The organism is Burkholderia orbicola (assembly GCF_900100915.1).
GTDB classification, from domain to species: domain Bacteria; phylum Pseudomonadota; class Gammaproteobacteria; order Burkholderiales; family Burkholderiaceae; genus Burkholderia; species Burkholderia orbicola.
In genome coordinates this window covers 1,593,177-1,708,519 of the sequence record NZ_FNKW01000002.1, presented here as the reverse complement: position 1 = coordinate 1,708,519, position 115,343 = coordinate 1,593,177, and the positions used below count along the sequence as shown (strand labels likewise).

Annotated in this window: 81 protein-coding genes (2 of these 81 cut by a window edge); 43 read left to right on the top strand and 38 right to left on the bottom strand. The window is 66.3% G+C overall.

Features of this window, described 5'->3' with window-relative positions; genetic code table 11:
• A protein-coding gene (locus BLS50_RS24505) for an NAD(P)/FAD-dependent oxidoreductase (protein ID WP_074804695.1) crosses the window boundary here: on the bottom strand, nt 1-869 show its 5' portion. 490 nt of this gene lie to the left of the window's left edge; the window shows 869 of its 1,359 coding nt (coding positions 1-869); its start codon is at nt 867-869; the stop codon falls past the left edge of the window.
• A gap of 100 nt (nt 870-969) precedes the next feature.
• On the opposite strand from BLS50_RS24505, the gene BLS50_RS24500 reads away from it, so the two are divergent.
• A complete protein-coding gene (locus BLS50_RS24500; RefSeq protein WP_006480013.1) occupies nt 970-1,923 on the top strand; it encodes a LysR family transcriptional regulator in 954 nt (317 codons plus the stop codon).
• Nucleotides 1,924-1,943: 20 nt separating this feature from the next.
• Here BLS50_RS24500 and BLS50_RS24495 read toward each other — a convergent pair whose 3' ends face one another.
• Complete coding sequence (locus BLS50_RS24495) at nt 1,944-2,138, bottom strand: hypothetical protein (protein ID WP_074804693.1); 195 nt, start codon at nt 2,136-2,138, stop codon at nt 1,944-1,946.
• A 192-nt stretch (nt 2,139-2,330) separates the two neighbouring features.
• On the opposite strand from BLS50_RS24495, the gene BLS50_RS24490 reads away from it, so the two are divergent.
• Nucleotides 2,331-3,248 carry an AraC family transcriptional regulator gene (locus tag BLS50_RS24490; RefSeq protein WP_058902533.1) on the top strand — a complete coding sequence of 306 codons (918 nt, stop codon included), beginning with the start codon at nt 2,331-2,333 and terminating at the stop codon, nt 3,246-3,248.
• Nucleotides 3,249-3,479: 231 nt separating this feature from the next.
• Entirely contained in the window at nt 3,480-4,373 is an 894-nt protein-coding gene (locus BLS50_RS24485; RefSeq protein ID WP_074806674.1) for an NAD(P)H-binding protein, read from the top strand.
• Nucleotides 4,374-4,455: 82 nt separating this feature from the next.
• Here BLS50_RS24485 and tssE read toward each other — a convergent pair whose 3' ends face one another.
• The 6 genes from tssE to tssK form a co-directional block, all read right to left on the bottom strand.
• Nucleotides 4,456-4,881 (bottom strand): type VI secretion system baseplate subunit TssE, encoded by a 426-nt coding sequence (tssE, locus tag BLS50_RS24480; RefSeq protein ID WP_027806837.1) that lies wholly within the window; start codon nt 4,879-4,881, stop codon nt 4,456-4,458.
• A gap of 15 nt (nt 4,882-4,896) precedes the next feature.
• Nucleotides 4,897-7,620 carry a type VI secretion system ATPase TssH gene (gene tssH, locus BLS50_RS24475; protein ID WP_074804690.1) on the bottom strand — a complete coding sequence of 908 codons (2,724 nt, stop codon included), beginning with the start codon at nt 7,618-7,620 and terminating at the stop codon, nt 4,897-4,899.
• Nucleotides 7,621-7,756: 136 nt separating this feature from the next.
• Nucleotides 7,757-8,242 (bottom strand): Hcp family type VI secretion system effector, encoded by a 486-nt coding sequence (locus BLS50_RS24470; protein ID WP_074804687.1) that lies wholly within the window; start codon nt 8,240-8,242, stop codon nt 7,757-7,759.
• 108 nt (nt 8,243-8,350) lie between these two features.
• Complete coding sequence (locus BLS50_RS24465; RefSeq protein WP_074804684.1) at nt 8,351-10,072, bottom strand: OmpA family protein; 1,722 nt, start codon at nt 10,070-10,072, stop codon at nt 8,351-8,353.
• Nucleotides 10,069-10,800 (bottom strand): DotU family type IV/VI secretion system protein, encoded by a 732-nt coding sequence (locus BLS50_RS24460; RefSeq protein ID WP_074804682.1) that lies wholly within the window; start codon nt 10,798-10,800, stop codon nt 10,069-10,071. The genes BLS50_RS24465 and BLS50_RS24460 overlap by 4 nt, the downstream gene beginning before the upstream one ends.
• Nucleotides 10,797-12,149: a type VI secretion system baseplate subunit TssK gene (gene tssK, locus BLS50_RS24455; protein WP_074804680.1), complete on the bottom strand. Its 1,353-nt coding sequence runs from the start codon at nt 12,147-12,149 to the stop codon at nt 10,797-10,799. The genes BLS50_RS24460 and tssK overlap by 4 nt, the downstream gene beginning before the upstream one ends.
• A 595-nt stretch (nt 12,150-12,744) precedes the next feature.
• Here tssK and tssB point away from each other — a divergent pair.
• From tssB to tssJ, 13 genes are all read left to right on the top strand, one after another.
• Nucleotides 12,745-13,257, top strand: coding sequence for a type VI secretion system contractile sheath small subunit (tssB, locus tag BLS50_RS24450; protein WP_069230479.1), 513 nt, complete (start codon nt 12,745-12,747; stop codon nt 13,255-13,257).
• Nucleotides 13,258-13,330: 73 nt separating this feature from the next.
• The gene (gene tssC / locus BLS50_RS24445; RefSeq protein WP_074804677.1) at nt 13,331-14,863 is read left to right on the top strand and encodes a type VI secretion system contractile sheath large subunit; all 1,533 of its coding nucleotides are present in this window, start codon (nt 13,331-13,333) and stop codon (nt 14,861-14,863) included.
• Between the two features lie 80 nt (nt 14,864-14,943).
• Entirely contained in the window at nt 14,944-17,613 is a 2,670-nt protein-coding gene (locus BLS50_RS24440; RefSeq protein ID WP_074804674.1) for a type VI secretion system Vgr family protein, read from the top strand.
• On the top strand, nt 17,610-19,610 hold the full coding sequence (locus tag BLS50_RS24435) for a phospholipase D-like domain-containing protein (protein ID WP_074804671.1): 2,001 nt from the start codon (nt 17,610-17,612) through the stop codon (nt 19,608-19,610). The genes BLS50_RS24440 and BLS50_RS24435 overlap by 4 nt, the downstream gene beginning before the upstream one ends.
• Before the next feature lie 3 nt (nt 19,611-19,613).
• A complete protein-coding gene (locus BLS50_RS24430; RefSeq protein ID WP_221622596.1) occupies nt 19,614-20,909 on the top strand; it encodes an SEL1-like repeat protein in 1,296 nt (431 codons plus the stop codon).
• On the top strand, nt 20,909-22,231 hold the full coding sequence (locus BLS50_RS24425; protein WP_256334227.1) for an SEL1-like repeat protein: 1,323 nt from the start codon (nt 20,909-20,911) through the stop codon (nt 22,229-22,231). Before BLS50_RS24430 ends, BLS50_RS24425 begins: the two co-directional genes overlap by 1 nt.
• Nucleotides 22,232-22,458: 227 nt before the next feature.
• On the top strand, nt 22,459-22,707 hold the full coding sequence (locus BLS50_RS24420; RefSeq protein WP_006494504.1) for a PAAR domain-containing protein: 249 nt from the start codon (nt 22,459-22,461) through the stop codon (nt 22,705-22,707).
• 10 nt (nt 22,708-22,717) lie between these two features.
• Nucleotides 22,718-23,935, top strand: a complete 1,218-nt coding sequence (locus tag BLS50_RS24415) for a hypothetical protein (protein WP_074804668.1) — start codon at nt 22,718-22,720, stop codon at nt 23,933-23,935.
• Nucleotides 23,936-23,949: 14 nt separating this feature from the next.
• A complete protein-coding gene (locus BLS50_RS24410; RefSeq protein ID WP_074804665.1) occupies nt 23,950-27,741 on the top strand; it encodes an ImcF-related family protein in 3,792 nt (1,263 codons plus the stop codon).
• Between the two features lie 8 nt (nt 27,742-27,749).
• Complete coding sequence (tssA, locus tag BLS50_RS24405) at nt 27,750-29,330, top strand: type VI secretion system protein TssA (RefSeq protein ID WP_074804663.1); 1,581 nt, start codon at nt 27,750-27,752, stop codon at nt 29,328-29,330.
• Between the two features lie 9 nt (nt 29,331-29,339).
• Entirely contained in the window at nt 29,340-31,154 is a 1,815-nt protein-coding gene (gene tssF / locus BLS50_RS24400) for a type VI secretion system baseplate subunit TssF (protein WP_074804660.1), read from the top strand.
• Nucleotides 31,118-32,257, top strand: coding sequence for a type VI secretion system baseplate subunit TssG (gene tssG, locus BLS50_RS24395; RefSeq protein WP_074804657.1), 1,140 nt, complete (start codon nt 31,118-31,120; stop codon nt 32,255-32,257). The genes tssF and tssG overlap by 37 nt, the downstream gene beginning before the upstream one ends.
• 143 nt (nt 32,258-32,400) lie before the next feature.
• On the top strand, nt 32,401-32,928 hold the full coding sequence (gene tssJ, locus BLS50_RS24390) for a type VI secretion system lipoprotein TssJ (protein WP_249185199.1): 528 nt from the start codon (nt 32,401-32,403) through the stop codon (nt 32,926-32,928).
• A gap of 60 nt (nt 32,929-32,988) precedes the next feature.
• On the opposite strand, the gene BLS50_RS24385 is transcribed toward tssJ, so the two are convergent.
• Together BLS50_RS24385 and BLS50_RS24380 are read right to left on the bottom strand one after the other, a co-directional pair.
• Entirely contained in the window at nt 32,989-34,197 is a 1,209-nt protein-coding gene (locus BLS50_RS24385; RefSeq protein ID WP_074804654.1) for a benzoate/H(+) symporter BenE family transporter, read from the bottom strand.
• A 175-nt stretch (nt 34,198-34,372) separates the two neighbouring features.
• Nucleotides 34,373-35,398: a fatty acid desaturase gene (locus BLS50_RS24380; protein ID WP_074804651.1), complete on the bottom strand. Its 1,026-nt coding sequence runs from the start codon at nt 35,396-35,398 to the stop codon at nt 34,373-34,375.
• Between the two features lie 243 nt (nt 35,399-35,641).
• Here BLS50_RS24380 and BLS50_RS24370 point away from each other — a divergent pair, with 243 nt between their 5' ends.
• Complete coding sequence (locus tag BLS50_RS24370; protein WP_074804648.1) at nt 35,642-36,469, top strand: phosphate/phosphite/phosphonate ABC transporter substrate-binding protein; 828 nt, start codon at nt 35,642-35,644, stop codon at nt 36,467-36,469.
• Nucleotides 36,470-36,519: 50 nt separating this feature from the next.
• Here BLS50_RS24370 and dbpA read toward each other — a convergent pair whose 3' ends face one another.
• The 5 genes from dbpA to BLS50_RS24345 all read right to left on the bottom strand — a co-directional run bounded on the left by dbpA (nt 36,520) and on the right by BLS50_RS24345 (nt 41,445).
• Entirely contained in the window at nt 36,520-37,917 is a 1,398-nt protein-coding gene (gene dbpA / locus BLS50_RS24365; RefSeq protein ID WP_023474839.1) for an ATP-dependent RNA helicase DbpA, read from the bottom strand.
• Nucleotides 37,914-38,111: a hypothetical protein gene (locus tag BLS50_RS24360; protein ID WP_006483193.1), complete on the bottom strand. Its 198-nt coding sequence runs from the start codon at nt 38,109-38,111 to the stop codon at nt 37,914-37,916. The genes dbpA and BLS50_RS24360 overlap by 4 nt, the downstream gene beginning before the upstream one ends.
• Before the next feature lie 287 nt (nt 38,112-38,398).
• Nucleotides 38,399-40,042: a malate dehydrogenase (quinone) gene (gene mqo, locus BLS50_RS24355; protein ID WP_069230495.1), complete on the bottom strand. Its 1,644-nt coding sequence runs from the start codon at nt 40,040-40,042 to the stop codon at nt 38,399-38,401.
• Nucleotides 40,043-40,580: 538 nt separating this feature from the next.
• Nucleotides 40,581-40,886 carry a hypothetical protein gene (locus BLS50_RS24350; RefSeq protein ID WP_074806669.1) on the bottom strand — a complete coding sequence of 102 codons (306 nt, stop codon included), beginning with the start codon at nt 40,884-40,886 and terminating at the stop codon, nt 40,581-40,583.
• A gap of 70 nt (nt 40,887-40,956) precedes the next feature.
• Nucleotides 40,957-41,445 carry an Lrp/AsnC family transcriptional regulator gene (locus tag BLS50_RS24345; RefSeq protein WP_074804644.1) on the bottom strand — a complete coding sequence of 163 codons (489 nt, stop codon included), beginning with the start codon at nt 41,443-41,445 and terminating at the stop codon, nt 40,957-40,959.
• 128 nt (nt 41,446-41,573) lie between these two features.
• On the opposite strand from BLS50_RS24345, the gene BLS50_RS24340 reads away from it, so the two are divergent.
• Nucleotides 41,574-42,611, top strand: a complete 1,038-nt coding sequence (locus BLS50_RS24340) for a histone deacetylase family protein (protein ID WP_074804642.1) — start codon at nt 41,574-41,576, stop codon at nt 42,609-42,611.
• Between the two features lie 70 nt (nt 42,612-42,681).
• Nucleotides 42,682-43,824 (top strand): branched-chain amino acid ABC transporter substrate-binding protein, encoded by a 1,143-nt coding sequence (locus BLS50_RS24335; RefSeq protein ID WP_074804639.1) that lies wholly within the window; start codon nt 42,682-42,684, stop codon nt 43,822-43,824.
• A gap of 33 nt (nt 43,825-43,857) precedes the next feature.
• Here BLS50_RS24335 and BLS50_RS24330 read toward each other — a convergent pair whose 3' ends face one another.
• Complete coding sequence (locus tag BLS50_RS24330; RefSeq protein ID WP_074804636.1) at nt 43,858-44,727, bottom strand: mechanosensitive ion channel family protein; 870 nt, start codon at nt 44,725-44,727, stop codon at nt 43,858-43,860.
• A gap of 280 nt (nt 44,728-45,007) precedes the next feature.
• On the opposite strand from BLS50_RS24330, the gene BLS50_RS24325 reads away from it, so the two are divergent.
• Nucleotides 45,008-46,381, top strand: a complete 1,374-nt coding sequence (locus BLS50_RS24325) for a M23 family metallopeptidase (RefSeq protein ID WP_069230498.1) — start codon at nt 45,008-45,010, stop codon at nt 46,379-46,381.
• Between the two features lie 503 nt (nt 46,382-46,884).
• Complete coding sequence (locus BLS50_RS24320) at nt 46,885-50,166, top strand: autotransporter outer membrane beta-barrel domain-containing protein (protein ID WP_074804633.1); 3,282 nt, start codon at nt 46,885-46,887, stop codon at nt 50,164-50,166.
• 156 nt (nt 50,167-50,322) lie between these two features.
• Here BLS50_RS24320 and BLS50_RS24315 read toward each other — a convergent pair whose 3' ends face one another.
• The 3 genes from BLS50_RS24315 to BLS50_RS24305 form a co-directional block, all read right to left on the bottom strand.
• Nucleotides 50,323-51,057: a fucose-binding lectin II gene (locus tag BLS50_RS24315; RefSeq protein ID WP_074804630.1), complete on the bottom strand. Its 735-nt coding sequence runs from the start codon at nt 51,055-51,057 to the stop codon at nt 50,323-50,325.
• Between the two features lie 162 nt (nt 51,058-51,219).
• On the bottom strand, nt 51,220-52,041 hold the full coding sequence (locus BLS50_RS24310; RefSeq protein WP_074804627.1) for a fucose-binding lectin II: 822 nt from the start codon (nt 52,039-52,041) through the stop codon (nt 51,220-51,222).
• Nucleotides 52,042-52,157: 116 nt separating this feature from the next.
• The gene (locus BLS50_RS24305) at nt 52,158-52,547 is read right to left on the bottom strand and encodes a fucose-binding lectin II (RefSeq protein ID WP_006479996.1); all 390 of its coding nucleotides are present in this window, start codon (nt 52,545-52,547) and stop codon (nt 52,158-52,160) included.
• 960 nt (nt 52,548-53,507) lie between these two features.
• Here BLS50_RS24305 and leuA point away from each other — a divergent pair.
• Nucleotides 53,508-55,217: a 2-isopropylmalate synthase gene (gene leuA, locus BLS50_RS24300; RefSeq protein WP_176934333.1), complete on the top strand. Its 1,710-nt coding sequence runs from the start codon at nt 53,508-53,510 to the stop codon at nt 55,215-55,217.
• Nucleotides 55,218-55,288: 71 nt separating this feature from the next.
• Here leuA and BLS50_RS24295 read toward each other — a convergent pair whose 3' ends face one another.
• A complete protein-coding gene (locus tag BLS50_RS24295) occupies nt 55,289-56,002 on the bottom strand; it encodes an autoinducer binding domain-containing protein (protein WP_011548593.1) in 714 nt (237 codons plus the stop codon).
• A 196-nt stretch (nt 56,003-56,198) separates the two neighbouring features.
• On the opposite strand from BLS50_RS24295, the gene BLS50_RS24290 reads away from it, so the two are divergent.
• Entirely contained in the window at nt 56,199-57,014 is an 816-nt protein-coding gene (locus BLS50_RS24290) for an AraC family transcriptional regulator (protein WP_006479993.1), read from the top strand.
• Nucleotides 57,015-57,037: 23 nt separating this feature from the next.
• On the opposite strand, the gene BLS50_RS24285 is transcribed toward BLS50_RS24290, so the two are convergent.
• Complete coding sequence (locus tag BLS50_RS24285; protein WP_034175040.1) at nt 57,038-58,384, bottom strand: aspartate aminotransferase family protein; 1,347 nt, start codon at nt 58,382-58,384, stop codon at nt 57,038-57,040.
• Nucleotides 58,385-58,440: 56 nt separating this feature from the next.
• Complete coding sequence (locus tag BLS50_RS24280; RefSeq protein ID WP_074804621.1) at nt 58,441-59,802, bottom strand: condensation domain-containing protein; 1,362 nt, start codon at nt 59,800-59,802, stop codon at nt 58,441-58,443.
• A 397-nt stretch (nt 59,803-60,199) separates the two neighbouring features.
• On the opposite strand from BLS50_RS24280, the gene BLS50_RS24270 reads away from it, so the two are divergent.
• From BLS50_RS24270 to BLS50_RS24250, 5 genes are read left to right on the top strand one after another with little or no spacing between them, the layout of a single operon-like run.
• A complete protein-coding gene (locus BLS50_RS24270) occupies nt 60,200-60,982 on the top strand; it encodes a DUF3050 domain-containing protein (RefSeq protein WP_074804618.1) in 783 nt (260 codons plus the stop codon).
• Entirely contained in the window at nt 60,979-61,368 is a 390-nt protein-coding gene (locus BLS50_RS24265; RefSeq protein WP_006479990.1) for a cupin domain-containing protein, read from the top strand. Before BLS50_RS24270 ends, BLS50_RS24265 begins: the two co-directional genes overlap by 4 nt.
• The gene (locus BLS50_RS24260; protein ID WP_006479989.1) at nt 61,365-62,291 is read left to right on the top strand and encodes a diiron oxygenase; all 927 of its coding nucleotides are present in this window, start codon (nt 61,365-61,367) and stop codon (nt 62,289-62,291) included. The genes BLS50_RS24265 and BLS50_RS24260 overlap by 4 nt, the downstream gene beginning before the upstream one ends.
• A 9-nt stretch (nt 62,292-62,300) precedes the next feature.
• A complete protein-coding gene (locus BLS50_RS24255) occupies nt 62,301-65,867 on the top strand; it encodes an amino acid adenylation domain-containing protein (RefSeq protein WP_074804615.1) in 3,567 nt (1,188 codons plus the stop codon).
• Between the two features lie 55 nt (nt 65,868-65,922).
• Nucleotides 65,923-66,411 (top strand): SRPBCC family protein, encoded by a 489-nt coding sequence (locus tag BLS50_RS24250; protein WP_006479988.1) that lies wholly within the window; start codon nt 65,923-65,925, stop codon nt 66,409-66,411.
• Between the two features lie 28 nt (nt 66,412-66,439).
• Here the strand turns inward: BLS50_RS24250 and BLS50_RS24245 are convergent, their stop codons facing one another.
• Nucleotides 66,440-67,426: a LysR family transcriptional regulator gene (locus BLS50_RS24245; protein WP_074804611.1), complete on the bottom strand. Its 987-nt coding sequence runs from the start codon at nt 67,424-67,426 to the stop codon at nt 66,440-66,442.
• A 117-nt stretch (nt 67,427-67,543) separates the two neighbouring features.
• Nucleotides 67,544-68,317 (bottom strand): AraC family transcriptional regulator, encoded by a 774-nt coding sequence (locus BLS50_RS24240; RefSeq protein WP_006494477.1) that lies wholly within the window; start codon nt 68,315-68,317, stop codon nt 67,544-67,546.
• Between the two features lie 200 nt (nt 68,318-68,517).
• On the opposite strand from BLS50_RS24240, the gene BLS50_RS24235 reads away from it, so the two are divergent.
• The 3 genes from BLS50_RS24235 to BLS50_RS24225 are packed head-to-tail and all read left to right on the top strand — an operon-like array spanning nt 68,518 to nt 72,685.
• Nucleotides 68,518-69,921, top strand: a complete 1,404-nt coding sequence (locus tag BLS50_RS24235) for an efflux transporter outer membrane subunit (protein ID WP_256334136.1) — start codon at nt 68,518-68,520, stop codon at nt 69,919-69,921.
• 59 nt (nt 69,922-69,980) lie between these two features.
• A complete protein-coding gene (locus tag BLS50_RS24230; protein ID WP_012338921.1) occupies nt 69,981-71,105 on the top strand; it encodes an HlyD family secretion protein in 1,125 nt (374 codons plus the stop codon).
• Nucleotides 71,102-72,685: a DHA2 family efflux MFS transporter permease subunit gene (locus BLS50_RS24225; protein WP_069230508.1), complete on the top strand. Its 1,584-nt coding sequence runs from the start codon at nt 71,102-71,104 to the stop codon at nt 72,683-72,685. The genes BLS50_RS24230 and BLS50_RS24225 overlap by 4 nt, the downstream gene beginning before the upstream one ends.
• An 83-nt stretch (nt 72,686-72,768) precedes the next feature.
• Here BLS50_RS24225 and BLS50_RS24220 read toward each other — a convergent pair whose 3' ends face one another.
• The gene (locus BLS50_RS24220; protein WP_074804605.1) at nt 72,769-74,340 is read right to left on the bottom strand and encodes a tetratricopeptide repeat-containing glycosyltransferase family protein; all 1,572 of its coding nucleotides are present in this window, start codon (nt 74,338-74,340) and stop codon (nt 72,769-72,771) included.
• Between the two features lie 1,008 nt (nt 74,341-75,348).
• Here BLS50_RS24220 and BLS50_RS24215 point away from each other — a divergent pair.
• Nucleotides 75,349-76,191 (top strand): peptidylprolyl isomerase, encoded by an 843-nt coding sequence (locus tag BLS50_RS24215; protein ID WP_074804602.1) that lies wholly within the window; start codon nt 75,349-75,351, stop codon nt 76,189-76,191.
• A gap of 517 nt (nt 76,192-76,708) precedes the next feature.
• On the opposite strand, the gene BLS50_RS24210 is transcribed toward BLS50_RS24215, so the two are convergent.
• From BLS50_RS24210 to BLS50_RS24200, 3 genes are all read right to left on the bottom strand, one after another.
• Nucleotides 76,709-77,029: a helix-turn-helix domain-containing protein gene (locus BLS50_RS24210; RefSeq protein ID WP_027806876.1), complete on the bottom strand. Its 321-nt coding sequence runs from the start codon at nt 77,027-77,029 to the stop codon at nt 76,709-76,711.
• Entirely contained in the window at nt 77,029-77,367 is a 339-nt protein-coding gene (locus BLS50_RS36410; protein WP_069231851.1) for a SymE family type I addiction module toxin, read from the bottom strand. Before BLS50_RS36410 ends, BLS50_RS24210 begins: the two co-directional genes overlap by 1 nt.
• Nucleotides 77,368-77,700: 333 nt before the next feature.
• Nucleotides 77,701-80,685: an ATP-binding protein gene (locus BLS50_RS24200; protein ID WP_074804598.1), complete on the bottom strand. Its 2,985-nt coding sequence runs from the start codon at nt 80,683-80,685 to the stop codon at nt 77,701-77,703.
• A gap of 425 nt (nt 80,686-81,110) precedes the next feature.
• Here BLS50_RS24200 and BLS50_RS24195 point away from each other — a divergent pair, with 425 nt between their 5' ends.
• From BLS50_RS24195 to BLS50_RS24185, 3 genes are all read left to right on the top strand, one after another.
• Entirely contained in the window at nt 81,111-90,905 is a 9,795-nt protein-coding gene (locus BLS50_RS24195; protein ID WP_412668072.1) for a YadA-like family protein, read from the top strand.
• Nucleotides 90,906-90,996: 91 nt separating this feature from the next.
• Entirely contained in the window at nt 90,997-91,713 is a 717-nt protein-coding gene (locus tag BLS50_RS24190; protein WP_074804595.1) for an OmpA family protein, read from the top strand.
• Nucleotides 91,714-91,972: 259 nt separating this feature from the next.
• Nucleotides 91,973-92,692 (top strand): response regulator, encoded by a 720-nt coding sequence (locus tag BLS50_RS24185; protein ID WP_074804593.1) that lies wholly within the window; start codon nt 91,973-91,975, stop codon nt 92,690-92,692.
• A gap of 131 nt (nt 92,693-92,823) precedes the next feature.
• Here the strand turns inward: BLS50_RS24185 and BLS50_RS24180 are convergent, their stop codons facing one another.
• From BLS50_RS24180 to BLS50_RS24165, 4 genes are all read right to left on the bottom strand, one after another.
• Entirely contained in the window at nt 92,824-93,516 is a 693-nt protein-coding gene (locus BLS50_RS24180; protein WP_027809340.1) for a response regulator, read from the bottom strand.
• Nucleotides 93,517-93,749: 233 nt separating this feature from the next.
• Nucleotides 93,750-98,060 carry an ESPR-type extended signal peptide-containing protein gene (locus BLS50_RS24175; RefSeq protein ID WP_074804590.1) on the bottom strand — a complete coding sequence of 1,437 codons (4,311 nt, stop codon included), beginning with the start codon at nt 98,058-98,060 and terminating at the stop codon, nt 93,750-93,752.
• A 199-nt stretch (nt 98,061-98,259) separates the two neighbouring features.
• Nucleotides 98,260-101,295 (bottom strand): sensor histidine kinase, encoded by a 3,036-nt coding sequence (locus BLS50_RS24170; RefSeq protein ID WP_256334135.1) that lies wholly within the window; start codon nt 101,293-101,295, stop codon nt 98,260-98,262.
• A gap of 134 nt (nt 101,296-101,429) precedes the next feature.
• Entirely contained in the window at nt 101,430-102,221 is a 792-nt protein-coding gene (locus tag BLS50_RS24165) for a winged helix-turn-helix transcriptional regulator (protein WP_256334134.1), read from the bottom strand.
• Between the two features lie 390 nt (nt 102,222-102,611).
• Here BLS50_RS24165 and BLS50_RS24160 point away from each other — a divergent pair, with 390 nt between their 5' ends.
• From BLS50_RS24160 to BLS50_RS24130, 7 genes are all read left to right on the top strand, one after another.
• On the top strand, nt 102,612-104,042 hold the full coding sequence (locus BLS50_RS24160) for a sensor histidine kinase (protein ID WP_074804583.1): 1,431 nt from the start codon (nt 102,612-102,614) through the stop codon (nt 104,040-104,042).
• Complete coding sequence (locus BLS50_RS24155) at nt 104,039-104,683, top strand: response regulator transcription factor (protein WP_074804580.1); 645 nt, start codon at nt 104,039-104,041, stop codon at nt 104,681-104,683. Before BLS50_RS24160 ends, BLS50_RS24155 begins: the two co-directional genes overlap by 4 nt.
• A 107-nt stretch (nt 104,684-104,790) precedes the next feature.
• Nucleotides 104,791-105,507 carry an outer membrane protein gene (locus tag BLS50_RS24150; protein ID WP_074804577.1) on the top strand — a complete coding sequence of 239 codons (717 nt, stop codon included), beginning with the start codon at nt 104,791-104,793 and terminating at the stop codon, nt 105,505-105,507.
• A 49-nt stretch (nt 105,508-105,556) separates the two neighbouring features.
• Entirely contained in the window at nt 105,557-106,030 is a 474-nt protein-coding gene (locus BLS50_RS24145; protein WP_074804573.1) for a hydroxyisourate hydrolase, read from the top strand.
• A 61-nt stretch (nt 106,031-106,091) separates the two neighbouring features.
• Nucleotides 106,092-106,427: a hydroxyisourate hydrolase gene (uraH, locus tag BLS50_RS24140; RefSeq protein ID WP_074804570.1), complete on the top strand. Its 336-nt coding sequence runs from the start codon at nt 106,092-106,094 to the stop codon at nt 106,425-106,427.
• Nucleotides 106,428-106,666: 239 nt separating this feature from the next.
• A complete protein-coding gene (locus BLS50_RS24135) occupies nt 106,667-107,668 on the top strand; it encodes a serine protease (RefSeq protein ID WP_256334133.1) in 1,002 nt (333 codons plus the stop codon).
• Nucleotides 107,669-108,036: 368 nt separating this feature from the next.
• Nucleotides 108,037-108,708 carry a MarC family protein gene (locus BLS50_RS24130; protein WP_074804566.1) on the top strand — a complete coding sequence of 224 codons (672 nt, stop codon included), beginning with the start codon at nt 108,037-108,039 and terminating at the stop codon, nt 108,706-108,708.
• 72 nt (nt 108,709-108,780) lie between these two features.
• Here the strand turns inward: BLS50_RS24130 and BLS50_RS24125 are convergent, their stop codons facing one another.
• The 5 genes from BLS50_RS24125 to BLS50_RS24105 form a co-directional block, all read right to left on the bottom strand.
• Nucleotides 108,781-109,269 carry a GlcG/HbpS family heme-binding protein gene (locus BLS50_RS24125; protein ID WP_027806392.1) on the bottom strand — a complete coding sequence of 163 codons (489 nt, stop codon included), beginning with the start codon at nt 109,267-109,269 and terminating at the stop codon, nt 108,781-108,783.
• Nucleotides 109,270-109,472: 203 nt separating this feature from the next.
• Complete coding sequence (locus BLS50_RS24120; protein ID WP_074804564.1) at nt 109,473-110,339, bottom strand: ion transporter; 867 nt, start codon at nt 110,337-110,339, stop codon at nt 109,473-109,475.
• 295 nt (nt 110,340-110,634) lie between these two features.
• Nucleotides 110,635-111,444, bottom strand: a complete 810-nt coding sequence (locus BLS50_RS24115) for a TlpA family protein disulfide reductase (protein WP_074804562.1) — start codon at nt 111,442-111,444, stop codon at nt 110,635-110,637.
• A gap of 576 nt (nt 111,445-112,020) precedes the next feature.
• Nucleotides 112,021-112,611, bottom strand: coding sequence for a DUF4410 domain-containing protein (locus tag BLS50_RS24110; protein ID WP_074804561.1), 591 nt, complete (start codon nt 112,609-112,611; stop codon nt 112,021-112,023).
• 222 nt (nt 112,612-112,833) lie between these two features.
• Complete coding sequence (locus BLS50_RS24105; RefSeq protein WP_074804560.1) at nt 112,834-113,835, bottom strand: hypothetical protein; 1,002 nt, start codon at nt 113,833-113,835, stop codon at nt 112,834-112,836.
• A gap of 192 nt (nt 113,836-114,027) precedes the next feature.
• Between BLS50_RS24105 and BLS50_RS24100 the strand changes: the two genes are divergently transcribed.
• Nucleotides 114,028-114,753 (top strand): class I SAM-dependent methyltransferase, encoded by a 726-nt coding sequence (locus BLS50_RS24100; protein WP_074804556.1) that lies wholly within the window; start codon nt 114,028-114,030, stop codon nt 114,751-114,753.
• Nucleotides 114,754-114,936: 183 nt separating this feature from the next.
• On the opposite strand, the gene BLS50_RS24095 is transcribed toward BLS50_RS24100, so the two are convergent.
• Nucleotides 114,937-115,343, bottom strand: partial view of an aldo/keto reductase gene (locus tag BLS50_RS24095; RefSeq protein ID WP_074804554.1) — the end only. It continues 631 nt past the right edge of the window; only the last 407 of its 1,038 coding nucleotides appear in the window; its start codon lies off the right edge, out of view; its stop codon occupies nt 114,937-114,939.

Sequence of the window (115,343 nt, the reverse complement as noted above, 5' to 3'; positions counted from 1 at the left end):
GCCCAGATCGTGATGTCGCTCGCGAGCCGTTCGCCCGTCGCGGTCGTCACGGCATCCGCGCCGACTTCCGCGACGCGTGTATCGGTCAGCACGTCGACGTTCAGCGCGCGAAGCTGCGCGTGCATCTTGCCGGACAGCCGTTCGTCGAGCGCGGGCAGGATGCGCGGGCCGCCTTCGATCAGCCGAATGTGCACGTCACGCGCGGACACCAGCGCCTTGAAGCGGTACGTCGTCAGTTGCTGAACTGCATGGCGCAGCGCGGCGGCCAGCTCGACACCCGTCGCGCCCGCACCGATCACGTTGATGCAGATCGGCGCGCCGCGCCGCGCGGGCTGCTGCTCGGCCAGGTGATTCGCCTTCGTGCAGGCAGCCAGGAACTTGCGGCGGAAATCCTCGGCCTGGTCGAGGTTTTCGAGCGGCAGTGCATGGCGCTCGGCGCCCGGCACGTTGAAGAAGTTCGTCACGCTGCCGACCGCCAGCACCAGATTGTCATAGTCGAGCGTGCGCTGCGGCAGGATTTCCGTGCCGTCCGCATCCTGCACGGCCGCGATCGTCGCCGTGCGCGCCGCGCGGTCGACCTGCTGCAGCGCGCCCTGCACGAAGCGGAAGCCGTGGCGCTTCGCCTGTGCTGCGTATTCGATCGTGTGGGAGGCCGGATCGCGATGGCCCGATGCGGCTTCGTGCAGCAGCGGCTTCCAGAAGTGCGTCGGATAGCGGTCGACGAGCACGACGTCGGCCTGCCCGCGGCGCCCGACCGTATCGCCGAGGCGCGTCGCGAGCTGCAGGCCGCCGGCGCCGCCGCCGACGATCACGATGCGCGGCAGGCGCGGTGCGCGATCCGTTGCAAGGGTGGGCGTGGTGTTGTCCATGTTGGGCTCCCGCTGAATGACGATTCGGATGACATTGCTCAAGAACCGACGATATAGTTTCGAACCCACTCGAACAATTTAATGTTTATAAGCGACTCATATGTATTCACTTATAGGAAAGACCGCGACGTTCCGGCAGTTGAAGGCGCTGGACATGATTGCGCGGCTCGGCAGCGTGTCGCGCGCGGCCGAGGAGCTGAACCTGACGCAGCCGGCCGTGTCGCTGCAGGTTCGCCTGCTCGAGGAGGCCGTGGGCGCCGCGTTGCTGCAGCGGGTGGGGCGTGGCGTGCAACTGACCGCGGCCGGCGAGATCGTGGCGCGCTACGCGCGCGAGATCCTGCATCTGTGGAGCGAGGCCGGCGACGAAGTGGCCGCGCTGACGGGCGATCTCGGCGGCACGCTGCGGATCGGCGCGATCACGACGGCCGAATACCTGATCCCGCCGCTGCTCGTCAAATTCACCGCGACGCGCCCGCACGTGAAGACCTATTTCAAGGTCGGCAACCGCGACGACATCATCCGCATGCTCGCGACGCATGAAATCGATCTCGCGGTGATGGGCAGCGCGCCGAAGGAGCTGCGCACGCACGCGGTCGAGTTCGCGAAGCATCCGATGGTGTTCGTCGCGGCGCCCGGCCATCCGCTGATGCAGCGCAAACGTGTGGCGCTGAAGGATCTCGAATCCGCGCACCTGCTCGTGCGCGAACGCGGCGCGGGCACGCGCTCGACCGTCGAGAGCCTGTTCAAGAACGCGGGCCATCGCTTTCATGTGGGCTCCGAACTGTCGAGCAACGAGGCGATCAAGCAGATGGCCGAAGCCGGGCTCGGCGTCGCGTTCCTGTCGTTGCACGCGTGTGCGCTCGAACTGCGCACGGGGCTGCTCGGGCAACTGCCGTTTCCCGGCAATCCGATCGAGCGCGAATGGTACGTGGTCACGCTCGCCGACCGGCGGATCTCGCAGGTGACGGGGCTGTTCCGCGACTTCCTGATCAAGCAGGGCGCGCCGGTGATCGACGGCGCGACGGTGGCGCCGCACGAGCGGCGGCGCAAATAGGCGGCGTGTCGACCGGCCCGTCAGACGAGCCCGAAGTCGTCGTTGCTGTCGGGAATCGATGCGAGCAGCCGTTCGAGCCGGTACCAGCCGACCACGCGCAGGCACCACGCGGCGATGGCGGTGCGGCCGTTGCGGGAGTCGGGGCCGGATGAAGGGCGGGCGGCGGACGGCGAGCGCGCGATGAACGCCGCGCGCTGCGGGCAGGAATGGGGCATGACGGGCTCCGTAGGTGTCGGATGAGGCGATCGTAAGCGCCGCGGCGCCCGGCGGCGCGCACGCAAGGATCGTTCCGAGCAGAAACGGATGATCTTTTTCTGTTCGATTCGGGGGCGGCCGCGCAGGGCCGGCGCGCCGGCCCGAAACGCGTCACAATGCGTGTTCGGCACCTGATCTGGTGGAGACCATCAATGAGCGATCCGATTCTTGCCGCGCCGACGGACAACGGCGTCCCGGTCAGCCTGCGCTCCAGCCGCGGGCTGGGTTGGCGCGGCTTCGGCGCGTCGCTGCTGGAGATTCGCGCGGGGACGTACCGGATTCCGGCGGCCGAGCATCACCGGATCGGCGTGCATATCGGCGCGCCGGTGCGCGCGGATTGCGTGTGCGACGGCGAGCGCGTGTCGCGCATCCAGGCGCACGGCGACGTCGACGTGATTCCCGCCGGCCTGCCCGGCCAATGGACCGACAGCGCCGACTGCCGGATTCTGCACATCGCGCTCAGCGACACCTTCGTGCGGCGCACCGTCGAACAGCTCGAACTGAAGCCGTCGCACGCGCAGATCCGCCGGCGGCTGCAAGTGCGCGACCCGCGGCTGCAGCACATCGCGTGGGCGATGGCCGCCGAACTCGAAGCGGAAGACGCATCGGACCCGCTCTACGCGGAGAGCCTGTGCACGGCGCTCGTCGCGCGGCTGGTCGACGGCCAGCCCGTGTTTCGCGAACGCCGGCGCACGCTGGCGCCGAAGGCGGCGGCGCGCGTGATCGACTATGTCGAGGCGAATCTCGATCGGCGCATGACGCTGGCCGAGCTCGCGGCGCTCGTGTCGATCAGCGTGCCGCATTTCAAGGTGCTGTTCCGCGAAACGCTCGGGATGCCCGTGCACCAGTACGTCGTGCGGCGCCGGGTGGAGCGCGCGAAGACGCTGCTGCTCGAAGGCCGGCTCAGCATCAGCCAGATCGCGCTGGAAGCCGGGTTTGCGCATCAGAGCCACATGGCGAACTGGATGAATCGCGTGCTCGGTGCGACGCCGACGGAGATTGCGCGGTCGGGCGTGCGGGGCGGGTTGCGGCTGGCGTATGACGGTGAGGATGGCGGGAAAGACGCATAACGCAACAGCAATACATGGACGTTGCGTTTGATCCGAGGGCAATCGTCCAACAGGTCGTTGGGCAATTGTCGCGTTCGGCTTCTCCGGTTTTGACGAGCATGTATCGGAGAGCACGCATGGTTATGGCGTACTCAGCACGTCATCCTTTCCTGCTCGATTCATCCCTCCGTGCGCGTCTTCTCGGCCGCGCAACCCGACAATCACAGCACCTTCATCCCTCAGGAGCGAATCGTGTTCGTGATCTTCGGAGCATCCGGCAACGTCGGCCTGTCGACCGTGACGACCTTGCGCAACGCAGGCCATTCCGTACGCGCGGTACTGCGCGACGCGCGCCATCGTGAACGTTTCGTGCAGCTTGGCTGCGATGTCGCGATCGCGGACCTGACGGACGCGAACGCGATCGCCGCGGCGATCGACGGCGCGCAGGCGGTGCAGATACTGTGCCCGGTGCCGGCTGCCGACCCCGATCCGGCCGCGACGATGACGCGGACGATCGACGCAGCGACTGCCGCGCTCGCCGCGAATCCGCCGCCGGCGCTGCTCGCGTTGTCGGATTACGGCGCGGAGCTTGAAGGTAATACGGGTATCACGCGTCTGTTCCATGACTTCGAGGCACGTCTGAAGACGATCCCGACACAGTTGACGCTGCTGCGCTCGGCCGAGCATCTGCAGAACTGGGCGCGCGTGCTGCCGGTCGCGCTCGGTACCGGCGTGTTGCCGAGTTTCCATCATCCGGTCGGCAAGGTGTTTCCGACGGTCTGGGCGCCCGACGTGGGCGTCGTCGCGGCGCGGCTGCTGCTCGATGCGCCGGAAGGCGGCAGCGGGCCGCGCATCGTCAGTGTCGAAGGGCCGCGGCGGGTGAGCGTGACGGCGATTGCGGAAACGTTGGGCACGGCGGCAGGTCGCGCGATCGTCGCGCACGCGCTACCGCGCGATACGTGGAGCGCGACGCTACTGCGTGCCGGCCTCAGCGAGCGTCATGCGCAGCTGATCGTCGACCTGTACGACGTGCACAACGCGGGGCGGATCGATGTGGAGGACAGGGTGTCGGAGCGGGTGTACGGGACGACCACACCGGAGGAAGCGCTCGCCGTGCTGGTGCGCGCACATGTGGCGCCGGCGTGACGGAGATAACCGGCATCCGGGTCGATATCGATGGACCAGGATTCGCAACTCGCGAAACCCGGTCCTGACTTCGGGGCGCACGTTAACCGTGCCCGGTGCTCCGGCGTTTCAACCACATGCGCCCGGGAGGCTCGAAATACGTACCGAACCGCACGAGTCCGGCCTTCTTCAGATGGCACGTCATTTCAAAACTCACCAGCACGCCGGGATCGTCATTCTCGAGGATGGCGACGTCGATGGAGCGGATGCGAGGCTCATATTTCAGGAGCGTCGCCTCCATCTGCTGCTTGAGCATGTGGGCTGACGCGGGCAGCGCCTTGTAGATGTTCGTCAAATCCGGCAGACCGTAGTCCGGCAGATGCTTCAGCGCGCCGGCACGCGAGTTCAGGATGCGCTGCACATTTTGCTGGACGCTCATGCATTCGAGTGTCCGGTCGTCGTAAGCATCGAGCGGCTCGCCGCCGATCTGGCCGAGCAGCATGTCGTAAAGAGAGGGACGCGCCTGCATGATCCTGGTCTCCGGTTACGCGGTCGCGTGTGTCGGCTCCGTCGCGCCCGCCGCGACGTCGCTCCGAGCGATGAAATCGATCGTCAAGTTTCCGTCGGCCGTGCTCGAGAGCACGATCCTTTCCGGCGCGGCACCGGTAGCCATCCGCGCGAGCAGTTCACGCGACACGTTCGGCAGAATCCGCTGATTGAGGAACGCATCGACGCTGCGTGCACCGGACTTGCGCGCGAGGCAAAGCTCGGCCATCGTGTCGATCAGCGACTCGTCGCACACCAGCTCGACGCCGTGTTGCCGGCGCAGGCGGTCGGCGACCTTCGACACCTTGAGCCGCACGATCGACGCGAGCGCGACAGCATCGAGCGGCCGATAGACCAGTGACTGGAAGCGCGCGAGCAGCGCGGGCTGGAAGTGCGCGACAAGCTGCGGGTGGATCGACTCGAGCAACGCCGTCTGGGAAATCCGCGGATCGTCGGCGGTCATCTCGTCGATCCGTGCGCTGCCGAGGTTGGACGTCATCAGAATCACGCAATTGCGGAAGTCGATCTCGCGTCCTTCGCCATCGCGCATCATGCCGCGGTCGAACACCTGATAGAACATGTCGAGCACGTCGCGGTGGGCCTTTTCGACTTCATCGAGCAGCACGACGCTGTACGGCCGCTGTCGCACGGCTTCGGTCAGGATGCCGCCGCGGCCGTAGCCGACATAGCCCGGTGGCGACCCTTTCAGTTGCGATACCGTGTGTGCTTCCTGATATTCCGACATGTTGATCGTCGTGAGCGCGGCCTCGCCGCCGAACAGCAGGTCGGCCAGCGCAAGCGCCGTTTCGGTCTTGCCGACGCCCGATGGCCCTGCGAGCAGAAAGACGCCGAGTGGCGCATGTTCGTGCTTGAGGCCGGCCTTCGCGGTGCGCAGGCTCTCGGCGAGCGCAGCCAGCGCATCGTTTTGCGCGACCACGCGCGTGGCCAGTTGCTGTTCGAGATTCAGCAGGCTCAGCAGTTCGTCTTCGACGAGGTTGCCGACCGGCACGCCTGTCCATTCCGCAACGACACGCGCGACGGCCGCCGCATCGACATCGACGGAGATCAACGGCGCCTTGCCTTGCCGGTCGGCCAGTCGGCGTTTGACGTCGTCGAGCTGGCCTTGGCTGGACGCCGAGCCGCCTTCGGCGATTTCGGCTCGATGCTGGTGAACGAGGCGGACCAGCTCGAGTTCGCCGATGTGGCGCGCCTGCAAGCCGGTCAGAATGTTCCGCGCCTCGGAAAGCGCGTGCTCCAGCGTCACGCGCCGGGGCGCAACCTCATCGATGCCCGCTTGCGCGTCCGCGTCGAGCGTCGCCAGTTCGAGTTCGAGGGCGGAGACGGTTGCGTGTGCGCGCTGCAGTTCCGCTGGCGGCGATTCAAGTCCGATTCGCACTCGTGCGGCTGCGGTATCGATCAGGTCGACCGCCTTGTCCGGCAGTTGACGCGCGGGGATATAGCGCCGCGAGAGTTTCACGGCCGCGATCAGCGCCTCATCCCGAATGTGTACGTTGTGATATTCCGCATAGCGGCGCTTCAGGCCTCGCAACATCAGGCATGCCGCATCGTCGTCGGGTTCGTCGACCTTGATGATCTGGAAGCGGCGCTCGAGCGCGGCGTCGCGCTCGAAGAATTCCTTGTACTCCGACCATGTCGTTGCGGCGATCGTGCGCAGTTCGCCGCGCGCGAGCGCCGGTTTGAGCAGGTTCGCGGCATCGGCGCCGCCGGCGGCGTTGCCTGCACCGATCAACGTGTGCGCCTCGTCGATGAAGAGCAGGATCGGCTCGGGTGACGACTGCACCTCGTCGATGACGTTCTTCAAGCGTTGCTCGAATTCCCCTTTCACCCCGGCGCCGGCCTGCAGCAGGCCCAAATCGAGTGTCAGGATGCGCACGTCGCGAATCACGTTCGGGACGCTTGCCTCGGCGACGCGCAGCGCGAGGCCTTCGACGAGCGCGGTCTTGCCGACGCCCGGCTCGCCGACGAGGATCGGATTGTTCTTGCGCCGACGCGCGAGCACGTCGACCATCTGCTGGATTTCGCGATCACGGCCGAATACCGGATCGATCGCGCCGCGTCGAGCCTTGTCGGTCAGGTCGATCGCGAAGCGGGAAAGGGCATCACCGTCGGTGGTTCGCTGGGGCGTGCGCGTTGCCGTCGCGACGGGCGCGGCTGATGCGGGCGTCGGATTGGCTGCGGGGACGATCGGATGGTCATCCGCGCCGGCTTCGATATCGTTCGGACGCGAGCGCTCGCACGAACGATGGGCAAGGCGCGGCAGAACGCGCTGGATCTGCGCACTGCTGACGGACAGCAGAGGCCACGCGTTTTGCGCACGCAGTACATGGGGCCGATCGACGATCGCCCGTAGCAGATCGCCGGACCGGATAGTCGGGTCGTCCGTCTCGGACGCAGCGTGCAGCCATGCGTCGTGCAGCAGGGTCGCCAGTTGCGGAGACAGTGCCGGCTTGCCCCGAAGATTGCGGGGAAGATGCTCGATCGATGCGAGCAGCGCATCCCAGACGATGTCGAGGTCGATACCGTAGTGCCGCAGGATCGCCGGGATGTCTCCGTCACCGGCCTCGATCAGTTTCAGCAGCCAGTGCTCGACGGTGATCTCGTCCGCGAGACGCGTCTGGCATAAGCTCACGGCCGCTTCGAGCGCTTTCGCGCAGTGCGGATTGAGGCGGCGGAGCAGGTGGGTCGTGTCGCGCGGAGTCATGTCGATGGTTGAAGAGGGAAGCGGCGACGCGTAGTCGTTGGTCAGACTCGGTCGCGAGGGCAGAAGGGCCAGCCTGACCTGGCCAGGCTGGCAAAAGAACCGCTCGACGAGCAGGCGGTTCGATCATCGATCGGGATCAGGACCGCTCGTTCCAGGTGTCCTTGTGGATAATGTTGCCGTCCTTGTACGACCAGGTGATCGTTTCGTAGCGAAGCTCCACGTTTTCGAGGTGGTTGTGCTTCTCGTAGTCGGGATTCTTGATGTCGTGCATGACCGGATTCACGGCGACGATCTTCACGTTGTCGAGCTTCGTGTTGAAGTACTCCTTCTCCTTGCCCGCGTCGTCGATCTTGTACCACTTGATCTCGACCAACTTGAGCGTCTGGCCGCTCGTCACGGCCTTGTACAGGTACGGCGTCGACGCGTCGGTTTCCTTCGTCAGCGTGATCGGCTTGTGCACGCGCGTGCCCGTCAGCTTGCCGGTATTGCCGTCCGTGGGGATATGCACGCCGTGGTCGAAGGCGACGAGCTCGACGCTGCCTTCGCGGTCTTGAACCGTCACCGAACCCTTGATGTCAGCGCCACCATCGTCCTTGAGCCACATGTAGGCCGGAATTGCCATTGCCTTACTCCTTGATATTGCACTGTACGCACTACTAAACTCGCCAGGAGCCAACCCCTGAGCTTGAGAATCCCGAAGCGGGCTGCTTCGGGGGCTAAACCTGGATCGCTACTTTCTCGTGTCGGGTACCAGGGTAATTTCCACGCGACGGTTTCGCGCGCGTCCGTCGGGGGTATCGTTGCTCGAGAGCGGGCGGGTCATGCCGTAGCCCTGAATCGCAAACCGGGTCGCGGAAATGCCGGACGCGTCGACCAGCCAGTCGCGCACGGCTTCCGCACGTGCAGTCGACAGCTTCAGGTTGCTGTCCGGATTGCCCACGTTGTCGGTGTAGCCGGCGACGAGGATGCGTTTGTCGGGATGCGCGTTGATCATGTCGAGCGCGCCGACCATCGCACGGTTCGACCCCGGCTTCAGCAGGGCCTTGCCACTATCGAACAGCGACATGCTGTCCAGAGAGACGACCGCAGGGGGAGGCGGCGGCGGCTCGTAAGATGCGATCGTGTTGTTCAGCACCGGAATCAGTTGCGCGCCCCGATACATGCCGAATGACAAGCGCAGCGGAATACCGGTGCGCGCGTAGCGATCGAGTTGATCGCGATCGGCCACGAGCGTCCGCAGTGCGTCCCGCTTCGCGGCGTCGTGCTGTGCCGGGATCGTCGAATAGCGGCCCAGATCGGTGGCGATACGATCCAACAGCGCTTCGTTGTTTCTGGCCGCACCCCAGAATGCGACGGCAGCGGCGCAGGCGAGCAGGGCGAGCGCGTGGCCCACGGCGGCCTGACGGGGAGACATCCAGTATCGGCGCGGCAGCGCTTCGATCAGCGGCTGCGGGAGCGGCCACGGCGTTGGCGAGGCGACGGCGGTGGCACGCGCCACGCGCGTCTGCATTTCGACATCGCGGTCCCACAGGTGTCGAGGCGCACTCGCCGGGCCGCAGTCGATCCAACCGGCGCCGAATAGCGCGCAGGGCGTCGCCGGCTGTTGTCGGTCCGTCAGTGCGCCGAAAACCACGCGCTGCGTCCAGCCGACGATGGAGGCGAGTGCGGCGGCGCGTGCCGCCGCGACGCAATCGCCGGCCGTGAGTTGGACCTCGTTTTCCGCTGCGCGGACCACGGATTCGAAACGTTCGCCGCCCGCCAGGCGGTTGGCCGACGACACGCCGTACCACGTTGGCGTCGAAAGCTCGACGCGGGTGGTGGTGAGCCGTTGGTAGACCGCTACATAGCCCGGCAGTCGCGTACCCAGCATTCGGGCCGCATCGGCGATGGCTTGTCGTATGGCACGCAGGTTCTGGGTCAGCGTGTCGGTTTCCGCGTGCAGCGCGGGCGCGACCGACAGCACGACGCCGTCCGGGGCGCGCCCGTCGCGCCACTGCCTGACTGAAACCGCCAGGCGCGGCAGATCCTGAGGGCGATCGACGCGCAGCCAGATACCACCGTCGCCGACGTGTACGTGCCGGACTTCTCCCGTACGGTCGAACAGCGCGGGCAGACCGTCGCCGGTCACCAGCACGAGCGGCATGCGCGTGCGCAGCTTCACCGGAATGTCGGCCGTCGCGGCGCCCAGCGCAGCCAGCACATGCGCGCTCTGGCGACGCGCGCGGGCAAGCGTGCACGTACACCACACCATGAGTGCGCAGGCGGCAATCGCGGCGGCGACCGAGAGTGCCCAAGCGACGCCTGGACCCAGCGGGAGCACCAGCCAGATCAACGCGAGTCCCAGCACGGTTGCGAACGCGACCAGCAGACGGGACGGATACCCGAGCCCTTCGTGGCTGCGATCGGGCGGCCGCTGCGATTCCGCGGAGAGAACAGGCAGGCCGGAATTCACGGGCGAGCGGCCTTTGTCGCCACGAGATGCGCGAGCTGTCCGTCGAGCGTGACCGACCAGACGCCCCATACGATCGCGGCAGCCACGCACGCGAGTCCGGCGATCGCCCAGGGAGACAGCCGGTAGAACCAGTCGGACATACGTCGTCCGACGCGATCCGCGATGAATGGCCGATCCGGGGAAGGGCGCAGCGTTTCCAGTCTGGCATTCAACGACGCGATCAGCGCAATCCGCTTGGCTTCGCCGTCTCGGGCATACCGGCCCACGAATCCCATTCCCAGGATGGCCGAGTAGCACTCGAGCAACGCGACGGGCGGCGCGGGTTCGCGCATGCGCGTTTCGAGCCGCTCGAACACGCGTTCACCCGCTTCGTGCAGGTTGAACTGCTCCACCTGCAGCGGCTCGCGCTCCCATGCGGACCGGGATTCGCCGGGCAGGTGTCGCAGTGCTGCTTCGTCGAGCAGCCCGCACTGCGCCACCAGCGCCTCGTTGCGCACGTCATCCGGAAAGCCCCGGTGCCGCAGCGCGCTCGCGAATTGCTCGACAAGCTGCTTGCACCGGGCCCGCAACGCGACCGCGTCCTGCGTCCGTCCGCCCGACGTGAGTGTCGTCACGAGCAGCGCGGTGTCGCGCAGCAGATCGCGCATCCCGTCGCCGCGCGGGGTGCCGGTGCCCGTCGCGTTCGGCATCAGGGCGGTGTCGCTTCGATTGGGAGTCAGGGCATTCATGAACGCAACACCGCGTAAAGTTCGAGCGAAGCGTCCGGTACCGACGCAGGCAGATAGATCTGGCAGGCTCGCGCGGCGAGCATCTTCGCGTGCAGGGGACTGGACGCATCGAGCGCGAAATAGTGATTGTCCAGGCGTACCGGGATCGCGCCGGGTACACGCTGGACAGCCTTGAGCGGGACGCCCAGAAGCGCCGAATTGATGATGTGTTCGACGTCGTCGGGCGCGCCGATCTTGCAAAGCCGCGGAAACTGTTCGACCAGCTCGAACGCGGGCACCGGTGCGTTGACCGACAGATACCAGTCGGCGGCATCCGCGACGATCCGTTCGTCGAGGAACTGGGCGGTCCACGTGGTCGACCCCTTGCGGGTGAGCCCGATCGACACGACCCGTGACGGAATGATGGCGTCGAGCAGCGTGCGGATCAGCGATTCCAGTTTCGCGAACACCTCGTCGGCTCGCACATGGTCGTACGCCGGGATGTCGGTGAGCCGCGCTTCGGTCGAGAACGTCATCAGTGCGCTCGTCAGTTGCGCGAGCGTCGTGTACAGATGCTCTGGCGGGCGGTTCGGATGCGTGGCGAACAGGCGCAGCTGCGGCCATGCCGCGTGGATGCAATGAAGCAGCCAGAAAAGTTGCACGTCGGCCACGCCGTATTCCGCGACGTCGGTCATGCGTTCGCTACGACGCGTACCGAGCGCGAGGGTCCTGGCGTGAAGGATGTCCGTCAGACGATCGATCCGTTCGACGTGCAGCGGATGGCTGGCGAGCGTGAGGCACGGCGGCACGAACTGCTGATCGATCTGGAACTGGCCGCCGGCGCCGCGCGTCAGTCGTGCGATCGCACAGACCGTATCGTCGGCGTGCGACTCGAAGCCGAACGCGAGCCGGACTGCATGCCGTTCGACCGCGATTTCGACGTCGCCGGTCCCGTTCAGGTCCGTGACCTTGACGAATTCACGGTAAGCGCGCCGCGGGCGGGCGAGCGACGCCTCGTCGAAGCGGCAGTTGCTGCCATTCGCATCCGGCAACGCGAGCGCCGCGAACACGACGACGCTCTGCATGTCCGCTGGCACGCCTTGCGTCAGATCGCGCGCAGACGGCAGCGTGTCGGCGACGGTCGTATCGATCGGCGTACCGTCCGGAAAAACCAGCCGCAGGCGGGTGAGTTTCAGGCGCCCTGTCGACAGCGCTTCTTCGTCGACTTCGACGGCGAGCGTTCCCCACGGCTGCGCCATTGTCGCGCCGGCGTACTGACGTAGCGCAAATTCAGCCCATCTATCCTGTTGCTGAAAATGCTGCTGCGTCAGGATGAGGCCCTCGTGCCATAGCGGCTTCGCGATTCGCATGGTCTCTCGTGTGGTTTGTCTGATCGTTATTCGGTTCAAGGGCGTAATCTATACACGACATTTTTATGGGCGTGCAAGACATTTAGGAAAATATATAAATTTGGATTCTTAATTGTCTCTTTGATGAATGTGAACAAATATAACAATCGGTTGGATGGGTGATTTTTGAGATATTCCAGTTTTCTTGTGAATTTGATCGCTGCGAGGTGAGTGGCATTCAAGGCGCTGGAAAGTCTCAAAGTGCCGTGTGATAAGGGGTTTGGAGCGATTCGAGATGTGTTTGTACGTACATGTTATTTCCCGACACAATTTATCTCATAAATACGAAGTAGGCTTTGTTTCTGTAAACTTTTTCTAAATGTTTGCGATTTTTTGCATTTGAGCGGTGTGGTTTATGTGCGACTCGCTTTGACTATGTCGAGGTTGGGCGTGTATAAGTCCAATGCGATTTCGCCGTGCGAGCGGAGACCATGCGTTGGAATATCGATCGACACATGTTGCGCATTGCGCCACGCGTAACGTATCGACGAAACCGTCGGGTCGAATACGTCGTGTTCCTGCCCAATGCTTGACCATCACTAAATAAGGATTGCAAATGGATAGCTTCCAGAGAGAAATTCCGAAGAGCCGTGTCTCGATCACGCTGGATTTGCATACGGGCGGGGCCCAGAAAAAGGTCGAGCTGCCGTTGAAGCTGCTCGTCGCGGGCGACTTCAGCGCGGGCCGCGAACAGGCGCCGCTGGCTGAACGCAAGAAGGTCAACATCGACAAGAACAACTTCGATGCCGTCCTCGCCGATCACGCGCCGGATCTGAAGATTGCTGCCGAGAACACCCTGGCTGGCGACGGCTCGGAGCTGCCGGTGAATCTCTCGTTCCGCTCGATGAAGGATTTCGAGCCCGAGCAGGTTGCTCGGCAAATTCCCGAACTGCAAGCGATGTTGGCGATGCGCAATCTGTTGCGCGACCTCAAGTCGAATCTGCTCGACAACGGCATGTTCCGTCGCGAGTTCGAGAAGATCCTGAAGGACAAGCGCCTGTCCGACAAGCTGCGCGGCGAACTGGGACAAATCGCCACGGCAACCCTGCAACAGGAAGGCCATGCGTGAGCGCGGCCGGCCCAAGACGGCCGTCACCGCCTCCCGCAACCACGCAGCCATACCAAACATGACTGAGAGAAACATGAACCAGAATGAATCGCGCCAGGGCGCCACGGAAACGATCGTGCTCGAAAACGACAGCGTCTATGCCGCGCTGTGCAACAAGATCAACCTGAAACCGGTCGCCGAGGCGCGGCCGCTGGAAGCATTCCGCGACAACGATGCGTTGTCGGAAGCATCGGCCGACGAACGAGTCGCACGCGGCATGGACGCGCTGCTCAACCTGATCGCGAAGGAAAGCAAGCCGGTCGACCGGCTCGACAAGTCGCTGCTCGATTTCTACATCGGGCAGCTTGACCGGCAGATCAGCCGCCAACTCGACGCGGTCATGCACGCACCGGATTTCCAGGCGCTCGAAGGGCGCTGGCGCGGCCTGAAGATGCTCGTGTCGCGCACGGACTTCCGCAAGAACGCCCGCATCGAGGTGCTGGATGTATCGAAGGAGGCGCTGCAGCGCGACTTCGAGGATTCGCCGGAACTGATCCAGAGCGGCCTGTATCGCCTCACGTACATCGAGGAATACGACACGCCGGGCGGCCAGCCGATCAGCGCGATGATCAGCGATTTCGAATTCGCGAACTCGCCGATGGATGTCGCGCTGCTGCGCAATATTTCGAAGGTCGCGGCTGCGGCGCACATGCCGTTCATCGGCTCGGTGGGCGCGGCATTCTTCGGCAAGCATTCGATGGAAGAAGTGGCGTCCATACAGGACATCGGCAACTACTTCGATCGTGCCGAGTACATCAAATGGAAAAGCTTCCGCGACACCGACGATGCGCGTTACGTCGGCCTGACGATGCCCCGCGTGCTCGGCCGCCTGCCGTACGGCAAGGATACGACGCCGGTGCGTGCGTTCAACTACGAAGAGGCGGTGAAGGGCCCGGACCACGACAAGTATCTGTGGGTCAACGCGTCGTTCGCGTTCGCGGCCAACATGGTGCGCAGCTTCGTGAGCAATGGCTGGTGCGTGCAGATTCGCGGCCCGCAGGCGGGCGGCAAGGTGGAAGACCTGCCGGTTCACCTGTATGACCTCGGCACCGGCGTGCAGCCGAAGATTCCGACCGAAGTGCTGATCCCGGAAACGCGCGAGTTCGAGTTCGCGAATCTCGGCTTCATTCCGCTGTCGTTCTACAAGAACCACGATTTCGCGTGCTTCTTCTCGGCCAGCTCGACGCAGAAGCCGGCGTTGTACGAGACGAAAGAGGCGACGGCCAACAGCCGCATCAACGCGCGCTTGCCGTACATCTTCCTGCTGTCGCGCATCGCGCACTACCTGAAGCTGATTCAGCGCGAGAACATCGGCACGACCAAGGACCGGCGTCTGCTCGAACTCGAGCTGAACAACTGGATCAAGGGGCTCGTGACCGAGATGAAGGACCCGGGCGACGAGCTGCAGGCGTCGCACCCGCTGCGCGAGGCGAAGGTGACGGTCGAGGACATCGACGACAACCCGGGCTTCTTCCGCATCAAGCTTTTCATCATCCCGCACTTCCAGGTCGAGGGCATGGACATCGGCCTGTCGCTCGTGTCGCAGATGCCGAAGGCCAAGGGCTGATCCGGCGTTTCATGCACCCGCCGGGGCGCTGATGGCCGCCCCGGTGGTGCCGTTGTGTTCGTGCACCTGAGAGAAAATCCATGTCGATGATACTGCCGTCGCAGGCTTATGAATTGAAGTTGGCGCCGCACCCGGCGCCGACGTCCGTGCTGCGGTTTACGGGCCGGGACGCCGTGAGCGAGCTGTACCGCTACGACATCGAATTCATGAGCCCGATGGCCGGTATTCCAATGGATCAAGTGATCGGTCGTCCCGCGAAATTCATCATCGCGCCGGTCGATCCGAACCTCGACTATCTGCGCAGGATGTTCGGCGAGAACGCCGACCAATTCAGCACGATGTCGCCGGCTTATACGATCCACGGCGTCATCACGCAGTTCGACGAGTTCGGCAGTTCGGCCGATCAGACCCACTATCGCGTGCGGCTCGAGCCGAAGCTCGCCGACTTGAATCGGGGTGTGACGAGCCGGCTGTTCCAGAAGCAGTCCGTCGAGGAGATCGTGACCGACACGCTGCGTCATTACGGCTACCGGGCCGGCGTCGATTTCCTGTTTCAGTTGCGCGGCGAATACAAGCGGCGCGAGTACGTCACCCAGTATCACGAGACGACATTCGCGTTCATTCAGCGCCTTTGCGCGGAAGAAGGAATCTGGTTCCGCTGGGAGCAGAAGAAGGATCACGCCGTGATCGTGTTTGGCGATGATCTGGATGCCTACGCGCGCAAGCAACGGACCGTGTCGCACCGGCGAGACTCGGGGCTCGAAAGTGCGGGCGTGGATGCGATCAAGACGCTCGAGAAGCGGACTCGGCGCGTGCCTGAAGCCGTGCGTCTGCACGACTACAACCATCGGCAGGCCGGTGTGTCGCTGCTGGTCGAGGTAAACGCCGCGCGCGACGACACGACGACGAGCGGCGTTGATTACCGCTGGGGTGAGCATTACGAGATGCCGGAAGAGGGTAAGGGCTTGGCCCGCCGGCGTCACGAGGCGCATCTCGCTGCGCAGATCACGTTCAAGGGTACGGGTAATCCGTTCTGGCTCGAAGCCGGTGAAGTCATGCGGATCGAGCCGAACCCGGCTGACGCGAAGCACGGAGTCTTCGTTACTGCGGTTCAGTCGCAGGGCGGTCGCGATCAGTCGTATTGGATGACGTTCGAGGGGATTCCGTCTGATCGTGTGTGGCGTACGTCGATCGATACGATCAAGTGGCCGGCGATCGACGGTATTTTGCCGGCGCGTATTACCTCTCCCGGGGATTACAAGTACGCGTATCTGACCGAGCAGGGTTGGTATGTGATCAAGCTGCCGTTCGATCTCGATGAGTGGAGCCCGGGTGGGACAAGCCGGCCGGTGCGGTTCGCGAAGCCGTATAGCGGTGACGACTATGGGCATCATTTTCCGCTGATCGACGGGGCGGAGGTGGCTGTTGTTTTCACGCAAGGTCATCCGGATCGGCCTGTGATCATTGGGGCGATGCATGACAGTCTGCATCCGGATCTCGTCAACAGTCAGAACCATACCCGGAACCTGATCCGTACCGCCGCGCGGAATGAAATGCGGATGGAGGATAAGGAGGGTGTCGAGCACGTTCATCTTGCGACGCCGTTTCAGGCCAGTGAGCTGAACCTCGGCCATATGGTCGATGAAAACGGAAAGGAGCGCGGCAGGGGCGCCGAGCTTCGTACCGACGAACACGTTGCGGTGCGGGGAGGAAAGGGCGTTTTCATCTCTGCCGACATGCAGTCGGTGCCGAATGGCCGACAGCTCGACATGCGACCGGCCCTGGGACTGCTAGAGCTTGCGCTGCAGCGGATGCAGTCGCTTGCCGATGCGGCACAAGCTGCTGAAGCGGTCGCCGCGGACTATTCGCAGCAGAAGATCCTGCTGGACGAGACCTTGACCGAGCTGAAGAAGGCCGGGGTGCTGATCAGCGCCCCGGCGGGTGTCGGGATCGTATCGGATGACCATCTGCAACTCGCATCCAGCAAGAACCTGATCGCGACCGCTGGGGGGAATGCCGACATCGGCGTTGTCAAACGATTCACCGTGGCCGCCGGCGAAACCATCTCGATGTTCGCTGCAAAACTCGGCATCAAGTTATTTGCCGCGAAGGGTAAGGTCGCCATTCAGGCGCAAACCGATGAAATGGCGTTGGCGGCATTGAAGGACGTGACGATCACCAGTTCGGAGGGGCGGCTCGTCCTGTCCGCGGCGAAGGAAGTGTGGATTGGCGCGGGCGGATCGTATATCAAGATCGATGCGAATCGCATCGAAAACGGTACGCCGGGAGACATTCTCGAGAAGTGCGCGTCGTGGAACAAGCCTGGCGCGGCCTCGGCGCAGATCAGTCCGGCGCTGCCGAACAGTTTGCCGGCAGAACGTTTGATGCTGAACTTGGGCGCCTCGCCTTCGGCCATGGCGGCCATTCCGCAAGACATCCCATACAAGCTGTATGCGCAAGGCGCCCTTGTCGCTCAAGGCGTTACGGATTCGACCGGGCGAATCGCCGTCGATCATCGCCCCGGCACGCAATCGTATCGGGTCGAATTCGCCAATGGCGTGGCCTATCAAATCCCGGTGAGCGAGGAGTTCCGCGGCGATGCAACCAACGGACAGTTGGCCAACCAGGGTTTCCATTTCTTCGAGCAAGGGCCTGACGGCGACGGCGCTGATCGCGCAGCCCATCGTCGGCATTACTACAGCCTGATGAATCCCGAAAGTGACGCTGAAAGCACGGGGACCCCGTCATGAACCAATCCGTAACCATCACCGTACCGATCGCACGATCGTGTGGCAATACGGCGACGCTGACGTTGCCTTATCACGTGCAAGGCGCGGAATACGACCCGAAGCATGCGACGCACTACCCGCTCGTCAACGGCGAGGAGGCCTTCGGTGCCGTCTACGATGCGATTGCCGCGGCACAACATAGCGTCGACATTGTCTGTTGGGGATTTCAGCCGTCAATGTATTTCAAGCGCGGGGCATCGGGCCAAGGCTCGCTTTCGATCGGAGAGTTGCTGCTCGAAAGAGCACGGCACAAGGTAAAGATTCGGTTGCTGGTGTGGGGCGATAAAACCCACGTCGCACAATTTATTGAAAACATGATGCCCGGTGGTCGTTTTTCGCACAAACCGGATAATCGGAACTCGGCGCAGAGGGAGTTCGATCTGTGGTGGTATTGGCAGGTCAAGCTCGATAAGAAAAACAAAATTGGAACCGAAATGACGGGAGCCGACTTGTTTCCGTTTCCGACGAATTACCTGGTAAAGAGTATGGAGGGTGCCGCCAAGCGTGCCCAGTTGCCGTCCCGTGATCCAGCATTTCGCAATATCGAATTCGCAACCCGTGATTTCGGCATGATCGAGCGCACCGAAATCGCATGGCGCACGCTGACGGATAGTCAGTACAACGAGCGCAGCACCCAGGCGAAAATTCAGAATGGCGCAATGATGGGTGGGTGGCCCTCACACCATCAAAAAATGGTGCTGATCGATTACGAATATCCGGAACTGGCGACCGGATTCGTGATGGGCCACAACACGCTCGATGAATACTGGGATACCAGCCGGCATAGCTACGCGCGTATGCACTCGAAAATGGGGCGCAACGGCTTCTTGCCGCGACAGGATATTTCAGCTCGCGTAACAGGACAAATCCTGGTCGATTTGAACGAGAACTTCTGTCAGGCATGGGATGCTACGACGGGGCAGCAACTGGAAAAGCAACGGGCTTCGGCGAAAGCTCCGTTACTCCGCAGCAGCAAAGACGATCTGCCAGTGATGGCGCAGATCCTGCGCACTCAGCCCCAGGTCGGTAAAGGTGGCGTTAAAGATATTGAACGACTGTACCTGCAGGTCGTCAACAATACGACAAATTTCATTTATATCGAAAATCAGTATTTCCGGTTTCCGCCGCTCGCCGAAAAGCTGACAAAACTAGTGAAATCGTGCCAGGCTGGCGGACGCAAGACTCCGCTTTACCTATTTGTCGTGACCAATTCGAGCGACGACGGGATTGGCCCCGGTACAGTGAGTACCTATCACATGCTCAACGCGCTGGGGCGGGCCGATGTCATGCCCGGCGTGGCGCAACTGGAGCGCGCCGATGAGTTGGAGAAGCAATACAAAGACGCTCTGAAAATGAAGGAGAGAGCTGACAAAGCGTATGAGAGCGCAAGGCGTGTATCGGTCGGCCCGTTCACGAGTTCGGTGCAGTATGCAATGAACAATATCATCGCAGCCCAACTGGACGTTAGCGAGGCCAATCAGCGTGTGAACGATCTGAAGGTGAAACTGGACAAGGCTAGGATCGAGAGCCCGGAGAAACTCAACATTCCAGGTCTCAAGGTGCATATCTGCACGCTCGTGCCGCCGGATACGCCAAAAGGAAAGCCGTGGGACGAAGTGTATATCCACTCGAAGCTGATGATCATCGATGACGTGTTCGTTACGCACGGTTCCGCGAACGTGAACCTGCGCAGCATGGAGGTGGATAGCGAGCTGAATATTTGCCACGAGTCAATGCGGATCACGCAGCCGCTGCGCGAGAAGCTGTGGAGAATTCATGCCGGCGATGACGGGATGGGGTCGAAGGATAAGAATGGACGGCTGAACGCAGAAAGTGCGTTTAAGGGTTGGGCGGATATTGTAAAGGATAATAAAGATTCAAAATATAAAGGCAGGGCGCCGTGCGCATCACTAGTGGAGTTTTATCGAGACGACCCAAGCCGCTCCTATCTGGATTAACGAATGCGCATCCTCATTTCAATCTGTCTGGCCATTGCCAGTTTATCCGCCTGCTCGAAGGAGAGCGCTTTGCCTGGATTGTCTGACCTTGCCAATGTACGCGCCAATCTGGCGTTCACCTGTACCCACGAAGCGGATCGGCTGCCAGCCCTGGACCCGGGCGCGGAGGCGTTGTTCCGCTACGGCCGCTATCTGCAAACGCGCGATGGACCGAAGAATTTCGACGAGGTTGCGCGCTACTTCCGGATCGCCGCTGCGCATGGCCATTACAAGGCAAATCACAACGTGCAGCAATTGGTGTCGCAGGGGCTGTCCAGTTCCCCGAATGCGGCGCACGAGGCAGTCGAGTGGGCAAGCCAACTGGTTAATCAGGGGGTGCCGATGGGTTACTACGACATCGGCTACTACCTGAAGTCCGGGTATGGACTGAAGCAGAACCAGGAACTGGCGCTGAAGTACATCCGGAAGGCGGCCGACCTCGGCAATCCCGATGCCCAGTATTACGTCGCCGGATTACTGGCGCCTCATGACCGGGCGCCGGATATTGCGCGACAGATGCGCCGGTGTGCGGCCGATCAAGGACACGGAAGTGCGGCTTATGAGTTGGCAATTGATCTTAAACACAGTGACGATTTCCACGGCGCCGTGCTCGCCTATCAGAAGGGGGTGGCGGCAGGGATCAGTGGGACGGCCATGAATCTTGAGCGTGCATTTCAGTCGCGAGAGTCGTATGGCGGAAGGTTCTTTCTCGACTTACCTAACGATCCGGAGCGCTCGCGCCGCTATCAACTAATCGGTGAATTTCTGGACAACAACACACTGGCCAACCCGAAAGTCCCGGACGTTGACCAGATTGTCCCGCTGCCGCCCGCAAAGCTGCCTCCATGGGACGGCACGTTCGAATGGGAAAAGCAACGCGCGCAGGTGCCGCCCAAGCCGTCAGAAGAACTGATCGACCGATTGGCGAAGGAAAAGCACCTGGATCCAGCAACCGGGTGGCCGCTATCGGCCGACGCTCAGACTTCGCAGACGTCAGCGCGGGACGAGGTGATCGCTCGACTGCCGCTGGGCTCCACGGCGCGAACCGGGATGCGGTGTCCCGAAGGCGGGGTCTGGTGTGCGCAGCTTCGCCCTGGGCTTCAGGCCGAGACGACCCGAACTTTCGAGAAGGGCGAGGTGTTGCCGATGATTGACTTCTACGAGCCGCGTGCGTTGCCCTGGCTCGATCGCGTGATGGGCGAACGTCGTTTGACGACGGAGGTCGTGTGGAAACTGGTTGCCTACGAGGACAAGGCGTGATGACGCTTATTCGGTACGGGCAGACCACTAATAAGATGCTGCTCGGGTTACTGCTACTCGCTGGACTAAGCGCGTGCTCGAAGGCGGATTATTCGTTGATGCGGCCCGAGCTTGCTGATGTGCGCGCTAATCTGGCGTTCACCTGTAGTCACGAAGCAGACCGGCTGCCGGCCATCGATCCGGATGCGAAGACGTTGTTCCGCTACGGCCGCTATCTGCAAACGCGCGATGGCCCGAAGAATTTCGACGAGGTGGCGCGCTACTTCCGGATCGCTGCGGCGCATGGCCATTACAAGGCGAACCACAACGTGCAGCAACTGGTGTCGCAGGGGCTGGCCAGTTCTCCGAACGCGGCGAACGAGGCGGTCGAATGGGCAAGCCAACTGGTTAATCAGGGGATTCCGACGGGCTACTACGACATCGGCTACTACCTGAAGTCCGGGTATGGACTGAAGCAGAACCAGGAACTGGCGCTGAAGTACATCCGGAAGGCGGCCGACCTCGGCAATCCCGATGCCCAGTATTACGTCGCCGGATTACTGGCGCCTCATGACCGAGCGCCGGATATCGCGCGACAGATGCGCCGGTGTGCGGCCGATCAAGGGCATGGCCGTGCGGCTTATGAGCTCGCAATTAATCTCCGGGGCCGCGGTGATTTCCACGGTGCTGTCTTGGCCTTTCAGAAGGGGGTGGCGGCAGGGGTCAGTGGGACGGCCATGAATCTTGAGCGTGCATTTCAGTCGCGAGAGTCGTATGGCGGAAGGTTCTTTCTCGACTTACCTAACGATCCGGAGCGCTCGCGCCGCTATCAGCGGATCGGTGAATTTCTGGACAACAACACACTGGCGAACCCGAAAGTGCCGGACGTTGACCAGATCGTGCCGCTGCCACCGGCAAAGCTTCCGCCCTGGGACGGCACCTTCGAATGGGAAAAGCAACGTGCTCAGGTGCCACCTAAGCCATCGGAAGAACTGATCGACCGATTGGCCAAGGAAAAGCACCTGGATCCAGCAACCGGTTGGCCGTTATCGGCCGACGCTCAGACTTCGCAGACAGCAGCGCCGAGTGATGTTGTCGCTCGACTGCCGCTAGGCTCCACGGCGCGAACCGGGATGCGCTGCCCCGAAGGCGGGGTTTGGTGCGCGCAACTTCGGCCGGGTCTTCAAGCCGAGGCAACCCGCACTTTTGAGAAGGGCGAGGTGTTGCCGATGATTGACTTCTACGAGCCGCGTGCGTTGCCCTGGCTCGATCGCGTGATGGGCGAGCGTCGCTTGACGACGGATGTCGTGTCGAAACTGGTTGCCTACGAGGACAAGGTGTAATGACGCGAGATCGATTTGGTTGCGCAATGGACGAGCGCTGATCACCCTGCGTGGGCTGGCAAGCTTCTCCACACATTCGAATTCGAACACCTTCCCGCTTTCGCCGCGCATGTCGGTTTGCATGTCTGTCTCGCGATTCCTGCCGCGCGAGCGCGCCGAGTGTCGCGTGGACCACCGGAATGCAGCGGCGCTTCGCGCGTTTCTCTCACTTAAGGAATACTCAAGTTATGATCGATCTCATTCGTCTCGGCGATGCCACCGACCACGGTGGAGCCGTCATTACGGCGTCAAAGTCGATGTGCTTCGACGGCAGGTACGTGGCGCGCAAAGGTGACGAGGTGACGTGCCCGAAGCACGATATCCGTCCCAATCTCATTATCGAAGGCGACGAGACCATGCTGGATGACGGCGTACCGGTCGCGCGACATGGCTATCGCGCGATGTGCGGATGCCGGCTGCTTTCGAGCCTGGTGTGAAAGAACAATCATGCCAGTAGAGCTTCCGGAACTCGCCCCACCCGGTGCGGAACCGAAAGCGCCGCACCCAATCGTGTGGATGATTCTGTTTGTTGTGGTGATGGTTGTCGGCGTAGCGATGGCCCTGTTGACGTGGCCGAACGGTGAACCTACCGATACCGTGTGGTTTTGGGTGCGTTTGCTTGGACTGCCTGCGTTGACGTGGTGCGCGATGTTTGGGCTGCGGCTGCACTACTACGACCAGGCGCGCCAGCGACGTCAAGCCGAACGCGAAGTACGCGCCGCCGATCGGGAGAAAAGGCTGCGGTTCGCACGCGAGCCGCTCGCAGTCCTGGACTATGCGTATGTGACCGCGCCGGGCCGTGCGGATGTCGCTCGCCAGATAGCGGGGAGCGAGCTTGCGTTAAGCGCCCGGACAACCCTCGCAGGTATTGATGCAATCCGCCACACCGCGTTGGAACTGACTGAAGACCCGGAAGCGCCCGGACGCTATCGGACATGTTTCAACGCGTTGCTGGACAAATTGTCGGATGCGGTGACGGCCGTACCGAACGAGGTACCGCTCATTGTCCGTTTGCAGCTGCCTGATGATGTCGATCGGAAGGATCTTCTCCAGACGTGGCAATCGTGTTGGGCTGCCAAGAACGCTCGGCCTGTGTCAGCTGAACTGCTGGGTGTTGAGCAGGGCGCAATGTTTCTCGATGAATGGCTGGATATCTGCGGCGGTCCTGCTCTCGAGCGCGCGACGTTATTGGTTTCCGTGCAACTGCACGACGAGCCGACACCGTCGAGCGCCGAAGCCGCGGTCGGCATGCTGCTTGCGTGGGCGCCGCTTGCTGAACGATATGGTCTGGAGACGCGCGCGTTGCTTCATCGACCGGTCGAAACCGACGCGTCAGGTCCGGACACCGCCCTGTCCAACGCATTGCTGTGGGGGGAAACGACTGCGAACGAGATTGGTGATCTGTGGCAGGCAGGATTGTCCACTACGGACAAGCGGGCGTTGCTTCAAGCCGCGTCGGATATGAAGTTTGGCATTTCGCAAACAGCCGGACTGTCGGGTGTGCACGACGTCGATCTGGCAATCGGCCATCCCGGCGTGTGTGGGGGATGGCTCGACATTGCATTCGGGATTGAACATGCGGTGCACACCGGCACGCCTCAACTCATGGCGTGGCATGAGCAGACGCTGCGGTTCGTGGTCGCCCGTGTTCCCCGCACAAACTAGATGGTGTATCACACATGATCGTTCGCAAGATTCTGGGTTACTGGATTCTCGTACCAGCAGTCACCGCGTTCCTGGCGATTCTGGCGTACTTCAAGGGAGGCGATATTCATCCGTCGCCTTGGTTCCGTGTCTGCGTCGTCATCGCGAGCGGCTTTGTTCTTCTGGCGCTACATCCCCTTGTGATCGGTGCCTGGGGGGTAGTCGCCCGGCACACTTCCAGCCGATCGGCGAGCAGGTACGACCGCCATCCGATGGCACGGGTTGGTGCGCCGCAGAATAAGGATGTGGTAGATCTCAATGCATACCGTGGTGCGACTCTTTGCGAGGCGCTGCGCAACCGGCATGGCCGGCGCTGGCGTTATCGCGCGCGATGGGTTCTGATTGCCGGCGACGTCCCGCTCGTCAAGCGCCTGGCGCCGGAACTCGTCGACGCCGGGTATCTGATCGTTGGCGGTACGGTCCTGCTCTACGCAAAGCAATTCCGCGATACCCTCGATACCGCCTGGCTCGACCAGATCCGCCGCCTGCGCCGCCGTCGTCCGGTTGACGCGATCGTCGCAGTCACACGTAACCGCAGTTCCGTCGATACCCCATTCGACACCGACAATCTGTCGCAACGGCTCGCACGCCACGCGCGTGCGCTCCGTTGGGCCGCGCCGGCCTATCTGCTCAATGTGACGGATTTCGGCAGCGAAGCGTCGAGTCCCGACGAGGCGATCGGCTTCACCTGGGCCAACGCGCGCGTCAGCTCGGATGCGCTCGACGCGTCGCTGCAAGACCTGACTGACAATCTGGCGGATGCCGGTGTCGTGCGCCTCACGAAGGATGCAGGCGACCGCTACCCAGCTGAGCTGTCGCAGCACATTTCGAATCTCGGAAGTGCGCTATCTGGTCTGGTGCTACAAACCTCCCAATCACGCATCTGGCGGCACGCGGTCCACGGCCTTCTGTTCGCACCGCTATTCAAGGAACGGGAACTCGCACCGCCGCAGGCACCGGCCAGCGCGAACAATGACGACCCGCCCATCGAACCGCCACACCGCACGATCTGGCAAACCGTCGCCGAGCACAGTCGCAAGGTCCACGGCCGCCGCGTGGGCTTCTCGTTGTCGACCGCGGCCGCGTGGCTAACAACCGGCCTGATCGGCTGCTGGATTGCCGGCACGATGCTGTCCGGCTTCGTCAACCGCGCGACGATCCAGAGCACCGCGGACACGATCGCTAACCTCTCCACGGTTCAGGACCACACACAGGCGTTGCAAGCCCTGAACACGTTGGGCCAACAGATCGACACGCTCGAAGTCCATCAGCGCGAAGGCGCACCCTGGTCATCGCGATTCGGCTTGAATCGCGATAGCGCACTCCTCGACGCGTTGTGGCCGAGTTACGCCGGCGCGGCGAACCGCATCCTCGTCACCCCGATTCGCCAGAAGCTCGAAGCGCGCCTGCAACAGCTCGCATCGCTGTCCGACGCTCAGATTGCCGACGGCGGCGACGCGCAGACCCAGGCCGCCTACGACACGCTTAAAGCCTACCTGATGCTTGCGAAGCCGGAGCGCGCCGTGGCTGCCTTTCTGACGCCCCAGCTTGCCGCGACAGCCGTGCCTGCACGTCCGTCCAACTCATCCTTGTCGTCGGGCGCCTGGGAAGACCTGCGTCTGCACGCTATCGCGTTCTTCGCCAACCATCTCGGCCGCGCTCCCGCATCCGATGCATCCGCGTTCGCAATCACGCCGGACGGCAACCTGATTGCATCGGCCCGCCAAACGGTGATCGGTGTGCGGGGCATCCAGAATTCGACGGACGCGCTCTACCAGCAGATCATCGACGAAGCGACGCCGAAATATCCGCCGGTTTCTCTCGCGACGCTGCTCGGCGACACGGCGAGTCGCGGCCTGTTCAATACGACCGTGACCATCCCCGGCGTTTTCACGCGTGCGGCATGGGAGGAGCGCATCTCGAAGGCGATCGACGACGCAAGCGCGAAGCGCGACGTGTCCGGCGATTGGGTGTTGCGCCCTGAAGGAAACGCCGTTGGGGCAACCGACAACAAGGACAGCCGCCACCCTCCGCCGACCTTGAAAGCCGAACTGCGCCAGCGCTACTTCGACGACTACGCGCGTGCGTGGGCGCTGTTCCTCAACAGCTTGCGCTGGCAATCCGCGCCAACGCTGTCGGCCACGGCCGACCAGTTGACGCTCTTGGGCGACTCGCAACGCTCGCCGCTCGTCGCGCTGATGAACGCGATCGTCTACCAGGCGGGCACCGGCGCGAGCGCGCAGTCACTCTCCGAGAGCCTGATCAACAAGGCGCAACAACTGGTCGGCACCGATGAAAAGGACCCGTCGAAGCTGGCTCAGCCGCAGCTTGCGCCGCTTGCCGCGGCCTTCGGCCCGATCCTGCGCCTGACCGGCAGCGATCTGGTGTCCGGCGCGTCGGCCAACGGCAAGGCCGCCACGCAACTGGCCGCGACCGGCGACCTCAGTCTCGCACGCTACCTCGAGCGGGTCACGGCGATGCGTCTGAAGGCATCGCAGATCGTCTCGGGCGCCGATCCGGACGCGATCGCGCGGCTGGCCGCTCAGTCGGTCCTGCAGGGCAAGACGTCCGATATTTCGGACAGCCGCGACTATGCGAGCCGCGTAGCCGCGAGCCTGGGCGAACAGTGGGCCGGCTTCGGTGCGCTGTTTCGTGCACCGTTCGATCAGGCGTGGCAAGTCGTCGTGCAGCCGGCCGCGGCGAGCCTGAACGAAATCTGGCGGACGGCGATCCTGGCCGACTGGAACAAGTCGTTCGGCGGCCGATATCCGTTCTCGGACGCCGACAACGACGCATCGCTGCCCGAGATGGCGCGCTTCATGCGGCCCGACCATGGCGTGATCGCGCAGTTCGTTGCAACGCAGCTTGCCGGCGTGATCGAGCGGCAGGGCGATCGGTGGGTCGTCGCGCAAGGCGCCGACCAGGGTGCGCTCACGATCGATCCGGTCTTCCTGAGCAGCCTGAACAAGCTCACGCGGATTTCGACCGTGCTGTTCCCGTCCGGAGACGCGCGTGTCCGGTACGAACTTCAGGCCGTACCGACGCCGGGCGTCACCGGCATGAAGTTCGTGCTGTCCGGGCGCGAACTGCGTTACTTCAACCAGAAGCAGGAATGGGTGCCGTTCGAGTGGCCGGGCCAGTCGCTCGAGAACCTGTCGCACATCGAATGGCAGACCGAGCAGGGCGGATTGCGCACGGCGCTCGACTCGCAGGGGCGCTTCAGCCTGATCCGGCTGCTGGAGCGTGCGAAGGTCGCGCAGCAGGACAACGCGCGCTACTTGCTGACCTGGATGCCGGACACGAGCCAGGGCATTCCGCTGAAGGTGCAATTGCGCAGCGAGGCGGGTGCCGGGCCGCTCGACGTACTCCAGTTGCGCAACTTTGCGCTGCCGGCACGGATTTTCGTGACCGGGGCGACGGGTACCGGGCCAAAGATGTCGACAGCCAATCCGCCGCCGTTGCCGGCTGCGGCGATCGCTGCGGCAAAGCACGCTGCTGTGCCGTTGCCGCCGGGGCTTCCGGGGGCGATGTCGTGGCAGGACGCACCGATCCCGACGGCGCCGGAACCGGCGTCCAAGCCTCGTCGAACCGCCGCTGCGGAATCGGCCCGAGCGGACGCGCATCTGGCTACGTCCGGGATGAAGTCGCCCAAGGCCAATCCGGGGATGACGGTGTCGTCGCTGGCGACGACTTCGATGTCTTCGGAGGCCTCCTCCAAACCGTTCGGACATGCCCTCCGTTTGCTGGGCGACGCATTTGCGTTTTGAGACCTGCGATGACGCTAGCCAATTTTGTAAAGACACTCGTCGGCGGTCCACGCATCGATTCACTGCACGAAGCGCGCCGGCATACCTGGGCGGCATGGCTTGCGCCGATACCGGGGGAGCACGCGCATGGCCGCGACCCCGGTTACGAGGATGCGTTCTTCGAACTGAAGGACGAAGCGACCAAGCTGTCCGGAATCGACGACGGATTGATTACCCGCGCATGCGAGCAGTTGCTCAAGGAAACCGGAAAGGATCTGCGTCTGGTCGGTTACTACGCGTTTGCGCGGCTGCGTCAGGATGGTCCCATGGGGTTCGCTGATGGGCTCGAGCTGGCCGCTTCGCTGGTCGACCGGTTCGGCGAGACTCTGCTGCCCGCGCGGGCGGAGGCAAAGCGCGCGGCGCTGGAAATGCTGTCGACCGCGCGAATGATCGAAACGCTGGACAGCCGCGGCGACTTTGCGCCCGTGGATCTCGAGCGCGCGATTGCGGCGCTCGACGTGCTCGTCACCCGCACCGGTACGTGGTCCGACGCCGCCCGCCCGAACCTGCATCCGCTTGTTGCCCGCTTCGGGAACAAGGATGAACCGGTTCGCAACGCGAGCCCGGATTTGGCGATACCACAGACGCCTGCTTCGACAATCGTATCGAACGGATCGATCGCATCGGCGCGCGACCTGCTCGATCATGCCCGCGCGATGTCGGCATGGCTGCGCGATCAGGAAAACGGCTATTTGCCGTCGGTGCGTATCGCGCGCAGCGTTCGGTGGGACACCTTGCACGACGTGCCGCCGTCGGATGTCGCGTCACACACGCGCGTGACACCGCCACGCGCCGAGTTGCGCCAGCAGTTGAAGCGGCTGGTGCTGCAGAAGCAGTGGCACGAACTGCTCGAACGCGTCGAAGGGGCGTTCATGGAAGGCGTGAATCACCTGTGGTTCGACCTGCAGTACTTCCAGCACGTCGCGCTCGATCACGTCGGCGCTCCATACCACGCGTGGAGCGAAGTGCTGCGCACGGACTTTGCGTTGTTCCTCGCGCGATTGCCGGGCATCGAGCGGCTCTCGTTCAGCGATGGCACGCCATTCTCCGACGACACGACGCTCGAGTGGATCGCCCGGCACGCGGTCGTGCGCGACCTCGAAGCGGGCGAGACCGTCGCGCCGCTGCCGGTGTCCGCGGATGGCGAAGGCGATGCGGGCGACTGGCCGGAGATCGAGGCGCAGGCGCGCGAGCTGGTCGCGCGCGACGGTGTCGAGGCCGCGTTCGCATGGCTCGATGCGCTGCCCGGCATGAAGACCGAGCGCCACCGCTTCCTGCAGCGGCTTGTGATGGCGCGCCTGGCCGATCATGCGGGGCGACCCGATACCGCCCTCGCGTTGCTGGTCGAACTCGACACGTCGTCACGCTCGCTGCCGGTGATGCGCTGGGAGCCTGCGCTGGCGTTCGAGGTCAAGCAGCAACTCGTGCGCGCGTTGAAAGCGACGAGCAACCGCAAGGACGCCGACAAACCGACGCTCGCGCGCCGCATCGGCGAACTGCAGGCAGAACTTACCGTGCTCGACCCGGCTCGAGCGCTGACTCTTTCGTAACGAGAATCCATGGCAAACGACGATCCCATCCTGCGCTACTACGAAGCGGAAATGCGCTATTTGCGCGAATCCGGCAAGGAATTCGCGAAGGCGCATCCCGATCGCGCACGGCTGCTCAACCTCGACCGTGTCGGCGATCGCGATCCGTACGTCGAGCGGCTGTTCGAGGGTTTCGCCTTCCTGACCGGGCGCCTTCGGCAGAAGCTCGACGACGAGTTGCCGGAGCTGACGGAAGGGTTGGTCAGCCTGCTATGGCCGCACTACCTGCGCATGATTCCCTCGTTGTCGGTTGTGGAACTCGTCCCGCTGTCGGAAAAGCTTCAGAAGACCGAAGTCGTGCCGGCGGGCGTATCGGTACGCTCCGCGCCGATCGCCGTACCGCCGCCCGCTGGCGCGGAAGGGGTATCGCCGAAGGCCGTGCAATGCATTTACAGGACCACGCAAGCGGTCACGCTGCAACCGCTCTCGGTGACGCATGCCGGGCCGACCGTGCGCCACGACGGCCGCTCGGTGATCCGGCTCGGCTTCTCGCTCGGCGGGTCGGCCCGCCGGATGGAAACGGATCTGTCCCGGTTGCGCCTGTACCTGAATGCGGATCTGCCGACGGCGTTCGCGATGCATCTCGCGCTCACGCGCCAGGTCGACACGATCCAGTTGCGCATTCCGGAGATCCGCGACGGCGAGGCGATGCCGCTCGCCGGCGTCACGATCGAACCGGCCGGCTTCTCGGCCGAGGAACGACTGTGGCCGAAGGCCGATGCGGCTTTCTCCGGCTATCAGTTGCTGCTCGAATACTTCTCGTTCCGCGAGAAATTCCTGTTCGTGGATCTTTGCGGACTGGACGTCACGACGCTGCCCGAACGTGCCACGCGGTTCGAGCTGGAGATCGTGCTGACGCAGGCTTATCCGTCGGACCAGCGCTTCAGCGCGGAAAACGTGCGGCTATTCTGCGCGCCCGTGATCAACCTGTTCGAGCTGGATGCCGAGCCGATCGAGATCGATCATCACGAAACCGAATATCGCGTGGTGCCGGCGGGGCATCAAGGCGAGCATGTCGAAACGTATTCCGTCGACGCGATCGAGGCGTTCGACCACGAAACGGCCGAGCGATATGAATACGTGCCCTTTGCGACGTTCCGCCATCGTGGCGGCATGCTGCGCCACGAGGCGCCGGAGCGGTATTTCCATTCGCGCGTACGCTCGGGCGTGGCGGGGTTGCACGAAACGTGGGTGGTGCTCGGTGGTCACGCATGGGAAACCATGGAGGTGCTGCCCGAGGAAAGCCTGTCGTTGCGCGTGACGGGCACGAACGGGTTGCTGCCGCGCAAGGGGCTGCGGGAAGCGAGTCTCGACGAACTTGCGACCAGTTCACAGAACGTCACCGGCGTGCGCAATCTCGTGTCGCCGACGCTGCCGCTGTATCCGCCGACGGAAGACCGGTTCCAGTGGCGGGTGCTGTCGCACCTGGCGCCGAACTTCCTGTCGATGATGAACGCGGAAGTGCTGCGCGGGGCGCTCGCGCTCTATGACTGGACGGACGACGAACTGAACCGTCGAAGGCTCGCGGGCATCCTGTGGGTGTCACAGGCGCTGCTCGAGGAGGTGTCGGGCGGCGCGGTCGAGCGGGGCGTGCTGATCGAGGTCACGCTCGACAGCCATGCGTTCGCCGGGGACGGTGACGTGATGCTGTTCGGCGAACTGCTGCATCGGTTCTTCGCGCTCTACGCGGACATCAACCTGTTCACGAAGCTCGCGATCGTCAGCCTGCCTTCGCAGGCCCGGATCGAATGGCCACGCAGCAAGGCCGAGCGGGCGCCGCTATGAAACTGCACGACTTCCCGAATCTCGATCCGCTGGTCGCCTCGCTCCTGGCACGTGCACCGCGAATGAACTTCATGCAGCTTTGCCGGTTGCTCGAGGTGCGTTTTCCCGATCAGCCCGGGTTCGGTACACAGGACATGCTCGAGCATGAACCGGTGCGCTTCCGGCCGCGACCGCGAATGGGTTTTCCGGCGAGCGAAGTTGCATCAGTCGAATTTGACGATGGATCGGACACCTTCGGGCCGGGTTCACGGCCGACCGTGCGCACGACTTTCATGGGGCTGTACGGCGTCGATGCGGCGATGCCGTCGCACCTGATCGACGAGATCGTGCTGCGCGAGGAAGGACACGAGGCGGTCGAGGCGTTTCTCGACCAGTTCAATCACCGGTATGTCACGTTGCTGTATCGCGCGTGGCGGAAGTATCGCTATCCCGAGCATTTCAGGCCTGGCGGCATCGACGCGCATTCGCGCAACCTGTTGTGCCTGGCCGGGTTCGGCTGGGGCGACAAGCCGCAGCGCGCTGGCCTGCCCGCTTCGCGGATGCTGGCGCTGCTGGGGCTCCTGATTCAGCGCACGCGCACGCCGGAGGGGCTGGCAGGCGCCATTGCACTGGCTATTCCGCGCGTCGAGGTTCGGGTCGACGAATTCTGGCCGGTCGTCACGTCGACGGGGCGGCCGCGGGCGTTGACTGGCGCCGGGCGTGCTGCCGGGACGGGAACTGGTCAACGTAACGGGTTGGGCGGAGGCTACGTATTGGGAAAGCGGATGGCGTATCGAAGCCGGGCGGTACGGGTGACGTTGCGCCCGGCCGATGCTCGGCAGGCGCAGGACCTTTTGCCGGGGGCGGGGCTGCATCGCGATTTGATGGCCTTCGTGCAGTTATACGTCGGTGTCAAGGCAGACGTACACCTGCGTATGGAGGGGTCGTCGCGATACACGCCGGAGCCGGCGATCGGGCCGGGAAATGCCGGGCCGGTGCCCCGACTCGGCTGGACTACCGTGCTGCCCGCGGACGAGGAGCGAATCGTCAATATTGCGCTCGGCGTCTACGAAGCGTTTCCCGCGACGGCGCCGAATCCATACCTGACCGCATCGCATGCTTGACCAGGAGTGACGCCTGATCTTCAGATTTTCCGCGTCAGCCGTTGCATCCGTTTTGATGCTATCGGCTTGTACTTTCCGTCTGGCCGACAACGCTTGACCCCAATACGCTCATGACCCGCACCATGCATTGCCGAGGAGGACCAATGTCCATTCGTTTCGCTGTTTCAACCGTCTTGTCCGTTCTGCTGCTGTCTGCATGCGGCGCCTGGCAGTCCGTCTCGGATGCCTCGTCGAGCGCGTATCACGCGGTGTTCTTCAAGCAGGTCAAGGTGCTCAACGTCGATCTGTCCGCCCGGGAGGCATTGAACCCCGATGACGCTGGCCGCGCGACATCGGTCGCGGTGCGCGTATATCAGTTGAAGGACCGCAAGACGTTCGATGGTGCGTCCTACGAGGATCTGCTGAAGAATGACCGGACGGTGCTTGCGCAGGACCTGCAGGCCAACCTTGCCGCGGTGTTGAATCCGGGGGCGTCGGCAAGCCTCACGCAGCCGATGCAGGCCGATACGAAATACGTCGCGATCGTGGCGTTCTATCGCAACCCCGGCAACGGCGACGGGTGGAAGTACGTGATCGAAAAGAAGCAGCTCGACGCGGACAAGCCGTTGAAGCTCGAGCTTGTCGACCAGCTTCTGTTGGCCAGCGGCGCTATTCGCAGCACATCTAGGTAGTGCCTGACTGGCCGGGAAACGCATGGTATCGAGTGTTCGAGGACGGCGTCATGCGCGTGCTCAATCCCCCCGACGCCCCCGCACCCAGTTCAACACCGCATACGCCGCCGACCCGATCACGATCCCCCAGAACGCCGACCCGAGCCCGAGCCACGTCATCCCCGACGCGGTCGCAAGAAACGTGATCATCGACGCTTCGCGATGGTTCTCGTCCTCGAAGATCCCGTGCACGTTCGCGCTGATCGCGCCGATCAGCGCGAGCCCCGCCAGGATCGCGACGAACGCCTTCGGCAGCGCGAAGAACAGCGTGACGATCGTGCCCGCGAAGAGGCCGCCGATCAGATAGAACGCGCCGTTCGCGAGCCCGGCGACGTAGCGCCGGTCCGGATTCTCGTGCGCGTCCTTGCCGGTGCAGAGCGCCGCGGTGATCGCCGCGACGACGATCGTGATCCCGCCGAAGCAGGCGACGACGAGCGACATCACGCTGGTCGCGGTGATGATCGGGCGCGCGGGCGTGTGATAGCCGGACACGCGCAGGATCGTCATCCCCGGCAGGAACTGGCCGGTGAGGCTGACGACGACGAGCGGCAGCGCGAGGCTGAGCGTCGTGCCGACCGTCCATTCGGGCGCGATGAAGATCGGCCGCGCGAGGCTCGGCGACACGTTGCCGAGATGCGTCATCCCGAGCAGCGTCGCGAGCGCGGCACCCGTCAGCAGTACCAGCACGATGCTGTAGCGCGGCAGCAGCTGTTTGAAGATCACGTACGCCGCGATCATCCCGAAGCCGAGCACCGGCTGCGCAGTTGCGGCGGAGAACGCGTGCATGCCGAACGGCAGCAGGATGCCGGCCATCATGCCGCAGGCGATGCCGCGCGGAATGTGGCGCACGAGCCGGTCGAAATAGCCGGAGACGCCGATCGCCAGGATGATCAGCGCGGCCGTGAGGTACGCGCCGACGGCCTGGTTGAGCGTCAGTTGCGGAAACAGGCCGACGAGCAGCGCGGTGCCGGGCGCCGACCACGCGGTGACGACGGGCACCTTCAGCTTCCAGCTGGCGAACAGGCCCGATACCCCGGCGCCGATCGAGATCGCCCAGACCCACGACGACACCATGTCGTTGGACGCATGGGCAGCCTGCGAAGCCTGGAAGAAGATCGCGAGCGGGCCCGCATACGAAATCAGGACCGCGAGAAAACCTGCGGTGATCGCGGAAACGGACCAGTCGTTGCCGATCGTTCGGATCGCGCCGGATGGGGTGTTCGGTTGCATCGTCGTCGGGGAATGCGGCGCGCGGCCGTGCGGCGGAGCCGGGGCGAATGATGGTCGGAAACCCCGGAGGAGCGGCCATTCTGGGCATTGCCGACGCAATTGGCAATTCGCGGACGACGATCGGTGTTGTCGGCTTTTCGTAAGGATCGGTGCCGACACGCGGAAACTTCTGACGTCAGGTGCTGATCTGCAACACCCGGTCGACCACCGCCACCTTGATCCCGCTGCCCGTCGACAGCGATGCCGTGCCCGCGTCGAACGGATGCACGGGCGGATCGGTCGGCGTCCACGCATGGCGCGCGAGCAGTTCGCGATATCCGCCGCGGATCACGAAGCCGCCGCATTTCTTCGCATACGCGTCGCGTCGCATCCGGTATGCGCGCGGCAGGTCGTACCAAGGCAGCTTCGGCAGGTCGTGATGGACGAGGTGATAGTTGTTGTTCAGGTACAGCAGCCGCATCGCGAAGCCGGTTTCGTTGATCGTGATGCGCGCCTTCGGATGCGGCGCCGCGCGATGCTCGTACAGCGAGCGGATCATTGCGAGCGACAGCGCGGGCCACGTGACGGCCAGCAGGTAGTACCACCACGGCACGCCGATCGCCCATTGCAGCCACGCGAGCAGCACAACCACGCACGCGGCATGCGTCGCCCACATCGGCAGATAGCGGAAGTCGCCGCGCCGGAACGCGGCGAACGCATCGCGGAACGTCGCCGCGATGGCGAGCGGCGGCCCGACGACGATGCGTCCGAAGAAAGTCTTGCGCGCGACTGTCAGCGCCCGGCGCCAGCGCGGCAGCCGCGCCCAGCGTTCGCGCGTCACGTAGTTCGTTTCGGGATCGATGCCCGGCACGGTTAGGTCTTCGTCGCGATGATGCTCGAGGTGCGTGTCGCGATACAGTGTGTACGGATACCAGACCGTCAGCGGCGGATAGCCGAGCAGCTTGTTCACGAAGGCGGAACGCGTCGGATGGCCGTGCAGCAGTTCATGCTGCAGCGACAGGTGCCACGCGCCGAGCAGGATCAGCGGCGGCGTCGCGGCGGCGAGCGACAGGTGCCCTTCGCGCACGAGCAGCAGCACGGCGAGCCAGCCGCCGTAGATGACGACGACCAGCAGCCAGGTCGGCCACTCGGTGCGGGCAGTGAAGCGGGCGTCGAGCGCAGCGATCGCGCGCGCGTGGTCGACGTCGAAGTATTCGGCCATGGCGTTGAGGCGGATGGATCGGGCAGTGCGGGGAACGAGCGATGGAACCGGGGCGCTCGGCCCGGGTGCGCTGGTGTCTCGCGGATCACGGTCGGCTTGCCTGGCATCGCGCACGGTGGCGGCGCCGGCGGGCCTTCGAACGGTACCGGGGCGGCGCGGCTATGCCAACCAATCGATTCGCATTTGCTTATCGTCGTGCGGCCGATAAGCATCCGGACCGCCGTCGATGCGTAGAATGCCCGCATGAAACCCTGGATCGCAGTCCTGCCGATGTACAACGTGACGCCGCGCCACGCCGCCCTGTGGCGCGCGCTGCTGCGTGATGCGCTCGATGCGTTCGCGAACGCGGGCGGGCCGGCTGACGTCGTGCTGCCCGACGCGCCGTTCGACGATCTGCACGCACTGTGGCGGCGCGACGACCTGCTGCTGTCGCAGACCTGCGGCTACCCGTACCGGATGCTCGGCTTGCACGACGTCGTGCGATTGATTGCGACCCCGATTTTCGATGCGGAGGGCTGCGACGGGGCGCGCTACAGCAGCGTGCTGGTCGTATCGGCGCGGGTGCATGCGGGCGGCGCGACGACGCTCGCCGCCTGCCGCGGATTGCGGGCCGCCTTCAACGGCGAGGATTCGCACAGCGGGATGAACGCATTCCGGCACGCGGTCGCGCCGCATGCGCACGACGGACGGTTCTTCGGCTCGGTCACGCCGTTCGGTTCGCACCTGAACGTGCTGCGTGCGCTGGCCTCGGGGGAGGCCGATTGCGCGGCGATCGACTGCGTGACGTTCGCGTATGTGCGCGACGCGCTGCCCGACCTGCTCACTGACATCCGGATCATCGGCACGACGGCATCCGCGCCGGGCTTGCCGTTCGTCGCATCGCGGGCAGCGCTGGCGGATACGCAGGTGGGCGCGTTGCAGGAGGCGCTCGAGCGCGCGGCTGCCGCCGATGCGGAACGGGCGCGCGTGCTGAGGCTGAAGGGATTCGACCGGCTGTCGCCGGCCGACTACGACACGATTGCGCGGTTCGAGCAGGCCGCCGCGACGCACGGCTATCCCGAACTCAGGTGACACACGGGGCGGCGCCCGGCGGTGCTGCGACCGCCCGCGCCGCGGCCCGCTTATTCCTCGTCCATCAACCGGACCTTGACCCGCTTGCCCTTGATCTTCCCCGCATTGAGCTTGCGCAGCGCGTCGCGCGCGACGCCGCGCTCGATCGCGACATAGGTCGAGAACTCGGTCACATTGATCTTGCCGATCTGCTTGCCGTCGAATCCGGCGTCGCCGGTCAGCGCGCCGAGCACGTCGCCCGGGCGGATCTTGTCCTTGCGCCCGCCGAGGATCTGTAGCGTTTCCATCGGCGGCAGCAGCACGCTGTCGTCCGCCGGCTTCAGCTCGGCGAGCGGATGCCATTCGACCTCGCGCTTCTGTGCCTGTTCGATCGCGCCGACGCGGCCCATCTCGTCCATGCTCGCGAGGCTCAGCGCCCAGCCGTCCTGATCCGCGCGGCCGGTGCGGCCGATGCGGTGTACGTGCACTTCGGGGTCGGGCGTCACGTCGACGTTGATCACCGCTTCGAGCTGCGCGATGTCGAGCCCGCGCGCGGCGACGTCGGTCGCCACCAGCACCGAGCAGCTGCGGTTCGCGAACTGGATCAGCACCTGGTCGCGCTCGCGCTGGTCGAGCTCGCCGTGCAGCGCGAGCGCATGGAAGCCTTGCGCGTGCAGCACGTCGAGCAGGTCGCGGCACTGCTGCTTGGTGTTGCAGAACGCGATCGTGCTCACCGGCCGGTAGTGGTTCAGCAACTGGCCGACCGCATGCAGCCGCTCGTCCTCGGTCACTTCATAGAAGCGCTGGCGGATCTTGCTGTCGTCGTGGCGTTCCGCGAGCTTGATTTCCTTCGGATTGCGCAGGAACTGCTGGCTCAGCTTCGCGATGCCGTCCGGGTAGGTCGCGGAGAACAGCAGCGTCTGACGCGTCGTCGGGCACATCCGCGCGACCTTCGCGATGTCGTCGAAGAAGCCCATGTCGAGCATCCGGTCGGCTTCGTCGAGCACCAGCGTGTTCAGCGCGTCGAGCTTCAGGTTGCCGCGATCGAGGTGATCCATGATGCGGCCCGGCGTGCCGACGACGATGTGCGCGCCGTGCTCGAGGCTCTGCGCCTGCGGACGCATCGGCGTGCCGCCGCACAGCGTCAACACCTTCACGTTTTCCTCGGCACGCGCGAGGCGGCGCACTTCCTGCGCGACCTGGTCGGCGAGCTCGCGCGTCGGGCACAGGATCATCGCCTGCACGTCGAAGCTGCGCGCATCGAGGCGCGCGAGCAGCGCGAGCGAGAACGCGGCGGTCTTGCCGCTGCCCGTCTTCGCCTGCGCAATCAGATCCTGGCCGGCCAGCGCGACCGGCAGGCTCGCGGCCTGGATCGGCGTCATGTCGACATAGCCGAGCTGCGCGAGGTTCGCGAGCGTGGCGGGCGTCAGCGGCAGCGCGCTGAACGGCGTGGCGGTCGGTTGGGTCAAGACAGGTCTCCGAGGTAGGGGCGGCCTTCCATCTGTTCGTAGACGACGTTGCCTTCGTCGTCCTCGAAGCGTTCGAGATAGTTGCGGGCGCCGCACAGCGGGCAGCGGAACAGCAGCCCCTGGCCTTCGTCCTTGATGACGACGTCGGACTGCTCCCACTGCGTGCCGCAGCTCTGGTTTCGGCAGGTAAACACGGTCTTTCTCCAGCTGAATTCGGTTGATGGCGCGCCCGGGCGGGCGCGGCCACGGCGGGCGGCGCTCGCGCGGCTCGGGCGCGGGCCGCACCGGCGGTGGCTCGGGTTGTGTCGATGCGGGTGATGGATCGGGCGGCGACGGGGGCGCGCGTGCCGCAATTCTAGCGGAAGCCGGTGCCTCCGCCCGGCGCGCACCAGGAAAAACGGCCGCCCCGGAGGGCGGCCGTGTCGGGCGGCATACCGGTGCCGCATGGGTGCCGCGCGGCTGTTGCGCGGCGTCGGGCGCGTTACAGCGCCATGTCGGCCGATGCCTTCGCCGGGCGGGCCGGCGCGTTGCCGGTCGGCTGCGACGGCGCGCCGAGGTCGATCTTCGGCGGCGGCGACAGCTGCAGCACGTCGCTCGTATAGGTCCATTCCTCGACGACCTTCGCCGGGCTGTCGTTCAGCTTGGTGCCGTAGCTCGGCACGATCTGGCGGATCTTCTGCTGCCACTCGGGCGTCGCGACCTTGTCCTTGAACACCTTCTTCATCAGGTTCAGCATGATCGGCGCGGCGGTCGACGCGCCCGGCGATGCGCCGAGCAGGCCCGCGATGCTGCCGTCCTGCGACGCGACGATCTCGGTGCCGAGCTTCAGCACGCCGCCCTTGACCGGGTCGCGCTTGATGATCTGCACGCGCTGGCCGGCCTGCCACAGGCGCCAGTCTTCCTTCTTCGCGTTCGGGAAATATTCCTTCAGCGCATTGAAGCGGTCGTCGTCGGTCAGCATCAGCTGGCCGGCGAGGTACTGCACCAGCGGGAATTCGTCGACGCCCACGCGCATCATCGGCGCGACGTTGTGCAGGTTGGTGCTCTTCGCGAGGTCGAAGTACGAGCCGTTCTTCAGGAACTTGGTCGAGAACGTCGCGAACGGCCCGAACAGGATGATCTTCTTGCCGTCGATGATCCGCGTGTCGAGGTGCGGCACCGACATCGGCGGCGACCCGACCGACGCTTTGCCGTAGGCCTTCGCGAGGTGCTGCTTCACGACCTCGGGGTTGTCGGTCACGAGGAACGAGCCGCCGACCGGGAATGCGCCGTAGTCCTTCGCCTCGGGGATGCCCGACGCCTGCAGCAGGTGCAGCGCACCGCCGCCCGCGCCGATGAACACGAACTTCGCGTCGACCGATTGCGGCGGTTCGTCGGAATGCAGCTTGACCCACGACACGTGCCACGTGCCGTCGGCGTTGCGCGTGATTTCGCGCACTTCGCTCGACAGCGACAGCGTGAAGTTCGGCTGCGTCTTCAGGTAGCCGACGAACTGGCGCGTGATCTCGCCGAAGTTCACGTCGGTGCCGATCGGCGTCCACGTCGCGGCCACTTTCTGGTTGCGGTCGCGGCCTTCCATCATCAGCGGCACCCACTGCTTGATCTGGTCGTAGTCTTCCGAATACTGCATCCCGCGGAACAGCGGGCTCGCCTGCAGCGCTTCGTAGCGCTTCTTCAGGAAGCGCACGTTGTCGTCGCCCCAGACGAAGCTCATGTGCGGCGTCGAGTTGATGAATGAGTGCGGATTCTTCAGCACGCCCTGCTTGACCTGCCACGCCCAGAACTGGCGCGAGATCTGGAACGACTCGTTGATCTCGATCGCCTTCGAGATGTCGACCTTGCCGTCCGCCTTCTCCGGCGTGTAGTTCAGCTCGGCGAGCGCCGAGTGGCCGGTGCCGGCGTTGTTCCAGCCGTTCGAGCTTTCCAGCGCGACGCCGTCGAGGCGTTCGACCATCGTCATCGACCAGTCGGGCTGGAGTTCGTGCAGCCAGACGCCGAGCGTCGAGCTCATGATGCCGCCGCCCACCAGCAGGACGTCGACCTTCTTCGTGTCGGCGGCGTGCGCCGACGATGTCGCGACGCACAGCGCGAGCGCCGACAGTATTACCCGTAACGTTTTGATCACAGCAGATCCCTTTTTCAACTTGGATGCATCGGTTTGCCATGCCGCCCGGCGCGCGGTTCCGTGGCGCCGGAACGCGGGTCCGGAGATTCGGACCGCGAATCCGGAATTCCGGATCGGCGCGGCGCGCCGTTGCATTTGCGCACGCGAAGCGATTCGGAAGGACACCTTCGGATCGGCTTCCCGCGGGTAGGCAAGCGCCTGCGTCGCGAGGGTGCGCCACGCGCCCGGGCCCGGGTGGCAAGCCTGAGCGGACGGCGCTTCAGGCTGCGTTGAAAGAGGCCGCGTGCGACGCGTTTTGCGGGGGCGGGGTGGCAAGGGGCGCGTAATATAACCGAACTCGGACAACGTGTCGCAGGCGGCGAATATCCCTGTTTTCGTGGGGTTTTTTGTGCGTCCGGGTTTCCGGAATGACGGGGCGCGACGCGGGAAAATCGACGGGGATCGGCAGGGTGGAATGCGTACGATGGACGGGCCATGGAGCAGACCGGAACATCATCGGATCGCGGCGTTGCACCACGACCCGTTCACGCGCATCCCATCACTTCGTTCCGCCGTTCCGGCAGAACTGCTCATAAGCCTGAGCTGAATTCGCGAAGCCGCGCGCCTTCGCAAGTTCCCACGGACGCTCGCACTGCTGCGTGCGCTCGCACCACGCGTAGCCGGCGGAGCCGATGCAGCCGTGCGCGTCGCGATCGCCGCCGACCAGCGGCGCGGCCACTGGCGCGGCAGTACCGGCCGGTGCCGAAGAGGTGGCCGGCGCGGACGATTGGGCCGCACAGGCGCTCAATGCGAATGCGCAGGCGATCGAGGCGGCAAACGACACGGTGGGAAAGTAACGTTTCATCGGGTAGCGCTCCATGGGATAACGATCGACAGCGGATGCCCGTGCGCGGGCGCCTGACAGGCATGAACGGTCACGCGTCCGGCACCGGCACGCGTGACGAGAACTTCACCTCGCGCAACGCGAGGCTCGACTGGATCGACGACACGCCGGCCTGCTTCCTCAGCACGCGCTCGACGAATTCCGCATACGCATCGAGATCGGCCGCGACGACCTGCAGGATGTAATCGGCCGCGCCGGTGATCTTGTGGCACGACGTGACTTCGTCGTGACGCCGCATCACGTCCTCGAAGCGATCCGAATCCTCGTCGGAATGCATGTTGAACGTCACCTGCACGAACGCGAACACGTTCATGCCGAGCGCGCGCCGGTCGAGGTTCGCCTGGTAGCCGGTGATCACGCGTTCGTCCTCGAGCCGCTTGCGGCGGCGCCAGCACGGCGTGACGCTCAGCGACAGCTTCTCGCCGAGCGTGGCGTTCGACAGTGCGCCGTCCTCCTGCAACAGACGGAGCATCGCGCGGTCGACGCCGTCCAGTTCAACTGAAGCGCGATTTTTGCTCATATCCGGGATTCCGTAGGCAGATTGCTCAAAATTGTACGAAACGAAGAAGTGAAAAGCAAAGTTATTGCCGGCCGGCCTCAATAGACTGTTGTCACCCCTTTCCCTCGTCATCCCTGCAACGGTCAACCATGCTCACGGTCTACAGCAGCGATCACCTCCTGCATCGCGGCGTCGAACTGAAGGACGGCGCGATCACCGAGTCGTTCGAAAACCCCCTTCGCGCCGAAACGGTGCTCGCGCAGGTCCGTGCGGCCGGCCTCGGCGACGTGATCGCGCCGCGCGGGTTCGACCGGGCCAGCTATGCCGGCGCGCACAGCGCGCGCTACGTCGATTTTCTCGCCGGCGCGTGGGACGAATGGGCCGCGACCGGCCGCACCTGCCAGGCGCTGCCGCTCGTGTGGCCGGTGCGCGCGATGCCGGCGTCGGCCGATTTGCCCGATTTCATCGACGGCAAGCTCGGCTTCTTCGCGATGGACGCCGGCGCGCCGATCAACGCGGGCACGTGGGACGCGGTGAGCGCGAGCGCGAATTCGGCGCTGACCGGCGCCGACCTGCTGTCCGGCGGCGGTGCGCACGCCGCGTTCGCGCTGTGCCGCCCGCCCGGCCACCACGCGGGGCGCGAGTACATGGGCGGCTACTGCTACCTGAACAACGCGGCGATCGCCGCGCAGCACGGCATCGCGAGCGGCGCGTCGCGCGTCGCGGTGCTCGACGTCGATTTCCATCATGGCAACGGCACGCAGGACATCTTCTATGAGCAGTCGGACGTGCTGTTCGCGTCGCTGCACGGCGAGCCGGCGGTGTCGTATCCGTACTTCTCCGGCTACGCGGACGAGCGCGGCGCGGGCGCCGGCGCGGGCTTCAACCTGAACCTGCCGCTGCCGAAGGGCACGCAGTGGGACACCTATTCGGCGGCGCTCGACCAGGCCGCGGCGGCGATCGCGAAGCACGCGCCCGACCTGCTCGTCGTGTCGCTCGGCGTCGACACGTTCGAGCACGACCCGATCAGCCATTTCAAGCTGCGCTCGCCCGACTACCTGCGGATCGGCGAGACGCTCGCGCGCTTGAACCTGCCGACGCTGTTCGTGATGGAAGGCGGCTACATGGTCGACGAGATCGGCATCAACGCGGTGAACGTACTGCTGGGATTCGAAGGACGTGCTTGAGCGCACGGCACGACCTTCGGCGAACGACGAATCCGAACACGAACGAAGCGCGACAAGGAAGGAGACAAGCATGAACCGGCATCACAAGACCGTACTCGCCACCGCAGCTGCACTGACGTGCGCGCTGCCAGCATGGTCCGCGCATGCGGACGACGTCGTGCGCATCGGGCACGTCGCGCCGCTGACCGGCGCGATCGCGCATCTCGGCAAGGACAGCGAAAACGGCGCACGGCTCGCCGTCGAGGAAATCAACGCGAAGGGGCTGACGATCGGCGGCAGGAAGATCACGCTGCAACTCGACGCGCAGGACGATGCGGGCGATCCGCGCACCGCGACGCAGGTCGCGCAGCGGCTCGTCGACGACAAGGTCGTCGGCGTCGTCGGTCATCACAACTCGGGCACGTCGATTCCGGCGTCGCGCGTGTATCGCGACGGCGGCGTCGTGCAGATCTCGCAGGCCGCGACCAACCCGACGTATACGCAGCAAGGCTTCAAGACGACCTATCGCGTCGTCGCGACCGATGCGCAGCAGGGGCCGGCGCTTGCCATGTATGCGGCGAAGAACATGGGAATCCGGACGGTCGCCGTGGTCGACGATTCGACCGCGTACGGGCAAGGCCTCGCGACCGAATTCGAGAAGGCCGCGAAAGCGGCCGGGATGAAGGTCGTGTCGCGCGACGCGACGAACGACAAGGCGATCGACTTCCGTGCGATCCTCACGAAGATCAAGGGCATGAACCCGGACGCGATCATGTACGGCGGGATGGATGCGACGGGCGGCCCGCTCGCGAAGCAGGCGCGCCAGCTCGGCATGCGCGCGAAAATCCTGGCCGGCGACGGCGTGTGCTCGACCGACCTGCCGAAGCTCGCCGGTCCGGCGTCGGACAACGTCGTGTGTTCCGAGGCCGGTATCGCGCTCGAGAAGATGCCCGGTGGCGCGGCGTTCGCGAAGCGCTACGAAGCGCGTTACCACCAGCCGATGCAGGTGTATGCGCCGTTCTCGTACGATGCGGTCTACATCATCGTCGACGCGATGAAGCGCGCGAATTCGACGGACGCGGCGAAGGTGCTGGCCGCGATGCCGGCCACCGACTATCGCGGCGTGATCGGCGAAACGCGCTTCACGCCGCAGGGCGACCTGAAGCACGGCGCGATCTCGGTGTTCACGTACAAGAGCGGCAGGAAGGCGCTGCTCGACATCGTCCGGATGTAACGTCGCAGCCGGGGCGCGGCGCGCTCCGCGGCACTACAAGACCCGCACGCGCGCGTCGCCTGCGCGGCGCTCCGCGTCGTGCACGATGTGCAGCTCCCGCGTGCGGATCGGCAGCGCGCAGTCCGCCTCGGCGAGCGTCTTGCGCACCTGGCGCGCGAGGCGCCAGCGCATCGCCCAGAACTTGTCGGTATGCGTCCACACGCGCATGTTCGCGACGGCCGTGCTGTCGTCGAAACGCATCACCATCACGTCCGGCGCGGGGTCCTGCAGCACGTCGGGATCGGCCACGGCCAGCGCATGCAGTGCAGCGAGCGCGCGATCGATATCGTCGTGCACGGACACTTCCACTTCGAGATCGAGGCGGCGCGTCGGGTTGCGCGTGTAGTTGCGGATCGAGCTGCCCCACAGCGCGCTGTTCGGCACGTATTCGCAGATGCCGTCCGGCTTCGTGAGGCGCGTCATGAAGAGCCCGACTTCGTCGACGGTGCCCGCGACGCCCGTGCCGCCGTCGATGTAGTCGCCGACCTTGAACGGTCGCAACAGCAGAAGCATGATGCCGGCCGCGATGTTCTGCATCGTGCCCTGCAGCGCGAGCCCGATGGCGAGGCCCGCGGCGCCGAGCACCGCGACGATGCTCGAGGTTTCGATGCCGAGCTGCGACAGCGCGCCGACGATCGCGACGATGCGGATGCCCCATACCGCGACGTCGCAGAGGATCGGCCGCAGCGTGTCGTCGACGCGCTCCTTGTTCGAGAGCAGCCGGTTCAGCCAGTTGCCGACGCGTTTCGACAGCCACCAGCCGACGATGAGCAGCGCCAGGCCGGCGGCAAGCTTGAGAGAGAGGGTGGACAATGCGTTCCACAGGAACGTCCAGCGTTCCGGATGAAGATGATCGAGAAACATGACGGGATTCCGGTGTTGAAGACACAGTGCGCGGCGCGTGTCGCGCGCCGGCAGCCCTCGACTGTACACGGCGCGGCGGGTTTCGCGCGAATGCATGGCGTCCCGGCGGCATTGTTTTAGTACTAGTATTAAGCGGCATTCTTAACAAATAAGACGAGTCCTATTTAGCCGTTTCGGCCACGCCGATACACTCGCTGTCGAGTAGCCGGATCGCGACGATCGTTCCTCCGCGATGCCCGGTTCTTTCCCGATTTTTCATTGAATAGCGAGTGACGACGTCATGCGGTCAGACCTGCGTTTCCGTGTCGCACGCGAGCAAGGTCAACCCGCGTCACGCGGCGTTCATCGTTTTCCGATCGGTCGCGCGTTCTTGCGCGGCATCGTCGCGGCGGCCTGCGTGGCCGGCGCACAGGGCGCGGCAGCGCAGGCGTTTCACGACGCCGCGCCGGCCTTGCCCGAGGCGGCGGAAAACACCGACCTTGGCGACGTGCCTTTCTTCAATTCCGCGCGCACCACGTGGGGCGGCCTGCGTGCATCGTCCGCTGCGCCGCTCGACGTCGCTTATGCGTCGCACGCGTTGAACGTGTCGGCGGGCATCGAACGCGACGATCCGGGGGCGCGCTTCGGCGCCTGCGTCGCGTATCGCGTGCTGTGCGATACCGCGCGCGGGGCGGTCGAACGCGGCTACGCGTCGCGGTTCGATTACGGGCTGGCGTCGGCGTTGCCCGCGACGGGTGCGCAGCCGGCGTTCGCGCCAGGTCCGGTCGATCTGGCCGCCGCCGAGCCGTTCACGCTCGCGCAGCCGGATCGCGGCACGCGTGCCGGCGCGATCGTCGGCAGCCTGCATGCGTCGCTGGCGCGCGCCGATCTGCCCGCCGGCGTCGCCGCGCAGATCGTTCGCATGCTGGCCGGGCGCATCGATCCGAAGCAGCGCGGCGCGCATGGCGATACTTTCCGCGTGGCATTCGAGCCCGACCACGACGCAACGCGGCCGGGCCGCGTACGCGTGACGGCGCTCGACGTCCGCTTTCGCGGGCAGCGGGTCGCGGCGGTGTGGTTCGCCGCGCAGGCCGGTTCGCCGGGCGCTTATTACGACCTCGATGGCATGCCGCTCGCCGGTGCTCGCTTCGCGATGCCGGTCGCCGCGACGCGCATCAGCTCGCCATTCGGCGGGCGTGTGCATCCGGTGAGCGGCGCGCGTCACGTGCATTCGGGCGTCGATCTCGCGGCGCCGGCCGGCCGCGCGGTGCATGCGTCGGAGCGCGGCGTCGTGACGTTCATCGGCACCGAGCCGCGCGGCTACGGCAAGTACGTGGTGATTCGGCATGACGGCGGCTACGCGTCGTACTACGCGCATCTTTCGGCGTTCGAGCCGACGCTGCGAACCGGTGCGCGCGTGATGCGCGGTCAACGCGTCGGCGCGGTCGGCAGCACGGGCACCGCAACCGGCCCGCATCTGCACTTCGAGGTGCGCCGGCATGCCCGCCTCGTCGATCCGATCGAACTCGTGCACGCAGCCCGAGCAGCGAAACTGAAGGGCGCGCAGCGCGTGGCGTTCAACCGCGTGGCGCGTGATGCACGCGTGCAACTGGCGTCGGCCGCGTTCGCGCAGCCGGTGGCGCTGTCGAAGGTTGTCGCGCGGGAAGCGGGCTGATCGGTCGCGGATGCCGGCCGTGGGCCGTGATGGCCGGCATCGTAATGGTGAGCACGCGTGTGGGCGTCGCCGCGCGGATAGTCGGAAATGCGCTCGCGGTCGAATGGCACGACATCGTGCGAAGCAACATCGTAAAATGGCGAGCAGCATCCCGAGCGGGCTATTATTCATCGGACTACGTCAAATTTTCCGATTGATTCGGATCGCGTCACGTTTGCTGAGTGTGGTTAAGCAAAAGATGGCAAATTCAACCGGCTTTCCTTCTCGCTCGACCGCTCTGCCCCGCCGGCGTTTCACATGCTGCATAGCGGCAATTTCAGCCCCTTTGTTTCCTGATGCGAAATTAATCGCGCGGTGATTGCCGACATCACGCATTCTGATCTTGCGATTATTTCAAGACGGGTGATATAACCCGTTTCACGCACCGATTTGCAGCAATAACGTCACCAATAAATGCGAGCGGAAAAATGAAAAGGAAGGCGCGACACCTGGGTTTGGGTGGAATGGCGATTCTCACCGGCGCAGTGCCGGTCAGTGCATATGCGGCGTGCTCGGCTACCGCGCCGGGCAGCGGTACGACGGTGACGTGTACCGGCGCGAGCGCGCCGTCGGTCGTGGCCACGGCCGGCAGCACCAACGTGACGATCAACCTCGATTCGACCGTGACGGGCAGCTACGTGCTGACGTCCACACCGACGCCATTCTCGGTCGACACGACGAGCACGATCACCAACAACGGCAACCTGTCGATGTCCGGCAACGGCACGGGCGTCGCGAATCGCGGCGCGGTGCTGCTCGGCGTGAACAACGGCAACACGCTCACCAATGCGGCGACAGGCGTGATTTCGACGTCGGGCGCGTACAACGACGGGATGGCCGCGAACGGCAACAACAACACGCTCATCAACAACGGCACGATCACGACCACCGGCAACAACGCGTACGGGATGACGGCCGCGTGGGGGCAAAGCAATCCCGGCGCATCGGGCAACCAGATCGTCAACACGGGCACCGTGACGACATCCGGCAACAACGCGCGCGCCGCGTCGCTGCTCGGCGGCAACGGCACGATCACCAACAGCGGCACGCTGACGTCGAACGGCCGCGATGCGCCGGCCGTCTACATGCAGGGCAACAACGACACGCTCGTCAACAGCGGCACGATCCAGACCAGCGGCACCGCGACGAGCGGCGGCAGCGTCGACGCCGTCGTATCGAACACGCTCGGCAGTTCGTTCACCGCGACGATCACGAACCAGGCCGGCGGCAGGATCATCAGCAACAACGGCATCGGCGTGCGCTCGACCAACGGCGCGACGACGATCACCAACGCGGGGCTGATCCAGGGCGGCGGCGGCACCGCGATCCAGGGCGGCAACGGCAACGTGACGCTGATCCTGCAGACGGGCTCGCAGATCGTCGGCACGGCCAACGGCGGCGCGGGCACCAACACCGTGACGTTGCAGGGCACCGGCACCGCGTCGAATGCGTTCACGAATTTCCAGAGCCTGACGATGGCCGGCGCCGACTGGACGTGGGGCGGCACCGGCACGTTCTCGACCGCGCTGGTGCAGAGCGGCACGCTGAACCTTACGGGCACGCTCGGCACGACGACGGCGTCGGTCGCCGCGACAGTCAACGCGGGCGCGACGCTGCAGGCGAATGCGTCGAACCTGCCGCTGTCCGTCACCGACAACGGGCTGGTGCGCTTCCAGCAGGACAGCGCCGGCACGTACACGGGTACGATCAGCGGGTCGGGCGCGGTGGAGAAAACCGGCGCGGGTACGTTGACGCTCACGCCGTCCGCGGCGGGCGGCAATACGTATTCCGGCGGCACGACGATCACGCAGGGCACGCTGTCGGTTGCGGTGGACAACGCGCTCGGCGCTTCGTCCGGAGGACTGACTTTCAACGGCGGCACGCTGCAGTTCGGCAGCGCGTTCAATCTCGCGTCGAGCCGCGCGATCTCGACCACTTCGAACAACGGCGCGATCGATACGCAGGGGTTCAACACGACGATCATGCAGGACATCACGGGTTCGGGCGGACTCACCAAGCTGGGAGACGGCACGCTGACATTGAATGGCGTACACAGCACGTATTCGGGTGGAACGAACGTGGCAGCCGGCACGCTCATTGTCGGTGATCTCGATGCGGCGGCGGGACTGCGGGGCGGTGGCCCCTTGACCATCGCGCCCGGTGCGACGCTTGGCGGGTATGGCAGTGTGACGGGTAACGTGACGAACAATGGCACGATTTCAGTCGCGAATGCGCTGCCCAGTCTGGCCAGCGGTTTGCCGGGAGACTTCCGGATATTCGGAACCCTGACGAATGCGGGAGTGGTGGAGCTCCGTGGGCGCGTTGTCGGTAACGGATTGGCCGTGTCGGGCAATTATGTCGGGCAGAATGGAGCGGTCAACATGAATACGACGCTTGCCGGCGACGGTGCGCCATCGGACACGCTGCTGATCGGCGGTGTGCCGGCAGTGGCGACGGCAAGCGGCAAGACGACACTGAACGTAACGAACGTCGGTGGTGCCGGTGCGCTGACCAAGTCCGACGGTATTCGGCTGGTTTACGCCGTGAACTTTGCGAATACGGGTAACGCGTTTACGTTGGCGGGCGGTACGGTCAGCGCTGGCGCTTACTCCTATTATCTGGTGAAAGGCGGGGTTACCGCCTTGACGGGGGAGGACTGGTATCTGCGCAGCACGGTTCCTCCGCGGCCGGATCAGCCAACGCAGCAACCGCCATTCAGTGTTGCCGACGGTACGCCGGAATCGATCGTCGAGGCTGTCAAGAACGCGGCACCCGACGCCAAGCCGGAACCTGTTTACCGTCCCGAAGTCCCGCTGTACTCGGAAGTGCCGGCTGTCGCGCGCCAGCTTGGATTGCTGCAGATCGATACCTTCCATGATCGCCAAGGCGAACAGGGACTGTTCGCCGAAAACGGTTCGGTGCCCGCGTCGTGGGCGCGTGTATGGGGCGGCAACAGCAACATCAAGCAGAAGGGCGATGTGACGCCGTCGTTCGACGGCACGGTGTGGGGGATGCAGGTCGGGCAGGATCTCTACGCCGATACGACCGCCCGTGGCCATCGCAATCACTACGGCTTCTTCCTCGGCTTCTCGCGCGCGGTCGGCGACGTGAAGGGCTTTGCGTTCGCGCAGCCGGATCTGGGTGTGGGTTCGCTGCAGGTGAATGCGTACAACCTCGGTGGATACTGGACACACATTGGCCCGGGTGGCTGGTATACGGACGCAGTGGTGATGGGGAGCCTGCTGACCGTACGCACGCATTCGAACAACAATGTGAGTGGTTCGACGGACGGCAACGCGGTCACCGGTTCGGTCGAAGCGGGCGTGCCGATCTCGCTCGGCTATGGGCTGACGCTGGAGCCGCAGGCGCAGTTGCTGTGGCAATGGCTGTCGTTGGCCCGATTCAACGACGGCGTGTCGGACGTCACGTGGAACAATGGCAATACGTTCGTCGGCCGGATCGGCGCGCGGCTGCAATACGCGTTCGATGCGAGCGGCGTGAGCTGGAAGCCGTACTTGCGCGTGAACGTGCTGCGTTCGTTCGGCACCGACGACAGGACGACGTTCGGCGGTTCGACGACGATCGGCACGCAGGTCGGGCAGACGGCCGGCCAGATCGGCGTGGGCCTCGTCGCGCAACTGACGAAGCGCGGCAGCGCGTATGCGACGGTCAGCTATCTGACGAACCTCGGTGGCGAGCACCAGCGCACGATTACCGGCAATGCAGGCGTGCGGTGGGCGTGGTGATTCGACGGGCGAGGATGCGCGGAGCGATCGGCCTTGGCGCGTATCGTCGCGGCCGATCGCATCATGGCGGCGCGGGCTGGGGCTTGCAGATGACGGACGCGCACCGGCCCATCGCCACGCCGGGCGGCGTGGCGACGCGCGTCAGGCTGCCGCGCCTCAACCCAGCGGCCAGTTCAGGATCGCGATGCCGTCGTTGTAGTCGCCGTCGCCGCCATCTTCCGATCCGACCAGCCCGAAGTAGGTCTTCTTGAAGATGTCGACCTGGCGCGAGCCGATCTTCGACGGTTTGCCGTTCACCGTCACGACCACGCGCACCTTCCCCTTGCCCGAGTTCACGATCTGCGTGTTCAGGTTCGCGTCCTGCGTGCCGGCGCCCTGGAACGTCGCGGCGGGTTTCGGGTTGTCGTCGACGAAGACCTCGATCGTCTGCGGTGCGGACGAATTGACCAGCGCGGTCACGCCGAATGCGATGTTCGGCGGCAGGTTGAAGATGCCGTCGCGTTCGCCGCCGCCGGTCGGCGCGGGCGCCGGCTGTACCGGTTGCGGCGTCGCTTTCGAGAAGTAATTGACCACCGCGCCGACGCCGAACTTCGCCGCAGCCCCGGGCAACACACCCGGCGCGCCGGCCCACGTCACCGTGCAGGCGACGACTTCGCCTGCCGCATCGGCTTTCACCTTGTTCTGCCAACTGCCGACGTCGAAGCTGTACGGGATCGTCGCGATATCGACGAACACGTCGTATTGCGGGAGTTTCTCGACGAGCTGCGCGGTCATGAACTGGCGCATCCGGTCGAGCACGGCCTGATCGCCGTTGGCCTGCACGGCAGTGGCGTCGTTGCCCGCGAGTTGCAGCAGCGCGTACAGGTCGTCGTGGGTAAAGGGTTGTGACATGTCGTCCTCGTCTGGATGGAAGGTTCCGCATCGCGTGACCGGCGAACGGATTTCACCGGGCCGCGCGCGGTGTACAGCAGTGGGACTGCAAATGATTGCTCGAGCGACGCGCAATGCGTGGCGGGCCCCGTCGCCATTGCGATGTTTCGTGATGGCCGTCGATCAACCCAGCGGCCAGTTCAGAAACACGATGCCGTCGTTGTAGTCGTCGTCGGCGCCGTCTTCCGACCCGACGATCCCGAAGTACGACTTCTTGAAAATGTCGACCTGTCGCGAACCGAGCCGCGACGGCTTGCCGTTCGCCATCACGATCACGCGCACGCGTCCGTTGCCGGAATCGAGCACCTTCGTGCCGAGGTTCTGGTCCTGTGCGCCGGCGCCCTTGAACGTCGCGGCCGGTTTCGGGTCGTCGTCGATGTAGATGTCGATCGTCTGGTCGTTCGCCGCGTTGGTGAGCGCGGTCACGCCGAACTTGATGTGCGGCGGGAGATTGAACGTACCGTCGCGTTCGCCGCCGCCACCGACGTTGCCGGCTCCGGCGCCACCGGTTTCGGCGCCCTGGTTCCCGCCGCCTTGCGACGACGAGGGCGCAGCCGTTTCTCCGCTCGCTGACAGGCTCGCGTACGAATCGATGTGCATCGCGCTGCCGCGCACGCTTTTCCATCGGCCCTTCACGTACGTGACGCCGCTGCCGACGTCGATCGTCGCGACGAGCGTGAACGGCATGCGGCCGGTGCTTTCGGGCACCTTCGCCGAATAGGTGAAGCAGCCGTCCGCGACGACGCCCTGGTTCGTCGCGATCGCGAAATAGATGCCGGGGAAGTTGTTGCCGGTCGCGTAAGGCGTCGGCACGTTGAGGATGACCTGCAGTTTCCCGTCGCGAATCCCGGCCTTCGCGATGTCGATGTAGAGGCCGGGGATGTCGACGTAAGCCTCCGACGTCGCGACGGGCGCGCTGACGATCGAAGCCGAAAGGAGCGGCATGGAAGTCTCCGATGATGAGGCGGTTCTGGGTCGGGTGAGATCCCGCTGAACGCGGCGCAATCCCGCCAGCCGCCCGGGAGGCGGCCGGCGGCGATCGATGGTCGATCCGCGTCAGGTCAGCCGATCGGCCACTGGAGCACGACGATTCCGTCGTTGTAGTCGCTGTCGTGGCCGTCTTCCGACACGACGATCCCGAAGTTGACCGTGAACGGCGAGCCGTCCGACTTCTTGCCGTTGATTGGCGCGAGGCGCGCGTCGGTCGCCGACGGCTTGCCGTTCACCGACACTTCGAAACGGATCTTGCCGTTGCCGGAATTGAGCGTGGCTTCGCGCGGGCCGTCGCGCGTCGTCAGCTTGTGATACGCGGCGGGTTCCTGGCTGTCGCCGATAAACAACTTGATGTGCTGTTGTTCGGCTGCATTCGCAAAGAAAATCGCGCGGAAATCGGTATTCGGCGGAATCGAAAACTCTCCGGCGCGGTTTGATGACGTTTGAGAGTCGGCCATGCTGTTCTCCTGTGGCTTGTTAGGTAAGGCCAAGGGCCTTGTCGCACAAACGTTTGCCGTTTGAAATGCGACATGGCGAGCATGACGAAAAATAAATAAAAAAATATTCGGATGAGAATGGGTATTGTTCAGTAATTCGAAAAGCAGCGCTAATCGATTTAATGAAACATGCTTAATGAAGCGAGTTTGGATATATTCAGGAAACTATATCGATGCGTGTATCGCTTTCCTGAATGATGCGCGAGCGCAACGCGAAGGTGGGGCAGGAGAGGCGGGGGGCAATCGGACTTCGGAGCAGACGCTCGGCGTTCGCATATGGCAGCGTTTCGTTTCAACATCAGCATCTCTGTCGTGGCCGCGCCCACCGGCCACCGTCGAACGCCCACACCGAAGCCCGATTGCAAGGAGGGGGGTGCGGCGCCGGCGAAGAGGATGGACCGACTCACTCCGAACATGAATAGGGCCTCACCGGCGCCGCACCCGTGAAGCATATCGACGGGGCACGCCGCCGCCTATCAGACGGGACTGATTCTGCGCAAACGCGCGCGTCGGGGGGACGGAGCGGGATGGATGCGTACCGGGTTGACAGCCGTGGTCACCCTGTGATTTGATGCCGGTCATGCACGCCGCCCAGTTCCTCTTCTCGCTACGACTACTAGCCCGCTTCTCCGGGCTGGGTCTGCGGCTGCGCGCTTTCCATCTGCTTCTTTCCTGAAGCGCCAGATTTTCCCCGCATCACCGACCTGGCCCCGGTTGTCGACCGGCGCCTGAGTTCGTCTTTCTTCCGTCACCACTCCGCTCCGTCCCGGTCGCTCAACCGCCAAGGCCGTCGTTTGCCGTACCGCTTTGCCGTTGTGCCGCTTTTTTGCCGTTTTCACCGCTGCGCACGTCGCCGGCTCCTGACGCCGATGGCTGCCGCGCCGCGCTTCACCGACAAACAGACCGAGGACCGACATCATGATGCTGAAGAACCCCGCGACGAAATACCGACCGTTCACGCCCGTCAACCTGCCCGACCGCACGTGGCCGTCGCGCACGATCACGCAGGCGCCGATCTGGATGAGCACCGACCTGCGCGACGGCAACCAGGCGCTGTTCGAACCGATGGACGCCACGCGCAAGATGCGGATGTTCAAGACGCTGGTGGCGATCGGCTTCAAGCAGATCGAGGTCGCGTTCCCGTCCGCGTCCGAAACCGATTTCAATTTCGTCCGCGAACTGATCGAGGGCGGCCACATTCCCGACGACGTGACGATCGAAGTGCTGACGCAGGCGCGCGACGACCTGATCGAGCGCACCTTCGCATCGCTGCGCGGCGCGAAGCGCGCGATCGTGCACCTGTACAACGCGACCGCGCCGGAATTCCGCAAGATCGTGTTCAACCTCGATCGCAACGGCGTGAAGCAGCTGGCGGTGAACGCGGCGCGCACGATCAAGCGGTGCGCCGATGCGGCGACCGACACGCAATTCACGCTGCAGTACAGCCCGGAAACGTTTACCGCGACCGAACTCGATTTCGCGAAGGAAGTGTGCGACGCGGTGTTCGACGTGTGGCAGCCGACGCCCGAGCGCAAGTCGATCGTGAACCTGCCGGCCACGGTGGAAATCGGCACGCCGAATTACTACGCGGACCAGATCGAATGGATGCACCGCAACCTCGCGCGCCGCGATTCGCTGATCCTGTCGGTGCACCCGCACAACGACCGCGGCACCGCGGTCGCGGCGGCCGAGCTCGCGGTGATGGCCGGCGCCGACCGGATCGAGGGCTGCCTGTTCGGCAACGGCGAACGCACCGGTAACGTCGATCTCGTGACGCTCGCGCTGAACCTGTACACGCAGGGCGTCGATCCGGGCCTCGATTTCTCGCAGATCAACGAAGTGGCGCGCACGTCCGAGGAGTGCACGCAGTTGCCGGTCCACCCGCGTCATCCGTATGTCGGCGACCTCGTGTTCACCGCGTTCTCCGGCTCGCACCAGGACGCGATCAAGAAGGGCTTCGCGGTACAGCGCGCCGACACCGTATGGGAAGTGCCGTACCTGCCGATCGATCCGAACGATCTCGGCCGCACGTACGATTCGATCATTCGCGTGAACAGCCAGTCGGGCAAGGGCGGGATCGCGTACCTGCTCGAACAGGGCTACGGCGTTGCGCTGCCGCGCCGCATGCAGGTCGATTTCAGCGCGGCCGTACAGCGCCTGACCGACGAGAGCGGGCACGAGGTGACGAGCGCGCAGATCTGGGCGCTGTTCCAGCAGGAGTACGTCGAAAGCGACACGCCGCTGCGTTACGTCAGCCATGAGCTGACCGAGCGCGACGGCCGCGAGACGATCGTGCTGACCGCCGACGTGCACGGCGAGCGCCGCGTGCTGCGTGGCGAAGGCAACGGCCCGCTCGACGCGCTGATGCATGCATTGCACACGCCGCTGCGGATCCAGCATTACGAGGAACGCGCGCTGTCGCAGGGCGCCGATGCGAAGGCGATCGCGATCGCCGAGCTGGCCGGTACGGGCGTGCGCGGCAGCGCGTTCGGCGTCGGCGTCGATGCGAACCTGACGACTGCGTCGATTCGTGCGGTGATCAGCGGCGTGAACCGCGCGTATGCCCGTGCGGATGAAGTTGTGCAGGCAACCTTCTTTGCCGAGCAGCCGGCGGCGCAGGCCGCCGCATAAGCGGGTCGAAACCCGGGCGGCAGGGCCGGCCCGGGTTTTCTTTTCAGATCACGGCGTGCGCGTGCGCGCCGTCAGGGCAGCAGCCCGAGCATCGCGGCCTTGGTGGCCGCATGCGTCTTGTTCATCGCGTCGAGCTTCACGACGGCGTTCTGCAGGTGGAACTTCACCGTCCGCTCCGCGATCCCGAAGATCATCCCGATCTCGTAGGCCGTCTTGCCGTCGGCCGTCCACGCCAGTACCTCGCGCTCGCGCAGCGTCAGCCCGGTGCCGACCGGCGCGATCGGATCGGCGAGGCGCGGCATCAGGTATGCGTGCGCCGCATGCGCGAGGCTCGCGCAGGGTGCGCGCAATCGCGAGATTTCGTCCGCGTCGAGCGGCGTCGTGTCGCGCACGAGCGTCAGCACGCCGAGATTGCCGGCCCGGTCGTAGCCGCCGTGCGACCAGCCGTAACGCATCCCGAAGCACGCCGCGTCGTGCCAGAACGCGGTGTCGCCCGGTTCGTCGAACGCATTCCATACGACCGGCCGCGGCTGGCTCGCGACCCGCTTGATGATCGGATCGATCGTCACGTAGCCGAATTTCACATAACGGTGCTCCCATTCGCGTGGATGATTGCCGACGATCTGCAGGTCGGGCCGGGCGAGCGGCAGCGTGCGGCGCAAGCCGTACACGCAATACCGGAACCCGAGCGCGGCCGCGGCGGCGGCAATCGGCGGAAACGCGGCTTCCGCGGTGGGCGCGCGTTGTAGTGCGTCGAAACAGTCGTGCAGTATTGTCAGGTCCATCGGTGATCCTCGTCGGTGTGGGCGGGCCGTGCATTGCGCCCCGCGCGTATCCTGTTCAAAAGGACAGTTTTGAGGCGAAGCCGACGCCGGTTTAATGGCGGCTGTTCGCACGACGGGCCCGCTTGTGCGGGCACTGTCCCCCCGTCGTTTCACGTGTTGCGGTACCCCTCCGGTTTCGTATCAGGACTGATCGACCATGACCAGCGTTCAAGACGTGCCCCTCCTCGCGCGCGCCGGTGCGCGCGCGTTCGCCTTCGGCGGGATCCGCGCGATCGAACCGCCCTGCGCGTCGGCCCCCGCCCGCGCGCTTGCTCACGAGTATGCCCCGCACGCGCATCAGGCCGGGCAACTATTGTTTACGACGCGCGGCGTATTGGTACTCGACGTCGAAGGCCAGCGCTGGATCACCCCGCCGCTGCGCGCGATCTGGATTCCGGCGCGCACCGTTCATGCGATGCGCGTGGCCGACGACGTCCAGCTCTGCTCGCTCTATCTCGGCGACGCGCTCAGCGCGCGACTGCCGGCCACGCTGTGCGCGATGACGGTATCGCCACTGCTGCGCGAACTCGCCACGCGCGTGTCGCATCCGTTCGATTGCAGCGTCGACCACGATCCGCTCGCGCGCCTGTTCGCCGACGAACTGAGCGAGCTCGCGCAGACGCCGCTCACGCTGCCGCTGCCGCGCGACCGGCGCTTGCTGAAGCTGTGCGAGCGGCTGCAGCGCGAGCCGCACTGCGAGTTGCCGCTCGACACGCTCGCGCGCGACGCCGCGTTGAGCGCGCGCCACCTGGCGCGCCTGTTTCGCAGCGAGACCGGCATGAGCGTGGCCGCGTGGCGCCAGCAACTGCGGCTGTCGATGTCGCTCGCGCTGCTCGCGAGCGGCATGCCCGTCACGCAGGCCGCGCATCAGGTGGGCTATCGCAGCCCGACCACCTATGCGGCCACCTTCAAGCGCGCGTTCGGCGTCACGCCGAGCCAGTACCTCGCGGCCGCGGAAGCGGCGGCACGCTGACCGCCGCCGCCCCGCCGCCGCGCTCAGCGTGCGGTCCAGCGCGGCACCGTTTCGAACGCGTGCTCGACCGCATGCACGATCCGGTCGACGTCTTCGCGACCGATCACGAGCGGCGGCGCGATCGCGAGCCGGTTGCCGAGCGAGCGGATCAGCACGCCCGCATCGCGCGCCGCGTCGGCGAGTGCGGCCGCATAGCCGTCCGACGGCTCGATCGATTCGCGTGTCGCCTTGTCCTTCACGAGGTCGATGCCGACCAGCAGCCCCTTGCCGCGCACGTCGCCGACGACCGGATAGCGGTCGACGAGCGGCTGCAGCCGCTCCAGCAGGTACGCGCCCTCGCGCGCCGCGTTGCCGGCGAGATCCTCGTCGACGATGATCTGCAGGTTCGCGAGCGCGGCCGCGCAGACGATCGGGTGGCCCGAATAGGTGTAGCCGTGCATCAGCGTGCCGATGCCGCCCGGGTTGGACGCGAACGCATTCTCGATGCGGCGGTTGACGACGGTCGCGCCGAGCGGCAGATATCCCGACGACACGCCCTTCGCCAGGCACATGATGTCCGGCGCGACGCCCCAGCCGCGGCTGCCGAACGCGGCGCCGGTCCGGCCGAAGCCCGTCACCACTTCGTCGGCGATCAGCAGCACGCCGTGGCGGTCGCACACCTCGCGCACCAGCGGCCAGTAGTTCGCGGGCGGCACGATGATGCCGCCGGTCGCCTGCACCGGTTCGGCGATGAAGGCGGCCACGGTGTCGGGCCCCTGGAACAGGATCTCGCGCTCGACGAGCGACGCGCACAGCCGGCCGAGTTCCTCGGGGTCATGCGTGAACGGGTTGCGATAGATCCACGGCGTCTCGACGTGGAAGCAGCCGGCGAGCGTCGGCTCGTAGTTGCGCCGGTAGACGGTGTTGCCGGTGACGGAGCTGCCGCCGAAGTGCGAGCCGTGATAGGCCTGGCGCAGCGCGATGAACTTGGTGCGCTCGGGCTGCCCGGACACCTTCCAGTACTGCCGCGCGATCATCAGCGCGGCCTCGACGGCGTCCGAGCCGCCGGAGCCGAAGATCACGCGGCTCATGTCTTCCGGCTGGAGCATGTCGATCAGCCGCGCCGACAGTTCTTCCGCGCGCGGATGGCTGAACCCGGCGAATACCGGGTGATATTCGAGTTCGTCGAGCTGCCGGACGATCGCTTCCTTGATTTCCCGCCGGCCGTGGCCGACGTACACGTTGAACAGCGACGCGACCGCGTCGAGATACGGCCGGCCGGTGTCGTCGTACAGGTAGCAGCCTTCGCCGCGCGTGATGCGGATCGGCGAGCGCGACGCGGCGAGCGGATGTTGCCGGGGATGCCAGAAGCGCGATTCCGAATAAGACATGACAGGACTCCGTAGTGATTCGGTTGGATGGAGCAACACGGTGACGCAGACGATTTTCAGCCGGCGAGCGCTGCCGGTTGAAAGCCGAGCCGGCTTTCGAGGGCGCCGAGCGTCGCGAACGGATCGTCGAGCGCGATGCGCATGAACGTCAGGAACTGGCCGACGTGGGCGTTCAGCGCGTCGCGGCTGTAGTACTGCGGGCTCGCGTCGAAGTCGAAGCGCAGCGGTTCGCCGTTGCGGCGGTCGGTCAGGTTCACCATCAGGTCGTCGGTGGTGCCGACCGACAGGTTGTGCGACGTCGTCACGCAGTCGCCGAACCGCAGGTCGTAGTCGAACGCCATGATGTTGATCTCGGGGCCGAACACGCCCTGGCCGTTGTCGAGCGACGTCAGTTCGCGGTGCAGGTCGCCCATCCGGTAGCGCTGGTGCTGGCGCAACGCGGTCATCTCGCGGTTCGCCTGGCGGCACAGGTCGTCGAGCGTGTGGCCCGGCTCGACGTGCAGGCGCAGCGGCAGCATGTTCGCGCACTGCGTCGGCGTGCGGCGCTCCCGGGCCGACGTGCGCGCCATCGCGGCGACCGACAGCACGATGTCGTGCGCGCCGGTGTTCAGGTACAGGTAAGCGGCGGTCAGCGCGGTGACGAGCCGCGGCACCGTCGACGTGAACAGCCCCTTGGCGACCGCCTCGATGCGCGCGCTCTCGTTCGCACTCGCGATGCGCGTCTCGCGCAGGTCGGGCCCGTCGTCGCGCTCGGGAAAGCGCGCGGGGCCGGCGAGCGTGACCGTGCGTGGCTGGTCCGCGAAGCGTTCGAGCCAGTAGCGGCGATCGTGCGCGAACTGTTCGGACGCGCGGTACGCGTCTTCGTCGAGTTGCAGCTCGGCGAGCGACGCGAAGCGCGCGGGCGGCGCCTTGGCGCCCGCCGCGAACGCGCTGTACAGCTCGGCGGCGCGCGTGGCGATCAGGCTGCCCGAATAGCCGTCGACCAGGATGTGCGCGTAGCCGTGATACCAGTAGTAGTGATCCGGTGCGATGCGGTACAGCGTGTGGCGGAAGAACGGCCCGCGCGCCAGTTCGATCGCGCCCGTGCAGTGCGCACGCATGCCGGCGAGCGCGACGGCGTGCGCGTCTTTCGTGCCGGCGAGATCCACGCGTTCGAGCACCCAGTCGTCGGCGAGCGCGGCGTCGAGCACGCGCACGGGTGTGTCGCCATCCAGCACGATCCGCGTCGTGTGCAACGTCTGCGCCTCGCGAATCACCTGCCGCAACGCGCGTTCGAATGCGTCGGTGTCGAGTGCGCCGCGAATCTCGAAATACTCGGCCGCATAGATATGCGTCGACGGGACGGGATACGCGAGGGCGGCCTCCCAGAAATCCCGCTGCGGCGCGGACAGCGGCAATTGAAGCGTCGAATCGATCACGTCGTTTCTCCTGGAAAGCTTATTCCGGTGGATGAATTAAATGCGTGTATTTGTTTAATGAAAAATACATATTCGCATCGTGCATTTCATTTTTTGATGAATCGCAATTCTTATCCTAGACAGTCCAATTTGCGGCTGTCAATTCCGTGCGGTTTTGTCGGTAATTCGTAAAGTCCTTGCCAGTAAAGGCTTTGAGGCGTGAGTGAATAGTCTGGTCCGGAAAGAATATGAGAATGTCCGTTTTGAATAGGCGGCAAATTGGCAGCTTATTTAGCATCGACGCCTGAAATTGCTGCGCAAGCCGAAAACGGCATGCAGGCAATTCGCCGGAAACGGTTTCCGGCGCCGGAAGCCGGCGCAGTGGGCTGGCGCGAGCGGACATTACTAGGAGAGTCCCGTGAATCAACTGGAAGGGCTGGAGCGAAAAATCGGCGAGCAGCACGAGCGGCTCGCGCATCATCCGGTGTTCGGATCGATCCGTACCATCGACGAGCTGCGCGTGTTCATGGAATGGCACGTATTCGCCGTGTGGGATTTCATGTCGCTCGTGAAGCGGCTGCAGCAGGACCTGACGACCGTCGCGGTGCCGTGGGTCGCGCCGCGTAACGCGAACGCGTCGCGTCTCATCAACGAGATCGTGCTCGGCGAGGAATCGGACGAAACGCCGAACGGCCACATGAGCCACTACGACCTGTACCTGCACGCGATGCGCGATGTCGGCGCGTCGACGTCGCGCATCGAGGAAATGGTGTCGCTGGTGCGCTCGGGCTTCTCGGTGTCGGCCGCGCTGAAGGCCGTCGATGCGCCGGAGCCGGTGATCTGCTTCGTCGAGGCGACGATGGCCGCGTGCACGTCGGGCGCGACGCACCAGGTGCTCGGCAACTTCTTCTACGGCCGCGAGAACGTGATTCCCGACATGTTCCGCACGCTGCTCGACGAATGGAAGATCGAGCGCTCGTCGATCCCGCTGCTCGTGTATTACCTCGACCGCCACATCGAAGTGGATTCGGGCGAGCACGGGCCTGCGGCGCGCGCGATGATCCGCGAGGCGGCCGACGGCGACGCGGCGAAGCTCGAGGAAGCGCTGCAGGCCGGGCTCGACGCGATCGACGAGCGCATGCGCCTGTGGGACGGGCTGCTCGCGCATCTCGGCCAGACCCGCAACGTGGTGCCGGCATGAACGCGCGCGGGCTGTCGGAGCGCATCGTCGATTTCGCGGCGCTCGAGTGGGAGCACCCGGCGGCGTTCGACGACGGCATCGACCAGGTCGTGCTCGTCGATACGCTGGACGAGCACGCGAAGCGCGGCATCCGGACCCGGATCGTGCGGTTCGATCCCGGCGCGGGCACGAGCGTGCCGTTCCTGCACGACTACCACGAGGAAGTGCACCTGATCGACGGCGACCAGAGCCTGGTCGACGTCGCGACGCGCGAGTATCGCGCGACGTATCGGGAAGGCAGCTACTTCGTGCGCCCGGCCGGCACGCCGCATGGCCCGTTCCGCAGCGACGCGGGCTGCCTGCTGCTTGAAATCCATTACTACGGTTCCCCGGAGGACACGCGATGACGACCGCCGTCACCTACGTGAGCCACGTCGATCGCTGGGAGGCGCGCGCGACCGTGCGATCGCGCCCGCGGCGGATCGTCGAGGACGACGAACTGCGCTACTACCCGCTCGAACGCCAGCCGCTGTGCGCGCACCCGGCGATCGTCGATGCGGGCGATGCGGTGCGCGATTTCGTCCTGCTGCAGAGCTTCTACAAGTACATCCAGGACGTGATCATCTTCGAGACGGAGATCGTCAACGCCACCGCGCTGCGGATCGCGCGCGGCCGCTTCGCGCATCCGTTTCCGTTCGCGTGCCGGCAGGATGCGATGACGGTGGTGATCGACGAGGACTACCACGCGTACGTCGCGATGGACTACCTGCGGCAGGTCGAGGAGGCCACCGGCATCGCGCCGCTGCCGCCGAACAGCGAGATCGAGCTGTCGCGGGCGATTCCGCGCGCGGTCGAGCGGGTCGGCGCGCAGTATCGCGACGGCATGGAGCTGCTGTGCGTCGCGATCTCGGAGAACACGGTCACGGCGGAAGTCGCGGCGTTCTCGCGCGACGCGACGCTCAAGCGCTCGGTGAAGGGCGTGATGGCCGATCACCTCGCGGACGAAGGCCGTCACTCGGCGTTCTGGATCAATCTCGTGAAGCTGTACTGGTCGGAGATCGACGAACCCGCGCGGCTCGCGCTCGGCGAAGGGCTGCCGTGTTTCCTGCGCGAATACCTGAGCGCCGACCTGCAACTGCAGTTCGATCGCCGCCTGATCGACGCGCTCGACCTGCCGGCCGCCGAGCGCGCACGGATCGCGGACGACATGGTCGGCGCCTATCCGATCACGAGTCAGCATCCGATGATCGTCAACATCCGGCAGTTCTTCCGGATGAGCGGCCTGCTCGATCACGCGCCGACCCGCGCGGCCTTGTCCGACTACCTGTGAGTCACGTCGATGAAAGCGATCATCATTGCGATCGGCGGGCAGACCCGTCTCGCTGCACGGCTGGCGGCTGAACTCGAGGCGACCGGTCATACCGTCTGTATCGCCGACGGACGCGACGGCCCGCTGCGCGACGCGGCCGATGCGCTGCTGTTGCCGGCGCCGGCGCCTGATACGTTGCGCAACGCGGCCGAGTGGTCGATCGTCTGCGGTGCGCCGGACCCCGCCGTGCATTGCGCGCACGCACGGCCGCTGCATTGCGAGATCGTCGCCGATGCGTTTCCGCCGCGCGAGGTGCGCGTCGCGTGGCTCACGGACGCGGCGCCCGGCGACACACGCGTGCTGGCCGACGCGACGCTCGCGTTCGGCGCGGCGCTCAACGGCGCCGACCTCGCGGACGAGATCGCCGCGTGCGCGGTCGATCTGATGCACGAAGTCGCGAGCGGGATTGCGCGCGAACTGAGCGATCCGAACGACGCGCCGCGCGCCACGCCGCCGGGGCCGGCCGATATCGTGCTCGATCTCGAACGGCTGGCCGGCTGGCATGCGTCGAACGACACCGCCGCCGCGTGGCCGTGCGAGCCGTCGCTGCCGGAACTCGTGTCGCGTGCGGCGGCCGCTGCGCCGGACGCCTGCGCGCTCGTCGCGGCCGACGGCCAACTGACCTATCGCGAGCTGGTCACGCGCGCCCGCCAGGTTGCCGCGCGCATCGCCGCGCGGCCGGCCGCGCCGCGCGTGGTCGCGGTGCGGCTCGACAAGGGCGTCGCGCTGTACCCGGCGATCGTCGGCGTGCTGGGCGCCGGCGCGACCTGCGTGCCGCTCGATCCCGCGTTTCCGCCCGAGCGGGCCCGCACGATCCTGCGTGAATCGGGGGCGCAGGCGCTCGTCGTCGGCGGGGCGGTCGAGCCGGCGCTGCTCGACGGATTCGACCTCGACGTGATCGACTGCGGCGCGCACGCGGAAGCGGACGCGCACGCCTCGCCCGATGCGCTGGCCGGCCAGTGGCCGCTCGAACGGGATGCCGACCGCGCTGCGCGCTGCGCGGTCGCGATCTACACGTCGGGTTCGACCGGCGTGCCGAAGGGCGTGATGCTGTCGCACCGGAACATCGTGCAGTTCTGCCACTGGTATCGCGCGCACGTGTCGCTCGATGCATCGTCGCGCGTGCTGCAGTTCTCGACGGTGGCGTTCGATGCGTCGCTGCTCGACATGTTCCCGACCTGGCTCGCCGGCGCGACGCTGGTCGCGCCGAGCGAAGCGCAGCGCCGCGAACTCGACGCGCTCGCGGCGCTCGTCGCCGACGCACGCATCACGCACGCATTCCTGCCGCCCGCGCTGCTCGCGGCGCTGCCGGATTGCGACTGGCCCGCGCTCGCGCATCTCGTCACGGGCGGCGACGTGTGCGACCCCGACACGATCGCGCGCTGGAGCGCGAACCGGCGGCTGCACAACATCTACGGGCCGACCGAATGCACGGTGCTCGCGACGACGGGCGAACTGCGCGCCGGCGACAGCAACCGGCGCATCGGCCGGCCGATCGCGAACGCGCGCTGCCATGTGCTCGCGGCCGATGGCCGTCCGACGCTCACCGGCGAGGAAGGCGAGCTGTGCATCGCCGGCGCGGGCGTCGGGCTCGGCTATCTCGGCCGGCCCGACCTGAGTGCCGAGCGTTTCGTCGCCGATCCGTACGGCACGCCGGGCGCGACGATGTACCGGACCGGCGACATCGCCAGCTGGGAGCCGGACGGCACGCTGCGCTACGTGGGCCGCCGCGACACGCAACTGAAGATTCGCGGTTTTCGGGTCGAGCCGGGCGAGATCGAGACGGCCGCGCTGGCGGCGGGGCTGTACCGCCAGTGCGCGGTGGTGCCCGACGAGCGCAAGCGCATCCGCCTGTTCGCCGCGAAGCCGGTCGATGCGGCGGCGACGCCCGACGCGCTGCGCGCCGTGCTGGCCGCCACGCTGCCCGACTACATGGTGCCGTACGACATCACGACGCTCGACGTGCTGCCCGCGACGCCGAACGGCAAGATCGACCGGGCCGCGCTCGCGCGCCTGCCGGTGTCGCGTGCGGGGAGCGACACGCGCGACGCCCCGCGCGGCGCGCTGGAGATACGGCTCGCCGAGATGTGGGCCACGCTGCTCGAACTCGCGCCGGACGAGATCGGCCGCGATGCGTCGTTCTTCGAACTGGGCGGCCATTCGTTGCTGGTGTCGCGGTTGATGCTGGCGGTGAAGCGCGAGCTGGGCGGCAACGCGGCGCTCGCGCGTTTCATGGAGCGGCCGACCATCGCCGCGCTCGCGGCGCTGCTGACCGACGAGTCGGGCGAGCGCGGCGCGAACGTGCCGGCGCGCGTGCACGACGATCGCCGCCTGCCCGACGACGTGCGACTGCCGGCCGGCCAGCCGGCGGGCGACGGCCCCGGCGCGGTGCTGTTGACCGGCGCGAACGGCTTCCTGGGCAGCTTCATCCTCAGCGAACTGATCAGCCGCACGAACCAGATCGTCTACTGCGTCGTGCGCGGCGACGACGATGCGAGCGCGCGCCGGCGGCTCGACGAAGCGGCGTTCGTCAACGGGCTCGGCCATCTGTGCGGGCATCCGCGCGTGCGGGTGCTGCGCGGCGATCTCGGCGCGCCGCGCCTCGGGTTGTCGGATGCGGTGTGGCAGACGCTCGCGGCCGAGGTCGGCGCGATTCATCACAACGGCGCACACGTGAACCACGTGTACGACTACCCGTACCTGCACGCGGAGAACGTCGGCTCGACGCTCGAACTGCTCCGCCTGTGCTGCAGCGGCCGGCGCAAGGCGCTGCATTTCGTATCGACGCTATCCGCGGCGAGCGCGACGGGCCCGACGGGCCGCCTGATCGAGGCGGCCCCGTCGGAGGCCGGCCCTGCCTTCGTCAACAACGGCTACAACCTGACGAAGTGGGTGTCCGAGCATCTCGTTGCCGAAGCGGGTGCGCGCGGGATCGACACGACGATCCTGCGGCCCGGCAACATCACGGGCCATTCGCGCACGGGGCTGTGCCAGCCGGGACGCAACCGCATCCTGCTGTTGCTCAAGGGCGCGGTGCAGTTGGGCTGCGCGCCGCTCGCGAGCGAGGGCGGGCTGTTCGACCTGAGCCCGGTCGACTACCTGGCGCGGGCGATCGTCGCGTGCACGCTCGACGGTGCGCGCACCGAGCGCGTGTTTCATCTGCACAACCCGCGCCCGCTCGACTGGGCCGGCTATCTGCGCGCACTCGCGCGGCGCGGCTATCCGCTGCGTTTCGAGGCGCCCGAGGTCTGGCGCGAGCGGTTGTTGTCGATCGACGAATCGAATGCGTTGTTCGACGTCGTTGCGTTCTATCTCGACGACCGGCAGGACGATATCGGCGACATGGCCGTGATCGACCACGCACGCACCGAGGCGACGCTGCGCCGGCTCGGCGTCACGTATCCGGACAAGGACGACGCGCTGCTCGATGCGCATTTCGGCTATCTCGCCGAATGCGGCTTCATGCCGCCGCCGCCCGAGCCGGCACCGCGCGCGAACGACGCTCGCCGCGACGCCGAGCCCGAACCCGCGTGGTGAAGACGTACCCCGTTTGATCAATCGCTGTCATCGCATCATTCATCAAGGAGGCATCATGCTGCAACGTACTGCAACGCAACCCCGTCCGTCCACGCTCGTCTATGCGCCGCAAACGCCGATCCTGTCCGGCTCGGCCGATCTCGACGTGCCGGCGCGCGACGCGTGGCGCGTGGTCGGCGACTTCGCCGGCTTCTCGCGCTTCATCACGGGGCTCGACCATACCGACATGATCGGTGAAGGCGTGCGCTCGCTGCGCATCAAGCATTTCGCGGATGGCAACGTCGTCGTCGAACAGCTCAACAGCCACGACGACGAAGCGATGGTGATGACGTGGAGCCTGATCCATACGTCGTTCGACATCGGCAATCTGTGGGCGCTGATGCGCGTCGAGCCGCGCGGCGACCAGGCCTGCACGGTGACGTGGGACATCGCCGGCGAACCGTCGCACGGCGGCGCCGCGCGCCAGCCGGAATTCGACGCGTTCGTCACCGGCTTCCTCGACATGGCGATGACGAACCTGCGCGCGCTGTTCAAGCCGCAGTAACCGTGCATCGCCCGCCGGCGCCGTGCCGCTACGCGGCCGCGCCGGCCCACGCGCCGGCCTTGCCCGGCGCGTGATTTTTTTTCCCGGCCGGCGGTGCGCACGCGTCGTCGCGCGCTTGCGCGAACGCGTCGCGCAGCGCGGCCTTCATGAAGTCGACCCAGGCGCGCGTCTTCGCATCGAGATGCTGGCGCGACGCGTACACCAGGAACACGCCGATTTCCTCCGCCTGGTAGTCGGGCAGCACGCGCACGAGCGCGCCCGAGCGCAGGTCGGCCGCGGCGACGAAGTCCGGCAGCAAGCCGATTCCCGCGCCTTCGCGCACCGCGATCGCGAGCGACGCGGCGACGTCGGCCGTCATCGACGGATCGACGTCCACCGTTTGTGCTTCCGCACCGTTCCACAGCGTCCAGATGCGCTCGTGATAGGCGGGCGCGACCAGTTGCACGCAGCGATGGTGAACCAGCGCGCCCGGCGAATCGGGCATGCCGTGCGCATCGAGATACGCGGGCGACGCGCACAGCACGCTGCGGATGCGGCCGACGTCGATCGCGACCTGCTCGGAACTCGGCAGGCTCGGCATTGCGATCACCGCGACGTCGTAGCTGTCGCGGACCAGTTTCGGCAGGTGCGGCGCGAGCGTCAGGTCGACGCTGACGTCCGGGTAGCGCGCCTGGAATTGCCCGATCAGCGGAATCACGAAATGGTTCGCGATGCTGGCGCTGCAATGCGCGCGCAGCCGGCCGTGCGGATGCACGCGCGCGTCGCGCGCCTCGCGCTCGCTCGCATCGACGGCCAGCGTGATGTCGCGGGCGCGCGCCAGATAGCGCTCGCCGGCCTCGGTCAGGCACATCGAGCGCGTCGTGCGGTTCAGCAACCGGATGCCGAGACGATGCTCGAGCGACGCGACGAGCCGGCTGACGTGCGCGGTCGTGATGCCGAGCCGTTTGCCGGTCTCGGTGAAGGTGCCCGCGTCCGCGAGCGTGACGAACGCCTGCATGCTTTGAATCAGATCCATCGGGATAACGAAACCTCCGGCTGGCCGTATGGCAATGCCGCTACTGTAGCGACGGCCACGGCACGCCGCGCGCGCGCATCAGCGATCGATCGTCGCAAAACGGACAATCGCCGCGGATCAGCGCCGCCGGAAGTATTCGCTCGGCGCGACGCCGAGCGCCTTGCGGAACATCGCCGCGAACGCGCTGGGGCTGTCGTAGCCGTGTTCGAGCGCGAGTTCGAGGATCGGCGTGCCGGCGGCGAGGCGCGGCAGGCTCAGCAGCAGCCGCGCGTGGCGGCACCATGCGCCGTGCGTCATGCCCGTCTCGCGCTTGAACGCGCGGGCGAGCGTGCGCTCGTTCATGTGCGCGTCGCGCGCCCAAGCCTGCAGCGTGACGGCCGACGACGGGTCGTTGATGAGCCGCGTGCACAGCGCGACGAGCGCGGGATGGCGCGGCATCGGCACGTGCAGCGACAGCGACGGCGCGATCTCGATCTCGTCGAGGATCAGCGCGAGCACGCGGCCCGCGCGGTGCGACAGGTCGTAGTCGGCGGGCAGGTCGCAGGCCGTCACGATCAGTTCGCGCAGCAGCGTGCCGACCTCGATCACCCGGCATTCGGTCGGCAGGCTCGGCCGCACTTCGGGGCCGACGAACACGGTGCGCATCTGCACGTCGCCGGCCGAGCGGATCTCGTGCTGCGTGCCGCCCGGCACCCACACCGCACGGCCCGTCGGCACGACCCAGCTGCCCGCGTCCGCGTGCACGATCATCACGCCGGAAATCGCGTGGATCAGCTGGCCCTGGCGGTGCGAGTGCGGCGGGTACGCCATGCCCGCCGGCGAGTCGGAGGCGACGACGGCGATCTGCTTGTCGCGCGCCTGACGCTCGAGTGCGATGAAGAAATTTTCCAATTGATCGGGATTGTCCTTTTCTCGACGACGAATGCGCTTTACGCGCGAGATCGACCGCATAGGTCGAAATTACCATAAGCCCATCGTTTGTTCGACCTCCTTGCCACCCGATGCGCGTTCCGTCCCTTCCGTCCGCTTCGCCCGTTTCTCCCGCCGCCGATGCCCGCGCGCCGCGCGTTCGGCGCGCCACCTGTGCGGCCGTGCTGCTGGCCTCGGCCGCGCTGGCCGCGTGTTCGGTCGGCGAGCCGTACCGGCCGCCGGTGTCCGACGCAACGCGCACCGGGCCGTTCGACGCGGTGGCCGACGTGCCGGCCGCGGCGGCCGGCGAACCGCCGCAACGCTGGTGGCGCCTCTACGACGATCCCGTGCTCGACGGTCTCGTGCGCGACGCGCTCGCGCAGAACCGCGATCTCGCGGCGGCCGTCGCACGGGTCGAGCGTGCGCGCGCCGTGTTCGACGAGGCCGGCGCCGCGCGGCTGCCCGACACGACGGCCGGCTTCGGCGTCGACTACGGCAAGCACGCGCCCGACCAGATCGTCGCGGCGGCCAAGGATACCGATGCGCGGACGCGCTGGGGTTTCGCGCCGTCGTTCTCGCTGTCGTGGGAAGTCGATCTGTGGGGCCGCGTGCGCCATCTGGTCGATGCCGCGCAGGCCGACGCCGACGCGGTGCAGGCCGCGTCCGATGCGATGCGCGTCGTGGTGGCCGCCGAGACGACGGCCGCGTATGCGCAGGTGTGCGCGTACGGCGAGCGGATCGACGTGGCCGAGCAGTCGGTCGGCATCGCGGACCGGCTGGCCGCGCTGACGGCGAAGCAGCGCGCGCACGGGCTCGTGTCCGACCTCGAAGTGGCGCGTTCGCGCGCGTTCGCCGACGACACGCGCGCCGATTTGCCGGCGCTCGTCGGCTCGCGACGCGCGGCGCTGTACGAACTCGCGGTGCTGACCGGGCGCGCGCCCGGCGCGCTGCCCGACGCCGTCGCGCATTGCCGCACCGCGCCCGTGCTGGCACGGCCGTTCCCGGTCGGCGACGGTGCGTCGCTGCTGCGCCGCCGCCCCGACCTGCGCGAGAGCGAGCGCCAGCTGGCCGCCGCGAATGCGCGGATCGGCGTGGCGACGGCCGAGCTGTATCCGTCGATTTCGCTCGGCGGCTCGGTGAACTGGCTGTCGACCGGCGGCGATCCGTCGACGCTCGGCGACAAGTACGCGATCGCCTGGGGCGTCGGCCCGCTGATCACGTGGCGCTTTCCGAACATGGCGGCGAGCCGCGCGCGGCTCGCGCAGGCTCGCGCCGACGACACGCTCGCCCGTGCGCAATTCGATGCGCAGGTGCTGCGCGCGCTGAAGGAAACCGAGCAGGCGCTGGCCCGCTACGGCGCCGCGTGGCGCCGCCGCGCCGCGCTCGAAACCGCCCGCGCCGAGCATGCGCGCGCCTATCGCCTCGCCGAGTTGAACTACGAAGCCGGCGCCCTCGATTTCCTCGGCGTGCTCGACGCGCAGCGCAGCCTCGTCGCGGTCGATTCGGCGCTGGCCGAGTCGACGCAGCAGGTCTCGCTCGACCAGGTCGCCGTGTTCAAGGCGCTCGGAGGCGGCTGGCAACCGTAGCCGGCCGCGTTCGCAGTGTCCCTGTCCGTTCTCTTGCACGCCAACTCATCATTCCGATCATGAGCACGACTGCCGTACCCGAAAAAGCCAAAACCGCCCGGTTCTCCCGGCGCCAACTGATCGCCGCGGGCGTCGTGCTCGCCGTCATCGCGCTCGCCGTGTTCGGCTGGCACTGGTGGACCGTCGGCCGTTTCATCGAAAGCACCGACGACGCGTATGTTCGCGCCGACGTCGTGACCGTCAGCTCCCGCGTGTCGGGTTACGTCACGCAAGTCGCCGTCGACGACAACCAGCCGGTGAAGCGCGGCGACGTGCTCGTGCGGCTCGACGACCGCGACTATCGCGCGAAAGTCGACGATGCGCAGGCCGCCGTCGCGGCGGCCGACGCGACGCTGCAGGCCGAGCAGGCGGCGGCCGCGACGCTCGACGCGCAGATCGGCCAGCAGCGCAGCCAGATCGCGCAGGCCGACGCCGATGCGGCCGCCGCGCGCGCCGAAGCCGCGCGGCGCGACGCCGATGCGACGCGCTACAAGCAACTGCTGGCCGAATCCGCCGCGAGCGGGCAGCGCTGGGAGCAGGCCCACGCGGACGCGTTGAAGGCGCGCGCCGAACTGACCCGCGCCGGCGCGGCCGTGCGGGTGCAGACCGACCAGCAGACCGTGCTGCAGCGCCGCCGTGAACAGAGCACCGCGGCGATCGCGCAGGCGCGTGCCCGGCTTGCAGCGGCCCAGGCGAAGCTGGCGCTCGCGCAGCTCGATCTCGACCATACGGTGATCCGGGCGACGCGCGACGGCAGCGTCGGCCAGCGCGCGGTGCGGGCCGGCCAGTACGTCGAAGTCGGGATGCCGCTGCTCGCGGTGGTGCCGCTGAGCGACGTGTACGTGGTGGCGAACTTCAAGGAAACGCAGTTGGGCGCGATGCACGACGGCCAGCCCGTCCAGATCGACGTCGACACCTATTCGGGCCATACGCTGCACGGCCGCGTGATCGGCCTCGCGCCGGGCTCGGGCGCGCAGTTCGCGCTACTGCCGCCGGACAACGCGACCGGCAACTTCACGAAGATCGTGCAGCGCATCCCGGTGAAGATCCGCGTCGATGCGCCGCCGGCCGGCGTCGTGCTGCGGCCCGGGATGTCGGTGATCGCGCGCGTCGACACGCGCGGCACGCAGGGGGCCGGCACGTGAGCACGACGACCGCGCAGGCTGCGCACGAAGACACCGTTTCGCTGCGCGCGTGGGTCGCCGTGCTCGGCGGCGTGTTCGGCTGCTTCATGGCCGGCATGAACGTGCACGTGACCAATGCGTCGCTGCCCGACATCCGCGGCTCGCTCGGCGCGAGCTTCGAGGAAGGCTCGTGGATCACCACCGCGTACCTGGTCGCGGAGATCGTCGTGATTCCGCTCACCGGCTGGCTCGTGCAGGTGTTTTCCGCGCGACGCGTGCTGCTGGTCGGCGCGAGCGGCTTTCTCGCGTTTTCGCTCGCGTGCTCGGTCGCGCCGAGCATCTCGACGATGATCATCGCGCGGGCATTGCAGGGCGCGTTCGGCGGCGTGCTGATTCCGCTGTCGTTCCAGCTGATCGTCACCGAATTGCCGCCGTCGAAACACCCGCTCGGGATGGCGCTGTTCGCGATCGCGAACAACGTCGCGCAGGCGGCGGGGCCGTCGGTCGGCGGCTGGCTGACCGACATGTATTCGTGGCGCTGGATCTTCTACCTGCAGATTCCGCCGGCGATCGCGCTGGTCGCGGCGATCGGCTGGGCGATCCGGCCGCTGCCGGTGCAGCTCGGGATGCTCAGGCGGGCCGACTGGTTCGGCATCGCGACGATGGCGGTGGGCCTGAGCGCGCTGCAGATCGTGCTGGAGGAGGGCGGGCGCAAGGACTGGTTCGCGTCGGACCTGATCGTCGAGCTGTCGATCGTCGCGGCGCTCGGGCTGGCCGCGTTCGTCGCGATCGAGCTGCGGCGCAAGGAGCCGTTCATCAACCTGCGGCTGCTCGGCCAGTACAACTTCGGGATCGCGAGCCTGATGCAGTTCCTGTTCGGTGCGGTGGTGTTCGGCGTGGTGTTCCTCGTGCCGAACTACTTTGCCGAGCTGCACGGCTACAGCGCGCGCGACATCGGCCTCGCGATGATTCCGTACGGGCTCGTGCAGTTCGCGATGTCGTTCCTGACGCCGCCGCTGATGCGCCGTACCAGCCCGCGCACGACGATCGTGCTCGGCTTCGTGCTGGTCGCGGCCGGTTGCCTGATGAACATCCATCTCGACGCCGATGCGGCGTCGAACGTGATCGTCCCGTCGCTGATCGTGCGCGGGATCGGGCAGTCGTTCGTCGTGATCGCACTGGCCGTGATGGCCGTCGACGGGATCGAGAAGGCGCAGCTCGGCTCCGCGTCGGGCGTGTTCAACATGGTCCGCAACGTCGGCGGCGCGATCGGCATCGCGGTGATGAGCCAGATCGTCGTCGAGCGGCAGAAGCTGCACGCGATGCGCATCGGCGAGGCGGTGACGCCGTTCTCCGAAGCGTTCCAGGAGCGCATGGCGATGCTTGCGCGGCTGCTTTCCCGCGTGCATGCGCCGCGCGCGGACGTGCTGCCCGGCGGGTCGATCTCCGGCGTGCAGGAGCTGGCCCTCGGGCTCGTGAACCAGCGCGTGATGCGCGAGGCGCTGCTGATGGCGTACAGCGACACGTTCCTGATCGCGGGCATCGCGATGATCGGGTGTACGGCGGCGGCGTTCGTGTTGCGGGGGAAGAAGAAGGCGTGACGGCGGAGGGTTTGCAGCCGGTCGCCGCGTCGCCATGCCGATAGCGGTATGACGACAGTCGCGGCGCGCGCGATGCCCTCCGGTCAGCCGACGAGATCGCGCAGATCAGCGGTGGCTTCGTCCAGCACGGGCTGCCAGTCGGCGAACGTCTTCTGCCGGTATAGCGACACGCTTGGATAGAACGCGCTGTCGCGGCGATCGTGCTGCCAGACCCAGTGCGGGTTCGCATCGAGCAGCACCCACGTGAACTGGCCCAGCGCGCCGCTCAGGTGAGCGGCCGACGTGCAGACGGTGATCACGAGATCGAGCGCGCCGATGAAGGCGGCGGTGTCGTCGAGCGTTTTCCATTCGCGGGTGGTGTCGGTCACGACGAAGCCGTTCGAGCGGGCGGCTTCGATGTCGTGCTGCGCGCCGGGCTGCAGCGAGTAGAACGCGACGTCCTGCTGCAAGCCGCCGAATGCCTCCGCGAATCGTTCCAGGCCAACACGGCGGAAGCGGTTGCGCGGGTGCGTGAGGTTGCCCGTCCACGCGAGCCCCACCTTCAGCCGCTTTTCGTCGGCGAGCGCCGTGCGCCACGCGTCGGTGGCTGCCGGGTCGGCATGGAGATAAGGCACCGTCGTGGCGATCGTGTTGCCGTCGAGGCCGAGCATGCCCGGAACGCTCATCAGCGGCAGTTCGAAATCGAATGCGGGCAGATCCTCGATCCGCGTGCTGGTGTCGAACACGTCGACATGCCGCGCGACGCTGCGTTCGAGCAGCGCGCCCATCACCGGAAACGCATTCCACACGATCCGGCCGCCTTCGCGATGCACGCGCTCCGCGAGCTGCGGCACGTAGCGACAGAACTGCAGCGCGTCGCCGAGCCCCTGTTCACCCCATACGAGCAACGTCTTGCCTTTCAGCGATTCGCCGCGCCAGCGCGGGCCGGAAAACGCCGGCAGGTTGCCGCGCAATTCGGCCGACCCTTCCCAGCGCGATTCGTAGTTGACCCACCCCGAGGCGTAATCGCCGCGTGCGAGTTCGAGCAGCGACAGGTTGTGGCGGTAAGTCGCGCTGTGCGGCGCGCGTTCGACCGCGAGCGCGGCGTATTGCTCGGCCTCGTCGCGGCGTCGCGCTTCCTTCAGCGCGAGGGACGTGTTGTTCAGCGCCAGCGCATTGTCCGGTGCGAGCGTGGCCGCTCGGGTGGCGGCGCGCAACGCGCCGTCGAGATCGAAACGGTCGAGGCGCGTGACGACGGCGTTGGTCCATGCGCGCGGATCGTCGGGGTTGTCGTCGAGTGCACCTTCGATCAGCGCGAATTCCACTTCGGGATCGCCGCCGGTGAGGCGGATCGCCAACGCGAGGTTGTTCTTGAGCGATGGCCACGACGGGGCGAGTTCGAGCGTGCGGCGATACGGTGCGAGGGCGTCCGCGTGGCGGCCTGCCATCTGCATCGCGTAGCCGCAGTTGAATGCAGCCGTGGGCGAATCGGGACGCAGGTCCCAATGCGCGGCGGCCAGTGCGGCCGCGCGTCCGACTTCACCGCGATCGATCAGCGTTTGCGTGGCGGTCGCGACGGCGTCGTCGTTCACGTCGAGCGTCGTGTCGTCGATGCCGTGTACCTGCAAAGCGGTGTCGTCGAAAGCAGGCGTGTCATGGGCCGGGTGGGTCTGCATGGGATGGGCTCTCCGGAAATCCGCACGCATGTCGATGCGGCGGGCGATTGCGTGGTCTATGTCGGGGCACTGGTGGCTTGCGCTTTCGGGCACAAGCGGCGCGGCGCCGTCTTGATTCCCACTTTATGGATCGGCATCCGGCAACTGAATAAGACCAGTCCGATTTGGCGATTTCGTACTCAATCACTGGAGTACGCCGACTTCACGTGCCGTCGCGTTTGTAGTCCCAGTCCTATTTTTACGTTCACGGTGTGCCAATAAGACCTGTCCGATAGAGATCGCGGCCGACGATCTTTTTAATACGCGGTATTCCGGCTGACGTCGTTCGGCCAGCTCAGACAGGGAGTACTGATTGATGCGTACGGCAGATTTTCCGGTGAATGGCACCGTGTTCGGGAGCGGCGCGCGCGAGGCTGGGTTTCCGCCACGCGCCGTGACGATGAATGCGCACCCGACATCGACGATTCAACGGTGATGTCGTGCGGAATAGGACTCGGCTGATTGTGCGGACGTCGTATGCGCTTCGACAATGCGAAGGTCGGGCGGCTGCATGGTACGCGCCCGATACCTCGTATCCGAAGCTCCGCTTCGTTGGACGCGCTGCCCGGTCGCCGGGCAGCGTATTTTTCTCCGTGCGTGACCGAAGCGAACGATGTCCTCGGCATCGGCCAAACCGGACGGACACACATGAATGCCTTGCGGCGACCGGTGGGCTCGGTCGCGTCTGCACCATTTGGGTCGCAGGTTGGGAGAACGCTGCCTCATGCGAGCGCAGGGCATTCATCTCTGTCTTTCCGTCCGTTGATCGTCGCCGTGTGACCGGAGACGACGCTGCAAAGCCTTGCGCAACTGGCCCGACCGGTTCGCACGTCAGGTCTGGCCGTGATGCGATCGCTCGCGCGCGGCCTGTCAGGCACCGACCCGGTCGGTTGTCCGCGGCGAAGCTGCCGCACCTCCTCCCGGCCGCCATCGCGTGCGGCACCTCCCTCCATCGATGAAGGAATCGTCATGAAGAAGCATCACATTTCCATTGTTTCCACGCTGATCGCACTCGCGTGCGCCTGCGGCGCCCCTGTCGCACGCGCCGCAGGCACGAAAACTGAAACGCCGCTGCCGTCGGGCGTCGAAGCGGTCGTCAACGACACACCCATCGCGCGCAGCGATGTGGACGTCCTGATCCATCAATGGGGTCAAGCCGATACGCCGGCGCTGCGCGAGCAGGCCAGGCGCGAGCTGATTGCCCAGCAACTGGTCGAGCAGGCGGCGGAAAAAGCCAACTACGGCAGCCGCCCCGAAGTGAACCGCGTCGTGATGCGTGCACGCACGGTCGCGGCGACGGATCTCTACCTGCGTGACAACCTGCACCCGCAAGCGGTGACCGATGCGCAGGTGAAGGCGCGTTACGACGACGTCGTCGCGAATGGCGGGCAGTTCGAATATCGCGCGGACGTGATTGCCGTGGCCGATCCGGCCGAAGTGAACGCGCTGGTCGCGGAGCTGAAGCAGGGCGCGTCGTTCGATGCTGTGGCGAAGAAGTACAACACGACGCCGAACGGTGGTGTCGCGCAGTGGGTCGAGTTGCGTACGCCGGTGGCCGAAGGGAAGACGGGTGGTTTGCCGTTGCCGCTCGCGCAGGCGATTACGTCGCTGCAGCCGGGCGCTGTCGCGGGTCCGGTCCGCGTCGGTAACGCGTTCGCGATCGTGAAACTCGACGAGAAGCGTGCGACGGTCGTGCCGACCTTCGAGGCGGCGAAGAACGTGCTGCGTCAGCAACTCGAAGCGCAGGCGCAGCAGCGTGCGATGACGGCGCTGGTGGACAAGCTGGCCGGGCAGGCGACGATTCAGCAGTAAGTGGGTGTATCGGGAAGACGGCGGATCGGGTGATCCGTCGAGGGAGCCGCTGCCGTGGACCACGGTGGCGGCTTTTTTTGTGTCGAGCACGTACGGCCGCTATTGTTTGAACTTCATTCGCTCAGCATTGCGGGTATTGTTCGCAGGCAATTGAAAGAGGAAAGCAACAATGACTGATTCTTACGTAGACGAAGACCGGTATGTTCCCGTGCCGCACACCGCGGCCGACACCGCTCGACTGCTTGAAGATCCGGCCGTCAAGGCTGCATACGACGAGTTGGAGGAGTTCGCTGCACTCCGTGCACGGCGTGCACAGAATCAGCCTGGTCCGATTGGTTGTAACGGTCGTTCACGTTAAATTGAAGGAGTGTGGCGCCGGAGCCGCTTCGGCGGCGGCCGTTGGGCCCGGCCGTCGTCATGCTATGTGTTTGATAGCACCTACTCCTAACGCTGCCTCATGCGAGCGCCGAGGCGCTTCCGGCCGCCACACATTTCTTTCTGCCCGCTCCGCGGGCCGTCAGACCGAAACCGTAATCCCCGCCGGCCCGAATTCCCCCGCCGGCTTCACCACGATCTCCACATGCTGGCCGAACGACGCCAGCGTCAGCATCAGTTGATCCAGCGTCACGTTCCGGAGCCGCTCGCGCTGCTCGGGGGTGACTACTGGCCGCGCCATTTCGGTGAGCGCCGCAGCCTCTTCTTCGGTCAGGCCACGCGACGCCATCAATGCGTTGAGTTTCAGTACGAGTATGGACTTGGCCGTCAGTTCACCGACGTCGTAGTAGTCGAAATCGTCCGGCACGTCGTCGGTGTAGGGATTCGAGGCATCGTGGTTCATTACGCTTCCTCCGTCGTTACCGAAAGTCGCTGTTGCTGTCGCATCGTTGCAGGATCGATATCGGGGAATCCTTCTTGCGCACCATGATCGCAATCCGCATCGTCGATCGGCGTGATCACCAGCCGCTGATGGGACACCTCGATTCGCAGGCGCTGCTCGGGATCGAAGCCGGCTGCCTCGATCCAGCGGCCGGACAATTTCATCCACAGATGCATGACAGGCGGCGCCATGTCGGCGAGCCGGATGTGCGGAACGATGCGGCGGGATTGAAGAGACGATCGAGGGGAGACAAAACGATCGCGGAAATACGTCGGTGCGTTATGATTCGCGCCAGCCATGGTCAACTCCGTTGGTTGAGTTGGTTGTGGTCAGCGGCCCGCAGGTGCTGTTTCACCTGCGGGCCGCGCTCGTTTACGCAGCGGATTTCGATCGTCGCTCCATCACATGCTTGGCATGTCGAAATGACGTGAAAGTCTTCGCGAAAACGTGCAACCACTGTAGCCGAGAACATCCGGCGTCAGGGACCAGTCACGTACGAATTCATCGGCATTGGCCATCCGGCCAATGCGTCGAATGCTTGCTGCATAACGGTTCCGGGGCATTCGCACTGGCCGGACGCATCATCGTTTCAATGCCGATATGTCAGAAATCGTTTCAACCGACGATTTCGATCAGCCTGCCGTGCGCCGCATGAGGATCTCGTTCGCGCTCTGTCGGTAGCGCTCGAACGCCCGCGCGAATGCCGCTGCATCGCCCGCCAGCGCCAGCGCTTCCATCGACGCACAGAGCCCTGAAATCTCCCGCTCGCCGATCATCGCGAACGCGCCGCGCATGCTGTGAATCTCCGACCGCGCGACCTTCAGGTCGCCATCCTGCAACGCCCGCGCGATGGTCGCGCTGGAACGTCGCGTCGCATCGACGAGCACCGTGTGCAGGTCTTTCGGCAACGGGCCCGGCGCGCGCGGCGGTGCGGGCGGATACGTCGGGCGCCGCCACGTCCCCGCGTACTTCGCGATCGCCTGTTCGAGCGATTTCAGCGACGTTGGCTTCGTGACGATCTCGTCGATACCCGCTTCCCACGCCAGCCGCAACTCGTCCGGTTCGGCATGCGCGGTCACTGCCAGAATCGGCTGCACGCGGCCGCGTTCGCGCAGCACGCGGGCGAACGCGTAGCCGTCGAGGCCCGGCATGTTCAGATCGGTGAGCACGACCGCGTAGTCGTGACGATCCACCAGGTCGAGCGCTTCCGCGACATTCGATGCGATATCGGCCTGATAGCCGAGTACGTCCAGCTGATCGTGGACGAGCGAACGGTTGACCGGATTGTCGTCGACGAACAGCACGCGTACGTTCGGCGCTTCCTCTCCTGAAAGCGCCTGGGCCGCGCCCGGCTGACGATCGAGCGGCAGCGGCAACGTGACGACGAAGGTCGACCCGACGCCCGGCACGCTGTTCGCCTCGATGCGCCCGCCCATCGATTCCGCGAGCTTGTAACTCAGCGCGAGGCCGATGCCCGTGCCGCCGAAGCGGCGCGCGATCGACTCGTCGGCCTGCGCGAACGGCTCGAACACGTGCGCGAGCTGATCGGCCGTCATGCCGATGCCGGAATCGCTGACGCGGATCGTCACGGGCGTCGCGTCGCCACCGGACGGCGCCGACACCGACAACGCCACCGCGCCGCGATCGGTGAACTTGATCGCGTTGCTGACCAGGTTCACGACAATCTGCCGCACGCGCATCGGGTCGCCGAGATACGTATGCGTGACCGCCGGATCGACGTCGATCCTCAGCGCGATGCCCTTCGCGCCGGCCACGGGCTCGAACAGGTCAGCGACGTCGCGCATCAGCTCGTCGATCCGGAAGCCGGTCGCTTCGAGCGTCATCCGGTCGGCCTCGATCTTCGTCATGTCGAGCACGTTGTTCAGCATGTCGAGCAGCATCCGCGCGGCCGACGTGACCGCATGCAGCCGCGGTTTCTGGCGGCTCGGGTCGGGCGCCTTGTCGAGCAGTTCGAGATTGCCGAGCATCGCGTTCAGCGGCGTGCGGATCTCGTGGCTGATCGTCGCGAGGAACGTCGATTTCGCGCGGTTCGCGCTGTCGAGTGCCCGTTCGGCGTCGGCGCGCGTCGTGATGTCGGAGAAACTGCACAGCAGCGCGTCCTTGCCCTTGTAGCGGACGCGTACGAAATTGACGAGCAGGTCGCGTGCGCGGCCGTCGTCGAGCGTCACCGGCAGTTCGACGTCGAGCTGGACCGGCGACGCATCCGCATGCTCGCGGTAGCGCGCCAGCAGCCGTTCGTGCAGCGGCGGGTCGCCGGCCTCGCGCTCGTACAGCTCGAGCATCCGGTTGCGCAGCAGCACCTGGTGCGTGTCGGGCGCGACGAGACCGATGCCGAACGGCGCGGTCGCGACGATCGTGCGGCTCATCCGCTCGCTTTCGAACACGCGGCGCGAGCGGCGGAACAGCGGCGCGAACACTCGCAGGTCGAACGCGATCACGAGCGTCCACAGCACGATCAGGATGGTCGCAGTCGTGCCGAATTCGCGCAGCATCGTCGACCAGATCGCATAGGCGATCGTGTGCCATGAATACGCATAGACGATCGCGTAACCGGTATCCGAGATCCGGTCGGTGATCGTGAACACGCCGTGCCGGTAGCTTTCGTCGAAATTCACGAGGCCACGGCGCCACGTGCCTTCGGCGAGCGCGTGCTTCATCAGCGCGGCGCCGTCTTCCGCGTCGCCGGTGCGATCGACGTGCAGCAGCACGCGGCCGTTCTCGTCGATCAGCATCGCGACCGCATCGTCGGGCGCGTGCTTCATCCGGTCGGCGATCACGTCGACGTCGAAGTCGCTGACGAACGTCATGAAATGCTTCTGCCCGTCGAACGCGGGTTCGACCAGACGGAACACCGTCTTGCCGGTCAACGGATCGATCGCCGGCGCCTGCCACGCGATCCGGCGCGACAGGCGCCAGTAGCGTGCGATCGCCGGATCGGACCAGTCGGCGACGTCGAACGCGAGGTGCTGGATCAGCGCGTGCGTGTCCGGCACGCCGATGCGCGCGAGCACGTCGTGATACGGCATCGACGGCGGCGGCGTGATCGCGATCACGTTGCGGTCGGGGCTGTACGCGTAGCCGCGCACCGCGCGCCCGGTCTGGCGCTCGGCGGCCGCGACGGAAATCGTCTGGCGCTCCATCAGTTGCACGTAGCGATCGGTTTCATTGTCGGCCAGCGCTTCGGGCGACGCGGCCAGGAAGATCTCGCTCACGCCGCGCATCGGCGCGAGCAGCACGTGGCCGTCCTTGCGCAGCGCGTCGGACGCTTCCCACGCATGCGGCGGATGACCGTTCCACAACAGCTCGGCGTTGATGACAGCGCGGCGCATCGACGCCTGCTTCGCGTCCATTTCGAGCTGCACGAGCGCCTTGTGCGTGATGAACAGGTCGCGCCGCTCCGCGATGTAGTCGCGCACCGAGCCGACCAGCAGGATGCCGGCGGTGATCAGGATCACGAGCGACAGCACGACCGCGCCGCCGTACAGCGTGAAGCGCTGATACCGGTTCAGCAGGCTCAGGTCGCGCGCGTCGTCGTCGATCGACGCGAACGGCGCGCTGGCGTCCGTGTGGGACGCGAAGAGATGGCGGATGGGCATGAGACGAAGACCGGTGAATCAATGCGCAAATCGGGAGACACGCACGGCGCACGCGGCAAGAGCCGCGGCGAGGCCGGGACGCGGACGATATCCGCGAGCCATGCTGATGGCAGCGCAATGCGTTGCCGGCTCGGGGAACGGGAAAATTATCGGGATAGCGGACGGGCCTGTATGTAGGGCAGTCCGAAACACTCGCGCGCGATGGATAGGACCAGTCCTATTCATGCAATCGGTTGCGCGCTGCGTATATAAGGCCTGACGCGCGGATGTGTCAAACGGAATCGATCAAGCGAACGGTGCGTCGGGCGTGTTTTGCATGACCGATTGTCAAGCAACGTCATGTTAGGACTGGGCCTACAAAATAAGTCATCACACGTCCAGCCGTCTGATTATCGAAATGACAGGCGATCAATACATTGGCAACTGTGGACGAGGTTCGTCCTTCCCACTTCTCTTCTACAGGGGCTATCAACGTGAACAAGTCATATCGGACCGTCTGGAACGCGACGACGGGCACATGGGCGGCGGCGCCCGAAACGGCGCGGATGCGCACCAAATCGAAAGCGAACTCGACGATGCGCTCGTCGGTGACGGCGGCTGTCGCGGTGATGGCCGGGGTTGGGGGTGGCACGATGTCCGTCGATGCGATGGCGCAGGCGACCGGAGGGGGCCTCAATCTGTGCTCGACCACAGCCTTGTCGAACGGGGTAAGGCTCGGGCAAACCTTTGGGGCGCTGAGTAACACGACCAGCGCGAACTGCGGGCCGATCAATTCCAGTCTGCCGTCGTATCAGGGGCATACGGCTGCATTTATCCTCGCCAACAATGCCGGTACGAACGGTGCCACCGCCGGCGTCGCGCCTACGGCGTCGGTGATGGGCGGTACTGACGGCCATCTGGTCGTGTACGGTCAGAACGGCGTACACATCAGCGGCCCGGCCGATTTCAACAACAACGTCAACATGACGAACCACCGCATCACGGGGCTGGCCGCGGGTACGGCCGGGACCGATGCGGTCAACCTCAACCAGCTGAATTCCGCGATTGCTTCTGCGGCGACCGCAAGCAACCCGTACGTGGCGATCAGTACCGGAACGTATGCTGCGGCGACGGCTGCGCGGGCAGGCAGCAGCGCGACCGCGATCGGCGCCAATGCCAACGCAACGGGTACGTCCGCCGTGGCACTGGGCGGCAACACTGTGGCGAGCGCTCAGAACGCTACCGCCATCGGCACGCTGTCGCGTGCGACCGGGTCGGAAAGTGCTGCGGTCGGTACGAGCGCAAATGCTGCGGGTGCCAACGCGTCCGCCTTCGGGCAGGCCGCTGGCGCTCAGGCTGTCAATACGACTGCCATGGGTTCCCGTTCCGCTGCCACCGCGGATGGCGCGACTGCGCTTGGCTATTCGGCGAGCGCTGTCGGCGCGAATGCCATTGCGGTCGGTCGTCAAGCGAGCACCAGCGGCACGTACGGCACGGCGATCGGTTATCAAGCGAAGGGCGCGACCAACGCGGTCGGCGTGGGCGTGCTCGCGGATGCGAGAGGGACCGCGAGCGTCGCGCTGGGCAACCGTGCAAGCGGCACGGGTACGAACTCGGTTGCCGTCGGCAGCGGCGCGACGGCTGGCAACGCGAATGCGGTTGCACTGGGCGCCGGATCAGTAACGAATCGGGACAACTCGGTTTCGGTCGGGTCGGCCGCTCAGCAACGGCAGATCACGAACCTGGCTGCCGGGACGCAAAACACCGACGCCGTGAATCTCGGGCAGATGAACACGGCGCTTTCGACGAAGGTCGACAACACGTACTTCAAGGTCAACAGCACGGCAGCAGGCTCGGTCGTGACCTCGGCGAATTCGATTGCGATCGGACCGGGTGCTTCGGCTACGCCGGCGGGGGCGGTCGGCTCCAACTCGATCGCGATCGGTAACGGCGCGGCGGCGGGTGGGACCGACTCGATCATGATCGGCACCAACGCGCGCCATGCAGGATCTGGCGGGACGGTCGTCGGTGGCAACGCCAGCGCGATGGGTGGCGGCGGTGCCGCAGCATTCGGGTTGAACAGCGCGGCTGGCGGGGTGTCGAGTCTGGCGTTGGGGACGGGCGCGCTCGCGAGCGGCCGAAATTCCGTCGCTCTGGGCGGCGGCAGTGTTGCAAACGCTGACAATACCGTTTCCGTCGGTTCGACGGCGGTACAGCGACGCATCGTGAACCTGGCCGCCGGTACGGGCGCGACCGACGCGGTCAACGTGAGCCAACTGACGGGCGTGACGAAGGCGCTCGGCGGCGGCGCGGCCGTCGGTGCGGACGGCGGCATTACGAACCCGACCTACAACGTTGGTGGAACCGACTATCACAACGTCGGCGATGCGCTCGATGCGCTGGCCGCGAGCGGTATCGGCAATCCCAATGCGGTCATTTACGACGATGCGACCAAGAGCACCGTGACGCTGGGCGGTACGGCTGCGACGGCGCCCGTCGCGCTGAAGAACGTCGCGGACGCGAAGGACGATCACGATGCACTGAACCTCGGCCAGCTGAAGAACGCGGGCCTCGTCGGCGACGACGGCGCGGGCAACCTGACGTCGCTCGCGGTGACGTACGACGACGCGACGAAGGACACGGCCACGCTGGCCGGTGCCAGCGGCACGACGCTGTCGAACGTGAAGGCCGGTGTGGCTGACATGGACGCAGTGAACGTTTCGCAACTGAAGGGCTCGGGCCTGATCGGCGACGACGGCAAGTCGATCGCCGCGGTGACGTACGACCGTAATGCGGACGGTACGCCGAACTATGGCTCGGTGACGCTCGGCAACGGCGCAGGCCCGACGCAAGTCAAGAACGTCGCAGACGCAACGGACGACCACGATGCGCTGAACCTCGGTCAGTTGAAGGACACGGGTCTGGTTGGCGACGACGGCGCAGGCAACCTCACGTCGCTCGCAGTGACGTATGACGATGCGACGAAGACCGCAGTCACGCTGGGTGACGGCGCGACGCCGGTCGCCATTCATAACGTAGCGGACGGTGTGCTTGCTGCCGACAGCAAGGACGCGGTGAACGGCTCGCAACTGTTCGCAACGAACACGCGTGTTGGCGATCTCGAAGATTCGCTCGGGAAGGGCGGCGTGATCGACCCGGTGACGGGCGAATCGCTGGCGGTGGTGTACGACAGCAATGTAAAGGACACCGTGACGCTGGCCGGTACGAACGGCACGACGCTGTCGAACGTGAAGGCCGGTGTGGCTGACATGGACGCGGTGAACGTCTCGCAACTGAAGGGTTCGGGTCTGATCGGCGACGACGGCAAGTCGATCGCCGCGGTGACGTACGACCGTAACGCAGACGGCACGCCGAACTATGGTTCGGTGACGCTCGGCAACGGCGCAGGTCCGACGCAAGTCAAGAACGTCGCAGACGCAACGGACGACCACGACGCACTGAACCTCGGCCAGCTGAAGGACGCAGGTCTGGTGGGCGACGACGGCGCAGGCAACCTGACGTCAATGGCGGTGACGTACGACGGCGCGGCACGCGACAAGGTGACGCTGGCCGGAGCGGACGGCACGACGCTGTCGAACGTGAAGGCCGGTGTGGCCGACATGGACGCGGTGAACGTCTCGCAACTGAAGGGTTCGGGCCTGATCGGGGACGACGGCAAGTCGATCGCCGCGGTGACGTACGACCGTAACGCAGACGGCACGCCGAACTACGGTTCGGTAACGCTCGGCAATGGCGCAGGTCCGACGCAAGTCAAGAACGTCGCGGACGCGACGGATGACCACGACGCGCTGAACCTCGGCCAGTTGAAGGACGCAGGCCTGGTCGGCGACGACGGTTCGGGCAACCTCACGTCGCTCGCAGTGACGTATGACGGCACGACGAAGGACAGCGTGACGCTGGGCGGCGTAGGCGCGACCGCACCGGTGGCGTTGCACAACGTGGCGGACGGGGTTCTTTCGGCGACGAGCAAGGACGCGGTGAACGGTTCGCAACTGTTCGCGACGAACACGCGTGTCGGCGACCTCGAAGATTCGCTCGGCAAGGGCGGCGTCATCGACCCGGTCACGGGCGAATCGCTGGCCGTGGTGTACGACAGCAATGTAAAGGACACCGTGACGCTGGCCGGCACGAACGGTACGACGCTGACGAACGTGAAGGCCGGCGTGGCCGACATGGACGCGGTGAACGTCTCGCAGCTGAAGGACTCGGGCCTGATCGATCCGTCGACGGGCAAGTCGATCGCCGCGGTCACGTACGACCGTAACGCAGACGGCACGCCGAACTACGGCACGGTGACGCTCGGCAACGGCGCCGGCCCGACGCAGATCAAGAACGTCGCGACGGGCGTCGACGACCTCGACGCGGTCAACGTCAAGCAATTGAACACGGGCCTGTCGGACCTCGAAGACCGGATGTCGGGCGGCAACCTGCGCTTCGTCAAGGTCAATGCCGACCCGCTCACGGGCACGCCCGCGGTCGCAAGCGGCGCGCTGGCTGTCGCGATCGGCTCCGACGCCCGTGCCACCAGCGCGAACTCGCTGGCACTCGGCAGCGGTGCGCGCGTGACCGGTGCCGGCTCGGTCGCGATCGGCTACAACTCGGTCGCGAACCAGAACAACGTCGTGTCGGTTGGCGACGTGGGCCGCGAACGCAAGATCGTCAACGTGGCGGACGGCGACGTCGCATTCCAGAGCACGGACGCCGTCAACGGCGGCCAGCTGTACGCGGCGCTGAACACCCTGTCGACGTCGGTGACGTCGAAGACGCAGCAGGCCATCGACACCTTCTCGTCGGAAATCGACAAGAAGACGAAGGCCGCGATCGACGAGGTGAGCGCGCGCTCGATGCAGCCGATGGACGTCAGCGACCCGCTGGTCGCGGTCGAAGGCCTGCAGGGCAACAACGTCGCTTCGCTGAACGGCGCGGACCCGACCAAGGCCACGGCGGCCGCGATCGGCTCGTCGACGGCGGCAAGCGGCGCCAACGCGGTGGCGGTGGGCCTCCAGAGCGGCGCGGGTTCGAACAACTCGGTCGCGATCGGCAGCTTCGCGCAGACCGGCGCCGGCCAGGACTACTCGGTCGCCGTGGGTTCGAACGTCCAGACGAACGGCACGCAAGCCGTCGCGCTGGGGGCGAACGCGCAGGCGAACGGCGATTACGCGCTGGCAGTCGGCAACAACGGTGCGCAGGCGATCGGCGACGGCTCGATCGCGGTCGGTAACGCCGCGAACGTGCGGGCCGGCGCGACCAACGCGGTCGCGATCGGTACGGGTGCGAACGTCGCGCGCAGCGTCGAAGGCGCGATGGCGCTCGGCGCGAACGCGACCGCAGGCGCGGCCAACAGCATCGCGCTTGGCGCGAACGCGTTTTCGGATCGTGCGAACGCGCTGTCGGTCGGCCGTGCGGGCGCGGAACGCCAGATCGTCAACGTCGCGGCAGGTACGCAAACGACCGATGCGGTGAACGTCGGCCAGCTGAAGGGCGTGACGGATTCGCTCGGCGGCGGCTCGACGGTGGGCGCGGACGGCAAGGTGACGAACCCGACGTACTCGCTGGCCGATCCGGCGGATGCGTCGAAGTCGGTCGCATACGACAACGTGGGCGACGCGCTGTCGAACCTCGACGGCCGCACGGCGACGAACACGCAAAACATCACCGTGATCAACAAGCAGCTTGCCGATTCGGGTCTGGTCGATCCGGTCACAGGTCAGTCGATCGCCGCGGTGACGTACGACCGTAATGCGGACGGCACGCCGAACATGGGTTCGGTGACGCTGGGCGGCGCGGGTGCGACGGCGCCGGTGGCACTGAAGAACGTTGCCGACGGTACGGACCGTCACGACGCGATCAACCTCGGCCAGTTGCAGGACGCAGGCCTGGTTGCGCCGGTCGATCCGTCCAACCCGGGTGCGGGCCTGACGTCGCTGGCCGTCGCGTACGACGGCGTGGCGAAGGACGTGGTCACGCTGGCTGGCGCGGGTGGCACGACGCTGTCGAACGTGAAGGCTGGTGTGGCCGACATGGACGCGGTGAACGTCTCGCAGCTGAAGGATTCGGGCCTGATCGATCCGTCGACGGGCAAGGCGATTGCGGCGGTGACATACGACCGTAACGCGGACGGCACGCCGAACTACGGCTCGGCGACGCTGGGCAACGGCACGGGTCCGACGCAGCTGAAGAACGTCGCAGATGCGAAGGATGACGGCGATGCGCTGAACCTCGGCCAGCTGAAGGATGCGGGCCTGGTCGGCGACGACGGCTCGGGCAACCTGACGTCGATGGCGGTGACGTACGACGGCACGGCGAAGGACAGCGTGACGCTGGGTGGCGCAGGCGCGACCGCGCCGGTCGCCCTGCACAACGTGGCCGACGGCGTGCTCGCCGCAGACAGCAAGGACGCGGTCAACGGTTCGCAGCTGTTCGCGACGAACCAGAACCTCGGCGACCTGAAGGATTCGCTGGAGAAGGGCGGCGTGATCGACCCGAAGACCGGCGAATCGCTGGCCGTGGTGTACGACGGCGCGGCGAAGAACAGCGTGACGCTGGGCAACGCCGGCGTGCCGGTCGCGATCCACAACGTCGCAGCCGGTGCGGTGAACGCAACGAGCCACGACGCAGTCAACGGCTCGCAGCTGTTCACGGTGTCGCAGAGCGTCGCGGACAAGATCGGCGGCGGCGCGGGCGTCGGCGCGGATGGTTCGCTCACCGACCCGACGTACTCGGTCGGCGGCCAGGACTACCACAACGTGGGCGACGCCCTCGGTGCGCTCGACAAGAACAGCGGCGGCAATCCGTTGGCGGTGGCGTACGACAGCGCGGCGAAGGACACCGTGACGCTGGGCGGCGCGGGCGCGACCACGCCGGTCGCACTGAAGAACGTCGCGGACGCGAAGGACGACGGCGACGCGCTGAACCTCGGCCAGTTGAAGAACGCCGGTCTGGTCGGCGACGACGGCGCGGGCAACCTGACGTCGATGGCGGTGACGTACGACGGCGCGGCACGCGACAAGGTGACGCTGGCCGGCGTGGACGGCACGACGCTGTCGAACGTGAAGGCCGGCGTGGCCGACATGGACGCGGTGAACGTCTCGCAACTGAAGGATGCAGGCCTGATCGATCCGTCGACCGGCAAGCCGATTGCGGCAGTGACGTACGACAGCGCGGCAAAGGACAGCGTGACGCTGGGCGGCGCGGGCGCAACCACGCCTGTGGCGCTGAAGAACGTCGCGGATGCGAAGGACGACGGCGATGCGCTGAACCTCGGCCAGTTGAAGAACGCCGGTCTGGTGGGCGACGACGGCGCGGGCAACCTGACGTCGATGGCCGTGACGTACGACGGTGCAGCGAAGGACACGGTCACGTTGGGCGGCACGGGCGCAGCGGCGCCGGTCGCACTGAAGAACGTTGCCGACGGTACGGACCGTCACGACGCGATCAACGTCGGCCAGTTGCAGGACGCGGGCCTCGTTGCGCCGGTCGATCCGTCCAACCCGGGCGCGGGCCTGACGTCGCTGGCCGTCGCGTACGACGGCGTGGCGAAGGATGTCGTCACGCTGAAGGGCACGGATGGCACGACGCTGTCGAACGTGAAGGCCGGTGTGGCCGACATGGACGCGGTGAACGTCTCGCAGCTGAAGGATTCGGGCCTGATCGATCCGTCGACGGGCAAGGCGATTGCGGCGGTGACATACGACCGTAACGCGGACGGCACGCCGAACTACGGTTCGGTGACGCTCGGCAACGGCACGGGCCCGACGCAGCTGAAGAACGTCGCGGATGCGACGGACGACGGCGATGCGCTGAACCTCGGCCAGTTGAAGAACGCCGGCCTGGTGGGCGAAGACGGCTCGGGCAAGCTGACGTCGATGGCGGTGACGTACGACAGCGCGGCGAAGGATGCCGTGACGCTGGGCGGTGCGGGCGCCACGACGCCGGTCGCACTGAAGAACGTCGCCGACGGCACGGACCGCAACGACGCGATCAACCTCGGCCAGTTGCAGGACGCAGGCCTGGTCGCGCCGGTCGATCCGACGAATCCGGGCAAGGGGCTGACGTCGCTCGCCGTGGCATACGACAGCGCGACGCAGGACGTGGTTACGCTGAAGGGCACGGACGGCACGACGCTGACGAACGTGAAGGCGGGCGCGGTCACGGCCACCAGCACGGACGCGATCAACGGTGCGCAGCTGCACGGCACCGCGCAGAGCGTGGCCGATTCGCTGGGCGGCGGTTCGACGGTGGGCGCGGACGGCAAGGTGACGAACCCGACGTACTCGCTGGCCGATCCGGCCGATGCATCGAAGTCGGTCGCGTACAACAACGTGGGCGATGCGCTGTCGAACCTCGACGGCCGTACGGTGACGAACACGAAAAACATCACCGTGATCAACAAGCAGCTCGCCGATTCGGGTCTGGTCGACCCGGTCACGGGTCAGTCGATCGCTGCTGTGACGTACGACCGTAATACGGACGGCACGCCGAACATGGGTTCGGTGACGCTGGGCGGCGCGGGTGCGACGGCTCCGGTCGTACTGAAGAACGTTGCCGACGGTACGGACCGTCACGACGCGATCAACCTCGGCCAGTTGCAGGACGCAGGCCTGGTGGCGCCGGTCGATCCGACCAACCCGGGTGCGGGTCTGGCTTCGCTCGCGGTGACGTATGGCAAGCATGCCGACGGCTCGGCGAACTTCGACCAGGTCACGCTGGCCGGCGCGAACGGCACGACGATCTCGAACGTGAAGGCAGGCGCGGTATCGGCCACCAGCACGGACGCGATCAACGGCGCGCAGCTGCACGGCGTGTCGCAGAGCGTCGCGAAGTCGCTCGGCGGCGGCGCGAGCGTCGACGCGGACGGCAACGTGACGAACCCGTCGTACAAGGTCAGCGACAAGACGTTCGACAACGTCGGCGATGCGATCGAGAACATCTCGAACAGCCTCGTCCACGGTTCGATCGGCCTGGTTCAGCAGGACGATACGACGCGCGACATCACGGTCGCGAAGGACACGGACGGCACGACCGTGAACTTCGCGGGCACGGCGGGCAACCGCGTGCTGACCGGCGTGGCGGCGGGCGCGGTGAGCGCGACGAGCGTCGACGCGGTCAACGGTTCGCAGCTGCACGGTACCGCGCAGAGCGTGGCGGACGTGATCGGTGGCGGGACGACGGTCGATGCCGACGGCAAGCTCGCGGATACGTCGATCGAGGTGAACGGCAGCAAGTACAAGACCGTGGCCGAAGCCGTGCAGGCGGCAGCCCAGTACGGCGCGACCGATTCGCTCGCGGTGCGTTACGACCTGAATCGCGACGGCACGCCGAACTACGGTTCGGTGACGCTGGGCGGCACGGGCGCGGCGCCGGTGCGACTGACGAACGTGGCGGACGGCGCGAGCCAGTACGACGCGGTGAACTTCGGCCAGTTGAGCGAGCTGAGCGACCGTATCGGCGGTCTCGACGATCGTGTCGGCGATCTCGAGCAGCGGCCGCCGGGCAGCGGTGGTCCGGGCAACGGTGGTTCGGGTAACGACTACTTCGCCGGCACCGACGTGGGCACGGGCAGCACGACGCCGGCCAACGCAGGCGCGGGTACGGGCAACACGGCCGCCGGTTCGGGCGCGACGATCGGCACGGGCGCGAACAACGCCACGGTGATCGGTTCGAACGCGGGCGCGTCGCAGAGCAACGGCGTCGCGATCGGCTCCGGCGCGAAGAGCGCGGCCGAAGGCGCCACGGCGATCGGCAGCGGCTCGAACGCATCGGGCAACCAGTCGGTCGCGATCGGCTCGGGCGCGAACGCGTCGGGTTCGAACTCGGTGGCGCTGGGTGCCGGTTCGACCGCGTACGGCGACGATACCGTGTCGGTCGGCTCGATCGACCGGACCCGCACGATCTCGAACGTGTCGGACGGTGTGAGCGCGACCGACGTCGCGACGAAGGGTCAGCTCGACCGGGCCATGGGCGGCATGCAGGGCCAGGTCAACGACCTGTCGCGTAACGCGTACTCGGGTATCGCCGCGGCCACCGCGCTGACGATGATTCCGGGCGTCGATCCGGGCAAGACGATTTCGTTCGGTATCGGCGGCGCGACCTACAAGGGCTATCAGGCGGTGGCGTTCGGCGGCGAAGCCCGCATCACGCAGAACCTGAAGATGAAGGCCGGCGTGGGTATGTCGAGCGGCGGCAATACGGTCGGCGTGGGCGCTTCGTATCAGTGGTAACGCGCCGGGCGGGGCAGCAGCTTGCCCCGCCCGCCCCGACTTCCCTTATTCAACTTTTTTACGCGCCCGCCTTCGTGGCGGGCGTTTCATCATGACCATGAAAACCTTGTTGTTGCGCGCCGCGTCGATCGGCGCGATCGCGATGGCGCTCGGTGCGTGCACGACGCAATCGGGCGTCACTTACGACATCCGCGCGGTGTCGATTCCCGGCAAGCCGGACAACGTGTTCCGCGTGAGCTGCGACGGGCTGCTGGGCAGCGCGAACGCCTGTGCCCGCGCGGCGGAAGAATTCTGCCAGGGCAAGGGCTTCACGCCGCTCGAGATGATCGACCGCGTGTACAGCCGTGCGCCGATGAAGGACCCGCGCGAAATCACGTTCATGTGCGGCAAGCCGCAGCCGGCCCCGGTGGTGGCCCCGGTCGCGCAACCGCAGCCGCAGCCGCGGCCCGCGCCGGTCCCGCAGCGCCAGGTGCTGCTGCAGGGCGACGCGAATTTCGCGCTCGACAGCGCGGTGCTGACGCCGCAGGCGCGCAGCAATCTCGACCGGTTCATCGAGGTCAATCGCGGCGTCGAATTCCGTCGCGTGACGGTCACCGGCTTCACCGATTCGACGGGCAGCGCGACGCACAACCTCGCGCTGTCGGCTTCGCGCGCGCGCAACGCGATGAACTACCTGAGCGCCAACGGCCTGAAGGCGCAGTCGTTCGTGTCGCAGGGCCAGGGTGCCGCCGAGCCGGTCGCGTCCAACGCGACGGCCGAAGGCCGCGCGCAGAACCGCCGCGTCGAGGTCCGGATCGACGCGCAGTAAGGCTGGGGCGGCATGACCGGCTGATGCCGGCCTGCTTTCCCCGGAAGAAGTTCGAAGCCGCCGGCGCTCGATGCGCCGGCGGCTTTTTTCGTGTCGGCGCCCGGCCCCGGGCTGCGGCCCGCCGGGCGATCCATGGTTGCCGCCCCGGTTTCATGCGAAGATAGCGCCCAATTACGATCCACGACGCCGCGATGCGCGCCGTCGCCGCCCGCCAGGCGGCGAGCCGGCTGCGACGATTGCCGCGCACATCTGGACGACTATGGGAAGCTATCTGATACGCGTGGTACTGGCCGACGACCACCCGGCGATGCTGGTCGGCGTCGAGCACGGCCTGTCGTCGGTGCCGACGATCCAGTTGACCGGCAAGGCCGTCAATTCGACCGAGCTGATCCGGCTCGTCGAGGCCGGCGTGTGCGACGTCGTGGTGTCCGACTATGCGATGCCCGGCAGCGCACACGGCGACGGCATCACGCTGTTCTCCTATCTTCAGCGCAATCACCCGGCCGTGAAGCTGGTCGTGCTGACCATGCTCGACAACCCGGCCGTGATCGGCGCGCTGACGCGGCTCGGCATCGAATGCATCGTCAGCAAATCCGACACGATCGATCACCTGATTCCCGCGATTCACGCGGCCGCGACGGGCGGCACGTATTTCTCGCCGTCGGTCGAGAAGGTCGTGCGCACGCTCACGTCGCATTCGAGCGCCCGGGCGGCCGACCAGAAGCGCGACCTCAGCGACCGCGAGCTCGAAGTCGTGCGGCTCTATGCGTCGGGCCTCACGGTCAACGAGATCGCCGACAAACTCAGCCGCAGCAAGAAGACGATCAGCACGCAGAAGGCGCGCGCGATGGAAAAGCTCGGGATCGAGAAGGACATCGACCTGCTGCGTTACGCGATCGAGCACGGGATCGTCGCCGCGTCGGCCAGCGAAGGGCGGGGCGGTGACACGAAAGAGGAAGGCAGCGTCGATCCGGCCTGACGGCACGCGCGACGATGCCGGCCGCGCGGGATGGCGGCCATCAAGTTGAGTGCGCCGGATCGTACCGATGCACCGAAACCCCGGCGCCTCGCGGCTGCCGGGGTTTTTCGTTTCAGGTCACGGCGGCGGTTTCAGCCGCCTGCTTCATCGCCGCGCGCGGGCGGCGCGTAGCCGTAGTCGGTGACGAGCCCGCACGCGATCGCATAGCGCACCAGGTCGACGTCGCGCTCGATGCCGAGCTTCTGCATGGCCGAGCTTTTCTGCGTGCTGATCGTCTTCTTGCTGCGGTTCAGCTTGTCGGCGATCTCGTTGACCGACAGCCCCGACGAAAAGAGACGGATCACCTCGACCTCGCGCACCGACAGCGCGGGTGCCCGGCCGCCGACGCTGCCCGTATTGCGCAGGATTCGGTCCATCGACGGCGACAGGTAGCGGCCGTTCGTATAGGCCGCGTGAATCGCCATCGTCAGGTGATTCGGCATGTCCGACTTGCTGACGATGCATGCGATGCCGATATCGATCAGTGCGCGCAGCGCCACCGCGTTTTCCATCATCGTCATCACGACGATCTTCAAGCCGGGAAAGCGCTTGAGGATGGTCGTGAACATCGCGAGGCCGTCGCCGTATTCGGTGCCCGGCATCGCGTAGTCGGACACCAACACGTCGCATGGATGGTTGGACAGCGCGTCCATCAGCTCCGTCGAGTTGTGCGCGGTCGCGACGACCGCGACGGTGTTCGTCGCCGACAGCTCGTAGCGGGCGCCGATGACGACCGCCGGATGATCGTCGGCGATCGCGATGCGAATGGGAAAGGTTCTGTTCATGGGTTTCTCGCGCGTTGCGCGGTGCCTGGCGGCACGCGCTCGGCGTCGTTGACGCGGATTGGGGCCGGCGCGGGGCGCGATCGGTCGCGGCGAAACGGCTGGCCGGACGCGATCCCGTCGCGCCGACGGCCGGTGGTGACTCGGATGAATCGCCACTGGCCGTCGGCCGAATAGCGGAAGGGCTCGCGCCCTTCCGCTTCGGGTCGACGCTCCGCTTGCGCGGAGCGCGCCGGTCAGAACTCGTAGCCGACCTGGGCACGCACCCCCACATCGCCGACCGACGTGATCGACGTCGCGCCGTTCACCAGCCAGTTGCCGTTGCGCGACCGATAGGTGGCGCCGGCGGCAATCGCCGAGCCGCTCTTGAAGTTCGCGGCGCCGACCGCGACGACCGTCTTGCCCGGCTGCGACGGCGTCATGTTCGGCATCGCCATCGCGGCCGCGATACCGGCGTACGCGTTCTTCGCGACGTCGTTGATCGCGCGGTTCGTGTCGTTGAAGCGTGCGTCGACCGATTCCATCGCACGGTCGAGCTGGCCCTTCGTCGCCGCGTCGGACGCGTTGATGCCGTCCGCGATGTTGACGAGCCGGCGGTTGCCTTCTGCCGTGCCGTCGCCGAACGAAACGGTGTTGGCTTCCGTCGCGACCGAACCCTGGCCGATCGCGACCGAGCCGCTGCCGGTGGCCGACGCGCCCTGGCCGAGCGACGTGCTGTTCTCGCCCGATGCGACCGCACCCTGGCCGACGGCCGTGCCGTTCGCGCCCGATGCCGCCGAACCCTGGCCGAGCGCCGTGCCGTTTTCGCCCGACGCGACCGCGCCTTGACCGAGTGCCGAGCCGTTCTCGCCCGACGCCACGGAGCCCTGGCCGATGGCCGAGCCGTTGTTGCCCGATGCGACCGCGCCCTGGCCGACCGCCGATGCGTTTTCGCCCGATGCGAGCGCGCTGTCGCCGATCGCCGAGCTGTTCTCGCCCGACGCCACCGCACCCTCGCCGACGACGGTCGAGCCGTCGCCCGTGCCGGGGCCGCCCGTGCCGGGGTTCGCCTCGAGATCGCCGAGGCGGTCGGACAGGTCGCCGAAGCGGCTCGACAGGTCGCCGAGCTGGCCGCTCAGGTCGCCGTACTGCTTCGCGAACTGCTCCTGCAGATCGAACAGCTGGCTGCCGTTGACGGCGTCCATGCTCGTCGCGCTGATCTCGCCGGCGGCCACGCGCTGCAGCTTCGTGCCGAAGGTGCCGGCGAACGTTACGGTGTCGAAATTCAGGCCCGAGTCGTAGGTGACCGCGCCGACTTCCTTGCCCGTGTAGTCGATCAGGCCGGTCGCGCGGAGCTGCGACACGGTCACGACGTCGTCATCGTCCACGCCGTTGGCGACGCCGGACAGCACGCGTGCGCCACTGCTGCCGGTGAAGTTCACCGACGTGCCGCCGGCCAGCGCGCCGACGGTGATCGTGCCGGCCGAGTTTTGCTGGACGAGGCCGAGCGAGCCGTTTTCGAGCTGCTCGGAGAGCTTCTTCAGGCCGCCTTCGTTGGTCGTCATGCGGCCGTCGAGGTTGGTGACGACGTCGCCGACCGAGTTGACGATCTTGGTGCCGCCGCTGCCGTCGCCGACGGTGAAGACCGGCGCGGAGATCGAGCCGTCCGGGTTCACCGTTGCGCCGCCGCCGATGGCCGATGCGACGCTGTCCGATACGCCGTGCAGTTGTGCGCCGTTCACGGCCTCGTTGCTGGCTGCCGACACGTCGCCTGCCGCGACGCCCGTGAGCTTGCGCGTGCCATCCGAGCCGGTGAAGTCGACGGCGCGGCCGCCGGTTTTCGCGCCGACGGTGATGTTGTCATCCTTGGCGGCTTGCTGGACGAGGCCGACCGTGCCGCTGCCGATATCGTCCGAGAGCTTCTTGATATCGCTTTCGTTGGCCGTCGTACGGCCGTCGAGATTGGTGACGACGTCCCCGACCGAGTTGACGATCTTGGTGCCGCCGCTGCCGTCACCGACGGTGAAGATCGGCGCGGAGATCGAACCGTTCGGGTTGACGATCGAGCTGCCGCCGATGGCTGCTGCGACGCTCTCCGATACGCCGTGCAGCTGCGCACCGTTCACGGCCTCGTTGCTGGCTGCCGACACGTCGCCTGCCGCGACGCCCGTGAGCTTGCGCGTGCCGTCCGAGCCGGTGAAGTCCACGGCGCGGCCGCCGGTTTTCGCGCCGACGGTGATGTTGTCATCCTTGGCGGCTTGCTGGACGAGGCCGAGCGTGCCGCTGCCGATATCGTCAGCGAGTTTCTTGATATCGCCTTCGTTGGCCGTCGTACGGCCGTCGAGGTTGGTGACGACGTCACCGACCGAGTTGACGATCTTGGTGCCGCCGCTGCCGTCGCCGACGGTGAAGACCGGTGCGGAGATCGACCCGTCCGGGTTGACGATCGAGCTGCCGCCGATAGCGGACGCGACGCTTTCCGACACGCCGTGCAGCTGTGCGCCGTTCACGGCTTCGGTGCTGGCCGCCGAGACGTCGCCTGCCTTGACGCCGGTGAGCGTGCGGGTGCCGTCCATGCCGGTGAAATCCACGACGCGGCCGCCGGTTTTCGCGCCGACGGTGATGTTGTCATCCTTGGCGGCTTGCTGGACGAGGCCGAGCGTGCCGCTGCCGATATCGTCAGCGAGTTTCTTGATATCGCCTTCGTTGGCCGTCGTACGGCCGTCGAGGTTGGTGACGACGTCACCGACCGAGTTGACGATCCTGGTGCCGCCGCTGCCGTCGCCGACGGTGAAGACCGGTGCGGAGATCGAACCGTCCGGGTTGACGATCGAACTACCGCCGATAGCGGACGCGACGCTGTCCGACACGCCGTGCAGCTGTGCGCCGTTCACGGCTTCGGTGCTGGCCGCCGACACGTCGCCTGCCATGACGCCGGTGAGCGTGCGGGTGCCGTCCATGCCGGTGAAGTCCACGACGCGGCCGCCGGTTTCCGCACCGACGGTGATGTTGTCGCTCTTGGTGGCCTGCTGAACGAGACCGAGCGTGCCGCTCGACAACTCGCCCAGCTTGTCGTTGAGCTTCGTGATGTCGGACGTGTTCGTCGAGATGCCGGTCTTTGCGGCCGTCATGTCGCCCTGGAGCGAAGCGATCTGCGAATTGGCCGTCGACAGCAGGGTATTGGTGGTGGACAGCGACGAGTTCGTCGTCGAGAGGGTTGCATTCGTCGTCGAAAGCGATGCATTGGTCGTCGACAATGCCGTGTTCGTCGCCGCAATCGAAGCGTTCGTGGTCGACAGGCCGGCGTTCATCTGGCCGACGTTCACGGCGTCGGTATCTTCCGTACCGGCGGCCATGTTGGTGATCTGGCGTTGCTGAGTGGTGGAACCGACCGATACCGTGAAATCGCGGTCCGCGAGTGCGCCATACCCGATCGCGACAGCTTGATCGCCGGTGGACGACGCAGTGATACCCAGTGCGATTGAACGACGACCGGTGGCGTGCGATTGGGCGCCGATCGCCGTTGCGCTGGCGCCGTCTGCCTGTGCCATCGAACCTAACGCGGTGGTCCATGCGGAGCTCGCAGATGCACTCACACCCACGGCCGTCCCGTTGTTTCCGCCAATAGCAGCCGAACTATTCCCGAGAGCGACAGATGACTGCGATGTTGCGGAAGCGCTATTGCCGATTGCAACTGAGCCTGCGCCAGTCGCACTGGTAGCGCCGCCGATCGCGATACCGTTGCCGCTGACTGCAGCCGGACCAGCGGTGGTGCCGATCTTGATGTACGTATCGTCGACCTTTGTCGACAGGCCGGCGTTCATCTGGCCGACGTTCACGGCGTCCGTATCGGCCGTACCGGCAGCAAGATTTGTCAAGCGACGTTGCTGAGTTGCGGAACCAATAGATACGGAGTTATCTGCGCTCGCGGTACTGTTCGTACCCAGGGCAACGGAGTTGCGTCCGCTGGCCGTTGCACTGGTACCAAGTGCGACGCCGCCGGTACCTGCGGCCGAGCTGCTGTATCCCACTGCGACGCCCGCGCCGCCACCCATGACGCTGGCCTGGGCGCCGATTACTGTCGCCCCCGATCCCGTATGACGCGCATTCGTCCCGATCATGATTGTGTCGGTACCGCCGGCTGTCGCCCCGTAACCGATGGCGATCGACGAATTGGCGCCGGTGACGCCACCGTTAATGACCTGAGCGTTCGGCCCAATGGCAATCGAATTCGGGGTGCCTGCCGATGCAGCGGCTACAGAACTGTTGACCTTCACGTACGTCGTGTCGTCGGCCGCCATGGTTCCGATCGAGCCCATCGTGCCGATCGTCCCGCCGCCTGCTACCTTGCACACACCTGCCGCATCGACCGTACCGCTCGATCCGTCCTCTGCCGTGCACGCTTCGGCTGCCATTGCGCCGCCGATCGACGCGCTCCCCAGCGCAATCGCGATCACCGCCTGCCGCGCCGCGCGCGACGAACCCTTCGAATGCGACTTCGCCGTTTCGGCTGCGGCCGTCCACGTGCTGGTCACGGCGTTCCAAACGCTGCGATAGGTCTTGTTCATATCCCTACTCCTTTCAGTTTGTCAGTTCACAAACCGATGGTAGGGATCGGCCTCGTCCTAATCAGTCGTCCTTGGCTGATTCGAGATAGCGTCTTTGTAGGCCCAGTCCTACAGGCGTGCGATGTCCTCGCCGGCGTGATCCGAACGTCAGGTAGGGAGAGAGAAAGAGACCGACCGGCGAGCGCCGGTCGCGCCGTGTTCAGGCAGACGGTGCTTGCGTCGCGCGCCGTTGAAGTGCTTCACGCGCAAGACGTTCCATATGCGCCAGCTGCGCGTCGAAAGCGCTCATGTCACCACCAGGAATGGCCGCCTGCAACACGCCGACCGCATCCGCGACCTCATGCTCGTGAATCGTCGCAAACGCCCCGCGCAGCGAATGAAGTTCGTGCCGCAACGCGGCCACGTCGTCGCATGCTTTCGCATCGCGAATCCCCGCCAGCGATTGCGCGAGGCTCGTTTCCAGCAGCGTGTGCACGTCCGGCGGCAACGGCCCTTCCGCGAGATCGACGAGCGCGCGCCGGGCCGGCGCCTGCGCGGCGGCCGCATGCGCATATCGCCGCACGGTCCGGTCGATCGTGTCGAGCAGCACGGGCTTCACGAGCACCGACACGATCCCCGCTTCCGCACAGCGCGCATGTTCGGCCGCGCTCGCATGCGCGGTGACGGCGACGATCGGCAGCCCCGGATACTGCGCACGCAGCACGCGCGCGAGCGTGTAACCGTCCATGCCCGGCATGTTCAGATCGGTCATCACGAGGTCGTAGCGCGTATCGGCACAGCGCCGCAGCGCCGACGCGCCTTCCTCGGCCGCATCCGCCGCATAGCCGAGCGTGACGAGCTGCCCCTGCAGCAGCGTGCGGTTCACCGGATGATCGTCGACCACCAGCACGCGCGCGGTGACGCTCGGCAGCGCACCGTCGTCGGCGAGCGCCGCGTCGTGCTCGGCCACCTGCGCGTCGCTCGCCGCCCGCATCGGCAACGTGACGACGAACGTGCTGCCCTTGCCGGGCGCGCTCTTCACTTCGACCGCACCGTGCATCATCTGCGTGAGCTGCTTCGTCAGCGCGAGCCCGAGGCCCGTGCCGCCGTAGCGCCGCGTGATCGACGTATCGGCCTGCGTGAACGGGCGGAACAGCGCCGCGCGCTGCGCGTCGGTCATGCCGATGCCGGTATCGCTGACGCCGATCGCGATCGGCGAATCGGGGTTCGTGTCGTCGCGCAGATACACCTCGAGCGTCACTTCGCCGTGGTTGGTGAACTTGATCGCGTTGCCGAGCAGGTTCGCGGCGATCTGCCGGATGCGCGTCGGATCGCCGAGATAGCGCGACGCCAGCGCATCGTCGACGAACACGTCGAACTGCAAGCCCTTCGCTGCGGCGAGCGGTTCGAACATCGCGCCGGTCTGCCGGATCGTCTCCGCGAGATCGAACGGAATCGCCTCGATCGTCATCTGGCCGGCCTCGATCTTCGACAGGTCGAGGATGTCGTTGATCAGGTCGAGCAGCACCGACGACGCGCCTTCGACCGTCTGCAGCCGTTCGCGCTGCGACTCGGCGAGCGGCTCGCGGCCGATCAGCTCGAGATTGCCGAGGATCGCGTTCAGCGGCGTGCGGATCTCGTGGCTCATCGTGGCGAGGAACGCGGATTTCGCGTCGTTCGCGGCGTCGGCGGCGCGCGCCGCTTCGTCGAGCCGGCGCTCGATGTTCTTCTGCGACGTGATGTCGGAGAAGTTGCACAGCACGACGTCCATGTCGTGAAAGCGCGTGCGCACGAGGTTGACGAGAAGGTCGACCGCTTCGCCGCCGGCGGTGGGCAGCGTCACGTGCAGATCGGGTTGCCACGCGGCGGCGGCCGGCGAACGGTCGAAGCGTTCGAGCAGCCGCGCCGGCAACGACGGCTCGCCCGCGCGGCGCGCATCGTAGTCGCGCATCGTGTCGTTCTGCAGCAGCACCGCGCCATCGGCGAGCGACAGCAGCGCGATGCCGGACGGCGCCGCTTCGACGATCGTCCGGTTCAGGTTCTCGCTGTCGATCACGCGCCGCGTGCGCGCGTCGTCGGGTTTCAGCACGCGGCGGTCGAAACGCACCAGCAGCCACCACACGAGCGCGATCACCGCGAGCATGATCGCGACGTACCAGCCCGCGCGCAGGCCGATCGTCGCGAGCAGCGAGCGCAGCGTGAACGCCTGCACGAGCGTCCACTCGGTTTCGGCGATCGGCTGGCTCAGCGAGAACAGCCCGTCGCCGAACGCGGTGCGCGGCCCGCCGCGGCGGACGGCTTCGCGCGTGTGCGCGCCGAGCCGCTCGACGGCCGCGCGGGTGGCATCGTCGTCGGCCGCGGTGCCGGCACGCAGCAGCGTGCGTCCGTGCGCGTCGACGATGATCGCCGAATCGGCCGTGTCGCCCGTCGCGAGGCGCGCACGCAGCACGTCGACCGGCACCGTCGACAGGAACACCGCGCGCGGCACCTGCATGTCGTAGACGGCGCCGGCGATCCGGAACACGTCGCGCCGCTGCACGGGATCGTAGACGGGCGGATGCCATTCGTATTGCCCGGGCGGCGGCGTCGTGATGCCGGCGGCGACTTTGTCGACCAGCGTGGCCGCATCGGTGGCGGGCGACGCGGTGAGCGGATCGGGCGGCACCGGTTCGGGGATGACGACCGCAAAGCTGCGGTCGGGGCGATACACGTAGCCCGCGATCGAGCGATCGGCATCGTGCTTCGCGACGTACGCGCCGACGCGATAGCTCATGTCGCTCGCCATCGCCAGGTCGTGCGCGTAGCTGTCGGCCGGGTGCGCGGGCGACAGGTCGGCCAGCACGAGCGTCGGCGGGAAAGTCGGGCTGCCCTGGATGATCAATCGGCCATGGCCGGCCGCGAGCGCGGCGACGCGCGCCGGATCGGTCGCACGGGAATTCCACACGGCTTCGTCGTGCGTGACGAGCGTGTCCATGCCCGTCGTGCGCATCTTGAATTCGATCTGGACGAGGAACTGGCGGACCGCGAAGGTCGTATAGCGCGCCTGGATCGCCTCGCGCGCCATCGTGTACAGCATCAGGCCGCTCGCGAGCAGGATCGCGACCGTCACGGCCGCGCCGCCGGCATAGAGCAGCGCGCGCTGGCGGCGGCCGACGCGGGTGGGCGCGGCAGGCGCGGGCGCGGCGGCGGAGCGGGCGGGATCGGGTGCGGCGCGGTGGTCCATCGGGAGCGGGGCGGTCGGCCAGGGTGCCCCCATGATAATGGAGTCCGATCAGCGCGCAATGGGGCCTGTCAGGGTTGCGGGGGCGGCGAGTCGACCGGGTGACGCACGTGCGGCGCAGGCGCGCGACCGGCGACCGCGAGCCCGCAGGATTCCCGATGCGCAGCCGGCTATTGCCGCGCCGCGTCTTCCTGTGCGGGCTCCGCACCCGGCTCGCACGTGACGAGCCGATAGCCGAATCCGTACATCGTCATCATCTTCACGCCGTGCCGGCCGTCGAGTTCGAGCCGGTCGCGCAGATACGCGACGTGCGTGTCGAGCCGCCGGCTCGTCGATGCGACGAGCGACCCCCACACGAGCTGGCTCATGTGCGTACGGTCGAGCGCGCGGCCCATGTTCAGGAAGAACGCGGTCGCGATCTGGAAGTGCTTCTCGGTCAGCACGTGCTCGCGGCCCGCGACGTTCACGCTGCGCGTGGCCGTGTCGAATTCGAACGCGCCGATGCGCCAGTGGCGATGATGGGTCGCACGATGATGCGACCAGCGCAGCCAGGTCGCGATGCTGGCGATCAACGTGTCCGGCGCCACGGTGTACGGATGGTGCTCGTTCGCGCCGGCGACGAAACACGCGGAGCGCGCGAGCTCGGCGTCGCGCTGGCTGATCGACACGATCGCCACGGTGCCGGCGAACCGCGCGCGCAGCGCACGGATCGCGTCCGTCGTGCGGCGGCAGGCCGTTTCGCACTGGACGATGAATAGATCGAACGCGCGCGTGTCGCAGCTCGCGAGCAGGTCGGGCAGATACTCGAAACGCGACGGCCGGTAGCCGGCGCGGCGCAGGATGTCGTCGATGCGCAGGCGGTCGTAGCCGTAACCGGCGCGACGCAGCCGATCGTCGAACGTGCCGCGGCTCGGATGGTCGATCGTCAGGATCGCGACGGTGGTGGAAGGGGCGTCGGTCACGATGCGATCGCACCGGGCGTGCGCGAATGAGGAGAGGAGAGCGCGATCATGGCCGGACAGGTTCCGGGCAGGTAGCGGCGTGACGCCGTCCAAAAAAGTCCCGCCGGGGGCGGCGGGAAAAGGGTATCGACTATGGAGCCTGTACTCCAGGAGGCCACGGAGAACAAGCAAGCCGATTGTGGTGCGTTCGGTGCGTGAAGAACATCAGCCCAGTCTGAAATTCGCGCCGTGCGATCCGTGCCGCAGCGGTTTGGGACTGGGCTGACATCCGGCATAACCGGATTCGGACCACGCGCCGGGTCGATTTGCCGACAATGACGGCAACCCGGCGCCGGGTGCGGCAATCGTTGCGTGTTGCTCACCGGCGCGCTTTCCGGCTTGCCATCGAACATGAAACCGTCTTTCCGAATCGCCGCGCTGGCCGCGTGGCTCGCGCTGAGCCTCGCCGGCACCGCGTTCGTCATCTCGCGCGCCGTGTCCGACGCGTACGGCCGCTTCTTCCAGGATTCGAGCATCACGATCCGCCTGCTCGCGCAGAAGGCCGCGCAGCACGAGGCGATTCTCGCGACGCTCGGCGCGTCGTCGCTGGCCGCGCCGCCCGCGCACATGCTCGACAACCTGCGCGAGCGGATGCCGCAGCTCGACGGGCTCGCTTACTGGCGGCCCGGCGTGGGCTGGCAGACCGACGGCGGCCCGGCGCCCGATGCGCTGCCGCAGCAGCGGCCCGGCAAGCCGTTCACGCTCGCGTTCGACGGCCCGGCCGCGTACTGGCTCATTGCGGGGACGGGCTGGGCCGTGCGCGTCGATCCGCGTCGGATGTTGCAGCCGGGCGACTGGTCGACGGCGATTTCGTCGGCGGCGCTCGAATTGCGCGACCGCCGCGTCGATCTGCTGCAGCGCATGAGCGGCGACGCGACACCGTTGTGGACGATGCATCTCGACAAACACCTGCCCGCGCAGCCGCAGGCGTTCGTGCTGCGCACCACGCGCACGCTGACGGCCGCCGATCTGCCGTGGCTGCCGATCGCGCTGTGGAACGCGGTAGCGGCGTTGCTCGCGGCGGGCGCGCTCGGCGCATGGCGGCTGCGCGAGGCGCGGCGGCGCGAGGATACCCGCGCGCGCCTCGACCGCTTCGGCCGCCTCGACACCTTCGGCGAAATGGCGGCCGGCCTCGCGCACGAGCTGAACCAGCCGCTGACCGCGATCGTCAGCCACACGCGCGCGGCCGAGCGCCTGCTCGATCAGCCGGCCGAGCGCGACAGCGTGCGCCGCGCGCTGCAGACGAGCGTCGCGCAGGCGAAGCGCGCGGCGGCGATTCTGGAACGCATGCGTGATGCGGTGACCACCGCGCATGGCGGCGAGCGTCGGCCGCTCGATCCCGATGCGATCATGAATACGCTGCTGTTCCTGTACCGCGACGAATGCGCGCGCGAGCACATCGCGCTCGGCTGGCACAACGCGGCGGCGCGCGAGCGGCCGTTCGCCGAGCCGATCGCGGTCGAGCAGATCCTGCACAACCTGATCCAGAACGCGCGTGACGCGCTGGCGGGCACATCGCGTGGCGAGATTCGCATCAGCGGCGCACGCGTCGGCAAGCACTACCGCTTCAGCGTGACCGACAACGGCCCCGGCGTGCCGGAAGACGCGCTGCCGCGCCTGTTCGAACCGTTCTTCACGACGCGGGCGCGCGGGCTCGGTCTCGGGCTGCCGCTGTGCGACACGCTCGCGCAGCGCCAGGACGGCACGCTGACGGTGCGCAATCTGCCGTCGGGCGGCGTCGAAGCCGCGTTGCTGCTGCCGCTGGCCGGGGAGGCCGCATGAACGATTCGCGTCAACCTTCTTCCACGCGCGACGCGTCCGTCGTCGCGATCGTCGACGACGACGAAGCCGTGCGCGACGGCCTCGCGTTGCTGCTGCGCACGGTCGGCGTGGCGACGCGCTGCTACGCGGACGCGTCGGCCTTTCTCGCCGAGGCCGACGACGCGGCGCTCGGCTGCGTGCTGCTCGACATCCGGATGCCCGGCATGAGCGGCCTCGATGCGCTCGACGAGCTACGCGCGCGGCGCGACCTGCCGGTGATCGTGATGACGGGCCACGGCAACGTCGACGCATGCCGGCGCGCGTTCAAGCGCGGCGCGCTCGATTTCCTGCGCAAGCCGGTGGACGACGACGAGTTGATCGACACGGTGCAGCAGGCGCTGCGCCGGCAGGCCGCGCAACGCGGCCAGGACGACGCCGACCAGACCCGCGCGGCCCGCCTCGCGACGCTCAGCGCGCGCGAGCGCGAGGTGCTGGACGGGATCGTGCGCGGCGGCAGCAACAAGGAGATCGCCCGTGCGCTCGGGCTGTCGCCGCGCACCGTCGAAACCTATCGCGCGAACGTGTTCGACAAGCTGCGGGCCGCGTCGCTGGTCGAGCTCGTGCGCGATTACGCGGCGCTCGCGGGCGGCTCGTCTCCGTAGCGCTACGGAGGTGCCACCCGTAGCCGAACGGGTTCAACGATCGCAGCGCGATTCCTACGATGACGGCTTCTCCGACTCGTCATTCATCGTCAAGGATTCGATTCATCATGATCAAGCGCTTTGCCCTGCCGTCCACGCTCGCCCTGCTGTTCTCGGGCGCCGCCTTTGCCGAACCCGTCGCCGCACCGGAGACGAAGAAGACCGCCGACGCGGGCGACGCCGGCTACTACGCGACGGGCCGCGTCATCGGCGCGTTCGACAACGCGGTGAACATGGAGCTGACGAGCCCGCGCGTCGCGAGCCGCGTCGGCGGCCCGGAGACGGGCTCGAACGTCACCAGCTCGCTCGGCCTCGGCTACCAGTTCGGCAACGGCTGGCGCGCGGAAGGCGAATACGTGTTCAAGCGCACCAACAACTTCACCAGCTACTGGGCGCCGTTCGACGCGAACGCGAACGAATTCCACGTATCGGCGCAGCGCCTGATGCTGAACGGCTACAAGGATTTCGACCTCGGCCGCGGCTTCTCCGTGTACGGCACGCTCGGCATCGGTGTCGCGATCGTGTCGGCCGACGGCTGGCAGACCAACGATACGCGCCGCTTCGCGTCGAAGACCCAGACCAACCTCGCGTACTCGGCCGGCGCGGGCGTCAGCTACGCGATCAACAAGCGCTTCTCGATCGACCTCGGGTATCGCTATGTCGACATGGGCAACGTCGAAACCGGCTTCAACACGTTCGCGAACCGCATCAACGCACGCGACGAACAGTTGAAGTCGAAGCTGTCGTCGAACGAAGTGTTCATCGGCCTGCGCGGCCGGTTCTGATGGAAGGCCGGGCACGCCGCCCGCGTGCTCGCGTAAGGAGGCGCATCGCATGAAGGACGTGATCGATTCAGGGCGACGCAGGCTCGTGCTGGCGACGGCCGCGCTGGCCGCGGTGCCCGCGTGGGCGGCCGACGCGCAGCCGGCGCCGGGCCATGCGCGCGGTGTGCGGCGCGCTGCGTCGCCCGACCTGACGGTTCGGATCGTCGACATGCTGCACGGCGTCGCGGCCGAAGGGATGCGCATCGAGCTGTCGCGCGTCGACGGCGGGCACGACGTGCCGCTGCATACCGCCACCGTCGGTGCGCGCGGCGGCACCGGGGTACCGCTGCTGGCCAGCGACGCGTATCGCGCGGGGACGTATACGTTGATGTTGCACGTCGGCGAATACTTCCGCGCCCGCGGCGTGCAGTCGCCGTTCCTCACGGTCGTGCCGATCCGGTTCCGGATCGCGCGCGCCGACGAGCGGCTGCATCTTCCGGTGCAGTTCGGGCCGTGGAGCTACACGGTGTATCGCGGCACATGACGCACGTGACCCACGTGACCCACGTGATGCATGCGGCTACGCAACCGCGAAAGGACACGACATGACAGGCATCAGCACGCACGTGCTCGATATCGCGAGCGGCCAGCCGTTGGTCGGCGTGCGCATCGAGCTGTACGACATGGGCGAGACGCCGCCGCTGCTCGTCGCGCGCGCGGCCAGCAACGTGGACGGCCGCAACGACGCGCCGATGCTCGACGGCGATCTCGCGCGCCGCGGCGACTTCGAGCTGCGGTTTCATCTCGGCGAGTATTTCAGGGAGGCGGATGCGTTGCTGGACGTCGTGCCGGTGCGCTTCACGGTGACCGACCCGGCGCAGCACTATCACGTGCCGCTGCTGTGTTCGCCGTGGTACGTGTCGACGTATCGCGGCAGTTGAGCGGTCGACGGACGGTGCGAGGGCGCGCGGGTTCGATGCAGGGCTCGCGCGGGGAGGCGCCGTCCGTTCGACCGCCCCGGGCACGGGTAGGACCAGGCTGACCGCCGTATCGGACCGAAGGTGACGCAGTCCGATTTACCGTAACCGGTGCGACGGCGATACTCGGAGCCATTCGTTCAACTACGGGAGCACGGATTGCCGCGGCGGATGTCGCGCAATGCGTCGTCGACATCATGAGCATGCAGGACATCACCGGGCATTACGCGATTCCGCTCGCGCATCCGTTCTCGGATGTGCCGCCGCCGTACGGCCGGCGACGCCGACCGTTCGTGGCGAGCCGACGCGCGCGGCAACACGTGTTCGATATCTACGGCGCGCCTCGCGTGCCGGCCCCCGCGGCTGGCGGCGGCAGCGTTGCCAAGGCCGCGCGGCCGGTCAAGGTCGTGCGCGCGACCGACTTCGGCTCCGACAACCGCGCGTGGGTGCGCCCGCATCCGCTGCGCCGCCGCTGGCGGCTCACGTTGATGGCGTGTGCGCTGTTCGGCGCGACGTGCATCCTCGCGACGCATCTGGTCGACGAGCGTCAGCACGCGGCCGAGCACGACGCGGTTTATTCGGCGGCGATCGCGGCCGGGCCGACGGCGGCCGTCGCGGCGACCGAAGTCGCGCGGGCGACGGGCCACGCGGCGGAAGTCGCGATCGTGCGGGCGGATCGGGCGGCGCCGAGGGATGCGCAGATGAAGGCTGCCGCGACGGTGGTAGCGGAAACCGCGTCCGCGGAAGCGCGTGCGTTGCACGTCGCGGGGAGCGGCTCGGCGGGTGAGCCGGTGGCGGTGGCGATGGCGGTCGCGTCGAATGCCGTCGTCGCGGAAGCCACGGCGCCGCGTGCCGATCGTGGATCGCCGGCGCGCAAGCCGGTTGTGGTGGCTGCGGCGCGGCCGGCGGCGAAATCCGCTGCGGCGTCGCGCGGCAAAGCGACGCGTCAGGTGAGCGCGAACGCGCCTGCCGCGCAACATGCTGCGACTGCGGCACGCGGTGCGACGCCGCATTCGCCGCAGGCGGCCCGCGCGACCGATACGCCGCCGGCCACGCCGGTATCGAGTTCGGCCCAGGCCGTCGGCATGACCGCCGCCGAGTTCACGCAATGGCTCGCCGCGACGCGCGATACGTCGCGACCGGCCGCGGGCGGTACCGATCTGTCGGTCGAGCTGCCGAGTCATACGCGGTTGATCGGGCAATGACGCGTCGATGCCGGGCAGGCGGCACCCGGCCGAATCGATGTGCGGAAAGTTCTCCTCTCTTGAGCGGCCGCTCGTTCCGACCGGCCGCATTTTTTTTTTTGCACGCACCGCATGGCCGCCGGCGCGTGATCGTGACGCCGCACAACGTTGCCCTGCAACCTCGATGGATCTCACTGCACGCCACGCGCGGCGTGCATGCAGAATCAGACCCGACTGATTCCCTTTCCGGCCCACATTCCCGACAATTCAGTTTCTGCGGCCCGGCATACCCCCCGTGTGCCGGATCATGGAGATATCTCCTCTTCGCGGCCGGTCTTCTCGACTGGCCGCTTTTTTATTCCCGTTCGTTACCGGAGAGCACGATCGCGATGCAGCTCGACCGCCTGATTCCTGAAATCCTGTTCGGCTTCACGGGCCTGATCGGCATCATCAACCCGTTCGGCATGGCGTTCGTGTTTCTCGAACGCACGCAATCGCTGACCGAAGCCGAGCGCGCGATCCTGTCGAAGCAGCTCGCGACGAACGTGTTCTTCACGCTGCTCGTGATCTTTTTCGTCGGTGCGCCGGTGCTGAACTTCTTCGGGATCTCGATGGAGGCGCTGCGGATCGGCGGCGGCTTCGCGGTGGCGGTGGCCGGCTGGTCGATGCTGAACGCGCCGGACGTCCCGGCCGGCGGCGACGTCGCCATGCATGGCGACGATCTGCAGAAGCTGATGTCGCGCGCGTTCTTTCCGCTGACGGTGCCGCTGACGATCGGCCCCGGCTCGATCGCGGCCGGCATCGCGCTGCATGCCAATCGAGCGCATACGGCGAGCGATTACCTGGTGTCGGGTGTCGTGTCGGTGGCGGTCGCGGCGCTCGTCGCGTTCGCGATCTGGCAGATCTACAGCCGCGCGACGACGCTCGCGCGCTATCTCGGCAGCGAAGGGACGAAGGTCGCGATGCGCGTGTCCGCGTTCCTGCTGCTGTGCGTGGGCGTGCAGATCATGCTGACGGGGTTGGCCGCGTTCGTGCAGATGCTGGGCGGGCAGGCGGGGTGAGAAACGGGCGCATTCATGGCTAGTGCTGGCGACAAATAAAAAAACCGCTCCATCAAGGAGCGGTCCGTCGCGTTACATCAGCTTGGCCTGTACCCGCGCAATCCCCTGCAGCGCACACGCTTCGTCGAGATGCCCGCCCGGCGCACCACCGACACCCACGGCGCCGATCACTTCGTCGCCAGCCTTGATCGGCACGCCGCCGCCGAGCACCAGGAAGCCGTCGATGGCCGTCATCTGCGCGGCGGCCGGGTTCTTCTGCAGGTTCGTGGCCAGCGTGGCGGTAGGCGTTTTCGTCGACAGCGCGGTATAGGCCTTGCGCTTCGACGCATCCACGGTATGCAGCCCCGCGTTGTCGCCACGCAGCACCGCGCGTTCGATACCGCTGCGGTCGACCACCGTGACCGTCACGTCGTAGCCGCTGGCCGAGCATGCCTGGATCGTTTGCTGCGCGATGTCGGCGGCGAGATTCAACGGCAGGTTTTTTTCGTGAAGCACCTGGGCGGAAGCGGCGGTCGTCAGCGTGGCGGCGACGAGCGTCGCGAGGGTAGCGCGAATGATCATGTGAACTCCTCGATGAAATGACGGATGCGAGCGGGGCATTGGGCGGGCGGTTTCATGCGAACTTTCATGAAAACCGCCGGCGCTTGCGACCGATGCGCGGCCGTTACGGCCCGGAGCGATCGGTCGCGGCCGTCCGCTCGCTGAGTTCAGTGTCGGCCAGCGGGAAGGGAAGCTGAATAGGACGGGGCTTATTCTTGCCGCGGCTATCGCGCGTCGCGGCCTTTGGCGGGCACGCGGCCGTGCGCATGAGTATCCGCCGCACCTTGCACGGGGAGCGTGCCGCCGCAATGCGGGCAGCACGGCCCGTCGCCGTCGGCCGGCCGCGCGTTCGCCCTGTTGCGCTCCATCGCCGATGCGACGAGTTCCGCGCCCATGATCCCGGTTGGAAACGCGATGATCCCGTAGCCGAGCAGGATCGCGCACGACGTGATCAGCCGGCCGAGCGGCGTGACGGGCGTCAGGTCGCCGTAGCCGGTCGTGCTCATCGTCACGGCCGCCCAGTAGACGCCCACCGGAATGCTCGTGATTCCGTGCTCCGGCCCTTCGACCAGAAAGATCACGGTGCCGAGAATCACGACGAGCACGAACATCCCGCCGATGAACACGAAGATCTTGCGCCGCGCGCGCGTGAGCGCCCGGATCAGCATCTGCCCTTCCTCGAGATAGATCGACAGCCCAAGGATGCGGAACACGCGCAGCAGACGCAGCAGCCGCACGTCGATCAGCGCATGCAGGCCGGGGAAGAAGAACGCGAGATAGGTCGGCAGCACCGACACGAGATCGACGATGCCGAAGAAGCTGCGCGCATACGCGGCCGGCTTCTTCGCGGTGCAGAGGCGCAGCAGGTACTCGGCGGAAAACAGCAGCGTGAACGCCCATTCGGCCGCGTAGAGCGCGGGGCCGTATTGCTGGTGCAGTTCCTGCACGCTGTCGGCCATCACGACGAGCACGCTCGCGACGATGAGCGCGAGCACCGCGATGTCGAGCTTGCGCAGGAACGAAGGGCGGCGCACGACATGCGTGACGGCATCGCGCGCCGTATCGAAGGAGGACTGGATCAGCGAAATCATGCGCCCGAGTGTACGAGCCGCGTATCGCCGGGCCTATCGGACGAGTCTGATTCCGGCGTTGCGTGTCACGCGGGCAGCACGCCCCTCCGCTTGCGCGGGTTTCCCGGCTCGACGTTGAAACCGAGCGGTTTCATGTCAGCGCCTTCGCGCAGCGCAGCACGTGAGGCAGTGCGCTGTCCGGCACCGGCAAGCCGTTGGCGTGGCTGGTGGCCGTGCGCTCGGCGAGGAACGTATCGATCGGCGTACCGGTTTGCGTCGACGCGGTGTGGCGCCGCTTCCCGTCAGCCCCGGGGCATCATTGCCCGAAGCGTTGAGTGATGGCGTCCTTCAGCCGCGCGGCGGTCAGCTCGCCCATGTGCGATTCGACGAGTTCGCCTTTCGCGTTGAAGAACAACGTGGTCGGCAGCCCGCGCGAGCGATACGCGTGCATCGCGTGCAGCGGAGGGTCGAGCAGCACGTGATCGAAGCGCAGGCTCTGCTGCTCGAGGAACGCACGCACGGCTTGCGCGTTTTCCCCCTGGTTGAGCATCAGCACCGTGATGCCCGGATGGTCGCGCTGCGCCTGTTCGAGGATCGGCATTTCGCGGCGGCACGGCGCGCACCACGTCGCCCACAGGTTCACGACGACCGGCTTGCCGACGAAGCCCGCCGGCAACACGGGCGTCGAGTCGAGTGCCTGGAGCGGCATCGCGGCAAGCGGCGGCGCGCCGCGCTGCAACGTCGCCAGCGTGCCTTGCGCGATGCCCCACGCACCGAGGCCCGCGACGATGCCGGCCAGCACCGGCCGACGCAGCGCGGGCAGGCGGCGCAGGCGCCAGACGGCGAACACCAGCGCGGCCGCGATACCGATACGCGCGTCGAAGCCGCCATCGCCGAGCGCGACGATCGCGCGCGGCGACGCCGCATAGTCCGGCCACCATTGCGCGACATAACCGGCCCGCGCCGCAATCAACCCGAGCAGCAGCACGTCGAGGATCAGGCTCGACGCGGTCTTGTGATGCCCGTCGGGGGGACGGCGCTGGATGAAGCGCGCGACGAGCCACGCCAGCAGCGCGGCGACGGCTACCGCGACGACGCGGATCGAAAAGGGACCGATGCTCAGCATGAGAGAGGAAGAATGGACGTGATCGAGCGGGACAGGAGAACTGGTGGTCCGCCGAGGCGATCGAGCCGTCGACGGTCGTGCGGCGTTTCGACCGGTTGCCGCGCATGGGGGTTCCGTCGGAGAACGTAACGGCGTGTTGCGGATCGCGACAGGCGCCCGGGCAGCTCAGACGTGCGCGATGTTCACGCCAGCGTACCGCGAATCAGACCGGTCCGATGGTCAACGGCATACCGTTCATCAACAATATGCAGGCCGGTCTGGTGTGGTGTCCGCCGGTATCCCGCCTAGGGATCTCTCCTTGACGGCCGCTCCGCTTCGGAGCGGCCGCTTTTTATCGACATGCGTTCGCGCGTGAATGCCTTGTGGCGGTCGGTGGGCGCGGCCGCACTCCGATGCATATCGGCTGATTTAACGGAATAGGACCGCTGCCAGATGCGAGCACAGGGCATTCACTCGCGCATTGCATGACGGATGATGGTCGGTTCGCGACCGGCGAGGCCGGTCGTTGGCGGAGGTACAGGGTCCGCCGCCATGGCCCGACGGGCCGCGCATCTGCGCTCCGTCGGGCGTCGGGTCTTACAGCTTTTTCGACGCTGCCAGTGCCGCGTCGCCTTGCGTGGCCGCGGTCGCCGGATCGAGCGTCGCGAGCGTCTTCTCGGTGAATTTCTCGTACAGCCAGTCCATGCGCATGCTGTCGATGCCGGCGATACCGCCGAGCGCATACGACGCCGACACCTTGAAGTGGTCGACCGGATGATTGTCGGCATCGGCGAACGTGATGGTGCCGTCGACGTAATCGCTGCCGGCCATGAAGCCGAACATGACGGCCGAGAAACTCGAGCGCACGCGAATGCCAGTGACTTCGACATTCAGGTGCATCGCATCCGTTGCATCCGCCTTGGCCAGCAGCTTGCGTGCGTCCAGTGCGTGTTCGATTTTCTCCTGCAGTTTCTTCGCGTCGAACTTCAGGTTGTCTTTCAACGCTTCCTGCGCGGCATTGTCGAGCGTGACCGTCACGATCACGGGTTTCTTGCCGAATGGGGTCGTCGATGCGGTCACGGCGGCCCCTGCCGGATCGCTGGCGTCGCGCGTCACGCTGCTGGCGCAGCCCGACAGGAAGCCGATCGTCACGAATGCCAGAGCGGCATGGCGGATAAGAGATTTCATGTTTTGGTCTTTTGATCGAGGTTATTTGAATGGGCTCTGTGGCCGAGCGGGAATCTAGCACGGAGCGATTCGATTCAAATCGTCGAATAGATCGAAAATCGCTGCGGTGTTTGGTCGACGTCGCGCGTTTGCACAGGGGAATGGCCGGGATAATGGACGGCGCGTGATGGACGGCGGTGGAGATTCGCTATTGCTTGCGCAGCGGCGTCTCTTGGCGGGCGCTTACCGGCCGTTGCCCGACACCGCTTCGCCCAGCCGATACGCCGTAAAGAACTCATACCACGGCGTCCCTTCCCCGACGGGCACGTCGAGCGCCGTCGTTCGCCGTTTCAGCACGCCGAACACGTCGTTGATGAGCGCGCTCAGCGTGCCGTCGCGGAACGGAACCGGTTGCGCCCGCCCCGCGGCGAACGCGCCGTATGCGATGGCCAGCAGGCGTACGCGGTCATCGGTGTCCGCGATGGCCTGGTCGATCGTTTCGACGAAGCGGGGCCGGTCTTCCGCGCGTGGCGCGGACAGGCACAGGTACACGATCGCCGACAGTTCGTGCCGATCCTTCACGCGCAGCAACGCAGGCAGTTGTGCAACGATCCGTTCCACCGGTTCTTCCTGCAGCGCAGCGCCGAAGTCGAGCACGGCGGTCATCGGGTTACTGTCCGTTTTCAGGCGTTCGAGCGCAGCCTGCGAGGCCGCCGCACCATCGGGTATCGAAGGCGGCGCGGACCGCAACGCATCGGCCACCTGCTGCGCCCACTCCGGAAAGATCATCCGCACGTTGCCGAACTGCTCGCCGCCTTCCGCGGCCGGATTCCACCGATAGACGATCGTGCCGCCGCGAATGAACGGCGAATACAGGTGCTCGGGCGTTTGCGGCAACGGCCGCCGGTTGATCTGCAGCCACGCGAGCGTGAGCCAGTCGTAGCGGCCCGTTGCTGGCACGGCGGGGCTCGAACTCGCGACGACCTGCCAGGTGCCGCGATTCGCATAGCGGCGGCGCGCATCGGGTACCGGGACGGTGCGGCCTTTCGCGGTGTCGAAATACGTATCGCCCGTGACGCTCGCGCCGCTGCCCGCGGCCGGCGTGATGGTCGAGATGACCCACGACGCGCCGTCCGCCGAGCGGTAGTCGGACAGCTTCAGCGTCGCCACGTCGTGCACCATGCGCGTTTCCGCCGCGACGGGGCTTGGCGTGGCATCGGCGAGCGCGGAGAAGATACCTGGCATGGGCTTTCCTCGGAATCGGGTGCGTATCGTCGAGCGGGGCGATGCGCGGTGGCACGGGTAGTTGTGTCGTAACTGTAGAACGTCGTGGCCGGAAACGGAAACTGGCCAAACGGGTAATCGGCGCACACGGTTTGCCGCTTCGGCTTACCATGCGCATCCTGAGCCAACGATGCATACCGGGCAGGAGTACGCATGACCGACACGAAAGCCATTACCGAACACTGGACGCGGGTTGCCGACCAATGGATCGGCTGGGCCGGCAAGCCGGGCCACGATGCGTTCTGGAAATATCGCGCGGGGCTCGCGGCCTACATCGGTCGCGGCACCGGCGTTGCGCTGGAGATCGGCTGCGGCGAAGGCCGCGTGAGCCGTGAGCTGAAGGCGCTCGGCTACGACGTGACCGCGAGCGACGCGGTGCCCGCGATGCTCGACGCCGCGCGTCACGCGGATTCCGCGCATCGGTATCAACTGGCCGACGCGGCGGCGTTGCCGTTCGACGCGGCCAGCTTCGATCTCGTGATGGCGTACAACGTGCTGATGGATCTCGACGACATGCAACGCGCGTTGAACGAGGCGCGCCGCGTGCTGAAGCCGGACGGCACGCTGTTCATCTCGATCGTGCATCCGTTCCGCGATCGCGGCGGCTTCGCCGGGCCGCAGCCCGATGCGCCGTTCGTGCTGACGGGCAGCTATTTCGGGCGCGAGCATTTCGACGGCGTGGAAACGCGCGACGGGCTGTCGATGCACTTCGCGGGGTGGTCGCTGCCGCTGCAGGCGTATATGGAGGCGCTGGAAGCGGCCGGGTTCGCGATCGTGTCGCTGCGCGAGCCGCCGCCCGATCATGCCGATACGGATCAGTTGAAGCAGTGGGTGCGCGTGCCGCTGTTTCTGTGGATCAAGGCGCGGCCGCTGGGGTGAGTGCGGCCGGGGCTTGGGCCGGTGGATTGAATCGGGCGGAAAAATTGGCGCGCACGAATGGTGTCTCGTGGGCGACTGAAAATGAACAGCGGGCCGGTTTGGTATCCCGCGGGTTACCGGGTGGGCGGGGCGGCCGTCCGGCAGCAGCAGCGCGTACCGGCCTGATGCCGCTGCGTTGGCGTGTCATCCGCGCATCGGCGGATTGAGCCGCGCGAACGCCGCCTGCCGGCGATATGGGAAGTACGGATACGGTGCTTCCACCGCGCTCGCCGCATCAAGTTTCGCGACCTGCGCATCGGTCAGCGCCCAGCCGACCGCGCCGAGGTTTTGCCGCAACTGTTCCTCGTTGCGCGCGCCGACGATCACCGACGACACGGTCGGCCGCTGCAGCAGCCAGTTCAGCGCGATCTGCGGCACCGTCTTGCCGGTTTCTTCCGCGATCGCGTCGAGCGCATCGACCACGTCGTACAGGCGCTCATCGTCGACCGGTGGCCCGTAGCTGGCCGTTTCATGCAGGCGGCTGCCCGCGGGCAGCGGTGCATTGCGCCGGATCTTGCCGGTGAGCCGGCCCCAGCCGAGCGGGCTCCACA

What these genes read in the sequence shown, in the direction of transcription:
- BLS50_RS24260 (WP_006479989.1), top strand. Translation starts at nt 61,365, where the DNA reads ATGACGACCGCCGTCACCTACGTGAGCCACGTCGATCGCTGGGAGGCG.
- BLS50_RS24425 (WP_256334227.1), top strand. Translation starts at nt 20,909, where the DNA reads ATGACGCTTATTCGGTACGGGCAGACCACTAATAAGATGCTGCTCGGG.
- BLS50_RS24185 (WP_074804593.1), top strand. Translation starts at nt 91,973, where the DNA reads ATGGGAAGCTATCTGATACGCGTGGTACTGGCCGACGACCACCCGGCG.
- BLS50_RS24340 (WP_074804642.1), top strand. Translation starts at nt 41,574, where the DNA reads ATGCTCACGGTCTACAGCAGCGATCACCTCCTGCATCGCGGCGTCGAA.
- BLS50_RS24345 (WP_074804644.1), bottom strand. Translation starts at nt 41,445, where the DNA reads ATGAGCAAAAATCGCGCTTCAGTTGAACTGGACGGCGTCGACCGCGCG.
- BLS50_RS24285 (WP_034175040.1), bottom strand. Translation starts at nt 58,384, where the DNA reads ATGTCTTATTCGGAATCGCGCTTCTGGCATCCCCGGCAACATCCGCTC.
- BLS50_RS24200 (WP_074804598.1), bottom strand. Translation starts at nt 80,685, where the DNA reads ATGCCCATCCGCCATCTCTTCGCGTCCCACACGGACGCCAGCGCGCCG.
- BLS50_RS24170 (WP_256334135.1), bottom strand. Translation starts at nt 101,295, where the DNA reads ATGGGGGCACCCTGGCCGACCGCCCCGCTCCCGATGGACCACCGCGCC.
- tssB (WP_069230479.1), top strand. Translation starts at nt 12,745, where the DNA reads ATGGATAGCTTCCAGAGAGAAATTCCGAAGAGCCGTGTCTCGATCACG.
- BLS50_RS24220 (WP_074804605.1), bottom strand. Translation starts at nt 74,340, where the DNA reads ATGCAGACCCACCCGGCCCATGACACGCCTGCTTTCGACGACACCGCT.
- BLS50_RS24385 (WP_074804654.1), bottom strand. Translation starts at nt 34,197, where the DNA reads ATGCAACCGAACACCCCATCCGGCGCGATCCGAACGATCGGCAACGAC.
- BLS50_RS24380 (WP_074804651.1), bottom strand. Translation starts at nt 35,398, where the DNA reads ATGGCCGAATACTTCGACGTCGACCACGCGCGCGCGATCGCTGCGCTC.
- BLS50_RS24490 (WP_058902533.1), top strand. Translation starts at nt 2,331, where the DNA reads ATGAGCGATCCGATTCTTGCCGCGCCGACGGACAACGGCGTCCCGGTC.
- BLS50_RS24160 (WP_074804583.1), top strand. Translation starts at nt 102,612, where the DNA reads ATGAAACCGTCTTTCCGAATCGCCGCGCTGGCCGCGTGGCTCGCGCTG.
- uraH (WP_074804570.1), top strand. Translation starts at nt 106,092, where the DNA reads ATGACAGGCATCAGCACGCACGTGCTCGATATCGCGAGCGGCCAGCCG.
- BLS50_RS24265 (WP_006479990.1), top strand. Translation starts at nt 60,979, where the DNA reads ATGAACGCGCGCGGGCTGTCGGAGCGCATCGTCGATTTCGCGGCGCTC.
- BLS50_RS24215 (WP_074804602.1), top strand. Translation starts at nt 75,349, where the DNA reads ATGAAGAAGCATCACATTTCCATTGTTTCCACGCTGATCGCACTCGCG.
- BLS50_RS24500 (WP_006480013.1), top strand. Translation starts at nt 970, where the DNA reads ATGTATTCACTTATAGGAAAGACCGCGACGTTCCGGCAGTTGAAGGCG.
- tssF (WP_074804660.1), top strand. Translation starts at nt 29,340, where the DNA reads ATGGCAAACGACGATCCCATCCTGCGCTACTACGAAGCGGAAATGCGC.
- BLS50_RS24245 (WP_074804611.1), bottom strand. Translation starts at nt 67,426, where the DNA reads ATGGATCTGATTCAAAGCATGCAGGCGTTCGTCACGCTCGCGGACGCG.
- BLS50_RS24370 (WP_074804648.1), top strand. Translation starts at nt 35,642, where the DNA reads ATGAAACCCTGGATCGCAGTCCTGCCGATGTACAACGTGACGCCGCGC.
- BLS50_RS24155 (WP_074804580.1), top strand. Translation starts at nt 104,039, where the DNA reads ATGAACGATTCGCGTCAACCTTCTTCCACGCGCGACGCGTCCGTCGTC.
- BLS50_RS24115 (WP_074804562.1), bottom strand. Translation starts at nt 111,444, where the DNA reads ATGCTGAGCATCGGTCCCTTTTCGATCCGCGTCGTCGCGGTAGCCGTC.
- BLS50_RS24430 (WP_221622596.1), top strand. Translation starts at nt 19,614, where the DNA reads ATGCGCATCCTCATTTCAATCTGTCTGGCCATTGCCAGTTTATCCGCC.
- leuA (WP_176934333.1), top strand. Translation starts at nt 53,508, where the DNA reads ATGCTGAAGAACCCCGCGACGAAATACCGACCGTTCACGCCCGTCAAC.
- BLS50_RS24440 (WP_074804674.1), top strand. Translation starts at nt 14,944, where the DNA reads ATGTCGATGATACTGCCGTCGCAGGCTTATGAATTGAAGTTGGCGCCG.
- BLS50_RS24230 (WP_012338921.1), top strand. Translation starts at nt 69,981, where the DNA reads ATGAGCACGACTGCCGTACCCGAAAAAGCCAAAACCGCCCGGTTCTCC.
- BLS50_RS24175 (WP_074804590.1), bottom strand. Translation starts at nt 98,060, where the DNA reads ATGAACAAGACCTATCGCAGCGTTTGGAACGCCGTGACCAGCACGTGG.
- BLS50_RS24410 (WP_074804665.1), top strand. Translation starts at nt 23,950, where the DNA reads ATGATCGTTCGCAAGATTCTGGGTTACTGGATTCTCGTACCAGCAGTC.
- BLS50_RS24310 (WP_074804627.1), bottom strand. Translation starts at nt 52,041, where the DNA reads ATGCCGCTCCTTTCGGCTTCGATCGTCAGCGCGCCCGTCGCGACGTCG.
- BLS50_RS24415 (WP_074804668.1), top strand. Translation starts at nt 22,718, where the DNA reads ATGCCAGTAGAGCTTCCGGAACTCGCCCCACCCGGTGCGGAACCGAAA.
- BLS50_RS24190 (WP_074804595.1), top strand. Translation starts at nt 90,997, where the DNA reads ATGACCATGAAAACCTTGTTGTTGCGCGCCGCGTCGATCGGCGCGATC.
- BLS50_RS24460 (WP_074804682.1), bottom strand. Translation starts at nt 10,800, where the DNA reads ATGAATGCCCTGACTCCCAATCGAAGCGACACCGCCCTGATGCCGAAC.
- BLS50_RS24210 (WP_027806876.1), bottom strand. Translation starts at nt 77,029, where the DNA reads ATGAACCACGATGCCTCGAATCCCTACACCGACGACGTGCCGGACGAT.
- BLS50_RS24145 (WP_074804573.1), top strand. Translation starts at nt 105,557, where the DNA reads ATGAAGGACGTGATCGATTCAGGGCGACGCAGGCTCGTGCTGGCGACG.
- BLS50_RS24435 (WP_074804671.1), top strand. Translation starts at nt 17,610, where the DNA reads ATGAACCAATCCGTAACCATCACCGTACCGATCGCACGATCGTGTGGC.
- BLS50_RS24320 (WP_074804633.1), top strand. Translation starts at nt 46,885, where the DNA reads ATGGCGATTCTCACCGGCGCAGTGCCGGTCAGTGCATATGCGGCGTGC.
- BLS50_RS36410 (WP_069231851.1), bottom strand. Translation starts at nt 77,367, where the DNA reads ATGGCTGGCGCGAATCATAACGCACCGACGTATTTCCGCGATCGTTTT.
- BLS50_RS24290 (WP_006479993.1), top strand. Translation starts at nt 56,199, where the DNA reads ATGACCAGCGTTCAAGACGTGCCCCTCCTCGCGCGCGCCGGTGCGCGC.
- BLS50_RS24330 (WP_074804636.1), bottom strand. Translation starts at nt 44,727, where the DNA reads ATGTTTCTCGATCATCTTCATCCGGAACGCTGGACGTTCCTGTGGAAC.
- BLS50_RS24150 (WP_074804577.1), top strand. Translation starts at nt 104,791, where the DNA reads ATGATCAAGCGCTTTGCCCTGCCGTCCACGCTCGCCCTGCTGTTCTCG.
- tssJ (WP_249185199.1), top strand. Translation starts at nt 32,401, where the DNA reads ATGTCCATTCGTTTCGCTGTTTCAACCGTCTTGTCCGTTCTGCTGCTG.
- BLS50_RS24495 (WP_074804693.1), bottom strand. Translation starts at nt 2,138, where the DNA reads ATGCCCCATTCCTGCCCGCAGCGCGCGGCGTTCATCGCGCGCTCGCCG.
- tssA (WP_074804663.1), top strand. Translation starts at nt 27,750, where the DNA reads ATGACGCTAGCCAATTTTGTAAAGACACTCGTCGGCGGTCCACGCATC.
- BLS50_RS24350 (WP_074806669.1), bottom strand. Translation starts at nt 40,886, where the DNA reads ATGAAACGTTACTTTCCCACCGTGTCGTTTGCCGCCTCGATCGCCTGC.
- BLS50_RS24335 (WP_074804639.1), top strand. Translation starts at nt 42,682, where the DNA reads ATGAACCGGCATCACAAGACCGTACTCGCCACCGCAGCTGCACTGACG.
- BLS50_RS24325 (WP_069230498.1), top strand. Translation starts at nt 45,008, where the DNA reads ATGCGGTCAGACCTGCGTTTCCGTGTCGCACGCGAGCAAGGTCAACCC.
- BLS50_RS24470 (WP_074804687.1), bottom strand. Translation starts at nt 8,242, where the DNA reads ATGGCAATTCCGGCCTACATGTGGCTCAAGGACGATGGTGGCGCTGAC.
- BLS50_RS24315 (WP_074804630.1), bottom strand. Translation starts at nt 51,057, where the DNA reads ATGTCACAACCCTTTACCCACGACGACCTGTACGCGCTGCTGCAACTC.
- BLS50_RS24420 (WP_006494504.1), top strand. Translation starts at nt 22,459, where the DNA reads ATGATCGATCTCATTCGTCTCGGCGATGCCACCGACCACGGTGGAGCC.
- tssG (WP_074804657.1), top strand. Translation starts at nt 31,118, where the DNA reads ATGGCCACGCAGCAAGGCCGAGCGGGCGCCGCTATGAAACTGCACGAC.
- tssE (WP_027806837.1), bottom strand. Translation starts at nt 4,881, where the DNA reads ATGCAGGCGCGTCCCTCTCTTTACGACATGCTGCTCGGCCAGATCGGC.
- BLS50_RS24100 (WP_074804556.1), top strand. Translation starts at nt 114,028, where the DNA reads ATGACCGACACGAAAGCCATTACCGAACACTGGACGCGGGTTGCCGAC.
- BLS50_RS24125 (WP_027806392.1), bottom strand. Translation starts at nt 109,269, where the DNA reads ATGATCATTCGCGCTACCCTCGCGACGCTCGTCGCCGCCACGCTGACG.
- tssK (WP_074804680.1), bottom strand. Translation starts at nt 12,149, where the DNA reads ATGCGAATCGCGAAGCCGCTATGGCACGAGGGCCTCATCCTGACGCAG.
- BLS50_RS24305 (WP_006479996.1), bottom strand. Translation starts at nt 52,547, where the DNA reads ATGGCCGACTCTCAAACGTCATCAAACCGCGCCGGAGAGTTTTCGATT.
- BLS50_RS24135 (WP_256334133.1), top strand. Translation starts at nt 106,667, where the DNA reads ATGCAGGACATCACCGGGCATTACGCGATTCCGCTCGCGCATCCGTTC.
- tssH (WP_074804690.1), bottom strand. Translation starts at nt 7,620, where the DNA reads ATGACTCCGCGCGACACGACCCACCTGCTCCGCCGCCTCAATCCGCAC.
- BLS50_RS24130 (WP_074804566.1), top strand. Translation starts at nt 108,037, where the DNA reads ATGCAGCTCGACCGCCTGATTCCTGAAATCCTGTTCGGCTTCACGGGC.
- BLS50_RS24255 (WP_074804615.1), top strand. Translation starts at nt 62,301, where the DNA reads ATGAAAGCGATCATCATTGCGATCGGCGGGCAGACCCGTCTCGCTGCA.
- tssC (WP_074804677.1), top strand. Translation starts at nt 13,331, where the DNA reads ATGAACCAGAATGAATCGCGCCAGGGCGCCACGGAAACGATCGTGCTC.
- BLS50_RS24110 (WP_074804561.1), bottom strand. Translation starts at nt 112,611, where the DNA reads ATGAAATCTCTTATCCGCCATGCCGCTCTGGCATTCGTGACGATCGGC.
- BLS50_RS24120 (WP_074804564.1), bottom strand. Translation starts at nt 110,339, where the DNA reads ATGATTTCGCTGATCCAGTCCTCCTTCGATACGGCGCGCGATGCCGTC.
- BLS50_RS24250 (WP_006479988.1), top strand. Translation starts at nt 65,923, where the DNA reads ATGCTGCAACGTACTGCAACGCAACCCCGTCCGTCCACGCTCGTCTAT.
- BLS50_RS24105 (WP_074804560.1), bottom strand. Translation starts at nt 113,835, where the DNA reads ATGCCAGGTATCTTCTCCGCGCTCGCCGATGCCACGCCAAGCCCCGTC.
- BLS50_RS24295 (WP_011548593.1), bottom strand. Translation starts at nt 56,002, where the DNA reads ATGGACCTGACAATACTGCACGACTGTTTCGACGCACTACAACGCGCG.
- BLS50_RS24180 (WP_027809340.1), bottom strand. Translation starts at nt 93,516, where the DNA reads ATGAACAGAACCTTTCCCATTCGCATCGCGATCGCCGACGATCATCCG.